Source organism: Intrasporangium mesophilum (assembly GCF_054783095.1).
The window spans coordinates 1-114,327 of record NZ_BAAGRF010000004.1; the positions used below are offsets into that span (position 1 = coordinate 1).

General features: G+C 69.8%; 96 protein-coding genes and 2 tRNA genes (1 of these 98 only partly in view). 35 read left to right on the forward strand and 63 right to left on the reverse strand.

Features of this window, described 5'->3' with window-relative positions; genetic code table 11:
• Positions 1-447 (forward strand): (Fe-S)-binding protein (locus ACYVLP_RS03430; protein WP_460625936.1); only part of this gene is annotated, 447 nt, incomplete at its 5' end.
• Positions 448-490: 43 nt separating this feature from the next.
• Here the strand turns inward: ACYVLP_RS03430 and ACYVLP_RS03435 are convergent.
• Positions 491-1,528 carry a M36 family metallopeptidase gene (locus ACYVLP_RS03435; RefSeq protein ID WP_460625937.1) on the reverse strand — a complete coding sequence of 346 codons (1,038 nt, stop codon included), beginning with the start codon at positions 1,526-1,528 and terminating at the stop codon, positions 491-493.
• Positions 1,529-1,825: 297 nt separating this feature from the next.
• Here ACYVLP_RS03435 and ACYVLP_RS03440 point away from each other — a divergent pair, with 297 nt between their 5' ends.
• Entirely contained in the window at positions 1,826-3,898 is a 2,073-nt protein-coding gene (locus tag ACYVLP_RS03440) for a hypothetical protein (RefSeq protein WP_460625938.1), read from the forward strand.
• Between the two features lie 88 nt (positions 3,899-3,986).
• Here the strand turns inward: ACYVLP_RS03440 and ACYVLP_RS03445 are convergent, their stop codons facing one another.
• From ACYVLP_RS03445 to ACYVLP_RS03455, 3 genes are all read right to left on the reverse strand, one after another.
• Positions 3,987-4,442 (reverse strand): DUF779 domain-containing protein, encoded by a 456-nt coding sequence (locus ACYVLP_RS03445; RefSeq protein ID WP_460625939.1) that lies wholly within the window; start codon positions 4,440-4,442, stop codon positions 3,987-3,989.
• A gap of 16 nt (positions 4,443-4,458) precedes the next feature.
• A complete protein-coding gene (exaC, locus tag ACYVLP_RS03450; protein WP_460625940.1) occupies positions 4,459-5,982 on the reverse strand; it encodes an acetaldehyde dehydrogenase ExaC in 1,524 nt (507 codons plus the stop codon).
• A gap of 287 nt (positions 5,983-6,269) precedes the next feature.
• Complete coding sequence (locus ACYVLP_RS03455) at positions 6,270-7,493, reverse strand: GAF domain-containing protein (protein ID WP_460625941.1); 1,224 nt, start codon at positions 7,491-7,493, stop codon at positions 6,270-6,272.
• A gap of 261 nt (positions 7,494-7,754) precedes the next feature.
• Between ACYVLP_RS03455 and ACYVLP_RS03460 the strand changes: the two genes are divergently transcribed.
• Positions 7,755-8,483 carry a hypothetical protein gene (locus ACYVLP_RS03460; protein ID WP_460625942.1) on the forward strand — a complete coding sequence of 243 codons (729 nt, stop codon included), beginning with the start codon at positions 7,755-7,757 and terminating at the stop codon, positions 8,481-8,483.
• A gap of 51 nt (positions 8,484-8,534) precedes the next feature.
• Here the strand turns inward: ACYVLP_RS03460 and ACYVLP_RS03465 are convergent, their stop codons facing one another.
• The 6 genes from ACYVLP_RS03465 to ACYVLP_RS03490 form a co-directional block, all read right to left on the reverse strand.
• Positions 8,535-8,954: an SRPBCC family protein gene (locus ACYVLP_RS03465; RefSeq protein WP_460625943.1), complete on the reverse strand. Its 420-nt coding sequence runs from the start codon at positions 8,952-8,954 to the stop codon at positions 8,535-8,537.
• A 25-nt stretch (positions 8,955-8,979) separates the two neighbouring features.
• The gene (locus ACYVLP_RS03470) at positions 8,980-10,314 is read right to left on the reverse strand and encodes a cytochrome P450 (RefSeq protein ID WP_460625944.1); all 1,335 of its coding nucleotides are present in this window, start codon (positions 10,312-10,314) and stop codon (positions 8,980-8,982) included.
• Positions 10,315-10,317: 3 nt separating this feature from the next.
• The gene (locus tag ACYVLP_RS03475; RefSeq protein WP_460625945.1) at positions 10,318-11,073 is read right to left on the reverse strand and encodes an alpha/beta fold hydrolase; all 756 of its coding nucleotides are present in this window, start codon (positions 11,071-11,073) and stop codon (positions 10,318-10,320) included.
• A 116-nt stretch (positions 11,074-11,189) separates the two neighbouring features.
• Positions 11,190-11,357 (reverse strand): 50S ribosomal protein L33, encoded by a 168-nt coding sequence (gene rpmG / locus ACYVLP_RS03480; protein WP_460625946.1) that lies wholly within the window; start codon positions 11,355-11,357, stop codon positions 11,190-11,192.
• A 106-nt stretch (positions 11,358-11,463) separates the two neighbouring features.
• A complete protein-coding gene (locus ACYVLP_RS03485) occupies positions 11,464-12,063 on the reverse strand; it encodes a cysteine dioxygenase (protein WP_460625947.1) in 600 nt (199 codons plus the stop codon).
• The gene (locus ACYVLP_RS03490; protein WP_460626375.1) at positions 12,060-13,094 is read right to left on the reverse strand and encodes an amidohydrolase family protein; all 1,035 of its coding nucleotides are present in this window, start codon (positions 13,092-13,094) and stop codon (positions 12,060-12,062) included. The genes ACYVLP_RS03485 and ACYVLP_RS03490 overlap by 4 nt, the downstream gene beginning before the upstream one ends.
• 104 nt (positions 13,095-13,198) lie before the next feature.
• Here ACYVLP_RS03490 and ACYVLP_RS03495 point away from each other — a divergent pair, with 104 nt between their 5' ends.
• Positions 13,199-14,206 carry a LacI family DNA-binding transcriptional regulator gene (locus ACYVLP_RS03495; RefSeq protein ID WP_460625948.1) on the forward strand — a complete coding sequence of 336 codons (1,008 nt, stop codon included), beginning with the start codon at positions 13,199-13,201 and terminating at the stop codon, positions 14,204-14,206.
• 40 nt (positions 14,207-14,246) lie between these two features.
• Here ACYVLP_RS03495 and ACYVLP_RS03500 read toward each other — a convergent pair whose 3' ends face one another.
• The 5 genes from ACYVLP_RS03500 to ACYVLP_RS03520 are packed head-to-tail and all read right to left on the reverse strand — an operon-like array spanning position 14,247 to position 18,532.
• Positions 14,247-15,176: an ABC transporter substrate-binding protein gene (locus tag ACYVLP_RS03500; protein ID WP_460625949.1), complete on the reverse strand. Its 930-nt coding sequence runs from the start codon at positions 15,174-15,176 to the stop codon at positions 14,247-14,249.
• A 35-nt stretch (positions 15,177-15,211) separates the two neighbouring features.
• A complete protein-coding gene (locus ACYVLP_RS03505; protein WP_460625950.1) occupies positions 15,212-15,967 on the reverse strand; it encodes an ABC transporter permease in 756 nt (251 codons plus the stop codon).
• Positions 15,964-16,608: an ABC transporter permease gene (locus tag ACYVLP_RS03510; RefSeq protein WP_460625951.1), complete on the reverse strand. Its 645-nt coding sequence runs from the start codon at positions 16,606-16,608 to the stop codon at positions 15,964-15,966. Before ACYVLP_RS03510 ends, ACYVLP_RS03505 begins: the two co-directional genes overlap by 4 nt.
• Complete coding sequence (locus ACYVLP_RS03515) at positions 16,608-17,750, reverse strand: ABC transporter ATP-binding protein (RefSeq protein ID WP_460625952.1); 1,143 nt, start codon at positions 17,748-17,750, stop codon at positions 16,608-16,610. The genes ACYVLP_RS03510 and ACYVLP_RS03515 overlap by 1 nt, the downstream gene beginning before the upstream one ends.
• Positions 17,747-18,532: an IclR family transcriptional regulator gene (locus ACYVLP_RS03520; protein ID WP_460625953.1), complete on the reverse strand. Its 786-nt coding sequence runs from the start codon at positions 18,530-18,532 to the stop codon at positions 17,747-17,749. The genes ACYVLP_RS03515 and ACYVLP_RS03520 overlap by 4 nt, the downstream gene beginning before the upstream one ends.
• A gap of 224 nt (positions 18,533-18,756) precedes the next feature.
• Between ACYVLP_RS03520 and ACYVLP_RS03525 the strand changes: the two genes are divergently transcribed.
• Complete coding sequence (locus ACYVLP_RS03525; protein ID WP_460625954.1) at positions 18,757-20,205, forward strand: aromatic amino acid ammonia-lyase; 1,449 nt, start codon at positions 18,757-18,759, stop codon at positions 20,203-20,205.
• A 54-nt stretch (positions 20,206-20,259) separates the two neighbouring features.
• Here ACYVLP_RS03525 and ACYVLP_RS03530 read toward each other — a convergent pair whose 3' ends face one another.
• Positions 20,260-21,024, reverse strand: coding sequence for a serine aminopeptidase domain-containing protein (locus ACYVLP_RS03530; RefSeq protein ID WP_460625955.1), 765 nt, complete (start codon positions 21,022-21,024; stop codon positions 20,260-20,262).
• Complete coding sequence (gene dcd, locus ACYVLP_RS03535; RefSeq protein ID WP_452271328.1) at positions 21,021-21,599, reverse strand: dCTP deaminase; 579 nt, start codon at positions 21,597-21,599, stop codon at positions 21,021-21,023. Before dcd ends, ACYVLP_RS03530 begins: the two co-directional genes overlap by 4 nt.
• 68 nt (positions 21,600-21,667) lie before the next feature.
• Here dcd and ACYVLP_RS03540 point away from each other — a divergent pair, with 68 nt between their 5' ends.
• Positions 21,668-23,248 carry an AAA family ATPase gene (locus ACYVLP_RS03540; RefSeq protein WP_460625956.1) on the forward strand — a complete coding sequence of 527 codons (1,581 nt, stop codon included), beginning with the start codon at positions 21,668-21,670 and terminating at the stop codon, positions 23,246-23,248.
• A gap of 155 nt (positions 23,249-23,403) precedes the next feature.
• Here the strand turns inward: ACYVLP_RS03540 and ACYVLP_RS03545 are convergent, their stop codons facing one another.
• Both ACYVLP_RS03545 and ACYVLP_RS03550 read right to left on the reverse strand, forming a co-directional pair.
• A complete protein-coding gene (locus tag ACYVLP_RS03545) occupies positions 23,404-24,294 on the reverse strand; it encodes an SMP-30/gluconolactonase/LRE family protein (RefSeq protein WP_460625957.1) in 891 nt (296 codons plus the stop codon).
• A 50-nt stretch (positions 24,295-24,344) separates the two neighbouring features.
• The gene (locus ACYVLP_RS03550) at positions 24,345-24,776 is read right to left on the reverse strand and encodes a hypothetical protein (protein ID WP_460625958.1); all 432 of its coding nucleotides are present in this window, start codon (positions 24,774-24,776) and stop codon (positions 24,345-24,347) included.
• 131 nt (positions 24,777-24,907) lie between these two features.
• Here ACYVLP_RS03550 and ACYVLP_RS03555 point away from each other — a divergent pair.
• Positions 24,908-24,981 (forward strand) — tRNA-Gly (locus ACYVLP_RS03555).
• A 312-nt stretch (positions 24,982-25,293) separates the two neighbouring features.
• Here the strand turns inward: ACYVLP_RS03555 and ACYVLP_RS03560 are convergent.
• Positions 25,294-26,175, reverse strand: coding sequence for a S1 family peptidase (locus ACYVLP_RS03560; protein WP_460625959.1), 882 nt, complete (start codon positions 26,173-26,175; stop codon positions 25,294-25,296).
• A 764-nt stretch (positions 26,176-26,939) separates the two neighbouring features.
• Between ACYVLP_RS03560 and ACYVLP_RS03565 the strand changes: the two genes are divergently transcribed.
• A complete protein-coding gene (locus tag ACYVLP_RS03565) occupies positions 26,940-29,741 on the forward strand; it encodes a hypothetical protein (RefSeq protein WP_460625960.1) in 2,802 nt (933 codons plus the stop codon).
• A gap of 170 nt (positions 29,742-29,911) precedes the next feature.
• On the opposite strand, the gene ACYVLP_RS03570 is transcribed toward ACYVLP_RS03565, so the two are convergent.
• Positions 29,912-32,194, reverse strand: a complete 2,283-nt coding sequence (locus tag ACYVLP_RS03570; protein WP_460625961.1) for an FG-GAP-like repeat-containing protein — start codon at positions 32,192-32,194, stop codon at positions 29,912-29,914.
• Between the two features lie 347 nt (positions 32,195-32,541).
• Here ACYVLP_RS03570 and ACYVLP_RS03575 point away from each other — a divergent pair, with 347 nt between their 5' ends.
• Positions 32,542-33,990 (forward strand): CapA family protein, encoded by a 1,449-nt coding sequence (locus tag ACYVLP_RS03575; RefSeq protein WP_460625962.1) that lies wholly within the window; start codon positions 32,542-32,544, stop codon positions 33,988-33,990.
• Here ACYVLP_RS03575 and ACYVLP_RS03580 read toward each other — a convergent pair.
• From ACYVLP_RS03580 to ACYVLP_RS03610, 7 genes are all read right to left on the reverse strand, one after another.
• Complete coding sequence (locus ACYVLP_RS03580) at positions 33,978-34,841, reverse strand: PaaX family transcriptional regulator (protein ID WP_460625963.1); 864 nt, start codon at positions 34,839-34,841, stop codon at positions 33,978-33,980. The two genes, ACYVLP_RS03575 and ACYVLP_RS03580, sit on opposite strands and share 13 nt — an antisense overlap.
• Positions 34,841-35,341 (reverse strand): acyl-CoA thioesterase, encoded by a 501-nt coding sequence (locus ACYVLP_RS03585; protein ID WP_460625964.1) that lies wholly within the window; start codon positions 35,339-35,341, stop codon positions 34,841-34,843. Before ACYVLP_RS03585 ends, ACYVLP_RS03580 begins: the two co-directional genes overlap by 1 nt.
• Positions 35,338-37,713: a bifunctional salicylyl-CoA 5-hydroxylase/oxidoreductase gene (locus ACYVLP_RS03590; protein ID WP_460625965.1), complete on the reverse strand. Its 2,376-nt coding sequence runs from the start codon at positions 37,711-37,713 to the stop codon at positions 35,338-35,340. Before ACYVLP_RS03590 ends, ACYVLP_RS03585 begins: the two co-directional genes overlap by 4 nt.
• On the reverse strand, positions 37,710-39,374 hold the full coding sequence (locus ACYVLP_RS03595; RefSeq protein ID WP_460625966.1) for an AMP-binding protein: 1,665 nt from the start codon (positions 39,372-39,374) through the stop codon (positions 37,710-37,712). Before ACYVLP_RS03595 ends, ACYVLP_RS03590 begins: the two co-directional genes overlap by 4 nt.
• Positions 39,371-40,291, reverse strand: coding sequence for an acyl-CoA thioesterase (locus ACYVLP_RS03600; RefSeq protein WP_460625967.1), 921 nt, complete (start codon positions 40,289-40,291; stop codon positions 39,371-39,373). Before ACYVLP_RS03600 ends, ACYVLP_RS03595 begins: the two co-directional genes overlap by 4 nt.
• A complete protein-coding gene (locus ACYVLP_RS03605; protein WP_460625968.1) occupies positions 40,288-40,773 on the reverse strand; it encodes a cupin domain-containing protein in 486 nt (161 codons plus the stop codon). The genes ACYVLP_RS03600 and ACYVLP_RS03605 overlap by 4 nt, the downstream gene beginning before the upstream one ends.
• A gap of 78 nt (positions 40,774-40,851) precedes the next feature.
• Positions 40,852-41,721 carry a fumarylacetoacetate hydrolase family protein gene (locus tag ACYVLP_RS03610; protein WP_460625969.1) on the reverse strand — a complete coding sequence of 290 codons (870 nt, stop codon included), beginning with the start codon at positions 41,719-41,721 and terminating at the stop codon, positions 40,852-40,854.
• Between the two features lie 123 nt (positions 41,722-41,844).
• Between ACYVLP_RS03610 and ACYVLP_RS03615 the strand changes: the two genes are divergently transcribed.
• Together ACYVLP_RS03615 and ACYVLP_RS03620 are read left to right on the forward strand one after the other, a co-directional pair.
• Entirely contained in the window at positions 41,845-42,276 is a 432-nt protein-coding gene (locus tag ACYVLP_RS03615) for a RidA family protein (RefSeq protein ID WP_460625970.1), read from the forward strand.
• Between the two features lie 168 nt (positions 42,277-42,444).
• Positions 42,445-42,518, forward strand: a tRNA-Gly gene (locus ACYVLP_RS03620).
• A 76-nt stretch (positions 42,519-42,594) separates the two neighbouring features.
• On the opposite strand, the gene ACYVLP_RS03625 is transcribed toward ACYVLP_RS03620, so the two are convergent.
• From ACYVLP_RS03625 to ACYVLP_RS03635, 3 genes are all read right to left on the reverse strand, one after another.
• The gene (locus tag ACYVLP_RS03625) at positions 42,595-43,071 is read right to left on the reverse strand and encodes a hypothetical protein (RefSeq protein ID WP_460625971.1); all 477 of its coding nucleotides are present in this window, start codon (positions 43,069-43,071) and stop codon (positions 42,595-42,597) included.
• Complete coding sequence (locus ACYVLP_RS03630; protein WP_460625972.1) at positions 43,068-43,568, reverse strand: hypothetical protein; 501 nt, start codon at positions 43,566-43,568, stop codon at positions 43,068-43,070. The genes ACYVLP_RS03625 and ACYVLP_RS03630 overlap by 4 nt, the downstream gene beginning before the upstream one ends.
• A 196-nt stretch (positions 43,569-43,764) precedes the next feature.
• Positions 43,765-45,987, reverse strand: a complete 2,223-nt coding sequence (locus ACYVLP_RS03635; RefSeq protein WP_460625973.1) for an MMPL family transporter — start codon at positions 45,985-45,987, stop codon at positions 43,765-43,767.
• An 82-nt stretch (positions 45,988-46,069) separates the two neighbouring features.
• Between ACYVLP_RS03635 and ACYVLP_RS03640 the strand changes: the two genes are divergently transcribed.
• Together ACYVLP_RS03640 and ACYVLP_RS03645 are read left to right on the forward strand one after the other, a co-directional pair.
• Positions 46,070-46,810 carry a TetR/AcrR family transcriptional regulator gene (locus tag ACYVLP_RS03640; RefSeq protein WP_460625974.1) on the forward strand — a complete coding sequence of 247 codons (741 nt, stop codon included), beginning with the start codon at positions 46,070-46,072 and terminating at the stop codon, positions 46,808-46,810.
• Between the two features lie 232 nt (positions 46,811-47,042).
• Entirely contained in the window at positions 47,043-48,905 is a 1,863-nt protein-coding gene (locus ACYVLP_RS03645; RefSeq protein WP_460625975.1) for an acyl-CoA dehydrogenase, read from the forward strand.
• A gap of 114 nt (positions 48,906-49,019) precedes the next feature.
• On the opposite strand, the gene ACYVLP_RS03650 is transcribed toward ACYVLP_RS03645, so the two are convergent.
• From ACYVLP_RS03650 to ACYVLP_RS03690, 9 genes are all read right to left on the reverse strand, one after another.
• Positions 49,020-50,030: a GNAT family N-acetyltransferase gene (locus ACYVLP_RS03650; protein ID WP_460625976.1), complete on the reverse strand. Its 1,011-nt coding sequence runs from the start codon at positions 50,028-50,030 to the stop codon at positions 49,020-49,022.
• 123 nt (positions 50,031-50,153) lie between these two features.
• Positions 50,154-51,251 (reverse strand): ABC transporter permease, encoded by a 1,098-nt coding sequence (locus tag ACYVLP_RS03655; protein ID WP_460625977.1) that lies wholly within the window; start codon positions 51,249-51,251, stop codon positions 50,154-50,156.
• Entirely contained in the window at positions 51,248-51,871 is a 624-nt protein-coding gene (locus ACYVLP_RS03660; protein WP_460625978.1) for an ATP-binding cassette domain-containing protein, read from the reverse strand. The genes ACYVLP_RS03655 and ACYVLP_RS03660 overlap by 4 nt, the downstream gene beginning before the upstream one ends.
• A gap of 212 nt (positions 51,872-52,083) precedes the next feature.
• Complete coding sequence (locus ACYVLP_RS03665) at positions 52,084-52,338, reverse strand: DUF6458 family protein (protein ID WP_460625979.1); 255 nt, start codon at positions 52,336-52,338, stop codon at positions 52,084-52,086.
• A 68-nt stretch (positions 52,339-52,406) separates the two neighbouring features.
• A complete protein-coding gene (locus ACYVLP_RS03670) occupies positions 52,407-53,285 on the reverse strand; it encodes a hypothetical protein (protein WP_460625980.1) in 879 nt (292 codons plus the stop codon).
• Between the two features lie 49 nt (positions 53,286-53,334).
• Positions 53,335-55,173 carry an NHL domain-containing thioredoxin family protein gene (locus tag ACYVLP_RS03675; protein ID WP_460625981.1) on the reverse strand — a complete coding sequence of 613 codons (1,839 nt, stop codon included), beginning with the start codon at positions 55,171-55,173 and terminating at the stop codon, positions 53,335-53,337.
• 167 nt (positions 55,174-55,340) lie between these two features.
• A complete protein-coding gene (locus ACYVLP_RS03680; RefSeq protein WP_460625982.1) occupies positions 55,341-56,150 on the reverse strand; it encodes a carbon-nitrogen family hydrolase in 810 nt (269 codons plus the stop codon).
• 75 nt (positions 56,151-56,225) lie between these two features.
• Positions 56,226-56,423: a DUF6767 domain-containing protein gene (locus tag ACYVLP_RS03685; RefSeq protein WP_460625983.1), complete on the reverse strand. Its 198-nt coding sequence runs from the start codon at positions 56,421-56,423 to the stop codon at positions 56,226-56,228.
• Positions 56,424-56,479: 56 nt separating this feature from the next.
• Positions 56,480-58,543, reverse strand: coding sequence for a cytochrome c oxidase assembly protein (locus ACYVLP_RS03690; protein WP_460625984.1), 2,064 nt, complete (start codon positions 58,541-58,543; stop codon positions 56,480-56,482).
• Between the two features lie 245 nt (positions 58,544-58,788).
• Here ACYVLP_RS03690 and ACYVLP_RS03695 point away from each other — a divergent pair, with 245 nt between their 5' ends.
• Positions 58,789-59,577 (forward strand): sigma-70 family RNA polymerase sigma factor, encoded by a 789-nt coding sequence (locus tag ACYVLP_RS03695; RefSeq protein WP_460625985.1) that lies wholly within the window; start codon positions 58,789-58,791, stop codon positions 59,575-59,577.
• 112 nt (positions 59,578-59,689) lie between these two features.
• Here ACYVLP_RS03695 and ACYVLP_RS03700 read toward each other — a convergent pair whose 3' ends face one another.
• On the reverse strand, positions 59,690-60,433 hold the full coding sequence (locus ACYVLP_RS03700) for an ANTAR domain-containing protein (protein WP_460625986.1): 744 nt from the start codon (positions 60,431-60,433) through the stop codon (positions 59,690-59,692).
• A 195-nt stretch (positions 60,434-60,628) separates the two neighbouring features.
• Between ACYVLP_RS03700 and ACYVLP_RS03705 the strand changes: the two genes are divergently transcribed.
• Positions 60,629-61,177 (forward strand): MarR family winged helix-turn-helix transcriptional regulator, encoded by a 549-nt coding sequence (locus ACYVLP_RS03705; protein ID WP_460625987.1) that lies wholly within the window; start codon positions 60,629-60,631, stop codon positions 61,175-61,177.
• 1 nt (position 61,178) lies between these two features.
• The gene (locus tag ACYVLP_RS03710) at positions 61,179-62,918 is read left to right on the forward strand and encodes an MDR family MFS transporter (RefSeq protein ID WP_460625988.1); all 1,740 of its coding nucleotides are present in this window, start codon (positions 61,179-61,181) and stop codon (positions 62,916-62,918) included.
• Between the two features lie 81 nt (positions 62,919-62,999).
• Here the strand turns inward: ACYVLP_RS03710 and ACYVLP_RS03715 are convergent, their stop codons facing one another.
• From ACYVLP_RS03715 to ACYVLP_RS03735, 5 genes are all read right to left on the reverse strand, one after another.
• Entirely contained in the window at positions 63,000-64,136 is a 1,137-nt protein-coding gene (locus tag ACYVLP_RS03715; RefSeq protein ID WP_460625989.1) for an MFS transporter, read from the reverse strand.
• A gap of 141 nt (positions 64,137-64,277) precedes the next feature.
• Complete coding sequence (locus tag ACYVLP_RS03720) at positions 64,278-65,015, reverse strand: enoyl-CoA hydratase-related protein (protein ID WP_460625990.1); 738 nt, start codon at positions 65,013-65,015, stop codon at positions 64,278-64,280.
• 85 nt (positions 65,016-65,100) lie between these two features.
• Complete coding sequence (locus ACYVLP_RS03725) at positions 65,101-66,237, reverse strand: acyl-CoA dehydrogenase family protein (RefSeq protein ID WP_460625991.1); 1,137 nt, start codon at positions 66,235-66,237, stop codon at positions 65,101-65,103.
• Positions 66,237-67,403 (reverse strand): acyl-CoA dehydrogenase family protein, encoded by a 1,167-nt coding sequence (locus ACYVLP_RS03730; protein WP_460625992.1) that lies wholly within the window; start codon positions 67,401-67,403, stop codon positions 66,237-66,239. Before ACYVLP_RS03730 ends, ACYVLP_RS03725 begins: the two co-directional genes overlap by 1 nt.
• 170 nt (positions 67,404-67,573) lie before the next feature.
• Positions 67,574-68,689, reverse strand: coding sequence for a hypothetical protein (locus ACYVLP_RS03735; protein ID WP_460625993.1), 1,116 nt, complete (start codon positions 68,687-68,689; stop codon positions 67,574-67,576).
• Between the two features lie 92 nt (positions 68,690-68,781).
• Here ACYVLP_RS03735 and ACYVLP_RS03740 point away from each other — a divergent pair, with 92 nt between their 5' ends.
• Entirely contained in the window at positions 68,782-69,378 is a 597-nt protein-coding gene (locus tag ACYVLP_RS03740) for a TetR/AcrR family transcriptional regulator (protein WP_460625994.1), read from the forward strand.
• A 24-nt stretch (positions 69,379-69,402) separates the two neighbouring features.
• On the opposite strand, the gene ACYVLP_RS03745 is transcribed toward ACYVLP_RS03740, so the two are convergent.
• The 3 genes from ACYVLP_RS03745 to ACYVLP_RS03755 form a co-directional block, all read right to left on the reverse strand.
• On the reverse strand, positions 69,403-70,665 hold the full coding sequence (locus tag ACYVLP_RS03745) for an Nramp family divalent metal transporter (RefSeq protein ID WP_460625995.1): 1,263 nt from the start codon (positions 70,663-70,665) through the stop codon (positions 69,403-69,405).
• A 116-nt stretch (positions 70,666-70,781) separates the two neighbouring features.
• A complete protein-coding gene (locus ACYVLP_RS03750; protein ID WP_460625996.1) occupies positions 70,782-72,257 on the reverse strand; it encodes a hypothetical protein in 1,476 nt (491 codons plus the stop codon).
• A 165-nt stretch (positions 72,258-72,422) separates the two neighbouring features.
• Entirely contained in the window at positions 72,423-77,141 is a 4,719-nt protein-coding gene (locus ACYVLP_RS03755) for a multicopper oxidase domain-containing protein (protein WP_460625997.1), read from the reverse strand.
• 303 nt (positions 77,142-77,444) lie between these two features.
• Between ACYVLP_RS03755 and ACYVLP_RS03760 the strand changes: the two genes are divergently transcribed.
• A complete protein-coding gene (locus tag ACYVLP_RS03760) occupies positions 77,445-77,801 on the forward strand; it encodes a helix-turn-helix transcriptional regulator (protein ID WP_460625998.1) in 357 nt (118 codons plus the stop codon).
• A gap of 21 nt (positions 77,802-77,822) precedes the next feature.
• Here the strand turns inward: ACYVLP_RS03760 and ACYVLP_RS03765 are convergent, their stop codons facing one another.
• A complete protein-coding gene (locus ACYVLP_RS03765) occupies positions 77,823-78,431 on the reverse strand; it encodes a TetR family transcriptional regulator (protein ID WP_460625999.1) in 609 nt (202 codons plus the stop codon).
• A 74-nt stretch (positions 78,432-78,505) separates the two neighbouring features.
• On the opposite strand from ACYVLP_RS03765, the gene ACYVLP_RS03770 reads away from it, so the two are divergent.
• A complete protein-coding gene (locus ACYVLP_RS03770; protein ID WP_460626000.1) occupies positions 78,506-80,146 on the forward strand; it encodes an MDR family MFS transporter in 1,641 nt (546 codons plus the stop codon).
• 35 nt (positions 80,147-80,181) lie between these two features.
• A complete protein-coding gene (locus ACYVLP_RS03775) occupies positions 80,182-81,003 on the forward strand; it encodes an oxidoreductase (protein WP_460626001.1) in 822 nt (273 codons plus the stop codon).
• A 181-nt stretch (positions 81,004-81,184) separates the two neighbouring features.
• Here the strand turns inward: ACYVLP_RS03775 and ACYVLP_RS03780 are convergent, their stop codons facing one another.
• The 10 genes from ACYVLP_RS03780 to ACYVLP_RS03825 form a co-directional block, all read right to left on the reverse strand.
• Positions 81,185-82,675, reverse strand: coding sequence for a dihydrolipoamide acetyltransferase family protein (locus ACYVLP_RS03780; RefSeq protein WP_460626002.1), 1,491 nt, complete (start codon positions 82,673-82,675; stop codon positions 81,185-81,187).
• 18 nt (positions 82,676-82,693) lie between these two features.
• The gene (locus tag ACYVLP_RS03785; protein WP_460626003.1) at positions 82,694-83,680 is read right to left on the reverse strand and encodes an alpha-ketoacid dehydrogenase subunit beta; all 987 of its coding nucleotides are present in this window, start codon (positions 83,678-83,680) and stop codon (positions 82,694-82,696) included.
• A gap of 1 nt (position 83,681) precedes the next feature.
• A complete protein-coding gene (locus tag ACYVLP_RS03790) occupies positions 83,682-84,824 on the reverse strand; it encodes a thiamine pyrophosphate-dependent dehydrogenase E1 component subunit alpha (protein WP_460626004.1) in 1,143 nt (380 codons plus the stop codon).
• Between the two features lie 215 nt (positions 84,825-85,039).
• On the reverse strand, positions 85,040-86,392 hold the full coding sequence (locus ACYVLP_RS03795; RefSeq protein ID WP_460626005.1) for an AAA family ATPase: 1,353 nt from the start codon (positions 86,390-86,392) through the stop codon (positions 85,040-85,042).
• A 104-nt stretch (positions 86,393-86,496) separates the two neighbouring features.
• A complete protein-coding gene (locus ACYVLP_RS03800) occupies positions 86,497-86,904 on the reverse strand; it encodes a glyoxalase superfamily protein (protein ID WP_460626006.1) in 408 nt (135 codons plus the stop codon).
• A 34-nt stretch (positions 86,905-86,938) separates the two neighbouring features.
• Positions 86,939-87,724, reverse strand: coding sequence for a hypothetical protein (locus tag ACYVLP_RS03805; RefSeq protein WP_460626007.1), 786 nt, complete (start codon positions 87,722-87,724; stop codon positions 86,939-86,941).
• A complete protein-coding gene (locus tag ACYVLP_RS03810; RefSeq protein ID WP_460626008.1) occupies positions 87,721-88,545 on the reverse strand; it encodes a hypothetical protein in 825 nt (274 codons plus the stop codon). Before ACYVLP_RS03810 ends, ACYVLP_RS03805 begins: the two co-directional genes overlap by 4 nt.
• On the reverse strand, positions 88,542-89,255 hold the full coding sequence (locus ACYVLP_RS03815; protein ID WP_460626009.1) for a hypothetical protein: 714 nt from the start codon (positions 89,253-89,255) through the stop codon (positions 88,542-88,544). The genes ACYVLP_RS03810 and ACYVLP_RS03815 overlap by 4 nt, the downstream gene beginning before the upstream one ends.
• Before the next feature lie 70 nt (positions 89,256-89,325).
• Complete coding sequence (gene hisC, locus ACYVLP_RS03820) at positions 89,326-90,477, reverse strand: histidinol-phosphate transaminase (protein ID WP_460626010.1); 1,152 nt, start codon at positions 90,475-90,477, stop codon at positions 89,326-89,328.
• 17 nt (positions 90,478-90,494) lie between these two features.
• Positions 90,495-91,841, reverse strand: a complete 1,347-nt coding sequence (locus ACYVLP_RS03825) for a Fic family protein (protein ID WP_460626011.1) — start codon at positions 91,839-91,841, stop codon at positions 90,495-90,497.
• Positions 91,842-92,118: 277 nt separating this feature from the next.
• On the opposite strand from ACYVLP_RS03825, the gene ACYVLP_RS03830 reads away from it, so the two are divergent.
• The 4 genes from ACYVLP_RS03830 (at position 92,119) to ACYVLP_RS03845 (ending at position 98,019) form a co-directional block, all read left to right on the forward strand.
• Complete coding sequence (locus tag ACYVLP_RS03830; protein ID WP_452268051.1) at positions 92,119-93,207, forward strand: 6-phosphofructokinase; 1,089 nt, start codon at positions 92,119-92,121, stop codon at positions 93,205-93,207.
• Positions 93,208-93,212: 5 nt separating this feature from the next.
• On the forward strand, positions 93,213-93,593 hold the full coding sequence (locus tag ACYVLP_RS03835) for a phage holin family protein (RefSeq protein ID WP_452268052.1): 381 nt from the start codon (positions 93,213-93,215) through the stop codon (positions 93,591-93,593).
• A 221-nt stretch (positions 93,594-93,814) separates the two neighbouring features.
• Positions 93,815-95,011, forward strand: coding sequence for an exonuclease SbcCD subunit D (locus ACYVLP_RS03840; RefSeq protein WP_460626012.1), 1,197 nt, complete (start codon positions 93,815-93,817; stop codon positions 95,009-95,011).
• A gap of 2 nt (positions 95,012-95,013) precedes the next feature.
• Entirely contained in the window at positions 95,014-98,019 is a 3,006-nt protein-coding gene (locus ACYVLP_RS03845) for an AAA family ATPase (protein WP_460626013.1), read from the forward strand.
• Positions 98,020-98,394: 375 nt separating this feature from the next.
• Here ACYVLP_RS03845 and ACYVLP_RS03850 read toward each other — a convergent pair whose 3' ends face one another.
• Positions 98,395-99,465: a hypothetical protein gene (locus tag ACYVLP_RS03850; protein ID WP_460626014.1), complete on the reverse strand. Its 1,071-nt coding sequence runs from the start codon at positions 99,463-99,465 to the stop codon at positions 98,395-98,397.
• 402 nt (positions 99,466-99,867) lie between these two features.
• Here ACYVLP_RS03850 and ACYVLP_RS03855 point away from each other — a divergent pair, with 402 nt between their 5' ends.
• The gene (locus ACYVLP_RS03855; RefSeq protein WP_460626015.1) at positions 99,868-100,248 is read left to right on the forward strand and encodes a DUF1304 domain-containing protein; all 381 of its coding nucleotides are present in this window, start codon (positions 99,868-99,870) and stop codon (positions 100,246-100,248) included.
• A 147-nt stretch (positions 100,249-100,395) separates the two neighbouring features.
• Here the strand turns inward: ACYVLP_RS03855 and ACYVLP_RS03860 are convergent, their stop codons facing one another.
• Entirely contained in the window at positions 100,396-101,778 is a 1,383-nt protein-coding gene (locus ACYVLP_RS03860; protein ID WP_460626016.1) for an MFS transporter, read from the reverse strand.
• Between the two features lie 143 nt (positions 101,779-101,921).
• Entirely contained in the window at positions 101,922-103,646 is a 1,725-nt protein-coding gene (gene paaN / locus ACYVLP_RS03865; RefSeq protein WP_460626017.1) for a phenylacetic acid degradation protein PaaN, read from the reverse strand.
• A 162-nt stretch (positions 103,647-103,808) separates the two neighbouring features.
• On the opposite strand from paaN, the gene ACYVLP_RS03870 reads away from it, so the two are divergent.
• From ACYVLP_RS03870 to cydB, 10 genes are all read left to right on the forward strand, one after another.
• Complete coding sequence (locus ACYVLP_RS03870) at positions 103,809-105,032, forward strand: 3-hydroxyacyl-CoA dehydrogenase NAD-binding domain-containing protein (RefSeq protein ID WP_460626018.1); 1,224 nt, start codon at positions 103,809-103,811, stop codon at positions 105,030-105,032.
• The gene (paaI, locus tag ACYVLP_RS03875; RefSeq protein WP_460626019.1) at positions 105,029-105,466 is read left to right on the forward strand and encodes a hydroxyphenylacetyl-CoA thioesterase PaaI; all 438 of its coding nucleotides are present in this window, start codon (positions 105,029-105,031) and stop codon (positions 105,464-105,466) included. The genes ACYVLP_RS03870 and paaI overlap by 4 nt, the downstream gene beginning before the upstream one ends.
• A 212-nt stretch (positions 105,467-105,678) precedes the next feature.
• Positions 105,679-106,770, forward strand: coding sequence for a ScyD/ScyE family protein (locus ACYVLP_RS03880; protein WP_460626020.1), 1,092 nt, complete (start codon positions 105,679-105,681; stop codon positions 106,768-106,770).
• Positions 106,771-106,987: 217 nt separating this feature from the next.
• Positions 106,988-107,893, forward strand: coding sequence for an ABC transporter substrate-binding protein (locus ACYVLP_RS03885; protein WP_460626021.1), 906 nt, complete (start codon positions 106,988-106,990; stop codon positions 107,891-107,893).
• The gene (locus tag ACYVLP_RS03890; RefSeq protein ID WP_460626022.1) at positions 107,890-108,888 is read left to right on the forward strand and encodes an amino acid ABC transporter permease; all 999 of its coding nucleotides are present in this window, start codon (positions 107,890-107,892) and stop codon (positions 108,886-108,888) included. Before ACYVLP_RS03885 ends, ACYVLP_RS03890 begins: the two co-directional genes overlap by 4 nt.
• The gene (locus ACYVLP_RS03895; RefSeq protein WP_460626023.1) at positions 108,888-109,787 is read left to right on the forward strand and encodes an amino acid ABC transporter ATP-binding protein; all 900 of its coding nucleotides are present in this window, start codon (positions 108,888-108,890) and stop codon (positions 109,785-109,787) included. The genes ACYVLP_RS03890 and ACYVLP_RS03895 overlap by 1 nt, the downstream gene beginning before the upstream one ends.
• Before the next feature lie 150 nt (positions 109,788-109,937).
• Entirely contained in the window at positions 109,938-111,263 is a 1,326-nt protein-coding gene (paaK, locus tag ACYVLP_RS03900) for a phenylacetate--CoA ligase PaaK (RefSeq protein WP_460626024.1), read from the forward strand.
• Between the two features lie 129 nt (positions 111,264-111,392).
• Positions 111,393-111,590 carry a hypothetical protein gene (locus ACYVLP_RS03905; protein WP_460626025.1) on the forward strand — a complete coding sequence of 66 codons (198 nt, stop codon included), beginning with the start codon at positions 111,393-111,395 and terminating at the stop codon, positions 111,588-111,590.
• 258 nt (positions 111,591-111,848) lie between these two features.
• A complete protein-coding gene (locus ACYVLP_RS03910; protein WP_460626026.1) occupies positions 111,849-113,402 on the forward strand; it encodes a cytochrome ubiquinol oxidase subunit I in 1,554 nt (517 codons plus the stop codon).
• Positions 113,403-113,418: 16 nt separating this feature from the next.
• Positions 113,419-114,327, forward strand: partial view of a cytochrome d ubiquinol oxidase subunit II gene (cydB, locus tag ACYVLP_RS03915; protein WP_460626027.1) — the 5' portion only. It continues 141 nt past the right edge of the window; 909 of the gene's 1,050 nt are visible here — the first part of the coding sequence; the start codon lies at positions 113,419-113,421; its stop codon lies off the right edge, out of view.

The following is a 114,327-nucleotide window of genomic DNA, read 5'->3' on the forward strand; positions in this document are numbered from 1 at the left end:
GGCACCAAGGTCACCTACCACGACCCGTGCTACCTCGGCCGGCACAACCAGGTCTACGCCCCGCCGCGCGAGCTGATCGCCACGCTGCCCGGCGTGGAGTACGCCGAGATGCCCCGCAACCAGGAGAAGTCCTTCTGCTGCGGAGCCGGTGGCGCCCGGATGTGGATGGAGGAGAAGCTCGGCACACGGATCAACAACAACCGGACCGAGGAGGCCCTGGCCACCGGCGCCGACCGGATCGCGATCGGCTGCCCGTTCTGCAAGGTGATGCTCACCGACGGACTCAACGCCGCGAAGCACGACGGCAAGGCGTCCGAGGACGTCGAGGTCGTCGACATCGCCCAGATGCTGCTCGCCGCCGTGCGCCGTGGGGACGATGGTGGCCAGCCCGCGGTCGAGGCGCAGCCCCAGCCCGACCCCGAGCCGGAGCCGGCCCCGACCGTCTAGGAGTCAGGGGCCGGCCCCGACCCTCTGACCTTCCAGCGTCGGTTCAGAGGATGCCGCGGTCGTGGAACGCCTTGGTGACGGCCTTGGCGGCCGAGTTGCCATAGAGGTGTTGCGCGGATGCCACTGTCGCGACGGCGGCATCGTGGAACGACGTGTCGACCGCGAAGTCGAACTGCGCGTCGACGATGAGCGTGGTCGCCTTCGTGTCGCCGAGTGCAGTGCGGATGTCCCACAGGGCGCGGGACCAGATCTCGCCGTCGGCGTGGACCTCACCGACCAGGTCGGTCGGGTAGACCTTCGTGCCGTCGAGACGACGCAGGCAGTGCGGCACGGTCCGCGTGTACGACGTCGAGTCCCAGTCGGCAACGCACGCCTCGGGCGTCTTCGTCGGCGTGCCCGCGGCCCAGCTGGTCACCGCCACCGCGAGGTAGTCGCCGAAGGCCTCCCCGATCGCGCCCGACTCGAGGTTCGTGCCGAACCCGGGCACCTGGCCGTCCTGCACCGAGTGGCCGTACTCGTGGACGATGACCTCCGCGTCCTCGGCGTCGTCGACCCCGCCCTTGCCCAGCGTGATGTTCGCCTTGTCGTCGCGGAAGAACGAGTTGTCGCCACCGAACTGGTCGATCCGCACCTCGATCTGCCGCTGGTTGACGGGCCGCAGCGTGGTGCCGAAGCCGAGATGCTGCAGGTACCGCTGCGCCGTGGTCACCCAGAAGTAGCCCATCACCTGCTCGAACTGGTCGACGTCGCGGTGGTATGCCGGGAAAGCCCCGTTCACCGCGGCCGCGGGCTTGCCCGTCGAGCTCTTCACGCGCGCCCACGCCCCCGTGAGGGTGCCGGAGCCGTCGAGGTCGGTGAGGGTCACCCGGTGGTATGCCGGTGCGAGCGCCGCGTAGTCGGCGTCCTTCGCGTCGGTGAGCGACTCGATCCCGAGGTCCTGCACGGGGTTCGGGAGGAACACGGTGCCGGCGGCAGTGTGGGTGTACGGGGCAGGCGCCCCCTGCGCGGGGACGGAGGCGACAGCGGCGATCGCCAGCGATGCGGCGGCAGCGATGCCGCAGGCGGTGAGACGTGTTTTCATGCGGCCCATCTTTGTCCCGAAGGCCTACGGCTGTGAGGTTTACGCGCCTTGCGATCCGATCTGTCGAAAGATCTTCACGGGTAGCGCTCCGCCCGTGTCGAATTGGCGAGGTCATTCAGCCTGCGCGAGGGCCGGTCGGGTGAGAGGGTGGGCGCTGAGGACGACCCGGCTCACGGCGACGCCGATAGCACGCGGTCGGTCGGCCCCATCACACAGGTCTGGCACGCCAGACCCAGGGTTCCCTGACCACTGCGCCCGCTTGCCCTGGTGCTGGCTCAACCTCGAAAGGACACCCACATGGTGTTACGCCGCGCCCACCTAGCGCGCATCGGTGCCATGACGGCACCGGCTCTCGTTCTGGCCGCGTTCGCGCTGCCGACCGTCACGGCCCAGGCAGCGTCACAGTCGCTCGCCCTCGCCGGCACCTCGTCCCCCGTCGTCGGAGCACACGGCGACGGCGAGCTCGGAGCAGAGTTCCAGACACCGGAGGAAGAGGACACCCCCGATGCCTTCGCCGGCACTGTCGCGAACCGGACGCTCTCGCAAGGCCACGCAGCCGGGAACGGCGTCACCGTGGCCAACGGCACCAAGGCGAAGTCGAACCCGACGTTCCAGAACGGGTTCCAGGGCCTGAACCACTACCAGCAGCGGTACTCGCGCGGCGGTAACCAGTTCAGCATCGAGCCACCGGACCAAGGCATGTGCGCGGGCGGCGGGTACGTCGTCGAAACGGTCAACGACGTCATGAACGTCTATGACACCAGCGGGAACTCGCTCCTGCCCGACAACACGGCGACGAACGTCGTCGGTGGATTCCCGAGAGACGTTCACCATGCCGTCGACCTCAACTCGTTCTACGGCTACCCGGCCGCCGTCAACCGCTCCACGGGGGCCCTCGGACCGGAGCTCACCGACCCGACCTGCATCTACGACGCGGCCACCCAGCGGTTCTTCCTCGTCGTCCTGACCCTCGACCGCAACTCCGCCGGGGCGCTGAACCTCGTCAACCACCTCGACCTGGCGGTCTCGCAGACGCCGGATCCGACCGGCCACTGGAACATCTACAAGCTCGACGTGACGAACGACGGCTCCCACAACCCGGCCGCCGGCAACGCGTGCCCGTGCCTGGGTGACTACCCGCACATCGGGGCGGACGCCAACGGGGTGTACCTGACGACCAACGCCTACCCGTGGAACGGCAGCGGCTTCAACGGAGCTCAGATCTACGCGCTGTCCAAGGCCCAGCTGGCCGCGGGCGCCGCGAACGTCACCATGCAGCACATCGACACCTGGGGCATGGTCAACGCACCGAGCGACGCCCCGAGCAACACCCAGCCCGGCTTCACCGTGTGGCCGGCCCAGTCGCCGGGGACATCCTCGTTCAACCTCGGCAGCAACGGCACCGAGTTCGCGCTCAGCTCGAACGCGGCGGACGAGGCGACCCACCCGATCGCCGGCTTCGGCGGCAGCTACGTCTCCGAGCAGATCGTCGCGTGGTCGATGACGAACACTGCGTCGCTCAACACGCCGAACGCGAACATCCAGGTGAGCAACAAGCTCGTCGATGTAGGCCGCTACGCTCTGCCGCCCAAGCAGCAGCAGCCTGGCAGCGGGTCTGCGCCCACCACGGCTACACCGCAAGGCACCTGCATCAACAACACGACGACCCCGACCATCGCCGGCGTGGGGTGCTGGAAGCTCCTCTTCGCCGCGGAGCCGGCACACAACGAGGTCGTGTCCAGGCCCGACTCCAATGACACCCGCATGCAGCAGGTCACCTACGCCAACGGCAAGCTGTGGGGGGCGCTCGACACGGCCCTGACGGTGAACGGCGCGAACCGCGCCGGGGTCGCGTGGTACGTGGTCAAGCCAGGCGGCAGCAGCGGCTTCGCACCGAAGCTCTCGCTCGGCGGCTACCTCGGTGCCTCGGGGAAGGACTTCACCTACCCGGCCATCGGCGTCACGGCCAGCGGTCGAGGCGTCATGGCCTTCACCGCCACCGGTGACGACACCTTCCCGAGCGCGGGTTACGCCCCGATCGACGGCATCGCAGGTGTCGGCGCGTGGGGCATCGTCCCCGGCGGAGAAGGGCAGGCGACGGCCGACGGGTTCACCAGCTACAAGTCCCAGGTCGGAAGCCCGATCCGCACCCGCTGGGGCGACTACGGCGCGGCGTCGGTCGACGGCAACCGCGTCTGGCTCGCCAGCGAGTACATCGGTGGCGCCTGCGACTACGCCGCATGGGGAGGACCCTTCTTCGGCGGCACGGGCGACAACCTGCTTGGCACCTGCGGTGGGGCGAACCACGGCCCCGGCGCACGCACGGCGCTGGCCAACTGGTCCACCTTCGTGAGCAGCTTCGTCCCGTGACGTCACGTCGTCCGGACTGACCGCTCAGCCTCGCACCGAAGGGCCGGCTTCCCCGTTTGCACCAGGGAAGCCGGCCCTTCCGGCATGCTCAGCCGGGCGGCATACTCCCGACGCTCGGCGGGTCGATCGCGAAGGTCGCGAGCTCGTCGTCGGTGAGCAGTCGTGACCGGATGAGGAAGCGGACGCCTTCGGGCGCCTCCACCGAGAAGCCGCTCCCCCGGCCGCGGACGACGTCCACAGTCAGATGGGTGTGCTTCCAGTACTCGTACTGTGAGACGGACATCCAGAAGGCGACCGGCTCGTCGAGCCCGTCGACCGCGAGGTCGCCGAGGTGAACGTCGGCCTCGCTGGTGATGAAGTCGCCGGCCGGATAGCACATCGGCGAGCTGCCGTCGCAGCAGCCACCCGACTGGTGGAACATGAGCGGCCCGTGGATCCCGGTGAGGCGACGGAGCAGGTCCGCCGCCTCACCGGTGAGGTCGACCCGGCTGGGGGAAGCCGTTGGCTCACCGGAACGACCGGCATGGGGGGACACGTCGTCCACGCGGGGCACGACCCGGTCAGAAGAAGCCGAGCGCGTCCGGGGAGTAGGACACGAGCAGGTTCTTCGTCTGCTGGTAGTGGTCGAGCATCATCTTGTGGTTCTCGCGGCCGATGCCCGACTGCTTGTAGCCGCCGAACGCGGCGTGCGCCGGGTACTGGTGGTAGCAGTTCGTCCAGACCCGGCCGGCCTTGATGCCGCGGCCCATCCGGTACGCGCGCGAGCCGTCGCGGGTCCACACGCCGGCGCCGAGGCCGTAGAGCGTGTCGTTGCTGATGGCGAGCGCGTCGGCCTCGTCCTCGAAGCTCGTGAGCGAGACGACCGGACCGAAGATCTCCTCCTGGAAGATGCGCATCGAGTTCCTGCCCTCGAAGACGGTCGGCGCGACGTAGTAGCCCTCGGCGAGGTCGCCGTCGAGCACGTTGCGCTCACCGCCGGTGAGGACCTTCGCGCCCTCCTGACGGCCGATGTCGAGGTAGGACAGGATCTTCTCGAGCTGGTCGTTGCTCGCCTGGGCGCCCATCGTCGTCTCGGTGTCGAGCGGGTTGCCCTGCTTGATCTTCTCGACGCGCGCGACGGCGTCGGGCACGAAGTCGGAGTAGATCGAGCTCTGCACGAGCGCGCGCGACGGGCACGTGCAGACCTCGCCCTGGTTGAGGGCGAACATCGTGAATCCCTCGAGTGCCTTGTCGTAGAAGGCATCCCGCTCCATCGCGACGTCCGCGAAGAAGACGTTCGGGCTCTTGCCGCCCAGCTCGAGCGTGACGGGGATGATGTTCTGCGATGCGTACTGCATGATCAGGCGGCCCGTCGTCGTCTCGCCGGTGAAGGCGATCTTCGCGATGCGCGGCGACGACGCGAGCGGCTTGCCGGCCTCGACGCCGAAGCCGTTGACGACGTTGACGACGCCTGCGGGCAGCAGGTCGCCGATGAGCTCGATGACCTTGAGGATGGACCACGGCGTCTGCTCGGCGGGCTTGAGCACGACGGCGTTGCCGGCGGCCAGCGCGGGCGCGAGCTTCCACACAGCCATCAGGATCGGGAAGTTCCACGGGATGATCTGGCCGACGACGCCCAGCGGCTCGTGGAAGTGGTAGGCGACGGTGTTCTCGTCGATCTCGCTGCTCGAGCCCTCCTGGCCGCGCAGCACCCCGGCGAAGTAGCGGAAGTGGTCGACGGCGAGTGGCAGGTCGGCGGCGAGCGTCTCGCGCACGGCCTTGCCGTTCTCCCACGTCTCGGCGACGGCCAGCGCCTCGAGGTTTGCCTCGATGCGGTCGGCGATGCGGTTGAGGATGAGCGAGCGCTCGCCGAGCGAGGTGCGACCCCAGGCGGGTGCCGCGGCATGGGCTGCATCGAGGGCAGCCTCGATGTCCTCTTCGGTGCCGCGCGCGATCTCGGTGAAGGGCTTGCCGTTGACGGGCGAGATGTCCTCGAACCAGAGGCCCTTCTTCGGGTCTACCCAGTTGCCGCCGATGAAGTGGCCGTAGCGGTCGAGCACGGTGACGAGCGAGTCCGGCGAGCCGGGTGGTGCGTAGACGGTCATGATGGTCTCCCAGCGTCCTTGGTGGTTCCCGGCGGTTCGGTCCGTCGAGGTTGATGGCGACGCTAGGGAGCGCAACGTTGCAACCACGTTGCGTGCCCTGGCCGGCCCCCTGCCCCGCAACACACCCGGCAATCGCAAAGTCCTGCTGGTTGCAACTGCCTCCGGCTTGCGATTAGCGGGTGTGTTGCGGTCGGAGGGGTATGCCGGTGGGAGCGGTCGGAGGGGTATGCCGGTGGGAGCGGTCGGGAGGGTATGCCGGGTCGGCGGGTTGGTCGGGTCGGCCTCGGTCAGGGGGTGCCGAGCTCGCGGTCGAGGCGGTTCAGCTGGTTCTGGACGAGCGGCAGCAGCGCCGAGGCAGGACCGAGCAAGGCCGCCTGGGCCTGCCACATCTCGTAGTCATCGGCGCCGGATGCAGAGCGGGTCCACGCCGACATGAGGTCGGCCCGGCCGCTGCGGAGCAGGGCCCGGCGCAGGGTGCCCTCGATGCTGTCCCGCAGCCGGGTCACGCCGGGTGCGGTCGAGCGGGGCAGCAGCGGCCCGCGATAGGCCCGCATGGCACCGGCCACGTCACCCGCAGCGAGCGCAGCCTCGACGGCGAGCCAGTCGCCGGAGAGCTCGGCCGCCAGTCGATATGGCCGTGAGGCCAGCAGGTCGTCCCCGAGCAGGGAACGCAGACGCCCGAGCTCGACCCGCAGGGTGGATGCGCTGCTGTCCTCCTCGTAGAGCAGCACCGCCAGCTCGTCGCCTGACAGCCCGCGCGGGGCCGACGCGAGCAGGAGCAGGATCTCGGAGTGCCGTGGGCTCAGGCGAAGCGTCTGGCGGTGGCCACGCCCGTCGTCGACCGTGAGCAGAGCATCGTTGCGGCCCAGCGCCTCGATGAGGACCGACAGGCCGCGTCCCGCGGACGGCTCGCCCCTGGTGACTCCGGCCGGCCCGCGGACCAGCAGCTCCCGGGCGAGCTCCGACTCGGCCATCCGGGCCGCCGCCCGGACCATGGCCATAGTCTGCGGCACCACGATCTCCTCACCACCCGTGATGTCGAGGACGCCGAGGATGCTCTGGTCGGACGGGTCGTGGATCGTCGTCGCGGCGCAGCTCCATCGCTGCACGGACCGTCGGAAGTGCTCGGCACCCACGACATTGACCGGGCTGTCGAGGCGCAGGGCCACGCCCGGCGCGTTCGTGCCGGCGAGGCGCTCGTCCCAGTTGCTGCCCTCGACGAAGCCGATCGACTCCGCGCGGCGCAGCATGCTCGGCGAGCCGCACACCCAGAGCAGCTGCCCGGCAGAGTCCGACACGGCCATGACCGCGTCGCAGTCGCGGGCCGCCTGGCCGAGCACGTCGTCGAGCAGCGGGAAGACCCGCGCCAGCGGATGAGCCTCGCGGTAGTCCCGCAGGGCATCGGTGGGCAGCGTGATCGGGGCGTCGACCGCGTCGACCTGCACGCCGGCCGCCGCCGAGCGCACCCACGAGTCCGCCACGTGGGCCCGGATGCCGTTCACCTCGGCCATGGGCCCGATTGTGCACGCACGCCGGCGAGATCCGACAGCCCAGTGACCACCGGCACACCACCCGCCGCGCACGGCGCCCTGCAGAGGCACCCAAGGCAGGACACATGCCGCACACAAGGCACGTCAGCGGGTAAGGCGGGGGTGAGGCACTCCTGAAACTGAGGTGGCCTTACGTGAAAGGGGTGGTCAACGGCCCGATTCAGGCGCACCATGAAGGAGACCGCCCACAGGATCATCAGGGAACAGTCCGAGGAGCGACGAATGTCACGACGAGCCCCCTACGTACCCGACGGAGTGCCGGTACTTTCTCGCGGCCGCCACCGCAACGCTCGCAAGGGCGCGTGCTTCATGGAGATGGCGTCCTTCCTCGCCGGTGAACGTTGGAGCGACCACCCCAACTGCACGCATCCCGTCCTCGCGACGCTCGCGCGGTGCGTCAACGACATGCTGGACGAGGCGAACCGTCAGCGCCTGGTGATGATGATCCCCGAGGTCGTCGGGCTCAACCCGGACGACGAGCGCGTCGCGGTCGCCTTGATCCTGGCGTCGGCACGGGCGGCCATCCCGGTCGCCGCCGAGGAGCGCCAGAACGTCATGGCGCTGGCGATCCTCAACGCCGAAGGCGTGCTCGCCGAGCGTGACGGGCACTCCCACGGGCAGCTCTCCGAAGCCTCTCGCAAGGCACTCTCCACCGCGCCGGCCGCCGAGCGCTGGGCACGAATCCACTTGGCACGCATGGGCTTCAACGCCGCGGCAGTGCGCCCGGCGAATGCCGCCAAGATCGTCGCACTCGCCGTCGACGGCGTCGCGCGCGCCTGTGTCGACGACACCGAGGACCGGCTGGTCCGGATGGTCCGCGACGGCATCGACGTCGTCAAGACCTTCGTGCCGCTCGAGGAGGAGCACATCACAGTGGCGGCTCCGTGGAGGGAGCAGGCCGCGCCGGTCGTCGAGGACCACGCCGAGGTGAGGCGCCCGGCTCGGCTCTGACCGAAGCCGCCGTCACACGTCGTCACCGCGCGTCGTCACCGAGTGCGCGGCTCAGGTGCCGCGTCGCTCGACGACGTCCTGGAGCCTGGTCAGGGTCAGGCCCCAGCCCTGCTCGATGCCCTCACGCTCGTCGTCGTCCTCGAACCCGTCGTGCGTCAGGGTCACCCGGGTGCCGCCCTCACCATCGGCCGCGAAGCGCACGTCGACGTGCGTCTCGTGCCCTCCGTTGAAACCCCAGGTGTGCACCAGCAAGGCCGGCTCGACGACCGCGGAGTAGACGCCCCGCAGAGCGAACCCCGCTCCCATGTCGACCTCGTGGCGCCCGCCCGGTTGCACGTCCAGCCGCGCCGTCGTGCTCAGCGCAGGGTTGGGGCAGTACCACTGCGCGAGCTCGTCGGCGCGCGTCCACGCCTCCCAGACGCGACTGGGTGGGGCGGCATACGACCTCTCGATGACCAATGGCTCGACCATGGGTCCACCCTGCCAGCCACCGGTGTCAGTGCTGCCAGCGAACCGGGAGCCGCTTGACGCCGCGCTGGAAGTTCGACCGCAGCAAGGCCGGGTCGCCCGCCGGCTCGAGCCACGAGGTGCGCGCCAGCACCTCGGCGATCAGGGCCCGCAGCTGCACCCGCGCCAGGTGGGCACCGAGGCAGAAGTGGGGGCCGTGCCCGAAGGCCAGGTGCGCCCGCGCGTCCCGGGCGACGTCGAAGTCGTCGGGGCGGTCGAAGACGGCCTCGTCACGGTTCGCCGACGCGAACGACACGACGACCTTGTCACCCGCCGAGATCGCCCGTCCGCCGACCTCGGTCGCCGTCGTCGCCGTCCGCCGGAACACCATGACCGGTGTCCACCACCGCAACATCTCCTCCACCGCGGTGGGTATGCCGGACGGGTCGTCTCGCAGCGCCCGCTGGGCCTCCGGGTGGCGCAGGAGCGCGATCATGCCGCCCGGTATGCCGTTGCGCAGCGTCTCGTTGCCCGCCACCGCGAAGAGCCAGAAGAGGTTCTCGAACTCCTCGATCGTCACGTGACCGGCGCCGCCCGCGGAGTCGTCGCGATGCGCCATGAGGATCGACATGACGTCGTCGCCGGGTTCCGCGCGTTTCCGCTCACCCAGCGCGGCGGCATACGCGTAGAGGTCGGGCATGCCGGAGCGGCTCCGCGGGTCGGGCATGCGGCCGTCCGCATCGGGCGCGGGACGAAGCGCCGTGGCCGCCGCAGCGAGGTCCGAGCCGCCGCCGGCGTCGTCGAAGGCGGCGCTGACGGCATAGTCCGGGTCCTGCCACCCGATGACGCGGTTCGACCAGTCGAACAACAGCCACCGGTCCTGTGCCGGCACCCCGAGGATGTCGGCGAGAGCCAGCAGGGGCAGGTCGGCAGCGACGTCCTTGGCGAAGTCGCACTCGCTGGGCCCGTCGAGCATGCGGTCGACGATCGCCGAGGCATGGGTCCGGATCTGACCCTCCAGCGCCGCGACAGCCCGTGGCGTGAACGACCGCGCGAGCATCCGCCGGATCCGCGAGTGCTCGGGCGGGTCCATGTTGAGCATCATCCGGCGCACGAACGTCAGGTCCGCGGCTGTCGCCGGGTCGCGGATCTGCGTGCCACCCAGCTGCGAGGAGAAGGTCGCCGGGTCACGCAGCACCCGCGTCACATCGGCGTGGCGCAGCACGAGCCAGTAGCCCGGGCCCTCCGGCCAGCCGGCCTGCTCGGGCTCCTCGACCCGGACGACGCCGTGCTCGCGGCGAAGGTCCGCGAGCACGGCATACGGCACGTCCTCGACATACGTGGCGGGGTCGTGCAACAGCCTTGTCGCCTCGTCGAGGCGCATGTCTCAGCCCTTGAGGAACGACTCGATCACCGTCGCGAGGTTCACGGGTGCCTCGAACATCGGGTAGTGGCCGGCGTTCGCGATGACCTCGACCGTCGCGTTCGGGTAGTACGGCACCCAGCACTGCTCGACGTACGTCTTGCTGAGGGCGGGGTCGTGCTCCCCGACGACGAGGAGCACGGGGAGCTCGCTGCCGTTGACGTCGTCGGCGAAGTCCGGGTTCGCCCATGCCTCGAGGACGTTGGCGAAGGCGTCTCGGGTCGAGGTCGCGAGCGAGAAGTCGGCCATCCAGTTGAGCCAGACGGGCGTGTTGCGGTTGCCCGTGGTGATGTCGATGATCGCGTAGCGGTTGTCGCGGCTGTCAGGCGCGCCCCAGAAGAGGTCGCGGCCGGCGTCGTCGAAGGGGAACGGCGTGCAGCCCACCGGTGCGATGCCGACCAGCGCCTCGACGCGCTCGGGCGCCTTTGCCAGCACCCGCTGGATGAAGGTGCCGCTCATCGAGTGCCCGATGAGGGAGAACCGGTCTACACCCAGCTCGTTGGCGAGGGCGATGATGTCGTCGGCGATCTCGTCGGCCGACTGGTCGCCGGACTCGTGCTTGCGCGCGCCGTAGCCGCGGATGTCGGTGAAGACGTAGGTGAACGCCTCACCGTCGAGGAAGGTGGGGAACAGGCCCCAGCCCTCGGACGACCCGAACCACCCGTGTGAGACGAAGACGGTGCGCGGGCCGTGCCCGACGACGCGGTGCGGAATGCTCATGTCGCTCCTTTGCAGACGATGCAGTCGCTCTCGCCGAGCCTAGGCCAGTTGGCTGCACAAACGACGAGTGGCCACTCCCGCGGGTGCGGGAAGCGGCCACTCGAGGCGTATGCCGTTCAGCGGGTCTCGCGGAAGTCCACGTGGGTGCCCGCCACCGGGTCGAACTTGCGCAGCACGAGCCGGTCGGGGTTGCCCCTGCGGTTCTTGCGAGTCACGTAGCTGTAGCCGGTGCCGGCGGTCGAGCGAAGCGTGACGACGGGGCGCAGGTCGTTGCGCTTGGCCATTGAAGCTCCTCGGTGTGTCATCTGCGGCGGGCCGGACGCCCACCGTGGATGAGAACCATTCTCGACATGCCGGCATTCCCGGGGCCCCGATGTCTGCGGCACCCGCTCAGACGATGTCGTCCAGTGGGCGCAGCTCGTCTGCGTAGGACACCGAGGTGCGCCGCAGCACGCCACTCGACGTGAGGACGTACTGCCCCATGCGCCAGAGCGGGGGCGAGTAGGCGTGGATCGAGACGGACCCGGCATCGCGACCGGTGAGGCGGTGGATGTGCTCGGCACCGAACGAGTAGGCGAGCCCCACCTCGACATCGGTGTGCGCCAGGGGCACCCCGACCGTGAGGTTGTGCTCGACGAGGGCACCCTGCGCGACGGCGACGGCCCCGCACGAGATGTCATGGTCGTGCCAGCCCGTGTCGTTGGCGGGGGTCCAGCAGAGCACCCAGACATCGACGTGCGCATCGCGGTGCAGCGAGACGTAGTGGCGCTTGTCGTCACTGAACGCGACGTGCTCGGCCCAGAGCGAGCGGTCGCGGGCGACCGAGGTCACGAGCTCGAGCAGCTCGGCGGGCTCGAGGTCGCGCGAGGGCAGGTGCTCGAGCGTCACGCCGGACGCCACGTCCTCGTGCCGTACGGCGGCCTGTGCGGGTAGTCCGTCGGGGCGCGGACCAGAGGTCTCGGCGAGTGTGCCGGGAGCGGTTGTCGTCATGGGTTGCCTCCCAGGAGAAGTCGACGTGGGTTGGTGAACTGGATGGAGCCGGCGGCGGCACGACCCATCGCGAGTCCCTCGCTATCGATCGGCTCGCAGTAGGGCCGGTCGCTGCCGAGGACGATGGCGTCGATGCCGAGCGCCCGGGTGAGGGCGTCGACGGCCTGCCGTCCGTAGGACGATGTCTCGACGAAGACGTCGGGGTCGATGCACCGGACCGCTCCCCCTCGCGCGGCAAGCCGCTCGTGGTGCACGGGCGCCAGGCCCGCGCCGGCCGCGAAGCAGATCCGAAGCTCCGGCAGCAGCGGTCGACCGGTCTCGTGCCACGACCACCAGGCGGCCTGCATCTGGGCCGAGTAGTCGACGACTGGTGCCCACCAGGCCGGCAGCCGCGCGGCCTGGTGGGCATCGGTCTGGGCCGCCGGTCCGGGATGGACCAGGACGGGGCGGTTCTCGGCCTCGCAGACTGCGAGCGTCGGGGCCAGCCTCTCGAGCAGGTGGGGAGTCGCGAGCCAGGTTGCCGGGACCTGCAGCCCGACGAAGCCGGTCTGCAGGTGATGCTTCAGCTGCTGCAGGTCAGGGTCCACGAGCGTGACCGACGCCCACGCCGCGAACGGCTCGGGCAGCAGGGCCGCCCCCTCGTGCCACGCCTCCAGCAGCGGCGCGGCCTCCTCGCTCGGCAGCGTCTCGATGTCGAGCGGCGCGGACAGTGAGACCAGGGACAGGCGGCCGGCCGGTTCGAGGCGCGCTCGCCGCCCGGGGTCGTGGTCGTCAGGGTCGACCTGGAACGGGGCCTCGCCGTCCAGGTGCAGCACCCAGCCGTCGAGCCGCGGGGCACTGCGGCGCCGGCGCAGGGCCTCGACGAGCTGGTCGGGCCACAGGTGGCCGTGGACGTCGATCGTGCGTCCGTCACCAGTGCCGCCACCAGTGCCGCGGCTACCGGCGGCACCGGAGCCGTCGAGCAGGTGCGCTTTGGCTCCCGGACGGTCGGTGGGACCCGGGTCCGCAGTGCCGAACAGACCTTCGCCCATCACGTCCTCAATCTGCTTAAGCGGTTCACTGAATCCCTTCAGTGAACCGCTTAACCATGTCGTAGTCAAGAGCTGGTGTCCGCTGTCTCGGATACGTTGTCCCCGTGAACGACCGAGAGCGTCGACCGACCCTCAGCGACATCGCTCGCGAGACGGGCCTGTCGGTCGCAGCCGTCTCGTACGCGCTGCGAGGCCTCCAGGTGCCTGAGGAGACCCAGGTGCGGGTGCGCGAGGCCGCCGACCGGCTGGGTTACGAGGTCAACCCCATCGCGCGCGCCCTCGCCTCGGGTCGGACCGACACCGTCGGGCTGCTGTGCGGGTCGCTGCACGACAGCTGGCAACAGGCGGTCGCTGCCGCGCTCGTCTCGGCCCTGCCCGAGGTGGGGCTTCGCGCGATCATCGTCGACGGGGGTTCGGATCCCGAGCACCAGCTTGCTGAGGCCAGACGGATGGTCAACCAGCGGGTCGACGCCATCATCGTGATGCCGATCGACCCGGCCGAGAAGCAGTGGCGCGACATCTCCGACGCCGTGGCGGTCATCGCGGTCGGCGACGCGCTCCCCGGCGCCGCGCCGGCCGCCCAGATCGTCTACGACAACGACTTCGGGGTGCGCGATGGCCTCATCCGCCTCGCCGACCTCGGCCACCGGCATATCGCCGTGCTCTCACCCAACGACCTGCACACCCCCGACCGCCCCGCGGAGGACGTCGCCCGGCAGGTCAGCCGCGAGCTGGGCATCCGAGTCAGTCTGCACACCTGCGCCTACGACCTCGACTCGGCCAGCGACGTGGCCACGGAGGTGCTGAGGTCGCCCGATGCCCCGACGGCCTTCTTCGGCCTCGCCGACTCGATGGCCTGGGGGGTCTACTCGGCCGCTGCCGAGCTCGGCCTCAGGATCCCCGACGACGTGTCCGTCATCGGGTACGACGACACTCCCGTGTCTCGGCTGCTGCACCCGGCGCTGACGACCTACCGCTGGCCCATGGGTGAGCTGGTCGAGGCGGTGGTCGGCCGCACGCTGAAGGCGATCGAGGGCCGAGGCAGAAGCCGGAGGCTGGTGATCAGCCCCGCCCCGGTCCCGCGCGGCTCGACGGCCCCTCCCCCGTCGTGAGGGAGGGGCGTCGAGCCGAGCAGGGTGGCCGGCTGTGCGCTCAGCTCAGTCCGGCCTTCTGAAGGAACTCGGTCGCGACCTGGTCGGCGTCCTTCTTGTCGATGACGACCTCCTTGACGAGCCCCGCCAGCGTGGAGGTGTCGAGCTTGGCCGACACGGCGTTGAGAGCGGAGGAGACGGTGTCGTTGACCTTCGACTTGGTGATGAGCGGGACGACGTTCTGTGCCGCGAAGAGGAACTTCGGGTCCTGGAGCACGACGAAGCCGTTCGCCGGGATGTTCGGGTCGGTGGTGAACAGGTTGGCAGCCTGGACCTGACCGTTCTTGAGGGCCTGGACCGTGAGCGGGCCTCCCGCGTCGAGCGGCTTGAACTCCTTGAAGGTCAGGCCGTAGATCTTCTTGAGACCCGGCACGCCGGTCTCTCGGGTCTTCCACTCCGGCGGGCCACCGAGGACGAGGTCCTTGGCGACTGGTCCCAGGTCGGCGATGGACGAGAGGTTGTACTTCGTCGCGGTGTCCTTCGTGACGACCACGCCGTCCTTGTCCTCCGCCGCCGACTTGTCGAGCACCGCGAGGCCCGTCGGGAGGGCCGCCTTGAGCTCGTCGTAGACGGCCTGGGAGTCGGTCGCCTTGGCCGACTTGTTGAAGTACTGGTCGAGAACACCGGTGTACTCCGGGACGAGGTCGATGGAGCCGTCCTGCAGGGCCGGGATGTAGGTCTCACGGCTGCCGATGTTGGGCTTGGTCTCGACCTTGACGCCCTTGGCCTCCAGGGCCTTGGCGTAGATGTTCATGAGCAGCTCGGACTCGGGGAAGTTGGCCGAGCCCACCGTGACGGTGCCGCTCGCAGCGGGTGAGCCGGCGTTGGTGGGCTGGTCCAGGGGGCTCCCCCCACCGCTCGAGCCGCAAGCCGCGAGACCGGCCAGAGCCAGTACCGAGACCGACGTGAGAACCGTCTTGCTGTGCTTCATACTCTTCTCTTTCCTGTGGGCGCTGACCAAAGGGATCAGTTGACCGTGCCGACCGTGACGGTCGTGGTCGTGAGTGAGTCTGATGTGGACCGAGCCGCGGCACGACCACGGCCCGAACGGAACCTACCGGTGACTCCGCGTGAGACGACAAGCCGCTGGATGACGGCGGCCACCAGGTCGATGGCGAGCGCCAGCGCCGCGACGAGCACGGCTCCGGATGCCATCTGGGGATAGTCGCGGACGGCGAGCCCGTCGATGAGGAAGCGGCCGAGCCCGCCGAGACCCGCCGTGGCGGCGATGGTCGCGGTGGCGACGACCTGCAGCAGGGCCGAGCGCAGTCCCGAGAAGATGAGCGGGAGCGCGCACGGCACCTCGACCTTGAACAGCACCTGCCACCCGCGCATCCCCATCCCGCGCGCGGCATCCCGGGCGGCGGGGTCGACCTCGTCGATCCCGGCATACGTGCCCGCAAGGATCGGGGGGATCGCCAGCACGATGAGGACGATGAGGCTCGGGAGCAGGAACGCGAGGTCGCCCGAGAGGCTCGGTCCGAGCCACAGGACGATGAAGTAGAGCAGGCCGAGGGTCGGGATGGCCCGGGCGAAGCCCGAGATGTTGACGACCGCGAACTTGCCGCGCCCGGTGTGGCCGACCCACATGCCGGCCGGGATCGCGATGATCGCCGCGATGCCCGTCGCGAGGAAGACGTACTGGATGTGCTCGAAGAGCCGCTGGACGATGTCGCCGCGGTTGGCCGGGTCCGTGAGCCAGCTGATGATGTCGTTGATCATGAGGCGGTCCTCGCTCGGGCCCAGGGGGTGAGCAGCCAGGTGATGACGACGATGATGACGTCGAAGAGCAGCGACAGCACGCCGCACGCGATGATGCCGGTGACGATCGGTGCGAAGAAGTCGCGGTTGAAGCCGTCGGTGAACAGCGAGCCGAGCTGCTCGACCCCGATGATCGCCGCGACGCTCACGATGCTGACGTTGCTCACTGCGGCCACGCGCAGCCCGGCCGAGATGACCGGCACGGCCAGCGGTAGCTCGACGCCCAGCAGCCGCCGGACCGGGCGGTACCCCATCGCGTTGGCGGCGAGCCGCACGTCGTCAGGCACCGCGCCGAGCCCGTCGGCGACCGTCCGGACGAGCAGCGCCACCGTGTAGATCGTCATGGCGACGAGCACGTTGTTGGGGTCGAGGATCTGCGTGTGCAGGATGCCTGGCAGCAGGATGAACACTGCCAGCGACGGCAGCGTGTAGAGCAGGCCGGTGCCGATGATGAGCGGCGGGTAGAGCCACGAGTAGCGGCGGGCCAGCCAGCCGACGGGCAGGGCGATGAGCAGGCCGAGCAGCAGCGGGACGCCGGCGAGGTAGGCGTGCTCGACGAACAGGTCCCACACGTCGTCGATGTGCGAGGTGAACCAGTCCATCAGTCGACACCGGCCTCCGACACGGCGCCGACGCTCTGCGCCGGCGCTTCGCGTTGGCTCACCGCGGCCGCCTCGATGGGCTCGATGAGGTCGCGAGCGCGAACCGTGCCCACGAAGGCGCCGTCCGGCCCGACGATGACGCCCCGGCCCGAGGGCGCGGACAAAGCCGCGTCGAGGGCCTGCCGCAGCGAGCCCTCGGTCGAGCCGACCGTGCCTCCGCGGTGCAACGCCTCGGTGGTCACCGGCCCGCGCAGACCTGCCTGCTCGACCCATCCGAGCGGGCGTCGCTGATCGTCGAGCGCGAGCACCCACGGGTCGCTGGTGACCGCGCGGACCTCCGCCTCCGACGCCCCGAGGCGGGTGGTCGGCTCGGACATGGTGGGGAACGGCGCGCTGCGGAAGCCGAGCGTGCGATAGCCGCGGTCGCGCCCGACGAAGTCGGCGACGAAGTCGTCGACCGGGCGGGCCAGCAGCTCCTCCGGCGGTGCGAGCTGGGCCAGCTTGCCACCGACCCGGAGCACCGCCACCTGGTCGCCGAGCTTGATCGCCTCGTCGATGTCGTGGGTGACGAAGACGATCGTCTTGCCGATCTCGCCCTGGAGCCGGAGGAACTCCTCCTGGAGCTGGTCGCGCACGATCGGGTCCACAGCGCTGAACGGCTCGTCCATGAGCATCACCGGTGGGTCGGCCGCCAGCGCGCGCGCCACCCCGACTCGCTGCTGCTGGCCACCGGAGAGCTGCGACGGGTAGCGCTTCGCGAACGACTGGGGCAGACCGACGCGGTCCATCAGCTCGAGCGCCCGGCTGGTCGCCTTCGCGCGGTCCCACCCGAGCAGCAGGGGCACGGTCGCGATGTTCGCGACGATGGTCTTGTGCGGGAACAGGCCCGCGTGCTGGATGACGTAGCCGATCCCGCGGCGCAGCTCGGCGCTGTCCATGGAGGACGTGTCACGGTCGTCGACCATGATCCGGCCGCGAGTGGGCTCGATCATCCGGTTGATCATGCGCAGCGACGTCGTCTTGCCACAGCCGGACGGGCCGACGAGGACGGTGATCTTTCCGGTGGGCGCGGTCAGGCTGAGCGCGTCGACGGCGACGGTGCCGTCGGGGTACTCCTTGGTCACCGACTCGAAACTGATCATCGGCTGGTCACCTCACTGGTGTCGTGGGTCGGGAACAGGGTGCGCGCGATCGTTCGAGCCTCCGCGGCGACGGCCTTGCCGACGTCACGGCTTCGTTCTGGGTCTAGACGATAGGAGGGACCGACGACATTGAGGGCTCCCGCAACGCCTCCGATCCACGTGATGGGAGCAGCGATGGCCGTCACGTCCTCCTCAACACTCGAACGCACGACCACGTAGCCCCATTCCGGCGTGCGCCCCTGCAGGACGGCGCCGATGGCCGTGGTCTCCAGTGGGACGGTGCGCCCGACCCACCCCGCGTGTCGAATCGAGTACGTACCCTCTGCCATCGCGATGTAGACGGCCCGGTCCGGACCGCTCGTGATGGCGAGATAGGTCGACTCGCCGCAGCGGGTGCACAGCCGCTGCAGCGCCGGCTCCGCCGCCTTGATCATCTGGTTGCGCCCGAGGGCCGCAGCCCCGAACCGGAACGAGAGCGCTCCGGGATGGAAGTCGCCTCCCGGATCGCGACTCACGAAGTCGAGAACCTCGAGAGTGCGAAGGAGCCGGAGGGCGGTCGTCGGGGACAGCCCGACGGCCCGAGCACACTCGGACAGGCTCGTCGGCGCCGACTCGCACACGTGGGCGAGCAGCCCGAGCGCACGCTCGACAGAACGGGTGGATGAAGGGCCGCTCGTCGACGATCGCGCTGCGTCGGCATTCGGCTCCGGATGTGCGGCGGCTCGCCCTGGCTCAGGGCGGCCTGCGGGCCGCACTGCGGTGGACTGCTCTGGTCGTGTCATCGGTGACACCTCGTCGCGCCGTCGCGCCTGAGTCTGGCTGGTCAGTCTGGCTGGTCACTCTGGATGGCAGCTGCCGGATGGTGAATCCGGAAGTCAACCTGGGACGGTCAAGGGCTTTCATTGTGTGGCATTCCCTTGCTGCCTAGTGGCAGTCTGGCACAGTACACCTCACGCGCGACACCCTTTGGCTCAGGAAATCTCATCCAGGATCTCGAGGACCACACATGACCATCACGCTGACCGGCCGGAGCCTCACCGTCGAGGCCATCGAGTCGCTCGGCGCCGGGACGTCCTTCGACGTCGACGCCAGTGCGGCATACACGGTGGGCCAGGGTGCCGAGGCGGCCCGGCAGGCCGCCCGGCTCCGGCCCGTCTACGGTCGCACCTCGGGGGTCGGCGCGAACCGCGACCAGGCGACCACGTCAGCCAACCCCGGGCGGGCGCTCCTGCGCAGCCACGCCGCAGGGTTCGGTGACACGTTCCCCGCGGCGACTGTCCGCAGCGCCTTGGTCGTCCGCGTGAACCAGCTGCTCTCCGGGGCCTCAGGGGCCACCCCCGCCCTGCTCGGCGCCCTCGTCGGCGCGACGCGAGGCACCGACGCCGAGCTTCCTGTCGTCCACCGTCGCGGCTCCGTCGGGACCGGGGACCTGACCGCCCTCGCCGAGGTCGGCCTGACCCTCCTCGGCGAGCGGCCCCGGGCCGACGGGACGGTGAGTCCGGCCGTCGACTTCGACGAGGCCGACGCGCTGCCGCTCATGTCGAGCAGTGCCTTCACCCTCGCGGAGGCGGCGCTGGGCTGCTTGGAGATCCGCCGGCTCGCGGACGTCGCGACGAGGGTCTGCGCCCTCTCGTTCGTGGCGCTGCGGGGCAACCCCGAGGCCTTCGGCCCGGCGGTGCAGCGCGTGACGCCGTTCCCGGGCGCAGTCGCCGTGGCCGCCACCGTCCGCGGCCTGGTTGAGCCGCAGGCCGGCGACCCCGCCCAGCTGCAGGACTTCTTCGGGCTGCGCACCTTCCCGCAGGTGCACGGACCGCTGGTCGACCGTCTCAACGACCTGCGGGACGTCGTCGAGACGCTCGTCAACGCGGGCAGCGAGAACCCAGCCGTCGTGGGGCACAACCCGCCCGAGGTTGCCCATCATGGCGGCTTCCACCAGGCCTACCTCGCCCTCGCCGTCGACTCGGCCCTGCTGGCGCTGGTCGGCTCGGCCCACACCTGCGCCTCGCGCCTCGCTCACCTGCTGACCGATCCCGCGACCGGTCTTCCGCGTTTCCTGGCCGGACCGGAGGCCGGCTCGTCCGGCCTGCTCATCCTCGAGTACGACGCCGCCTCGGCCATGGCGCTGCTCCGCGATGCAGCCGCCGCCCCACGGTCGGTGCAGTGGGCGACGGTCTCCGCCGGTGTCGAGGACGGCGCGAGCCACGCCAGCGCCGCCGCTGCCCGGCTCGGTGACGCCGCCGGCGCCTACCGGCAGCTCATCGCCCTCGAGCTCGTGACCGCGGTCCGTGCGCTGAGGATGACCGGCCAACCGGTCATCGGCGAGCTCGCAGACCTGGTGCAGCGCTGCTGGGACCTTGCCGGCGAGCCGGACGACCACGACCTCGCCCCCGCCGTCGAGGCGGCGGGCCGCATCGTCGACCAGCTCGCCGCGGAGGCGACGCACCACGGCGCGTGAGGACCGCGCCTGCCCCCTGGTCGGGCGAGCGGCCCCGTCACAGCTCGTATGCCGTCAGATGTCGATCGTGACGCCGCCACCGTGCACGAGGCGGGCGACCACCGCCCCGATGGGGCCGGACCGCGGCTCGCCCGACCCACCGAGCTCGGTCGCGAACGTGGCCGCCACGATGTCGGTGACGAGCACCGTCCACAGGTGTGCGCGGACGAGCATCGCGTGATCCGAGCGCGCGACGCGCACGAGCGACGCGTCGAGGCCGTCGGCCTGCATCTTCTCCACCCGCTCGCGGCTGCGGGACAGCCCGCAGATGATGTCCCGGTCACCGTGGATGAGCACCGTTCGGCGCCCGTCGGACGGCACGGGGTCGCTCGGCTCGATCCACGGGGCGAGGCCGATCACGAGGCGGACGTCCTCCTCGTCACCGACGTGCATCGACACCCGGCCACCCATCGAGTGACCTACGAGGACGATCGGCACCCCGGGGTAGGTCGCCCGCACCTGCCTGAGCGCCCAGCGCGCGTCGTCCACAGGCATGGCCGACTCGCCGTTCCAGCCGCGGACCCGGAAACGCAGCCGGGCGACCGCGAGCGGCCCTGGCACCTTCTTCAAGGCCCTCGCGAACGGCACGAGCCGCGCGACGTTGTGAGACCACGGGTGGTTCGGCTCGAACCCCTCGATCGCGCCACCGTGCATGACGAGCGCGACGGCGCCGGCGTGCTGGGGGCGGGCGTCCCACGACAGCGCGGCCAACGGCATACGGCTCGGGTCGTCGGGAGGGGCTGCGGCTGAGGACTGGTCAGGGGACGACGTCGCGCTCACACCTTGGTGCGGTGGAAGTTCTTGAACGACCGGCTGGCCGTCGGCCCGCGCTGCCCCTGGTAGTGCGAGCCGTATGCCGCTGAGCCGTAAGGGTTCTCGGCGGGCGAACTGAGGCGGAAGAAGCAGAGCTGCCCGATCTTCATGCCCGGGTAGAGCACGATCGGCAGGGTCGCCACGTTGGAGAGCTCCAGCGTCACGTGACCCGAGAAACCGGGGTCGACGAACCCGGCCGTCGCGTGGGTCAGCAGGCCGAGACGGCCCAGCGAGCTCTTTCCCTCGACCCGCGCCGCCAGGTCGTCTGGCAGCGTCACCGTCTCGAGCGAGGACCCGAGGACGAACTCGCCCGGGTGCAGCACGAAGACGTCCTCCTCGGACTGCACCTCGACCAGCCGGGTCAGCTCGGGCTGCTCCGCCGCCGGGTCGATGTAGGGGTACTTGTGGTTGTCGAACAGGCGGAAGTACTTGTCGAGGCGCACGTCGATGCTCGACGGCTGGACCATCGCGGGGTCCCAGGGGTCGAGCACGACGCGGCCGGCGTCGACCTCGGACCGGATGTCCTTGTCGGAGAGCAGCACGGGGTCGAGGCTACCGCGCCCGCCCGTCGACCTTCCGCGACGTCGGTGGCTGCCCCTACGTTGGGGCGATGACAGTGGGGACGAACGGAGCGGACGACGAGACCGATGGCGTGGCCGACCTGGTGCGCCAGTTCCAGCGGCTCGTGCACCGGATGATGCAGGCTCTGCCGGACGACGGGCCACCCGGCGCCGCGCTCGAGCCGGTGCTCTCGGAGCATCTCGGCGTGTCGGTCGTGGGACTGCCTGTGGTCACCGAGCCCGTGCCGCCCCACCGCGGGGTCGACGCCGACATCGCGCTCACCCTGCTGGCCGACGAGGATCCGGACGCGCGGCTCATCGGCCTCGCGGGCGACATGCGCCACCACATGACGCTCGGCGACCTGCTGCAGTTCGGCGGTCATGGGCCCGTGCGCATCGGCCAGGTCGACTACCTCCAGATGGACACCGGCCCCGGGCCCGAGGACCGTCGGCAGGTCGTGACGTCGGGGATCCGGCTCTTCACGCATCTCGGTCAGCCGGTCGTGGTCAGGGTCCAGGGCCGCAACCCGCACTACGGCCGCGAGACCGGCCTGGTCGAGGTCATCGCAGCGGAGCGCGCGGTGAGCGAGGCGCTCATCGCCCGGATTCGACAGCTGATGGACGAGCACAGTGTCATCCGCGGCAAGGTCGTCACCCTCGCCGAGGACCCGTACGGCATGGGCATGGCCGGGATCACCTTCCTCGCGCGGCCCACCCTCGACCGCGCCGATGTCGTGCTGCCGGACGGCACGCTCGACCGCGTCGGCAACCATGTCATCGGCATGGGCGCCCATCGTGAGCGCCTGCGCGCCCACGGCCAGCACCTCAAGCGCGGCATCCTGCTCTACGGCCCGCCCGGCACCGGCAAGACGCACACCGTGCGGTTCCTCGTCGGCGCGGCTCCGGAGTCGACCGTCGTGCTGCTCGCGGGCGGCTCGCTGCGACACATCCATGCGGCGGCCAAGATCGCGCGAGCGCACCAGCCGTCCATCGTCGTGCTCGAGGACTGCGACCTCGTCGCCGAGGACCGGTCGCTCGGGATGGGGACCTCGCCGCTGCTCTTCGAGGTGCTCGACGCCCTCGACGGGCTCGACGCGGATGCCGACGTCGCCTTCGTCCTGACGACCAACCGGGTCGAGGACCTCGAGGTCGCGCTCGCGCAGCGGCCCGGCCGCGTCGACCTCGCCGCCGAGATCCCGCTGCCCGACCTGCAGGGCCGGCTCGCCCTGCTGCACCTCTACGGCGGCCACCTCTTCGGCGCCGAAGCCCGGTCCGCGGCGGCGGCCCGCTCCGAGGGCACCACTGCGTCCTTCGCCAAGGAGCTGGTCCGGCGGGCCGTGCTCGCCGCGGCCGTCGCCGACGAGCCGCCCACCGACGACCACCTGGGCCTCGCCCTCGACGAGCTGCTGTCCGACACCGAGCGGCTGACACGCAGCCTGCTCGGTGTCGGCGCCGGCATGGCCGGCTGGGGTCCCGACGGGCCGCAGGGTGGCTGGGCAGGCGAGCCGGACGGCATACCCGTGGGTCCCGGGCCGCTGACCCGGCCGCCCAGGGGTCGGTGGGCCACGACGTCGTTCGGCTGGTTCGGCCCTCCGCCTCCGGGGGTCCAGATGCCGTCACCCGAGCCCTGAGGCGCGGTGGCGGGTGAGTCGGGGCCCGACGGCGGCGAGGCCAGGTCTGCGGCCAGGCCAGGTCTACGGGCGGGCCGTGCGTCAGCGGGTGAGCCCGGGTCAGCGGGTGAGCCCGGGTCAGCGGGGTGAGGCCGGGTCAGCGGGGTGAGCCCGGGTCAGCCGGCGAACTCGCGCACCGGTAGGCCGGGCACGTCGACGCGCACGCGGAAGACGGCGCCGGCCTCGGGCTCGGGATCGTCCAGGTTCTCGCGCGAGGTCGTCAGGTAGAGCGTGCGCAGGTCCTCGCCTCCGAACGTGCACGCGGTGACCAGTCGGACCGGGAGCTCGACGTCGGCCAGGACCTGCGCGGCCGGCGAGTAGCAGCGCACTCGGCCCGCCCCGTTGAGCGCCACCCAGACGTTGCCTGCGCTGTCGACCGTGAGACCGTCCGGGTTCCCTTCGTCATCCGGACGAGAGCCGGGTCCGTGGAACGGGCGCTGGTTCGCCAGCTCCCCGTCGACGATGTCGAACATGTCGGTCCCGGCGGGGGTGTCGTTGTAGTAGGCGAGCCGACCGTCGGGCGAGAAGTCGAGCCCGTTCGAGATGGTCACATCGGGCAGCACGACCTCGACGGTTCCGTCGGGGTCGACGCGGTAGAGCCGCGCCCCGCCCGGGGTGCGGTCGTAGGCCATCGAGCCGCAGTAGAGACGGCCGAGCGGGTCGATGCCGCCTTCGTTCATGCGCACGCCGGGGTCGTCCCACAGCGTGAGCCAGGGCTCCGGCATCGAGGCGACGTCGTCTGCGCGCGCGAGACCCCGCTCGGTGCCGACGATCCACCCGCCGTTGCTGCGCGGGCGGATGAACGCGGCGACCTCACCGACGTGCATCCGCTCGACGCGCCCCGTTGCGTCGAGGCTCAGCACGTCCCCGGCGAGCAGGTCTACCCAGCGCAGCCCGCCCCAGGTCGGCGACCACACGGGACCCTCACCGTGGTAGCAGAGCGGGTCGGTGACCTGCTCGGCCACGAGCCGGGTCTCGGCGATGTCTTCGGGCTTGTCATCGGTCATGTCAGCTCCACTGTCAGAACCAGCGTCAGAACCACTGTGGTGTCTCGAGGTCAGCTCCACCAGACGCCGACGTAGTGGTGCCCCTCGGGGATCTGCGGTGCGTCGACCAGCCACTCGATCGTCAGGGCCGGGCCTCCGCTGGGCTGGGGCTCCGCGGTGGCGATGATCCCATCGACCTCACGCGGCATCAGGGTGGTGATCACCGCGACCCCGCTGGCGTACGGCCACTCGTCCGCCGGGTAGGTCTGGAACTCCAGGCGGTCGAGCTCGACGCGGACATCGTGGACGTCGGGGCGCTCACGCAGGTCCAGCAGGGTTCGGCGGACGTCGTCGAGCAGGACGTCATCGGCGCGGTCCGGGGCGATGCACCACTCGCAGTCGTTGCCGTCGAAGAACTGCTCGAGGGTCACAGCCACCTGCGACTGTGCTCCGCCTCGGGATCGGACGTGGTCGATGAAGGCGGCCTGCTTGTCGTTGTCCATGGCGTGTGGAGGTCCTCGGGACGACTCTCGTCGGTCGGTGATCGGCGATGGCTCGGCGTCGGCTACACTGACGCCGCGTGCCGCCTCAGGCTCACCCCACATCGTGTGTTGCGACCTCGGCGGCGGCCCGTGCGAGCGTAGCTCAATGGTAGAGCGCCAGCTTCCCAAGCTGGATACGCGGGTTCGATTCCCGTCGCTCGCTCCACGCCGAAGCCGCTGGTCAGGACACGTTTCCCGGCCAGCGGCTTCGCCCTTGTGGCCGCTGCCGCGCCATCGCGTTCACCACAAACGACCACATGGTCGCGTGTGGGCTGAACCAGCGAGCTGAGCCCACAACAACCCGCCGACTGGTCGATAGTTGTGGCCCCTTCGGCCACGCGAGTCATGGACTGGCCGGTCAAGATGGCAACCCCAAGAGTCCTGAGGTTCTCACCTGCGGCATACCGCTGGGTTGCGCGCTCGCCCAGGGGATCGGTGCCTCGGACGTCCAGAGGCACCGATCCGGGTGATGGGTGGATCAGTAGATGGTGACGCCGTATGCGTTCGCTGCTTCCCGCACGGGCTGGAAGAACGTGGTGCCACCCGAGGTGCAGTTGCCGCTGCCGCCGGACGTGAGACCGAGCGCCTTGGTGCCGTCGTAGAGCGGGCCACCGGAGTCGCCGGGCTCGGCGCAGACCGTGGTCTGGATCAGACCCGAGACCGTGCCGCCGCCCTGGTAGCGGACCGTGACGTTGAGGGCGGTCACGGTGCCGGAGTGCGTGCCGGTCGTCGAGCCGGTGCGTCGGACGGACTCGCCCACGAACGGGTCGGCGACGGCATACCCACCGGGGTGCGACAGGGAGAGGTTGTCATAGCGCACGAGCGCGTAGTCGTTGCCAGGGAAGCTGTAGTTGATCGTGGGGCCGATCAGCGTGGTGTGCCCCGCGTTGGTGTACCACGTCTTGGCGACCTTGCCGCAGTGGCCGGCGGTGAGGAAGTAGAAGGTGCTGCCCTGGACGACATTGAAGCCGAGTGAGCAGCGGTAGCGACCGCCGTAGATCGCTCCACCGGCCGCGACGAGCGGCCGGAAGGCGCCCGCTACGCGCTCGACCCGGACCGCCGCTGCGTTGGTGCCCGCGGCCTTCCTCAAGGTCGCGACGTCGGCGGCAGAGACAGTGCTGTCTGCTGTGACGACGACCTGTCGGGTCGCCGAGTCGGTGTACCAGGCGATACCGCGCACGCCTGACCGGTTGACCGCCTGGCTGACTCCGGAGAGCTGGCTGTCACTGGGACCACCGGGGGCCGCCGGGGCAGCAGCAGGTAGGAGCAGCGCCGAGGCTGCGGCGAGTCCAGCGCCGGCTGCGAGCAGCCGGGCGGCTCTACGGGACAGGCGGCTGTGGTGGAGCGATGGTGTCGACACGGATCCTCCTCGGGGCTGTGCAACGAGCTGGGTGGGTCGAGGGTCGGCTCCGCAAGCGCACCGCGTGCGACGCGGGGCAGGCTCTCCGTCGCCCACTGTGACACAGAAGCGCCCATCGCGAACCTTGAAACACTCGCCAGTGGACACCACCGGACACGGAAGCCATTCCATTCGTCCACGACCAGGGAACCGCTCAGCACGCTCCCAGTCGTCCGCGCAGTCTGTGAGAAAGCTCAGAGACAATTGGCCACAGGGCTACTATTCGGACCTAGTGAACAGTATGCTGAACTGATCCTGAGCATTTGCCGATATCAACCTGGGGAAACCCGACGAATGCCTTTCTTCGGCGTTCAACGCTAAATGGCAGGATATAGGCCGACGAATCTGGATCCCCTTGCATAGCAGTCGATTCAACAGGATCCAGGAGGCTGGCAAAGCCTCACAGTCTCGGCACATCAGGCTCATTGTGCGGAGTGGTTCTTGACGGGCAAATGCCGCCCGATTCTGCGTTTTCCCACGGCCCGTCCACCCCTGGTCATACCTTGATAGACGGACGTGCTGGACGGGGTGCCGGATTCGTCTGTCAGGCGCCGATGTCAGCCGTGGCCGCAACGTGCCTCTGCACGATCCGCTCCGGATCGGGGGCCGGGATACCGGTTCAAACAATTGGAGACACCATGAACGGTTCATGGCTCATGTCTCGAGGGCGGCCCGATTCCGGGCCGAACGGGAAGGCGCCACGGCTGCGTCGACGGACCACGGCCATGGTGGCCGCCGCCACGCTCGCCCTGACCGGCTACGTCGCGACGTCGGCGAGCGCCAACCTCCCGGGCAGCACCTTCGAGGGCAACGACGGCAACCTCGTCGTCAACACGTCAGGCAACACCGACTGGAACAACGTCTCAGGGCGCGCCCTCGGCGTTGACATCGCCAACTCGCAGGCAGACAACGCCTTCGGCAACGGCGCCAAGGAGGATGTCGCCTCGACGACCATCGTCGACGGCTCGATCCCGCCGAACAAGAACAACCTCAGCCGCTTCTACGAGGCGAACGAGCAGCTCGGCAACGGCGACATCATGCTCTACCTCGGGTGGGAGCGGCTGGTCAACATCGGCAACGCCAACCTCGACTTCGAGATCAACCAGAAGACGACCGCCGGGTGGACCAGCTCTACGCAGGGCCCGATCACGATCAACCGAACGGCCGGCGACCTGCTCGTCACCTATGACTTCGGCGGCTCGGGGAACCCGACGCTGGGTCTCAACACATGGGTGACCACGGGCTCGACCAGCCAGTGCTTCTCGTCCAACTCGCTGCCGTGCTGGGGCAAGCACGTGAACCTTTCGGGGACGAACTCCGAGGGTGCCGTCAACTCGGTCAGCATCAGCGACACCATCGGCTCCAACAACGTGCTCGGTGGGCCGAACCAGCCCGGTACCCTCACCGCTGGGCTGTTCGGTGAGGCGGCCATCAACCTGACCGCGGCCGGCGTCTTCCCGCCTGGCGTGTGCGAGGCCTTCGGCAGCGCGTTCGTCAAGAGCCGCTCGTCGTCGTCGTTCACCGCCGAGCTCAAGGACTTCATCGCGCCGGTGGGCGTCTCGATCAGCAACTGCGGGTCGATCACGATCAACAAGGTCACCCAGAACGCACCCGCGGGCGACAACACGACGTTCAGCTACACCACGACCGGCACCGGCCTGTCCGACTTCGGCCTCAAGAGCGGCGGCACCAAGCTGTTCTCGCCGCTCAACGCCGGTTCCTACTCGGTCACCGAGGGCACTCTCCCGGCCGGCTGGGACCTCAACAACCTGACGTGTGACACCGCGAGCGGGGTCACCATCGACAAGGCCAGCGCCAAGGTGTCCATCAACCTGGCCACCGGCGAGAACGTGAGCTGTACCTACACGAACCACTTCACGAACAGTCCAGGCATCGTGACGTCGGCAACGACGCCGGTGAATGTCGGAGCGACGGTCCATGACACCGCGACGCTCTCGGGCGCCTCGTCCGGTGCGGGCGGATCGATCACGTTCAAGCTCTACCCGACCAACCAGTGCACGGCCGGTTCAGAGGTCTTCACCAACACCCAACCGGTGAGTGGCAACGGAAGCTACACGTCGGGCAACTACACGACGACCGCCGTGGGGAGCTTCTACTGGATCGCCTCGTACAGCGGCGACGCCAACAACAACGCCGTCAGCGGAGCGTGCAAGGACTCCGGTGAGCTCAGCGTCGTCAACCCGTTCACTCCGACGATCGTCACGCACGCGACCGACTCGATCGTGGTGGGCAACACCGTCCACGACGTGGCGACGCTCTCCGGCGCGACGACCGACGCCACGGGCAACGTCACGTTCACCCTCTACAGCGACAACAAGTGCACCGTCCAGGTGTTCACCGACTCGCAGACGGTGAACGGCAACGGCGACTACACCTCGAGCAGCTTCACTCCGGCCACTGTCGGCACGTACTACTGGATCGCGAGCTACAGCGGCGATGCCAAGAACACGGCCGCGACCGGCAAGTGCGGCGACGCCAACGAGGCGAGCACCGTCATCCAGACTGCCCCGGGCATCGCGACCCACGCGACGGCGTCCATCACGATCGGCGCCTCGCTCAGCGACAGCGCGACCCTGTCCGGTGGCCTGGCGCCGACGGGCACGATCACCTTCAAGCTGTACCCGACCAACCAGTGCACGCCGGGGTCCGAGGTCTTCACCAACACTGTTCCGGTGAGCAGCGGCAACGGCACCTACCCGACGAGCGCGAGCTTCACGCCGACCACGGTGGGGAGCTACTACTGGATCGCCACGTACAGCGGTGACACCAACAACGCCGCGGCAGCAGGCACCTGTGGCGACACCGGCGAGGTCAGCGTCGTCAACCAGGCGCACCCGCAGATCAGCACCACGGCAACCCCGTCGGTGACGATCGACTCGACCATCTCCGACGTCGCTCACCTGACAGGTGGGGTTGCCCCGACCGGGACGATCACGTTCCACCTGTTCAGCGACAACGCCTGTCAGAACGAGATCGTTGCGGCCCAGAGCGTGAAGAACGTGACCGGCAACGGCGACTACCTGTCCGACGCCTACACCCCGACCGCGGTCGGCACCTACTACTGGATCGCCGTCTACAGCGGGGACACCAACAACGCTGGTGCGACCGGAGCCTGCGGTGACCCCAACGAGTCCAGCACGGTCAACAAGGGTCCGGCCAGCCTGACCACCACGCAGACGCTGCGCCCGCAGGACGCGGTCAACGTCGTCTCCGGGGTGGGCGGCACGCCGTCGGGCACCGTCACGTTCTCGCTGTTCGACCCGAGCAACCAGACGTGCGCGGCAGCCGGCTCCGCACCGGTCTACACCGAGACGGTTCCGCTCAACCTGTCCGGATCGGCAGTGACCAACAACAGCTCGTTCACGATCAGCAGCGCCACCTCGTCGCAGTACAAGTGGCTCGTCAGCTACTCGGGCGACGCCAAGCACCTCGGCATCACCGGGAAGTGCGGCGACGAGAACTTCACGCTGTCGATCGACAACGGAGGCACGGTCACGAGCCCGTGACCTGACTCCCGGCACTGCGTGCCGAGCAGCCGTATGCCGTGTGGCACACCTCTCCCCACACCACACGGCATACGGCCGGCCCGGGCAACGCGCCGGTGCAGACAGAAGGCGGACCCGGCAGCCATGGCTGTCGGGTCCGCAGATCCGGTACGCCTGCGGGTCACGGAGGCTCAGACGAAGCTGCCGAAGCCCCTGGAGACGAGGACTCGGGTGGACAGGCCGCCCGTGCCGTTGCCCTTGTAGACGTAGAGGTAGCCGTTCGGGGCCAGGGCGAGCAGGTCGTTGCGCCGGTCGCCGGTGAAGTCGCCCATGCCCGCGAGCTGCGCGAACGCGTTCCAGCCCTTGCTGGTGCCGATCTGCTTCCTGTAGCGGAAGCCCCCGGCGCCGTTGCCGGCGTAGAGCCAGAGCGTGCCGTCCGTCTTGCGGGCGACGAGGTCGTTGCGGCGGTCACCGTCGAGGTCACCGACGCCAACGACGCTGCTGAAGGACTGCCAGCCGCTGCCGATCTTCTTCGGCGCGGAGAAGCTCGCCCAGTCCTTGTTGGACCAGAGATACATGTCGCCGCTGTCGGTGATGGTCAGCACATCGGCCTTGGCGTTTCCGTTGAAGTCACCTGGCGTCACGATGTGCCGGTAGGAGTTGAACCTCGACGACGTGATCGAGTTGAAGGCGGTGAGGCGGTTGCCGTTGTAGGCCCACCACGACTCGTCCCACCCGGTGTAGGCGACCGAGAGGAGGTTGCCGCCGAAGAAGTCCTCGGTCGGCCTGGCGAGGGCGGGCAGCAGGGTGCGCACGTCAGCCAGGCCGGACCCGACCTTCGTGCCGCCGGAGATGCCGCCGACGCCGTTGCCGCGGTAGATGTAGGCGACGTTGCTCCGGGTCACACCGATGATGTCGGCCCGGCCGTCGTTGCTGACGTCGCCGGTGATGAAGAGCCGCTGCACCGCGCGCGGTGTCGCCTTGGCTACGCGTGCCGGGCCGAGGCCCACCGCGTTCCGCGCGCGGACGGAGAAGCTGTACGCCGTGTTGTTGGTCAGACCGGGGACGGTGATGGCCACCGCGGCGGGACTGGCTGTGTAGGACTTGCCGCCGGGCGACACGGTGATCGTGTAGCCGGCGAGTGGGCTGTTGCCGAGGTCGTCCGGAGGGTTCCACTCCACCCGCGCCGATCCGCTGTGCGGGATCGCGCCGGCATAGGACGGCGCCGTCGGCGCGGCGGCGACGTCGACGTCGAGCGCGGCAAGGTCGAACGTGTGCGTGGACGGACAGGTCCGGTTGCAGTGGAGCGCGCCGCCACGCTGGTAGACGCTGTAGTTGCCCGCCTTGTCGATGAGAGTCACCTCGCCGACGGTCCACCTGCCGTTGCTGACCTGGGGCACCACGCCTGAGGCGACCCCGGTGCTCGTGGGCTTGGCCACGAGATCCCATGCGAACGGGCTCTGCCAGCTGGCTGACGAGTCGTACCGGATGGTGATGCTGTCGAGGTCGGGCTCGGACACCCCATACGCGATCGTTGCGGCTGCGCCGCTGACGAGGAGCTTCTTCGGAACGGCGATGCTGGACAGGACCGGCGAGCTGAGGTCCAGGGGCGAGCCGGTCACCGTGACCGTCGTCGTCCTGAACGGCAAGGTGTGCGTGGTCGGGCCCACGCTGCCCGGCGGCGACAGCACCACGGACCCCGTGTCTCGGTACGTCGCGGAGTTGCCCGGGAGGTCATGGATCACGACCGACTCCAGCCAGTACGAGCCATCAGGCACCGTCGAGGGCACAACGCCGACCAGCGACCCGTATGCCGTCGGGAGGCCCCGTAGCTCGAAGCCGTAGCGGCCGTTGGTGAAGACGGCGGAAGCCGACGACTCCGGGAACACCACCGGCGGATGTGCCTCGTCGACGCCGAGGTCGAGGCGCACGCTCTCTCCGACCGAGGCCGTCGGTGTGGCGAGCGCGATCGACGTCACGACAGGCGTGTCGTTGTCCGGCGTCGAACCCGTGATGGCCAGCGAGACGTCGAAAGAGAGCCCGTGCACCGCGCCGGGGCACTCGGGCACGCAGGTCATCGAGCTCGGCCAGTACGTCGTGCGGTTGCCCGATGCATCCGTGATGGTCAGGACGGTCAGCTTGGTGGAGACATTGGCCAGCCCGTCGGGCACAGCCGTCGACGACTGGCCCGTCAACGGCAGCTCGTGACCGAAGTCCCACTCGGTCCGGCGCCCGGCAGCGTCGATGAAGGAAGCCACGATCGACACGGTCGTCGATGCAGCCGTAGCCGAGTAGGAGATCGTGACCGCATCCCCCGGTGTCACAACGGCTGGTGAGGTGAACGAGATGGAGTCGAGCCGAGGCGCGACGTCGGCGGCCGATGCGGCGGGCGCGGCCAGTGCGACGGTGGTCGCCGCGAGTCCGAGCGTGAGAAGGGTGGCCAGCCTGGCGCGGGCACGGGCGTACGAGAACACGAGTCCCCCTGTCGGACTTTCGGAACGAGCGCAGCATAGGGCTTGGCTACGACACAGTGACAGATGCGCGACAAAACCGCCCAGCGGCATACAGGCGATGTTTGTATGCCGTTGTGAGGACGGACGCACGCGGCAGTGCCCGAGGTGGCGCAGGGGCGTCATCTGTGAGACTCCGTCGCGCCACCTGGGTCGGGGCCGTCGGTGTCGTCGGCGTCGCCCTGGTCGCCGCGTGCACTAGCCCGAGCCCGCCCCCGAGAGGCTCGCTCCCTCCGTCCGCGACATCGACCGCACCAGCCACAGCCCCGAGCGGAACACCCACCGGCACCGGGACGACCGCGCCGTCCACCGTGGCAACGACGTTCCCGCTCGCCGTCGTCACCGGCCTCACCAACCTCAGGGCCACCGTGACCCCCACGGAGGTCCAGCAGCTCGCCGAGCGCGGGCAGCTCCTCATGCCCTGCAGCATCCTGGTGACGCAGCCCGCCATGATCAGCTCCGGCAGCTGCGTCCCGGCGGACCGGATCGCAGCAGCGCTCGAGAAGGACCAGAAGCGGGTCGCACTCCTGCCGACGGGGTTGGTCGAGCCCGCGACGAAGGTGTTGTCCATCAAGGGATCCGGGCCGTTCGGGATGTTCGGGCCTGACCTCTTCGGCGATGCCGAGGCCCGGGCGCTGCCCTACCCGATCACCGGCACCGCAGCGCCTGCGAACGCGGCGCTCAACCCGGCCTGGACGGCATACGACCCCTCGAAGGTCTGGACGATGACGAACCTCGGGAGTCTCTGTTCCGACCGCGGCGCCGCCGAGCAGGCGGTCGCTCGCGGCAAGGGCTGGGACTGGGTCTTCGGCGGAGGCACGGCCAGGTATGCCGCGCCGGCACCCGTCGACCCTCCCGACCACAGGCCCTACCAGTCGGTCCGCCCCGTCGACACCGGCAACGACGGTGCCGCGGCGAAGGTGGTGAAGAGGTCCGACGTCGCGATCGCCGACCATGAGTGCCCGATCGTCCCCAACGCCACGTGGAAGCCGCAGCTCGGCCACACGCTCGTCTTCAGCGTCCCCGAGGCGGTGCTCCCGCGGTGGCGAGACACCCTCGGTCTCGACATCGTCTATCTCGCCGCGAACCATATGAGCGACAAGGGAGTTGCGGGGATCCGGTCGACCCTCAGGCTCATGGACGCCTACAAGGTCAAGCGCACCGGCCTCGGCATGGACCTCGACGAGGCACTGGTGCCGGCATACGCCGACGTCGCCGGGCTCAAGGTCGGCTTCGTCGCGTTCAACGACGTCGCCGGGGTCGCGAGGGCGGATGCGAACACGCCGGGCGTCCCATGGATCACGCGGGAGAACGTCGTCGAGGGAGTTCGCCGGGCCAAGCAGGGCGGCGCGGACCTCGTCATCTGCAACCCGCAGTGGTGGGGCGGCGCCGAGTACCACGACGACCTCTGGCCGTTGCAGCGCAAGCAGCTTCGCTGGTTCGACGAGGCGGGCTGCGACCACGTCATCGGGTCCGGCACGCACGTGGCCGGGCCACTGCTGCTGAGGAAGCGGTCCGGAGGCGTCAGCTCGGTCCTCGTCAGCCCGGGCAACTACCTGTTCGGGCAGGACTGGTGGCAGGAGACGCAGGAGGGCCTGATCCTCGACCTGACGTTCAGCGGCACGAAGCTCGTCAACGTCCGGCTGCGCCCGACCGTCATGATCCAGCAGGCCCGGCCTGCGCTGCTCGACCCGCAGGGCGACGGCCGGTACGTGCTCCAGCGCACCTACAAATACTCGACGCTCGACTACACGCCCTGACGCGCGCCGGCCGGCCAGTACCCGGCGGCATACGTCAGCGCCGGCTCCCCGAGGAGGTCGACGAGCTGCTCGAAGAGCGTGCCCGCGGCCGGCGCCGCCCAGTCGGCCGGAAGCACCTCGGGCGGCAGCCCGGGGTCGCGGAACGGAAGGCGTCGCCACTCGTCGATGAGCCCGAGGTACGTGACGAAGGCCAGTGCGCCGTCGACTCCGCCGCCGTTCTCCAGCGTGTCGCGGACGGTCGAGTGACGCGCGATGAACTCGCGGTACCGGGCGTCGATGTCGTCGAGGTCCCAGCTCTCCGAGAGCAGCTGCGTGAGGTCCTGGCCGCCGGCGTAGTCGCCGACGAAGAGGGCACACCGCTCCGTCAGGCCCAGCTCGTCGATCGCCTGCACCGCGGCGTCCCGCATCCGTGCGGGGGCGATCCACACGCCTGCGCCGGCGTTGCCGAAGCCCAGCGACGTCAGGTGCGACCGCAGCTGGTGGCGCTTGGTACGGGCGGACTCGGGCACCGAGAACGTGACGATGCACCATCCGTCACCGAGTTCAGCGGGCTGCCTTGCGTGCCAGACGATCTCGTCGCCGGCGTTCAACGCCGACAGCGCAGTCGACGTCAGTGCATACCCCCGTATGCCGTCCCGGACCTCCGACTCCAGCCACCCTCGGCGGGTGAGCCGGAACACCGCCGTGCGGACGCTGGGGGCATCGAGGCCGAGCTGGGTGACGAGGTCGACGGTGCCGCCGATCGGCATCCAGCTGCCCATCGGGCGCACGATGGCGCCGAGGAAGCTGACCACGACGGTGCGCGACCGCTGCGCCGGCGCGGCGGTCTCGTCGTCGTGGTGGTCGCTCATCAGGGTGATTGTGCCGGATCCGGGAGGAGCTCCTCGCCCCTGTCCGCGAGCGCCGACACCCACGCGGCCGGCCAGGGGGCGCTGCGGATCTCGTCGGCCGGCTGTCCGGTGACATGCACGGTGACGTACCGGCCGTGCGCCGCGCGCACCCGTGGTCTGCCCCGGAACGGCTCACCCCAGATCTCGAAGTCGAAGGTCATCGAGCGCTCGCCGAGGTCGACGAGCTCCACGATGGCCGTGGCCTCCTGCCCGAACCGCAGGGGCGCGTCGAAGCTCGCCTCGTAGCGCACCCGTGGTGCCACCGGGAAGTAGCCGTCGATGCCTCGCTCGGCGAACAGCGCCGCCTCCGCCGACTCGACGAACCGCGCGACGGTCGTGTTGTGGTAGATGCCCGAGGCGTCGGTGTCGATCCACTGGACCAGCGTGCGGAACACACCGGTCGCCACCACGGCTGAGCGGCCCGTCCCGGCCTCGCCGGCCGCGACGGCGCCGGCGCTCATACCGCTACCGGGTCGCGGTGCGGCTGCCAGCGCACGTGCACCCGGTCGGCCGCCCCTTCACGCAGCAGGGACAGGCGCGGAGGGATCTTCTCGGTGCGCGATGTCGGCGGCCGCCTTCGGCCCGCCTGCCACTGGACCGGCCACTCGGCCGCGTCGCCGCGGTACTCCTGCTCCGCCGCCGCATGAAGCGTCCAGTTCGGGTTGTAGAGGTGCGTCCGCCCGAGCGCGCACAGGTCGGCGCGACCGGCCAGCAGGATCGAGTTCACGTCGTCGTAGGACGAGATGGCGCCGACCGCGATCACCGCCGCGCCGGCCTCGGCAGCGACCTCGTGCCTGATCCGGTCGGCGAAGGGCGTCTGGTACGACCGTCCGAACGCAGGCTGCTCGTCCTTGGTCACCTGGCCGGTCGAGACGTCGATCGCGGCCGCGCCGTGGGCGATGAACGATCGGGCGATCTCGACGGCGTCGTCCGCGGTGTTGCCGTCAGGCACCCAGTCGGTCGCCGAGATGCGCACTGTCACAGGGATGTTCGTCGGCACGACCTTGCGGACGGCGTCGAAGACCTCGAGTGGGAAGCGGAGCCGGTTCGCCAGGCTGCCGCCGTACTCGTCGGTGCGCTGGTTGGACACGGGCGACAGGAAGGAGGACAGGAGGTAGCCGTGCGCCGCGTGGATCTCGACGAGGTCGAAGCCTGCGTCGACACCCCGGCGCGCGGCCTCGACGAAGTCGGAGACGACCTTGTCGAGGTCGGCCCGGCCGGCCTCGCCCGGCAGGTGACAGCCGTCGCCGTAGGGCAGGGCCGACGGGCCGATGACCTCCCAGTTGTCGGAGTCCAAGGGCTCGTCCATGCCCTCCCACATGAGCTTGGTCGAGCCCTTGCGGCCGGAGTGGCCGAGCTGCAGCCCGATCTTGGCGGTGCTGTGGCCGTGCACGAAGTCGACGACGTGGGTCCAGGCGTCCCGCTGGTGGTCGTTCCACAGACCCGGGCAGCCCAGAGTGATCCTGCCTTCCGGGGACACGCACGTCATCTCGGTCATGACCAGGCCCGCACCGCCGAGCGCCTTCGAGCCCAGGTGGACCAGGTGGAACTCGCCCGGGACGCCATCGACTGAGGAGTACATGTCCATGGGCGACACGATGATCCGGTTCTTGAGCTCCAGGTTGCCGATCCGCGTGGGCTGGAACATCGCCGGGGTGACCTGCGCGGAGCCCTGCTGGCGCGCGAACTCCTCCTCCATGCGCGCCGCGAACTCCTCGTCGCGCTCCTTGAGGTTCTCGAAGGTGATCCGGCGAGACCGCGTCAGGAGGTTGAACACGAACTGCGCAGGGTCCTGACCGGCATACATCCCGATGTTCTCGAACCACTCGAGGGACGCCTGGGCGGCACGCTGGGTGGACTCCACGACCGGGCGGCGCTCGGTCTCGTATGCCGTGAGCGCGCTCTCGACGCTCCCGTGCTCGTGGAGGCAGGCCGCGAGCGCCAGCGCGTCCTCCATCGCGAGCTTGGTGCCCGAGCCGATCGAGAAGTGAGCGGTGTGAGCGGCGTCGCCGAGCAGCACGACGTTGCCACTGTGCCAGCGCTCGTTGCGGACGGTGTGGAAGCTGAGCCACTTGGAGTTGTTCGTCAGGACCTGGTGGCCCTTCAGCTCGCCGCGGAAGATCTCCTTGATGCGCTCGACGGCATACTCGTCGGAGACGCCAGGCGGGAAGACGTCGTGCTCCGTCTTGTCGAATCCCGCACGGCGCCAGACATCCTCGTGCATCTCGACGATGAAGGTGGAGCCCTCGTCGGAGTACGGGTAGCCATGGATCTGCATCGTCCCCCACTCGGTGTTGCGGACGATGAACTGGAAGGCCTCGAAGACGAGGTCGGTGCCGAACCAGATGTACTTGTTGTGCCGGCGGTCGAGCGTGGGTCGGAAGACGTCTGCATCTGCGGTGCGGATCACCGAGTTGAGGCCGTCGGCGGCGATGACGAGGTCATAGTGGTCACGCAGCTCGTCGACGTCCGGCGCGACCGTGCGGTAGTGCACTGTGACGCCCAGCCGGGCCACCCGCTGCTGGAGGATCTGGAGGAGCTCCTTGCGGCTCATCGCCGCGAATCCCTGTCCGCCGATGGTGAACTCGTGGTGGTCGACGTCGACGTCGATGTCGGTCCACCGCGCGAACCGGCTCTCCATCCGGTCGTAGATCTCGGTGTCCGCGCTCTCGATCCCGCCGAGGGTCTCGTCGGAGAACACGACGCCGAACCCGAAGGTGTCATCGGGTGCGTTGCGCTCCCAGACCGTCACCTCGTGGGCCGGGTCGAGCTGCTTCATGAGTGCGGCGAAGTACAGGCCGCCCGGGCCTCCGCCCGCGATCGCGATCCTCACGGCTGGGCCGCCTCGACCTCGGCCACGACCTGCCTGCGCAGCTGGTAGTGCTGGAGCTTGCCGCTGGTGTTCCGTGGCAGGGAGTCGGTGAAGCGCACGTCGCGGGGGTACTTGTACGGCGCGATCTCCTGCTTGACGAAGTCCTGGATCTCCTTGGCCTTGGCGGCATCTGCGGTGACGCCGTCCTTGAGTACGACGAAGGCGCACACCACGGAGCCGCGGTCGGCATCGGGTCGCGCCACGACGGCGCACTCGGCGACGTCGGGGTGGCGGTCGATCGCGGCCTCGACCTCGGGAGCGGCGATGTTGTAGCCCGAGGAGAGGATCATGTTGTCGGTCCGGGCCCGGTAGTAGAAGTAGCCGTCCTCGTCGCGGACGAACGTGTCACCAGTGACGTTCCAGCCGCCGACGACATAGTCGAGCTGACGCTCGTCGTCGAGGTAGCGACAGCCGACCGGTCCGATCACGGCGAGCCGGCCCTCGACGCCAGGTGGCACCTCGGCGCCGGACTCGTCGAGGATGGTCGCGCGGTAGCCGGGGACGGGCTTGCCCGTCGCGCCGGGCCGGATGTCCGGGCCGGCGGCCGAGATGAAGATGTGCAGCAGCTCGGTAGCGCCGATCCCGTCGATGACGTCGAGGCCGATCTCGTCACGCAGCTGCTGCCAGGTCTGCTCGGAGATGTGCTCACCCGCGCTCACCGCCGAACGGAGCCCGCGCAGCTGCGTCGCCTTGCCGACCGCGACGATCCGCTTGTATGCCGTAGGCGCGGTCGCGAGGACCGTCACGCCGTGCTCGGCGACGAGGTCGGCCAGAGCGTCCGGGGTGGCCTGCTCGGTGAGCAGCGAGGACGCGCCCGCCAGCAGCGGGAACACGACGAGCATGCCGAGTCCGAACGTGAAGGCGAAGGGTGCGGAGCAGGCGACGACATCGTCGGGCTGGAGCCGAAGAACGTTGCGGCCGAAGGTGTTGTCGATCGACAGGATGTCGCGGTGGAAGTGCGTCGTGATCTTGGGGACTCCCGTGCTCCCGGACGTCGGGCCGAAGAGCGCCACGTCGTCGGCCGCAGTCTCCACGTTGCTGAACTCCCCGGACTTCGCCGACGCGAGGGTCACGAGGTCGTCGTCGTCGCCGGACCCGATCGTCACGACGCGCAGGTCCGGGCCGGACTCGTCGCGCACGGTCTCCGCGTCGGCCGGCGACCGGTGGTCGACGAGTGCGACCGTCGGGTGGCACTTGGCCACGATCGGGGCCAGCTCGCGAGCGCGCAGCGCGGAGAAGGTCGCGGTGACGATCCCGCCTGCCTTGAGGATGCCGAGCCACGCTGCGACGGTCCACGGGTTGTTCGGCGCCCGCAGCAGCACCCGGTTGCCCGGGACGACGCCCAGGTCCTCGACCAGGACCTGGGCCACCTGGTTCGCCCGCTGCAGCAGCTCGCCGTAGGTCCACGTCGTGCCGTCAGGCGTCCGCAGGGCGGGCCGGTCGGCGCCGTGCCGCGCCACCTGGTCATCGATGAGGGCGGTCGCCGCGTTGAGACGGTCGGGGTACTGCAGCGCCTCGGTCGTGAACTCCAGGGTCGGCCACTGGTCGGCAGGCGGCAGGTGGTCGCGCGCGAAGGTGTCCAGATGTGCCGACGGGGTCAGCGCGGGTGCAACGGTGCTCATGACTGCCCTCCCTGGGCGGATCGGATCATGCCCTCCTGGGCGACGGTGGCCAGATGGGTGCCGTCGGCGCCGAAGAGCCGGCCGGTGGCGAGCCCGCGGCCGTTCTCGGCCGCCTGCGCCTCCTGGGTGTAGAGGACCCACCCGTCGGCGCTCCCGGTCCGGTGGAACCACATCGCGTGGTCGAGGCTCGCAGTGACGAGGCCCGGGTCGGCCCACGCCAGGCCCAGGACACGCAGCACCGGCTCGAGGATGGTGTAGTCGCAGACATACGCGAGCGCCGCCTGGTCGCGGCCCTCGTCGCTGAGGCCATCGACCGGGCGCAGCGTGTCGAACGGCTTGAGCCAGACTGCCTGCTGGGGCAGGCTGTGCCCGTCGACAGTGAGGTAGACCGGGCCCGGGACATGCCGCATGTCGAAGCTGCGTCCGCCGCTCCAGTACGCCTTCGACTCTTCGGTCATCGTGCCGCCGGAGCGACCGTCGAGGTATGCCGCACTGCTCGGTAGGTCGTCAGGGCGCGGTAGGTCGGAAGGCAGCAGTACGGCATACGACCCTCCTGGCTCGCCGGCCGCGAAGTTCGCGAGACAGACGTACACGGGCTTGCCGTTCTGGAACGCGCGCACGTGTCTCGTGCTGTACCCCCGCCCGTCGCGCAGGACCTCGACCTCGTAGCGCACCTCGGCGCCGATGTCGATGGGGCGCAGGAAGTACGAATGCATGGAGTGCAACGTCTTGCCGTCGGTCACCGAGCGGATGGCGGCGACTGCGGCCTGGGCGACCGGGTCGCCGCCGTAGGCCTTCGGCCACGGGCAGTGCTGGGTGGTCGCCGTGAAGGCGAGGTCGTGATGCTCCGGCTCGACCGGCGTGAGGGTCGCGGCCGCCGTGAAGAGCGCGGATGTCGGCACGGTGGCGACCGTCATGGCCGGTCCAGCCAGTGGGGCAGGTCCGCGTCGTCGACCTGCGGCAGGTTGACGACGATGTTCTCGGGCGTGCGGGTGGTCATCCAGGTCAGCGGCCGGTTGCGGTCGATGTTGCACTCGACGTGCGGCAGGAAGGGCGGCACGAAGACCCAGTCGCCCTCCTCCATGTCGATGTAGTCGGCAAAGCTCTCGCCGAAGTAGATCCGGGCGCGGCCGGAGAGGACATAGCCGCCGGTCTCGGCCTCCCCGTGGTGGTGCGGCACGGACCGGTAGCCCGCCTCGTTGCTCACCTTGCCGAACCAGAGCCGCGTCGCGGGCGTGTGCTGGATGCTCACCCCGGAGATGCGCGTGGCGCCCGCGGACTGTCCGGTGTCGCCCGGCTCGCGGCCAGCTCGCGTGACGAAGGGGACGACGAGCCCGCTCGGGGCGGCATACATCGTGTTGTCACCGTCGAGGACGTACTTGCTGAGGTCCGGTTCCATGCTGGCTCCTGGTGGTGGTCGAGGGCTGTTGGCTGGGTTGGGCTGGCTGGGCAGGTTGGGCTGGCTGGGCGCCGGGGGTCAGGGGATGCCGGCGGTCTTGGCGGTGGCATCGCTGGCGAGGCGGATCGTGTTGCGCAACAAGCCGATTCCGCTGATCTCCGTCTCGACGACGGAGCCGTCCCCGAGGAACCGCTGCGGGTCACGCGCGACGCCGACGCCGCCCGGCGTGCCGGTGAGGACGAGGTCACCCGGGCGCAGCGTCGTGAAGGTCGAGATGTAGGCCAGCAGGGCGGCGGAGTCGAAGACGAGCGTGGCGCTGGAGTCGCGCTGGACCTCTTCACCGTCGACCCGGCAGATGACGTCGAGACCCTCCGCCGGGTCGACCTCGTCGGGGGTCACGACGACGGGACCGACCGGCGTGGAGCGGTCCCAGGCCTTGCCCTGGAACCACTGGAGGGTGCGGTACTGCCAGTCGCGGACGCTCACGTCGTTGGCGACGGTGTACCCGGCAACGGCCGCCCCGGCGGTCGTCACGTCGGCGTTGCGCAGAGGCGCGCCGACGACCACCGCAAGCTCGGCCTCCCAGTCGACCTGAAGTCCGTGCGGGAGCACGATGTCGTCGGTCGGGCCGGTGAGCGTGTCAGCGAACTTCGCGAAAAGCGTTGGGAACCGGGGCAGCTCGCGTCCGGTCTCCTGAATGTGATCGGCATAGTTGAGCCCGCAGCAGATGACCTTCGCGGGCGCTGGAAGGGGGAGCATGGGCGTTGCGCCCACGACCTCGCGGCCCGCGCGGGCAGCCAGCTCGGCGAGCGGCATACCGCTCCCCAGCTCCGGCTCCCCGGAGAGCAGTGCCGACAGGTCCGGGGCAGGGAGGGCCCGCCACGCCCCGCCGTCGAGGACGGCGGCCGTGGTCGACCCCGTGTCGTCGGCGACGGTGGCAAATCGCATCCCGGCTCCTTCTCGGACGTCTGTGTCCAGGCTCGATATTCTTCAATCGTAACGACCGTTGAGATGTTGTCAATAGATCGCTAGGCTGAGGGCATGCCAGACCGACCAGGAGGAGCACCTGCCATGTCCGCCGACCTGAAGCCTGTCGCCGTCAACCCCGCGTCACTGCCGGCGCCGCGCGGCTACTCGCACGGCACCCTCAGCGGCAACACGCTCCACCTCGGCGGGCAGACGGCGCTCGACGAGGACATGCGGATCGTGCCGGGCGGCATCGTCGAGCAGTTCCGCCAGGCCTTCTCGAACGTCCTCGCCACCCTGGCCGAGGCGGGAGGTGTGCCGGCGGACCTCGTCAGCATCACCATCTACCTGACGGACATCCCCGACTATCAGGCTCACGGCTCGGAGATCGGGCAGGTGTGGCGCGAGCTGGCGGGTCCGGTCTATCCGGCGATGGCCGGGATCGGCACGACCGGGCTCTGGCAGCCCGAGGCGATGATCGAGATCCTCGGTGTCGCCGTCATACCGGATGACCGCCTCATCCGCCCCGGAGCCTGAAGCAATGCAGGAAGGTCTGCACCTTCGGGTGGTGTTCACCCCCGCCCAGCGCAGACCTTCCTGCAGACCTCCCTGCAGACCTCCCTGCAGACCGTCCGGCAGACCTCGGCGGGCGCTCGCACACTCGATTCGGCGATGGAGCGCACATCCGCTAACCTTGCCGGGCACGCAGGTGTAGTTCAGTAGCAGAACAGCCTTCTTCCAGAAGGAAGACGCACGTGCAACTCGTGCCGCCTGCTCCAAGCCGAAGGGCCCGGTCATGACGACCGGGCCCTTCGCGTTCCCCTGACCACCTCGCCAGGGGCATCCAGCACCAACTCACTCCACCCAGACTCCTGCGTGCCAGTTGGTCGTAGGTCCTGCGGTCACCCGAAGCTTCGAGGGACGGCGCCCGGCGGGCAGTCCGGCGCTGACCGCCGTCGAGTCCGAGCATGCGGACAGGCGCGTGATGACGCCGGTCGCATCGGAGACCGCGACCTCACCCTGCCCTTCGCAGGCGATCCTGATCGTGAGCTTTCCCTCGGGTCTCGACGGAATCGTGATGCGTGCGTCCCCGTGGGTCCGCAGTTCGGCCACTTGGATGCCGCTGGGCAACAAGCCCGCCGAATCCCAGAGCGGCAAGATCTGGCGCGTCTGCAACGGCGCCTGGGTCACCACTCTGCGGCTCGAAATCGTGGGGAACTGCGGAGCCCCCGTCGAGCACGCTGCCGTGGCAGCCAGCAAGGCAGCGCTCACTGCGACCACCGGCCCCTTGCGACGGCTGGACAGGCCGACGACCGACACCTCGCGAATCACGCGCGCGTGGCCCAGAAAGCCGGAATGTGGTACGGCAAGTTGGCGGGGCCAGATCTGATGACCTGCTCGCCGCAGGTCGGCGTGGTGCGCGCGTAGTACCAGGTCATCTTCTTGGTGAAGCCACCCACATGAAGATAGCCACCCGTCGTCCACGTCATCGGGATGGTCTTCGAGCCGGAGTAGGCGACCGAAGCAGTCTTCGACAAGGCGATCGAGCCGCTGACATCAACCTTCGCCTCGGCCACGATGATGCCGACTTCGCCCGAAACGGCCCCTCCGACGGTGCCCGTAACGGTCTTGCCTTCGGTGATCGTGATGCCCACCAACACCCCGGGGCCGCCGTATGCCGGCGGGATGTTGGCGGCATCCTTGTAGGCCGTGGTCACATTGGCGAACCGGTAGTAGTACTCCACCGGGCAGCCACTGGTCGATGCCTGGGCGGCCTGTGGCGCGACGGTGGACAACACCGACACCGCGAGAAGGCCCATCGCCGTCACCCGTCCAGCTCGGGTCATATCGAACTCCTTTTGCGTCGTTCGGCCCAGAGGATCTGGAGCCTGATGCCCTGACGCTATGGGATGGCCTCGACATTTTCGAGGGACTTGACGTCCAATTTGGACATACTGAGCAGCGCGCCTCTGCGTTCTATCAGTTCAGGCTGACACGAACACCCTTCCGTTCGTATGCCGTCCGTCAGCTCGCGGGGACCGGCCGGACCCGTGTCCCTGGAGCGGACCCCGATCCATCCGGCGTCGACGCGCCCGCCGAGCCGGACCCGTCGGCCGAGGGCTCGGGGCTCGAGCCGCCGTCCTCGCGGATCCCGAACCGGCCGTACAGCCGGGCGAGTGGCCGCGGGAGCCACCAGTTGGCGTCGCCGAGCAGGCGCATCGTCGCAGGCACGACGACCATCCGGACGAGCAGCGCATCGAGCACGATCGCGGTGATCATCGCGATGCCGATGAGCTTGATGAAGGTGATCGATGACGCTGAGAAGGCGCCGATGACCACGAGGATGAGCAGAGCGGCGGAGGTGATGATCCGGCCCGTGCGCTGCATTCCGGTGGCGACCGCCGCGCGGTTGTCTCCGGTCCGGTCGTACTGCTCCCGGATCCGCGACAGCAGGAACACCTCGTAGTCCATGGACAACCCGAAGACCAGGGTCATGACGAGGATCGGCTGCGTGGCCTCGACGAAGCCCGTCGACTCGAAGCCGAGCCACGAGGAGAGGTGACCCTCCTGGAACACCCAGGTCACGACGCCGAGGGTCGCGGCGAGCGTCACGAGGTTGAGCAGGATCGCCTTGATCGGCATGAGCACCGACCCGAAGGCGAGGAAGAGGAGCACGAACGTCGCGCCGGCGATGACAAGAGCCATGAGCGGCAGCGTGTCGCCGATCGACGCGAGCCGGTCGATGAGCTGGGCGGTGGGCCCGGCGACGAGCGTCTGCACCCCCTCGACCTGCATGCCCCGGATCGTCGTCACGACGTTCTTCGCCTGGTCGTCGAGTGGTTCGCCACGGTAGGTCACCGCGACCTGGGCGAGGTTGCCGCTCGCGCCGACGACCTGCGCGCCGGTCACGCCGTCGACCGCCTTGACGTCCGAGAGGTACCTCGCCAGCGCAGCGTGACCCTCGGCCGAGGTGACCGGGGAGTCGACGGTCGCGGCCACCACGATCGGGTCAGTGACCGTCACTCCGAAGTCGCGCTGCATGACCTGGCTGACCTGCCGGGTCTCCGCGTCTGCCGGCAGCACCCGCTCGTCGACGCCGCCGAACTTCACCCCGAGGAACGGCACGGCGAGGAAGGCGAGGATGGCGAGCCCGGCCGTGAGGAACGCAACCGGCCGGCGCATGACGAGCTCGGCGAGGCGCGACCAGAAGCCGCTGCCGCGCTCGACCGGCCGGGACCGCCGCAGCGACCACCGGTCGACCCGAGACCCGAGCATCGCGAGCACTGCGGGCAGCACGACCACCGCAGCCACGGCGGCGATGAGCACCGCGGCGATGCCGCCGATCCCCATCGACCTCAGGAAGGTCAACGGGAACAGCAACAGTCCTGAGAGGGCGACCGCGACAGTCAGGGCTGACACCGCGACAGTGCGTCCCGCGGTCGACACGGTCCGCTTCGTCGCCTCGAACCGGTCATAGCCTGCTGCGAGCTCCTCGCGGAACCGGCCGACCACGAGCAGGCCGTAGTCGATCGCCAGCCCGAGCCCGAGGATGGTGACGAGGTTGATCGCGAAGATGCTGACGTCGGTGAACGAGGTCACCGCGCGGATGGCGGCGAACGACCCGACGATCGCCAGACCACCCACCATCAAGGGCAGCGACGCCGCGACGACGCTGCCGAAGATCACGACGAGCAGCAGGAGCAGGATCGGCATCGACATGGACTCCGCCCTGCCGATGTCGGAGGAGACCTGGTCGGAGATCTCGAGGTTCGCCGCTGCGGAGCCGCCGAGCTTGACGTCGTAGCCGGCGTCGCCCAGCGTCGAGCGGAGCTTGGCGACCGACGCCGCCTCCCCCGTGAGCGCCTCGACCCCCGTCAGGGTGACGGCGGCATACGTCGTGTGGCCGTCACCGGCGACGAAGGACTGGCTGCCGGTGTTCCAGTAGGTGTGCGAGGCGACGACATCCTTGGCGGGCAGCGCCGCGAGCGCGGCGTCCACAGTCGAGCGGTATGCCGTGTCCTGGACCGTGCGGCCCGGGTTGCTGACCAGGACGACGAGGTCGGGAGACGTGCGCGCGATGCGCGACTCGAGGAGCGTGGCGGCCCGCCCGCTCTCACTGTTGGGGTCGTCGAAGCCGCTGTTGGTCAGGGAGCCGAAGACCCCGGTCCCCCAGGCGCCCGCGCCCACGGCGACGAGCAGCGTCACGACGACGATGACGTGGCGGCCCCGGGTGACGAGGCGGCCCAAGCCTTGGAACATACTTCCCTCCGCTGATGCTTGATCGTGTCGGTGAACAACGTTCACCTCCGCGATCAACTATAGTTGTGCTGTGGCCGCACCCGTCAAGACCGAATCCCCGACCCGCCGAGAGCGCCTCTTCGCCGCGACCCAGGCCGAGCTGAGCCAGGCCGCGCGCGAGCTGCTCGTCGGGGGCGGTCCCGAGGCGGTCACGGTGCGCGCGGTAGCCGAACGAGTCGGCATGACGGCACCGGCGATCTACCGCTACTTCCCGTCGCGCGAGCTGCTGCTCGCCCGCGTCTGTGTCGACCTCTACGCAGAGCTGGGGCAGCACCTGTATGCCGTTCGCGACTCCCTTCCCGGCGACAGCGTCGCCGAGCGCCTGTGCCGCACGGCCCGCGCGTTCCGCGAGTGGGCGATCGAGCACACGCCGGAGTTCGGGCTGCTCTTCGGCGCGCCGATCCCCGGCGTCGTGGTCGACCCGGAGGCAAAGCACGAGGAGATCGCCGGCCAGAGCTTCGCCCTCGTGTGGCTCGAGCTGTTCGCTGAGATCGAGGACGTCGGGACCGGCATGCGCTGGAACCGCCCGATCCCCAAGAGTGTTGCCGAGCAGATCGACGACTTCGCCTGCGGTGCCGGCTTCGACATCGACACGCGCGCTGCGGTCCTCTACGTCTACTGCTGGCAGAGCCTCTACGGCGCCGTCGCGACCGAGGTGTTCGGCCACATGAAGTGGGCCGTCGACGATGCCTCGGAGTTCTTCGAAGGCCGGCTCGCCGAGCTCCTCGTCCGGCTCGGCCTCAAGGACGCCGGCTCCCCCGACGTCCCCTGACTCGGGTGGAGGTAATAAGCCGGGCTATGGCACGCGCTAATACCTCCATCCGAACACCTCGAACCGATGGGGCGGCCGGCGGGCTCGTGACGCAGCCGTGACGTTCCACCCTTGCGCTCGTTACCCGTGAGTAGCATCATGGAAGTGACCGGCCAGTAACTTGGCCCTGCCCGCCATCCGTTGCGCGGGCCGACGTGCGACAGAGACATCCGACAGACAGTGGAGGACCCCGATGGGCCACTACAAGAGCAACGTGCGTGACCTCGAGTTCAACCTCTTCGAGGTCTTCGGCCGGGACGAGATCCTGGGGCACGGCATCTACGCCGACCTCGACGTCGACGCCGCGAAGGACATCCTGCGCGAGGTCTCGCGGCTGGCCGAGAACGAGCTGGCAGACAGCCTGCTCGACTCCGACCGCAACCCGCCCGTCTACGATCCGGCGACGACCACGGTCACGATGCCCGAGTCGTTCCGCCGGTCGTTCCGCGCCTACGTCGACGGCGAGTGGGGCAACCTCGACGTGCCGGCCGAGCTCGGCGGCATGGTCGTGCCGGCGTCGCTGCGCTGGTCGGTGGCCGAGATGGTGTGCGGGGCGAACCCGGCCATCCACATGTTCACGGCGAGCTACTCCTTCGCCAACCTGCTCTGGCACCTCGGCACGCCTGACCAGAAGAAGCTGGCAAAGCACATCGTCGACAACGCCTGGCACACGACGATGGTCCTCACCGAGCCCGACGCCGGGTCAGACGTCGGGGCCGGCCGCACCAAGGCCGTGCAGCAGCCGGACGGGTCCTGGCACATCACCGGCGTCAAGCGCTTCATCACCTCCGCTGAGAGCGACCTCGTCGACAACATCGTCCACTTCGTCCTCGCGCGGCCCGAGGGTGCCGGTCCGGGGACCAAGGGCCTCAGCCTCTTCATCGTCCCGAAGTTCCAGGTCGACCTCGAGACCGGTGAGCTCGGCGAGCGCAACGGCGCCTATGTCACCAACGTCGAGCACAAGATGGGCCTCAAGGTCAGCACCACCTGCGAGGTCACGTTCGGTGAGCACGAGCCGGCTGTCGGCACGCTCCTCGGCGATGTCCACGACGGCATCGCGCAGATGTTCAAGGTCATCGAGAACGCGCGAATGTTCGTGGGCACCAAGGCGATTGCGACGCTGTCGACCGGGTACCTCAACGCGCTCGAGTTCGCGAAGGAGCGTGTGCAGGGTGCCGACCTGACGCAGATGACCGACAAGTCGGCGCCGCGCGTGACGATCACGCACCACCCCGACGTGCGCCGCTCGCTCATGCTCCAGAAGGCGTATGCCGAGGGGCTGAGGGCGCTGGTCATCTTCACCGCGAGCCAGCAGGACACCGTCAACCAGGCCCAGGCCGGCAACCCCACCACGCCGATCGAGAACGGCTCCGACGCCGACATCGCCAACCGCGTCAGCGACCTGCTCCTGCCGCTCGTCAAGGGCCTCGGCTCGGAGCGGGCCTGGGTGCTGCTCGGCACGGAGTCCCTTCAGACACTGGGCGGTTCGGGTTTCCTGCAGGACTACCCGCTCGAGCAGTACGTTCGCGACGCCAAGATCGACACGCTGTACGAGGGCACCACGGCGATCCAGGGCCTCGACTTCTTCTTCCGCAAGATCGTCCGCGACAAGGGCCAGGCGCTGCAGTATGTCGCGGGGCAGATCCAGGAGTTCGCCAAGGACCTCGGGGGGTCGCTCGATGCAGAGCGCGAGCTGCTCGGCAAGGCGCTCGAGGACATCCAGGGCATCGTCGGCCACATGATCAGCGACCTCATGAAGAGCGACCCGCGGATGGGCGGCGACGTCGCGAACATGTACAAGGTCGGCCAGAACACGACACGGCTGCTGCTGTCCGCAGGCGATCTCCTCGTCGGATGGCTGCTGCTGCGTCAGGCCGAGGTGGCCCAGCGGGCCCTCGACGCCGGCGCCTCGGGCAAGGACGCTGACTTCTACACCGGCAAGGTCGCGGCCGCGACGTTCTTCGCCCGCAACGTGCTGCCGAAGCTGGCCGCCGAGCGCGCGATGGCCGAGGCCGTCGACAACGGCCTCATGGACGTCCCCGAGTCCGCCTTCTGACACCGTCGAGTGGCCACTCCGACACACCCAGCTGCGTGTCGGAGTGGCCACTCGACTCGTGTGTCGGAGTGGCCACTCGACTCGTGTGTCGGAGTGGCCACTCGACATGTAGGGCTAGAGCTTGCGATGGTAGGCCGGGCAGAGCTCGGCGATCCGGAAGCCGAGCTGCTCGTTGATGCTGACCATGTAGGAGTTCGTGCCGTCGTTGCCCGTCGTCACCCGCTTGCGAGTCGGGTAGTCGGCCTGGAGTCGGCGGAGGTTCTCGATCTTGACCGCCATGCCGAGCCGGTGACCCCGGTGGTCGCCGTGCACGAGCGTGCCCCACTGCCAGACGACCGACGGTGCTCCCGCGGGCAGCACGAGGTCTGTGTAGGCAACGACGTCACCGGACGCCTCGTCGATCGCGACCGTCGTGACCCGCCCGCGCTTCTGTTCGCGCTCGACGTCGAGCTGCTGCTGGTACCGCGCAGGATCCAGCGACTCCGCCTCGAACTCGATGTCACCGGTAGGTGCGTCGACGGCAAGCTGGTTCATCACCGCGCAGAGTGACTCGCGCAGCGGCTCCGGCACCCCGCCGGCATAGGTCTCCAGCCGGTACGCGCCTTCCCAGCGCGGCTTCGACTCGGCCTCCAGCCGGTCGAGCAGGTCGTCCGCGACGGGCAGGTCGAGGTGACGGATGATCTCGGTGTTGCTGAGCAGGAAGCCGTGCTTCTCGGCGAACGTCCGGTACGGGTGGTCGGGCTGGCCCTTCGGCGCCATGAGGTCACCGACGATCTCCGAGCGCCCGTTGGCCTGTGCACGCTCGACGACGCGCGCCATGAGATCGGACCCGTGGCCCCTGCGGCGCGCGTCGGGGTGCACCTGCAGGTCGAACCAGGTCAGCGACGTGTTGTCCTGCATCGGGAACCACATGGTGGCCAGCCCCACGACCCGTCCCAGCTCCTCGTCGGCGACGATCCACTGCTCCCGCAGCTCGGCCGGGTCGACGTGTCGCCAGTCGACCAGCACCTCGTCGAACGACGGCCCCTCGAACCACGGCCGGCCCACGGCCTTGCTCGCCATGAAGGCGTCGTACGCCTGCCGGCAGCTCTCGGTGTCCTGAACGTCCAGCTTCGTCGTCCCCATGCGCGCAACGCTAGGGGTGCCGTGCGACACCGGGCCACCGACTTTCGGAGCCCGGGCCAGCGGCATACGACGCTGAGGTATGCCGGGCCGGAAGGGCCATGCCCGGTGGCGGTCCGAAGCCCATTACTCGCCCCGGCGGCGCAGCAGGCGCGCGATGTCGGGCGCGAGCGCCCGGTAGACCGGCAGCGTCGTCAACGCAACGAGCGCGAAGGCGATGCCGCCGACCGCGATGCCGACGGTGGACCAGGACGGCAGGGCCACGCTGATCGCGGCCTCAGGGTCGACGAGGCCCGAGGGTCCGGCAGCGCGAACGAGCCGCCAGGCCAGGTAGGTGCCCAACCCGACTCCGACCGGTGCGGCCGCCATGGCCAGCGTGACCTGCTCGACAGCGACGAGGGCGACAATGCTCCGCTTCGACAGGCCCCACACTCGCAACGTCGTGAACTCGCCGAGTCTTGACCGCACGGTCCAGCGAGCGACCGACCCGACGATGAAGACTGCGAGGACTGAGGCGGCCACGGCCAGCAAGCCGAGCAGACCGGTGCTCGACGAGCTGTCCATCGTGCGCTTCGCACGCGTGTCGAGGGTCTCCGCAACGTAGGTGGTCGGGAGGTGACCGTGCTCTGTGGTCACGACGAGATCGCCGACATCAACCTCCGAGGGCAGCGGGCAGGTCGTGAAGAGGACTGGGCCGTTGACGAGCGGGTACCCCTGGTCGACGACCCCGACCACGGCCATGTCGAGCCGTTTGGTCAACCCCCTTGAGGTGACGGTCGCCGGGACGACCTCCCCCGGCTGCACACCGCCGACCCAGCGCGACACGAGGGCCTCGCAAGCACCGGCCCGGGGAGCGCGCCCAGCGGCGATGGTGATACCGAGGGCGTCGACATACCTGAGCAGCTGCACTGTCTCGCCACCCACGGCTGCTTCGGCCGGGTCCAACCGCCACACCCCGGTGACACCGGGCTCCCTTCGGAGCTGTTCGAGCTGAGCGACGTCCATGGGTCGGTCAGCGTTGGCGATGCCGGCGACCAGGAGAGTGGTCCGCCAGTCGTCGCGGTCGTATCGCGCGCGGAGGTTGTCGCGCAGATCGCGCACCGGGATGAGGAGGCCGACCACCGCGGCCAGGAGGCTCGCAACCACGGCGATCGTCGTGGCCGACGCAGCACGGCGACCGAGGATGTTGGCCGACGCATTGGCGAGAGTCGTGTGGCCGCTCACTCCCGCGCCAATCGGACATGCGCCGTGGCCCACGAGGCCCAGCTCGGGTCATGGCTCGACACCACGACCGCGGCTCCGGTGTCGGAGGCCTGACGAAAGGACGCCATGACTGCCTCGCGGTTCTCCTCGTCAAGGCTCGAGGTCGGCTCGTCAGCGACCAGGAGGATGGGGCGCTTCGCGAGGGCGCCCGCCGTGACCACGCGCTGGCGCTCGCCCCCCGAGAGCGAGCGAGGCGGTCGCCCGTCGATGGACACGCCCCACGCCGCGAGCCGGGCGAGGGCCTCGGCCGCGCGGTCGGTGCCGCTCATCGCCGCGAGATTCCGCTCGATGGTCCAGTGCTCGACAAGCTGGGCGTCCTGAAGCACGAAACCGACCTGCCGCCTGCGCACGTCGTCCGCGACACGTGCGCTCGACACCGAGACGGCACCGACCTTTACCGATCCGCGAGCGGCGAGCGTGATGGCCCCGAGCACGTACAGCAGTGAAGTCTTGCCCACGCCTGATGGACCGCTGATCCAGACCCGGTCGCCCCCTCGGACATCGAGATCGACCGGACGTTCTCGGGTAACGCCGTGCGCGGCACTCACGCCGCGCAGGCTGACGGCTGTTGGTGATGTCATCCGACTCCTGACACAGGTCAAACGCGAGTCAGACGATACTGCCATATCTGCATGCCAGAGGCAGCGACTCTGCCAACGGGGGGCGGGGGTTCAGATAGACACGCCAACAGAGCCGTGCTTGACGCTCGGCCCCACCGTGGCGACATAGGACGCTGAGGTATGCCGGGCCGGCATACCTCAGCGGGAGGGTGGCGCCCCCGGCGCCGGTGTTCTCAGTAGTGGTCGTCGCGACGGTCGATGCGCTCTTCGACGACATCGGGGCCACCACGACGCTCGTTGACGACGGTGTGCTGCGTCCGGTTGCGCTGCCCGTTGATGATGACGGACATGATGAGCGCCAGCGCGCCGCCGAGCATGAGGATGATGCCCACGGTGTTGAGGTTGGTGTTGAACCAGTTCGAGTCGAGCGGCGTGAAGGTGAAGATCGCGCCGACCACGAGGAGAAAGATCCCTAGTCCGATACCCATGCCACTCCCATACCCGGGTGGAGGTATTCCGTCGCGGCATCGCACGACGAAATACCTCGAACCGCGGGTCAGACGGTGCGACGTCGGCGGAAGACGAGGCTCGCCACCACGACGACGAGCATGACGACCGAGACGGCCACTGCGAGCCCGATCTCTCCGTAGAGACCGCGCGCGGCCAGGCCGTAGGCCGCGTCCGCGACCGTCCGAGCGACCGGAGGTGTGACGTGTCGGACGAGGGGCTCTCGCGCCACCATGAGGAACAGGGTGAGGGCGACGGACATCCCGAGCCACCCGATCGCGATCAGCGTCGTCGCCGTGCGCCACCGTCGGGCGAGCAGGATCGCGAGCAGGGCCAGCGCGGCGACGATGACGGGCGCCCAGGGACCCCAGGCGTCGCTGATCCGGTAGAGACGCTGCGCGGTGTCGAGCTGAGAGGCCGTCATGAGCGGGATGGACACGGTCGGGGTCAGGGCATCGGCTGCATTCCCGGCGCCGGCTTGCTGGAGCGCCGACGACAGCCCCGGAACGGGGATCTTGAGCACCACGGTGACGCGACCCTGCCGGTCGAGGTCGGTGGCGGCCTGCCCCTTCATCACCGCGAGGAACTGCGTGTGCGCCCCACGGATGCCGGTCTTCCACGCCTGCGCGACCTGAGGGCTGGCCGCGATCCGGGTCGCCTCCGCGCGGATCGCCGGCTCGAGGGCCTTCTCCACGGCAGGCTGGAGCTGGATCGCGCCCAGCACGCCGTTGACGATGCCGTCGGCGAGGGCTTCCTGCACCTGGGGCGTCTGCACGACCGGCGCCATCTCCGCGACGAACTCATCCGTCTGCGTCAGCGTGGTCGATGCCCAGAACGCCAACAGCGACAAGGGCATCAGGAGTATCGCCAGCACGCCGAGCACCGCCGAACCGATCGAGCGCCCGAAGCTCTCGGAGCCTTGCGCCACGTGGTGCCTCCTGTCGGTCGGTTAGGGCCGCGGCCCACCGGTCGCGGGCTCAGACCCCTCGCAGGTCGAGGGTCAGTCTGGCATCCGAGCCGGGATCGATGGTGACGGGGATTCCCCAGTCCTGCTGGAAGAGATGGCATGCTGCATGCTCGGGCACCTCGCCCGTCTCCGGATCGCCGTCGCAGGCAGCGGCCTGCACGGAGACGTGCAGCGTCCCCTCCGGTATGCCGTCCGCCAGCCACAGCGACCGCGTGAGCCCTCGTGACCTGCCGCCCCCCTCGATGAGCAGGCCCTCGGGACTCGCGGACACGTCGAGCATCGTGGGGTCACCCCATCGGTCGTCGAGCTTCTGGCCCGGCGGCGGCACAAAGGTCACCTCGAGACGGACCGCCCCGGCCGGCAGCGGCGTCGGGGGGCGCTGCGTGCGACGGGCCGGACCCTCGACGCGCTGAGCGTCCTCAGGGAGTGGAACTCGGACGAGGCGGTGCGCGGCCGACTCGACGACAACCAGACGCGTCTCGCCCGTGTCCGGGTCGGTCTCCGCGACAGCGTCGCTCGGCTCGGCGAGCCCCTGAGCGAGCGTGCTGACCTGCTGGCTGGCAGGGTCGAAGCGGCGGATCGCACCGTTGTAGGTGTCGCTGATCGCGACCGACCCATCCGGAAGCACCGTCACGCCGAGCGGGTGCTGCAGGAGTGCCTGCGCAGCCGGGCCGTCGCGGTGGCCGAAGTCGAAAAGCCCTGTGCCGACATGGGACTCGACCACAAGCCCGGCGTCGGTGCGGGTGATCGATCGAAGGGCGGAGGTCTCGGAGTCGGCGATCCACACCCGGTCGCCGACACCGGCGGTCGCCAGGCCGGACGGCTGAGCGAACCACGCCTGGCCGGCGGGCCCGTCCCGCAGGCCCTCGTTCGTGGTGCCCGCAACGACCTCGACCGTGCTGGACTCGACGGACTCACCGGGCGTCCACGCCCAGAGCTGGTGGGTGCCTGCCATAGCGATGAGCACCTGGTCGCCGAGCCAGGCGAGGTCCCAAGGGGTCGAGAGCGGCTGCTCGAGCGCGAGACCGCCGCCCGTTCGTTCCCGCAGCTGGGCGCCGGTGCCGGCGAGGACGTGAACTGACCCGTCGGAGAACGAAACTCCCTTCAGCTGGTGGTTCACGGAGTCGGCGACGAGGACGTCGACCCCGAGCCGCGAGGCCACCTGCGGGGTCGCCAGGAGGACGCCCTGTGGCTCGTTGAAGACCCAACGCCCTCCCCACCGGGCTCGCTCGGTCTCGAGGTCCGACTCGAGGTGGACCACCTGGTGGTTCGCGGTGTCGGACACGACGAAGGAGCCGTCCGGGAGTGCCACGGCCTTGCCCGGAAAACGCAGTGCGGTGTGAGCCGGAGGCGGCGCGATGTACGGGTCGTCACCCGGCTGTAGTGTCCCCTTCGCGCGGTGCTCCTCGACGAGCTCGCCGACGAGCGCGGCCAGGCCGCTCCCGTGCCCCTCCCCCGACATCGACGCAACGACGTAACCTTCCGGGTCGACGACGACAAGAGTCGGCCACGCGCGGGCGGTGTAGGCGCGCCACGTCGTCAGGTTAGGGTCGTCCAGCACGGGATGGTGAACGGCATACCGCTCCACGGCGGCGGCGAGCGCCTCGGGATCGGCCTCGTGCTCGAACTTCGGGGAGTGCACGCCGACGATGGTCAGGGCGTCGGGGAACTGCGCCTCGACCGGCCGGAGCTCGTCGAGCACGTGGAGGCAGTTGACGCAGCAGAAAGTCCAGAAGTCCAGGATCAGGACGCGCCCGCGGAAGTCGGCGATGGAGTATGCCTTGCCGCCGGTGTTGAGCCATCCGCGGCCGACGAGCTCCGGGGCGCGGACACGAACACGAGAACGCATACCGTCGAGCCTAAGCGCGGGCCTCGCACGCGAGCATCGCGGGCTGCTGTGCCGGTGCGGGGCAGGCGGGGAGCGGGGACTGGGGCAGGGTGCCCTCGGACCGTGTGATTCTGCTCCGGATTCCGGAGCAAGATCACAGGGTTGCTGACCCTATCCCTGGGTCCGGCTCATATCCCGAGCCTCCGGTCGGGCAGGACCGGGAAAGCCGTGCGCCACGCCAGGGTGGCAGCGGTGTCGATGTCGAGGCTCAGCACCTGCTCGCCCTCGCCAGCGGAAGCCAGGACCTGCCCGGTCGCGTCGACGACCTGCGAGTGGCCGCCCATCTCGTGCCTCGCGTGGGTGCCGGCGGTGTTGCACTGCAGGACCACGCACTGGTCCTCGATCGCGCGGGCCTGGCCGAGCAGCGTCCAGTGCCCGACCCGGCGCATCGGCCAGGCCGCCGGGATGACGAAGACCTCGGCGCCGCGGTCGAGCAGCTTCCGGTAGAGCTCGGGGAAGCGCAGGTCGTAGCAGGTCGAGAGCCCGACCGGCACCGAGTCACCGTCGGCCACCGGCACCTCGAGGACGACGAGATCCTCTCCGGCATCCATGAGGCTCGGCTCCCCCTCCCCGAAGCCGAACCGGTGGATCTTGCGGTACGTCGCGACGAGCTCGCCCTCGGGCGAGAAGACGAGGCTGGTGTTCCAGAGGCCCTTGCCGCCAGGCACGGCCGGGGCGCCTCGCTCGACGATCGAGCCGCCGTGCAGGGTGACGCCGGCGTCTTTGGCAGCGCCCGCGAGCGCGGCGGCAACGGGCCCGTCGACCGACTCGGCCCGTTCGTCCCAGTGGCGGTAGTCGAACCCTCCCGCCGACCACAGCTCGGGGAGCACGACGAGGTCATGGCCCGACTGGGCTCGAACGAGTGCTGTGACCCGCTCGGTGCGTGCGGCGACGGACTCGTCGTCGCCGTAGGCGAGCTGGATGAGCGCAACCTTCATGGCGCAACTCTCACATGTCCGCGCAGCGGGCGGCACCCGACTCAGCCCGGCGCGGCCCTCTCAGATCGCGGCGACTCAGCTCGCTGCTGAAGTTGCGACCCGGAGCCGCTGCTGCGCGCGACGGCGCTCAGCGAGCTCCTCACGCAGCTCCGGGTCGCTTTGGACGAGGTAGACAAGCCCGCAGTCCTGCGGCCCGCTGGCTCCAGGAAAGCACAGCGTGCACGGCTCGCCGAGCCGGACAGGGCACCGGGGCATCGGCGGTCTCTGGGACATGTCCCCTCCTTCCGGCACCCATACTACAGCACGTAGTAATTGATAATGAAATCGCCTCAGCGGGGGTTGCTCTGGTCGCGGCGGGCCAGGGCGGCCAGCCGCGCGTTGTATGCCGCCAGCTCGGCATCGCCGTCCCGGTCGGCTCGGCGGTCGCCACGGATCGCCTCGGCCCGGTCCGCCCGGAACCACTGCATCGCGACGATGAGCGCTAGTACGAGGCTCGGCAGCTCGCCGATGGCCCAGGCGACGCCGCCACCGAAACGCTGGTCGGCGAGGGGGTCGGGCACCCACGGGATCGCGATGGTCGTGAAGAAGTCGCCGCCGAGCAGCGTGGTGCCGGTGATCATGGCGACGCCGAAGAAGGCGTGGAAAGCGATCGTGGCGAAGAGCACGATGAGCCGCAGCGCCGGGCTCCAGCGTTTCGGCCCTGGGTCGATGCCGACGAGCACCCAGGCGAAGAGGTACCCGGTGAGGATGAAGTGCGCGGTCATGAGCAGATGCCCGGTGTGCGTCGTCAGGGCCAGCTCGAACAGCCCGGTCCAGTAGAAGACGACGAGGCTCATGAAGAAGAACGCGGCGGCGAAGACCGGGTTGCCGAGGACCGCGAAGACCCGCGAGTGGACGACCGCGAGCACGAGCTCCCGCGGGCCGAGCGTGCCGTCGGTGCGCGGCTTCAGAGTCCGAAGGGCTAGCGTCACCGGCGCTCCCAGCACGAGCAGGATGGGCACGACCATCGCCTCGATCATGTGCAGCGTCATGTGCCACGAGAACGCCACGCGCCCGTAGATGCCAAGCACGCCGTTGGTCGCGTAGGCGAACAGCAGCCAGCCCGCGACCCAGCTCACCGTCCGCAGCACCGGCCAGGCGTCGCCACGCCGGCGCATCCGGATGACACCAGCCAGGTAGAGCCCGACCGCGAGAAGCGCGGTCGCGAGGAACAGCCACTCGACCCGCCACGCGGTGAGCCACGACGCCGCGGTCGGGGCGATCGGGGCCGGGTATCCCGTGAGGGCCAGCGTCGCACTGGGGTTGGGCACCGTCTCCGGCACGGGCGGCGCACTGCGCGCGAGCGCCGCCGCCACGCCGAAAGCCAGCCCCATGACCAGCGTCTCGACCACGGCGAGGCGCACGAACAGGCTCGTGCGTGTGGAGTCCCCGCGGTCCAGGGCGTCGATGCGGTCCAGCGTGATCCGCCGGTGCCAGGCACCCGCGACCCCGAGCGCGACGAAGGCGACGACCTTGACGAGGATCAGGATGCCGTACGGCGTCCCGAGGTCCGACCAGGTCCCGAGGCGGGTGCTGGCCGACATGACACCGGAGACTCCCAGAGTCACGAAGCACCAGAGCGCCACCGTGGAGAACCGGCGAGCGACGACACCCAGAGCCGGACCGATCGAGCGTGCGAGCACGACGATCGACAGCAGCCCACCGACCCACACCGACGCGCTGAGCAGGTGCGCGCCGATCGCGTTGACCGCCGTCTCGTGGTCGGACGAGCCTCCTGCGTGGCCCGCGAGCCCGAGCACGAGCACGCCGAACGACGCGAGGATGGCCAGCCACATGGCGACACCACGGGACCGGGCGACGGCCGCGCCGGACGCGACCACGAACGCCGCGAGCGCACTGATGAGAGCGACCCGCAGGGTGTCGATGCCCCAGACGGAGGCGGCCAGACTGTCGCCGAAGCTCGGGTCGCTGAGCGGGATGCCGGCGGCGTCGGCGAAGGTGAGGACGAGCCCGACGGTCCCGGCAACCGCCCACACGAAGGCGGCGGCGGTCGCCAGGCGCAGCGCAGCCCCGCGCCGCGGCTCGTCCGGCGCAATGGTCGCAGCGCGCGATGCGCCCGGGATCATCGTCGCGGCGAGCAGGAGCGACCCGACGGTCAGCGAGGCGGCGACGTCGTGCACGACGCGGACCAGCGGCAGAGCCCAGCGCACGACGGGCCCGGCGTCGACCAGACCACCCTCGAGCGGCTGGGTGGCGCCGGTGAACCGGGCCGCCACGACGCATGCGAGCAGGCCCACGACGACGACTCCGGCGACCACGACCGGCCCCGACAGGAAGGGGCGCGGGGCGGCCGCGGGCACGTCGCCGACGGCGGGTCGCTGGAGGGTGGACATGCATCAAGGGTAAGTAGTCCGACGCCTCCCCATGCACCCGGGCAGCGCCTTCGGGCGGCTCGTCGAGGTGGACGTCGAGAGCCGCTCGACGGGCTCGTCCTGACCCACTGAACGCGCGCGGGCATACACCCATTTGCGAGCAAAAGGAAACATAGGGAACCTTGCGGGTTGCCCCGCAAGCGCATAGCGTCAGCAGTAGTCGGTCAAGCCAGTGCCGCATCGGGGTTCCCGAATCCGGAGGTTTCATGACCGACCCCCCTGCGGGCCTGCGCAAGGATGCCCGCACCCGTGAGCTCATCACGCTCTTCCGCACCACGACGTCGGAGTCCGAGCGTGACCGCGCGCTCGAGTCCGTCACCCAGCTGCATATGCCGCTGGCGCGCTCCCTGGCCCACCGGTACACCGGCAAGGGCCTGGACCACGAGGACCTCGAGCAGGTCGCATTCCTGGCCCTGCTCAAGGCCATCCACCGCTTCGACCTCGACAAGCCCACCGAGTTCGGCGCCTACGCCACACCCACCATCACCGGCGAGCTGCGCCGCTACTTCCGCGACTACGGCTGGCTGGTCCGGCCACCGCGAGAGCTGCAGGAGCGGCGCCAGCTCGTCACCGACACCCGGGCCCGGCTCGAGCAGCGCCTCGGGCACGACCCGGACCCCGAGGAGCTGGCTGAGGAGCTCGATCTCAGCCTCGACTCGGTCAAGGAGGCTCAGGTCGCAGCCACCAACCTGCGACCCGCCTCGCTCGACGCAACCACCTCCGAGGGCGGCCGGCCCGTGCTCGACCTGCTCGACTCCCGCGTCGACCCGCGCTCCGACCCGGCTCTCGACGAGAGCATCGTCGTGCGGACGGCGCTGGAGCGGCTGCCGGCGCGGGACCAGGAGCTCGTGGAGCTGCGCTTCGTCGGCGACCTGACCCAGGCTGAGATCGCCGAGTCCATGGGTCTGTCGGCGATGCAGGTCAGCCGCCTGCTCCGTCGGACCCTGATGGAGCTGCGTGAGCAGCTCGATGCGGAGGGCATCGCCACCGCCTGAGCCTGAGCGGCTCGGACGGCTTCCGGACCGAGTGCTCACTCGACCAGTACGCGTGACTAGGGGCGACCGCGGACCGTCGAGTGGGCACTCGCCTGAGGACTCGCCTGGGTGATCAGGACGTTCGGTCGGTGGCGCCCGCGCCCCCGCCGAACTGGGTCTCCTGGCCCTGGATGACCTGTGCCGCCACGTGCGAAAGCTTCATGTTGAGGTCCTGCGAGGTGCTCCTCAGCAGCTCGAACGCGGCCTCTCCGCTGATGTGGTGGGCCGCCATGAGCAGGCCCACCGCCTTGCCGATCTCCCGGTTGCTCTGCAGGCCCTGCCGCAGCGAGGCCGCCTCCTCGCGGGCCCGGATCGCCATCAGGGCGACCGACGCGAAGGACGCGATGACGGCCCCGGTGTCGGCCGACCGCTCGGACAGCGCCCCGGGCGTGTCCGAGAAGAGGTTCAGCGCGCCGACCTTGTCGCCATCGAGCAGCAGCCGATAGCCGATCGCCGAGCGGACCGGCGTCTCGGACACGATTCGCTCGGTGAAGCGCGGCCACGGCGTGGTCGCGGTCGTCAGGTCGGCGTCGTGCTGGTAGGCCTCGTCGAGGATCGCATCGACGCAGGGTCCCTCCCCCACCTCGAGCTCGATCTGGTCGATCCGGCGTGCGACCTGATCGGTGGACGCCGCGGTGACGAACCGGTCGCGGGTGCGCACGAGCAGCGACGCCCGGTCACAGCCCTCGACGAGCCGGGCCGCCACATCGACGAGCGCCTGGTGGATGGAGCCGGCGTCGGCTCCCGCGTAGATGAGCGCAGACATCCGATGGAAGGCGTCGTTGATCGTCGGGTCGAGGGGTAGGTCGGAAGACATGTCACTCCCTGGTGGTTCAGCCCAGCCGCCAGGCCCTCACTGCCGAAGGGGCCGATGGACCAGGCAATCTTCGCATCTCCACACCCAGTCGTTACCCCTCTGGGCCAGATCGCTGGAAGTGAGTTGACATCCCTCCGGACGAGGACAAATACTTGCTTGTTGCAAACAACTAGTTGAGATCCGGAGGTGTGGTCGATGCCGGTCGGCAAGGACGAGGCGAATGCCGTCTTCCTCGCGCTCCTGCGCGTCCAGAAGCTGCTCGTGGCTTCGAAGCACACCGCCCCGCGCGTCCACGACGGCGTCGACGTCACGGCATACCCCGTGCTGTTCCTCGTCGGCGGCGCCGGGTCGATCCGGATCTCGGACCTCGCGACGTCGCTGCACAACGACGTCTCGACGGTGAGCCGGCAGGTCAGTGCCCTCGTCGCGAACGGGCTGCTCGACAAGAGCGCAGACCCCAGCGACCGGCGGGCTTATGCCGTCTCGCTCACCGATGCCGGTCGTGCCGCACTGGCTCACATCCAGGACACCCGCTCGAGCTGGTTCCAGGGACTGCTGCACGACTGGGAGCCGGCCGACGTGGCCGCGTTCACGGAACAGCTCAGAGCCTTGGGCGACGCCCTCGACGCAAGCCTGCGGGCTCGCGGCGAGTCGCCGCCCTTCATGCCCTTCGTCCAGAAGGGCGCCCGCGCCGGGGCACCGTCCACACCGAACCACTTCGTCCCGAACAACAGGGAGGACTGACATGTCCGACGCTACGGCAGATCCGACCCGCGCCCAGGCGCTGGCCGAGGAGCCGAGGAGCGACCGGCCGGAAGCACCGCTCACGCACCGAGAGATCATCACGATCCTCATCGGTCTGATGATGGGCATGTTCCTCGCGGCGCTCGACCAGACCATCGTCGCGAGCGCCATGCGTGTCATCGCCGACGACCTCAACGACCTCGCCGGCCAGGCCTGGGTCACGACGGCATACCTCATCACCGCGACCATCGCGACACCGCTCTACGGCAAGCTCGGCGACATCTACGGGCGCAAGAAGCTCTTCCTCTTCGCCATCACGATCTTCACGATCGGCTCGATGCTCTGCACGCTCGCCTGGTCTGTCCCTGCGCTCGCGGCGTTCCGCGCGATCCAGGGCATCGGCGCCGGTGGCCTCTTCTCGCTCGCCCTCGCGATCATCGGCGACATCGTGCCGCCGCGCGAGCGCGCTCGCTACCAGGGTTACTTCCTGGCCGTCTTCGGCACCTCGAGCGTCCTCGGCCCCGTCATCGGCGGCTTCTTCGCCGGCCAGGCGACGATCCTCGGCATCACCGGCTGGCGCTGGGTCTTCCTCGTCAACGTCCCGATCGCGATCGCTGCGCTCATCGTCGTCAGCCGCACGCTGCACCTCAAGCACACCCGCCTCGACCACCGCATCGACTACTGGGGTGCGGCCACCCTGTCGATCGCGCTCGTGCCCCTGCTCATCGTGGCCGAGCAGGGCCGCGGCTGGGGCTGGGGCTCACCGACCTCCATCCTCTGTTACGCGATCGGGCTCGTCGGAGCAGTCGCGTTCTTCCTCATCGAGCGGAACATGGGTGAGGAAGCCCTGATCCCGCTGCGGCTGTTCAGCAACCGCACCATCGCCGCCGCGTCGATCAGCTCGGTCTTCATCGGTATGGGCATGTTCGGTGGCCTGGCCGCCCTGCCGCTCTACCTGCAGATCGTCAAGGGTGCCTCGCCGACGCAGGCGGGCCTGATGCTGCTGCCGATGACCCTCGGCATCATGTTCGGCTCGATCTTCTCGGGCCAGACCATCTCCCGCACGGGTCGCTACCGCATCTTCCCGATCGTCGGGTCCGCGATCCTCGTCGTCTCCCTCTTCGGCTTCCACTACATCGGCGCCGACACACCGCTGTGGAAGACGATGATCGGGATGTTCTCCTTCGGCATCGGCCTCGGCTTCAACTTCCAGCCGCTGACCCTCGCCGTCCAGAACGCGGTCCCGCGTCGCGACATCGGCGTGGCCACCTCGTCGGCCACGTTCACCCGTCAGATCGGCGGCACGCTCGGCACGGCGGTGTTCCTGTCGATCCTGTTCTCGCAGGCCGGCGCGAGGATCGGCGACGCGTTCGCTCGTCTCGCACCGACGGAAGCGTTCCAGTCCGCGCTGCGCAACCCGAACCAGGGCGACCCGGCGACGAACCACCAGTTCATCGCCCAGCTGCACGCCGCGTCGGCCTCGGGCAACCCCGCCGGTGCCGGAGCGAACGCCCTGCAGGACAGCTCGTTCATCAACCAGCTCGACCCGCGCCTGGCCCGCCCGTTCCTGGTCGGCTTCTCCGACGCCATGTCGACGGTGTTCCTCGTGGCGTCCGGTGTGCTCGTGCTGGCGTTCATCGCCTCGCTGTTCCTGCCGCACGTCGACCTCGGCCCCAAGCCGGGCGAGGCGAGGGCCGGGTCCGCCGAGGACGAGACGGCACCGGTGGCCGCCGGTCACTGAGGCTCGACCCACACCCACCCCCCGGTTCGATGTATTACCTCGCCACATGGCGCGAGGTAATACATCGAACCGGCGTGGGTGTCAGCGCAGGTTGTGCAGCTCGCGGCGACTGAGGAAGGCCCTCGTGCCCAGCGCCATGACGAAGGCGAAGCCGCCGGCGATGACCGCGACCCAGTAGCCCGGCTGCGGCCCCACCCGGTCGACCACCGCACCGGACACCGCAGATCCGGCCGCGATGCCGATGATCAGGCCGGTCAGCACGATCGTCATGCCCTCGTTGAGCTGAGCCTTGGGGACAACCCGCTCGATGAGGTTCATCGTCGTGATGAGAGTCGGGGCGGTCGCCATCCCCGCGAAGAGCATGACGCCGGCGAGCACCCAGAGGTTGCCGGCGATGAGGACCGGCGACTCGAGCACGGCCATCCCCAGCGTGCCGAGGATGAGCAGCTTGAGCAGGTTGCGCCCGTGGGACACGTGCCCGAAGACGAGTCCGGCGAAGGCCGACCCCACGGCATACAGGGCAAGGATCGGCCCGGCCGCGTTGCTGTGCCCGGCGTCTTGCGCCACGGCCAGCGTGACGACCTCGTTGACGCCGAAGATCGCTCCGGTCATCACCATGATGAAGGCGAGCGGGATGAGCCCCGGCACCGTGAACGCGTGCTCGGTGGGACGCTCGTGGTGCGGCACGACCGGCGGCTCCGTGGAGCGGGCGGAGATGAAGACCAGGACGCCCACGGTGTACAACATCGTCGCGAGGAGGAACCCGGCCTCGGGGAAGAGCGTGGTCGACAGCCAGATCGCCAGGACCGGCCCGATGACGAACGTGACCTCCTCCATGACCTGCTCGAACGACATCGCCGAGTGCAGGCTGCGCGGGTCATGGGCGAAGATGTGCGCCCAGCGGGCCCGCGCCATGGTGCCGAGACTGGGGATCGCCGCGCACAGCGGGAACGTCACGAACAGCACCCACGACGGCCAGTCCCGCCATGAGGCGAGCATCGTCAGGATCGCCCAGAAGCCCGACCACAGGAAGAACGGGATGGCGACCCGCCGCTGGCCGTACCGGTCGACGAGCCGTCCGATGACCGGTGCGCAGACCGCCAGCGAGACCATCCCGACGGCGACGACGGCCCCGGCGAGCTCGTAGGAGCCGCGCCGCGCGGCGACCATGGCGACGGTGGCCACGCCGAACATCGCACCCGCGGAACGGGCGATCATCCCCCCTGTGATGAAGACGCGTGCCCCCGGTACCTCGAAGAGAGGTCGGTAGGACGCCAGCACAGATGCTCCTCACGATCGGGGGCGCGAACCTTCCCATACTCGCACTGGAGCGACGATGGGCCGAATCCCCGGCTCGGCTCAGTCCTCGTGCTTGCGGCGCAGGGACCACATCTGCGGTGACCGCTCGAGCTCGAGCGCGACGTCCCAGGGCATCCCTCCGGGTGCCGTCTCGCGACGGAAGCTGGCGACGGTGCGGCGGGCGAGCTCCGGGTCGGCGGCGACGCGACGTGCCATGGTCAGGGCCTGCTGCTCGACGTCGCCGTCGTCGTATGCCGCCCAGGCCAGTCCCAGGGCCACGGCCCGCTCGCCGTCGACCTCCTCACCGAAGAGGCCCATGGCGGCCGCGGCCTCGCGTCCGGCGGCCCGGTTGAGCAGGGTGAAGTGGCCACCCCCGGGGTGGATGCCGATCTGCGCGAAGCCCGGCAGCAGCCGTGCCGAGCGAGACACGATCCGCAGGTCGGTGGCGAGGGCGAGGTTCAGGCCGGCACCGACTGCCGCGCCCCGGACCGCCGCGATCGTCGGGCACTCGGCGGAGCCGACCGCGGTGAAGGCGCGGTAGACCGTCTCGAGGTTGCGATAGGCGCGGTTCTCGACAGGATCGCGGCCGACGTCGAAGAGCACGTCACGCACCGCTCCGGCGCAGAAGTGCGCGCCGCCCGTGACGACCATGGCTCCGACCGAGTGGTCATCCGACGCGGTCCGGGCGGCCTCGATGAGCTGGCGGGACATCGCCACCGACAGCGCGTTGCGGCGCTCGGGAGCGTCGAGGGTGACGAGCGCGACGCCGTCGCTGACCTCGTAGCGGATCTCGGTCATGGGCGAGTCTCCTTGAGCTGTCGGGTGGTTCGGGGTCGAGGTGATAGCCCGTGTATGCCGCGTATGCCGCGTATGCCGCGACGGACTACCTCGACCCGGCGGGGGGTTGCGGGGGCGGGGGCGGGGGTGGTTGCGGGGACGGAGATGGTTGCGGGGGCGAGGACGAGGCGCGTCCGGTCGTGACCAGCGTCCAGAGCCGGTCGCAACCCGCCGAGCAGGCGAGAGCGGTGAGCGTCTCGTCCCACTCGTACAGCGAGCCGAACTCGCTGCGGCGCACCAGGATCGGCCGGGTCAGGGTCTGCAGCTCGTGCTCCAGCGTCGTCCCGATCGCGCCGAGGACCTGGTGGGCGTTGCGGACGACGACGGATGCGGCATGTCCGACGCACGACTTGGCGACGCCCACGGCGAACAGCATGCCCGGGTCGTGCCAGTCGGAGTCGGCGGCTCTCGCGACAGCAGCGTCGGTCGCGGCCCTGGCGAGGGCGGTCTCGGCCGCAATGTCGGACACGAGGTTCTGCACGGTCTGGAACCGGGCCAGCGGGCGGCCGAACTGGACCCGCTCGCTCGCATGCGTGAGGACCACCTCGACGACGCGCTCCATCGCGCCGACGACCTGCGCCGACCGGGCGAGGGCGCCACGCAGGTGGAACTGCTCACCGATCTCGTGGGCCACGAGCGCCCCGGCCTCGAGATCCTCCAGGTCGAACTCGACGGTGTCGCTGGGCTCACCGGCAAGGTTGCGACCGGGCTCGACCATGGTCCGGTCCACCGGCACGGCACTGACCCGCCACTCGTCCCGGTCCTCCCACAGTGCGACGAGCACCTCGACGTCTCGAGCCCAGGTCACGTTGAGGGCGACCCCGGAAGGGTCCGGACGGCATACGGTCCGCAGGCGGCCGTCGTCCGGGAGGTCCGCCGCCTCGAGCAGCCAGCCGGCGAGCAGGTCGTGCTCGGCGAGGGGCACGGGCGCGCCGGCGGCCGCGGCGAGCCCGAGCAGGGCGGCCGCATCGACCCAGGTCCCACCGCTGCCACCCCGGGCCGCGGGGGCGGTCAGGCGGGTGAGGTCGAGCGCCTCGAGCCGCGCCCAGAGCGCCCGGTCGAGCTCGATGTGGGCGCTGGGCGCGGGGCGAGCCGCGCGGTAGTCGGCGAAGAGGTCCGTGAGGACCTCCACGAGGTCCGGGTCGGGGCCCGTCGGCTCGGCGAGCGCACGCAGGTCGGTCATCAGCGCATCCCCAGGCCGCGGGCCAGGACCCCGCGCAGGATCTCGTTGGTGCCTCCGCGCAGGGTGAACCCGGGCCGTTGCAGGATCGCGGCGTGCAGGAGGGTGTACAGCTCCTCGTCCTCGACCCATCCGGTCGCGGCCAGGGTGTCGACGTAGTCGGCGATGTCGCCCTCCTCGGTGGTGCCGAGCAGCTTCACGACGGCCGCAGCGACATCTGCGTCCTCGTGCGCCTCGAGCGCCGCCGACACGGCGAAAGACATCTGGTGCAGCGCCGCGACTCGCGCCACGTGGCGCCCGAGCGCCGGGTCGGTGGGCAGGCGACCGTCGTGCATCGCCTGCGCGGTCGCCGCGAGGAGCTGGAACGTCGACAGCACGCGCTCGGGACCGGACCGCTCGAAACCGAGCTCGGAGGTGACCTGCGCCCATCCCTCGCCGATCGCGCCGAGCACCCGGTCGTCCGGCACGAAGACGCCGTCGAGGTGCACCTCGTTGAAGTGGTGGTCCCCGCCCATCGACAGGATCGGGCGGATGTGGACGTCGGGCGAGCGGAGGTCGACGATGAACTGGCTGAGCCCGGCGTGCCGGTTGGCGGGGTCCGGTGGAGCCGACCTGGCGAGGGCGAAGAACGCGTCGGCCTCGTGGGCGCCGCTCGTCCAGACCTTCGTGCCGGTGAGACGCCAGCCGCTGCGGCCGTCAGGCCCGGCCTCGACGCGCTCCGCGCGGGTGCGGACGCTGGCCAGGTCGGAGCCCGAGTCGGGCTCGCTCATGCCGATCCCGAAGACGACCTCGCCGCGGCTGATGCCCGGCAGGAACGCGTGCTTCTGCTCCTCGGTGCCGTACTTGAGCAGGGACGGCCCGATCTGTCGCTCGGCGATCCAGTGTGCGGCGACGGGCGCGCCGACGACGAGGAGCTCCTCGGTGACGACGAACCGCTCGAGATAGGTGCGGCCCTGGCCGCCGTACTCGGTCGGGATCACCATCCCGAGCCAGCCGCGGCGGCCCAGCTCCCTCGTGAACTCGCGGTCCCAGCGGGTGAGCCACGTGTCGACGTGCGGCACGAAGGCACCGGCCCGCACCTGCTCGGCAAGGAACGCCCGGACCTCCAGCCGAAGCCCGGTCAGCGGCGCCAGCTCGCGCATCCCCTGGGGTACCAGACGTGGCGCCATGCTCACCTTTCCTCGGTCGGCCCAACCTGCTGGTCAGCCTCCCACACGCCCTGCGCCGGTGTTCTCCGGGCGGCGGAGCACCTCCGCGACGCCGGACCCGCCAGGGCGTGCAGTGACGCGTGGGACTGAGCGCACACTCGACCTGGCGGGCGCGGCATGCCTTTCGGGGGTCAGGCGTCGGCAGGCTGACGTCGACGGGATCCGATGGCCAGCAGCACGATCCCCAGGCCGAACCACGAGGCGAGGACAGTGAGCCCGTGGGTGGCGCCGGCGCCGTCGAAGTATGCCGTGCTGCGCAGCACCTGGCCGGCGGCACCGGGCGGGAGCCACGACCCGAGCGTCGCCCAGAAGGCGGGCAGGAACTCGGGGGCCGTGGCGATGCCGGAGAGCGGGTTGCCCAGGAGCACGAAGGTCGCCACGCCGAGGCCGAACCCGACCCACCGCCCGACGGTGTAGAGACCGAGCAACGCCGTCGACATCGCGGCGAGGACGGCGGCCATCCCGGCTGCGTCCAGGGCCCACGAGCCCGTGAAGGCGCCGTACCAGTGGAGCAGGGCCGCCAGCGTCGCGCCGACAAGGACGGCGGAGGCCAGGACCCCCGCGAGCCTCGCCCAGGGACGGCGGACCAGCCGGATCATGGCCAGGACCGGGGCGACCGAGCCGATGATCAGCGGCAGCAGCGCCGACGCGAGACCGGCGCCACGCGGGTCGCCGGTCGGCAGCGGGACGACCTCGGTCACGGGCACCTGCTGACCGGTCTGCTGCGAGAGCCCGGCCGCGAGCGCGTTGAGCACCTGGGCGACCGCGGGGCTGCCCGCGGGTGCGGTCAGGACCGTCGGACCCTGTGCGCCGATGACGATGCCCCCATAGACATCACGGTCGCGGATGGCCGTCGTCAGGGCGCTCTCGTCGGGGAAGGTGGTCAGCGCGAACGCCCCGGGTGAGCGGGCCTCCAGGGCAGCGGTGACCTGGCTCGTCGCCGCAGCCGGGCCGGCGAGCCCGATCGGAACCTCGCGGGGAGCGCTGTGGATCGCCGGGAGGACGAAGGCAGTGAGGACGAGGCCGAGCACGAGGACCAGGGCGAAGAGTGCGCCCACCGGCGCGGGCCGCCGCCGGGTGACCTGAGGGGCTGAGGCCGGCGCATCCGGTCCAGCCTGGGCTGACCTAGCGCCGGGCTGGGCTGACGCAGCGCCGGGTTGGGCTGACGCAGCGCCGGGTTGGGCTGATGCGGCGCCGGGCTGGGCCGGCGAGGCGCCGGGCTGGGTCGGAGTGGTGCTGGCGGCCATGTGAGGCTCCTTTCAACGAACGTTGAGAACCAACTGTAGGCGGCACGGCCGGGATTTTCAACAGGTGTTCAATCTGGGCTACCATGGACCGCATGTCCACCTCTCCCGCCCGTCGACCCGGGCCTCGAGCCGACCGCACCGACGTGCGCGGCGACATCCTCGCGGCGGCGCGCACGCTCTTCGCGGCCCGCGGGTTCAGGGGCACGACGATGCGAGCGGTCGCGGATGCTGCGGGGGTCGACGTCGCGCTCGTGCCCTACTACTTCGGCAACAAGGACGGCCTCTTCGCGGCGACGCTAGAGCTGCCGGTCGACCCTCGGGCGAAGCTCGACGAGATCTTCGCGCAGGGACTCGACGGCATCGGAGAGCGCATCGCCCGCACCATGGCCATGCTCGTCGACGACGAGGCGACCGGCCCCGCGATGCTCGGGCTGATGCGATCGGCGATGACCGAGGGGCCGGCGCACGACGTCGTTCGCGACTTCATCGAGAACGTCATCATCGAGGGCTACGCACGGCATCTCGATGCTCCCGACGCTCGACGTCGGGCCGCGCTCGCAGCCACCCAGATCGTCGGTGTGGCGATGGGCCGGCACGTCCTGCGGATCGAGCCGCTCGCGAGCATGTCGGTGGACGAGCTCGTCGAGCACGTCGGCCCGACGCTGCAGCGCTACCTCGAAGGCGCCTGACCCCCCGCCGGCTCCACCCGAACGTCAGCCGGCGATGACGAGGTAGCCGCAGAGGCCCACGATGACGGCCGTGATCAGACCTGCCGTGACGGTGGTCAGGCGATGGTTCGCGAGGCGGCCCATGAGTCGGCGGTCGTGGGTGAACAGCAGCAGTGGGATGAGGGTCCCCGGCAGGGCGAACGACAGGACCACCTGGCTCCACACCAGGGCGCTGGTCGGCTCGACCCCGAGCCCGAGGATGACCAGGGCCGGGATCACCGCGAGCATGCGCCGCAGCAGCGCCGGGATCGGCTTGCGCCCGAAGCCGGTCATGACGACATCGCCGGTCTGCACGCCGACCAGGGTCGCCGCCAGCCCCGAGGCGAGCAGCGCGACGGCAAGCATCGTCGCCGCGATCTGTCCCGCACTGGCGGCGAGAGCGGCATACGCCGACTCGATGCTCGCCCCGGCCTCGGACGGCAGCGCCGCCGAGAACACCACGAGGCTCACGTTGGCGACGCCGGCCACGCTCATGGCGATGACGACCGACCGGACCGTATGCCGTCCGAGGCGCAGGCGCTCGTCCTGCGACGGCTCGACGGTGCCGTCGTCGCGCGCCCGTGAGGCGGCCGAGTGGAAGTGCAGCGCGTGCGGCATGACGGTCGCACCGACGATCCCGACCGCGAGCAGCGCCGCCGAGGAGTCGAGCGGGCCGGGGACGACCGAGCGCAGCAGCGCAGCCCGGTCGACGTCGGCGATCCACACCTGCCACACCAGGGACGCGATGATGACGGCGAGCAGCACGAGCACGACCGACTCGAAGTGGCTCCGCCCGTGGACCTTGAGGTAGAGCACGACGAGGCTGAAGCCCGTCACGACGAGGGCGCCCCACATCAGCGGCAGCCCGAACAGCAGGTAGAGCGCGATCGCGCCGCCGACGATCTCGGCGAGGTCGGTCATGATGACGACGATCTCGGCCTGCGCCCAGAGCAGCACACGTCCGACGCCGGGGAACCGCAGGGCACTGTGCTCGGCCAGGCTCATCCCGGTGACCATGCCGAGCTTGGCCGCGAGGTACTGGATCACCATGGCCGAGCAGCTCGCGAAGACGACCACCCAGATCAGGGAGTAGCCGTGCTCGGCGCCGGAGGTGATGTTCACCCCGAAGTTGCCGGGGTCGACATACGCGATGGCCGCGAGCAGCGCCGGCACGAGTGTGCGCGGTGCGCTGAAGGTCCCGCCGAGCCCGTGCTCCGGCGACCGGTTGTCGACCAGTCGGGGGCGTCGCTCGGCGACTCGCTCTTCCATGGGAGACAGCATCATGCCTCGACCCCTGCCAGTCCAACCGCCTGTCTCGGATAGAGACAAGTCCCTCACTCGTCGGGCCGGCGGCGGCTGTGCGGGAGGACCTGGCGCGGCGGTGGTCAGCGTGCCGCGGCGAACCCGAGCAGCGCGGCGATGCCGAGTGCGCTCCGCGGGTCGTAGGCCGCGGTCCACAGTCCACCGTGCGCGGCGGCATACGCCTCGTCCTGCCACGGGTGCGGCTGGCTGGGCGAGCCGGTGCGCAGGTCGTGGACGAGCAGCGCGGCCATGAGCGTGTTCGCGGTGCCGGGCTCGAAGACCTCGATCCCGAAACGGTGGGCACCGGCGTACGCGGCCGCCAGCGCCCGGTTCTTCACGACCGAGCGGGTGCGCGTGGGCGGCGCCACCTTGAGCGAGACGAGGCCGCCCTCCGCGCGGTATGCCGTCGCCCGCCACCGCTGGAGCCGCTTGGCGAGCAGGTAGTTGGGTCCCTGCTGCAGGACGACGCTGTCGTTGATGCCTGGGTCCTGGCCCGGTACGTAGTTGCGCCGCAGGAGTCGACCGCCGCTCACGGTTCGCAGCGGCACCCGGAGCACCTTCGACGTGCGTCGCTCGTCGTAGCTGCGCACCGACCGCTCGACGGCGGCACCGGGGACGGCGAACACGTCGGTCGGGGTCGCCAGGAACGCCAGGGCCACGTCATCGCGGCCCTTGCTCTCGACGACGTGCCGGGTCAGCGCGTCCACGGCCATGGACACGCGGACGTTGGTCTCGCCATCGGCGTAGACGTAGTTGCCGATCGCGATCGGGCCCTCGATCTCGGCCACCCACCGGGCGACGGCGTCGAGGTCGTGGACGAGGTCTCCCCCGGCACGGGCCGCGGTCGTCCCTCCACCCGTGCGCACCGGCACAGTGAACGACCCGGCAAGGTGACGCGTGTCACCGATCAGCCTGTCCCACAAGTCTTTCCGCGGGAGGTCCACGGCGGCGATGTCGGCGCCCCAGCGAAGCAGCGACCGGAGCGGGCCCATCTCCGCCGCCGCACCGAGGACGACGACGGTGCGGTCCGACAGGTCCAGCCAGTCGGGATTGTCGATGACCTGCTCGACCGCCTCGGCGCACGTCGGCTCGACCGCGCCCGCGTCGACCCACTGTGCCAGGCGCCGACGGAGCGCGTCCCCGGAGACGCGCTCGCCGGCATACGGCACGGACAGCGTCCGGTCCGGGGCGCCCTCGCCACGGATCGTCTCGGACCCGAGCGGGTCGGCTCCGTCGGCCGGTTGGGTGAAGGCGGACCCCAGCGGCTCGTCACCGTCGGGACCGGCCCAGCGCATCCGCTCGTGGAGCGAGGCGAGCCCGTCCCGCGCGACCGTCAGGGCGGCCTCGTCGCTGGTGAGGCCGGCCTCGACGAGGCGGCGGAAGTGCGGAAGGTAGCCCTGCCGCCAGTTCGTCTCGCGCTCGGCCGACGCCGCGCCGACCGGGTCGGTGGCACGCAGCGCGTCGGCGACGACCGCCCGGCCCGTCGCCGTCGTGCTGCGCCGGCCGGCCGCCGGGTCGACGGGGAAGACCACTCCGCGCTGTGACTGGGCGTCGCTCATGGGGTCATCCTGCCCGTCGGGTGGTCACTTCGGTGCGGCTTGGGGGGCGTACGGAAGGGACCACTCGACCGTGTAGGTGGGTCGAGTGGTCACCTCGGTTCGACGGACGGTCCCACCGGCCCGGCTGACCGAGACCGGTGGGACCGCACTCATCGCGCCTCAGGCTCAGGGAGCCGCTGCCACCGCGAAGGGTGCCGAGTCGACCGAGCCCACGGCGTTCACCGCGCGCACTCGGAAGAACCACGGCTGCCTCGCGATGTTGCCCGTCGTGTACGTCGTCGTGTTGGCGGCGAGGGTGGCCGACTGACCCGCGACGGTCGCGAACGTGCTGGACGTGCTCCACTGCACGACGTAGCCCGTCTCGTTGGCGACGTCACCCCAGCCGACGGTCACCCGCTCATTGCTACCGGCCCGGACAGCCGAGCCGCTCGTGATGGTCGGCCGGCCCGGGAGCAGGACTTCCGCGGTCGCGGTGTTGCTGGCCGCAGAGCGCCCGGCGACGTTGACCGCGCTCACCCGGTACGCGTAGGAGCTGCCCAGCGACACCGTGTTGTCGACGATCGTCACGTTGCCCGTGTTGGTGCGAGCGGGCGGCGTGGCCAGCTGGGTGAAGCCGCCACCGTTGACCGAGCGTTCCACGACGAAGCCGGACTCGTTCGTCGCGTTGTCGCGCCACGTCAGCGAGACCTGTGGGCCCGCCTGCACGGTGGCGGTGAGGTTCGTCGGGGCCGCCGGCTGGTTCACACCGAGAGTGGCCGACGTCGAGCTCGCCGTCATGGTCGGGAAGCCCGACCCGTAGCCGACGGTGTTCTGCGCGACGACCCGGTAGAGGTACGGCGTCGTGGCATTCGACGACTGGTCCGTGAGCGTCCGCTGCTGATGGACGTTCGCGGCCGCCAGGGGCGACTGCACGCTGCCGACGTCGGACCATGTCGTCCCGTCGGTCGTGCGCTGCACGAGGAAGGACGTCTCCGTGATCGAGTTGTCGTTCCACGTCAGGGTGATCTTCCGGTTGTTCCCGGTGCCGGTGACCACCGCTGCACCGTTCGCCGGCCACGTGACCGTCCTCGGCGGCAGCGCCACCGCCTCGGGCCGCATCATGTCCATCTCCTCGTGGCTGAGGATGTGGCAGTGGAACACGTACTCCCAGCCGAAGTTGACGAGCTCGTTGACCACATCACCGACAGGGTTGCCCTGGGGGTCGACGTTGTTGAAGCCGACCGTCGAGCCCGCCGGCATCATCGGGTTGAGCGGCCGCACCGCGTTCGGCACCTCGAAGGGCACCTGCGGGATCACGGGACGCAGCGCGACGATGGTGTCCTCGAGCGGGCTCATCCGGACAGTGTCCTTCCAGCCCAGCTCGTTGGCGTCGGGCGGGATGACGATGTTGTCCCACGTCACGCGGTTGAGGACCTGCACGTCGTAGAGGTGGAAGTGGATCGGGTGCGTGTCCACGCCGTTGTGGGTGAACCGCCAGATCTGCGTCCCGTCCTTGGCGTCCGTGATCGGGGTGACCCTGACATCGGCGGGCGGCAGCTTGCTGCCGTCGATGAGCTCGGTCGGCGGGTTGACGTACGGGTAGAGGGTGACGTTCTGCGCGCCCGGCGACGGAGGTTGTGCCTCGACACCGAGGTTCGCCTGCATCCGGCCGAACTCGTCGAAGGTCGAGGAGTTCATCTCGTCGTGAATTGCCTTGGGCTGCAACGGCATCGACATCTTGGCGTTGGGAGTAGCCAGCGTGTTGAAGCCGAAGCTCGTCGTGTCGTTGACTCGCACCAGGCCGTCACATCGAGTCACCGTGGCGGTCCCGACGTTGCAGTTGCTGCTCGACGCGAAGCTCGTGCCGTATGCCGAGTTGTATGCCGCCTGGCCGACGATGACAGGGTGCTGGCCGGACTCGAACACGCCTGACCCGTTCGCCTGGTGCTTGAAGGCGTTGGCGAGCGCGGTCACGTTGAAGGCCTTGGCCGGTGTCGCTGCGGCGATCTTGACCTGCATGACGGTGCGGGTGTTCGGGCCGTAGCCCGGCAGGACCGTCGGCGCCCCGGTGGGGCTGAGGTCCGGGCCTCCGGTGTAGTAGTCGTACGACGGCACGCGAGCCGGGAAGGCGGCGGGCGCGTCGTTGTACAGGATCAGCGTCTTGCCCGCGAACTTCGAGAAGTCGACGACAACGTCCGCGCGCTCTGCCGGGGCCAGCAGCAGCGAGTGCTTGTCCACGTTGCCGACGTCGAAACGGGTCGGGTCGGTGATCCAGGTCGTCGGCTGCTGCCCGTCGATGACGGCCGGAGCCGGCAGGAAGCCGCCCTCGCTCGCGATCTGGACCCAGTCGGGTCCGGCCGCGTCGTTGTTGGCATCCGCCGGGGTCGGCGAGATGACCGGGTCGAGCTGTGCAGCCGCGAGCTCGGTGGGGTTGAGCTTGACCTCGCTCTGCCCGTTGCCGTTCGCGGCATCCGGGTCCGCCGTGTACCACTGGAAGTTGAAGAAGCGGTCGTTGGCGGCATTGAGCAGGCGCATCCGGTAGGACTGCGGCTGGAGCGTGACGGTCGGGTAGGCGACGCCGTTGACGATCGGCGTGTCGTTGAACTGCTCCATCCCCGCCGAGATGTTCGGCGTGCCCGGGATCTGCTCCGGCTCACAGTATGGATCGGTGTCGTACTGCCAGGTCGACGGGTCGTCGAGGTTGCAGCTCGGGTCGTAGTACGGGTTCGCGATGGGGCCGTACGTGGTGCCCGCAGCCGGCGGCCAGAACCACGGCCCGTACATCCAGCGGCCGTAGCCGCTCATGCCCGACGGGTCGCCGGGGTTCTGCGCGGGCATGTACACGTGGTGGTACCAGAAGCTGCCCTTGGTGCCCCAACGCGCCTCGTCCCACGTCGGGTCCTGGCCATAGGTCACGGGGTTGCCGCGGGCGTCCTTGGCAGCGCTGTCCTTCAGCTGCTCGGGCCCGGGCACGAAGGTCCGGTCCTGGACGATGAGCGGCAGGGTGTCCTCGGCGGCCGGGATGAGCCCTGCGTTGACGAGCGCCTTCTCGGTGTTGTCGGTGATGGTGTACCCGGCGGCCTCTCCCGCGTAGACGTTGAGCCGCGTGATGCCCCACGAGTGGTCGTGGTAGAACATCAGCCGCGCGCTCTGCTGGTTCGTGTAGTAGAACGTCGAGCAGCCGTCGTCGGCGGGGGCGCAGAGGGCCGGCGACGTGGGGTTCGCCGGGTCGGACAGCATGTCGGGCACGTTCTGCACGATGACGCCCTGGGGCCAGGTCGTGGTCTCACCCGCTGGCGTGATCCACTGGTGCGGCGTGCCGTCGCTGATCCAGGGGGTCGTGCCACCGTGCAGGTGAAGGGTCGCCCGGTTGTCCTTGAAGCACCCGGCGCCCTTCGGCTCCTGGGTGCACTCCGGGTTGCGCACGGCGTCGGTGACGGTGCCCGCGTCGGTCGGGGCGGCCATGGTCATCGGCACCATGCCCGAGCCCATCATCGTGGAGTCGGTGGGCAGGAACAGGTCGCCGTCGGCTCCCTTGGGCAGCAGGTTGCGGAAGACGATCCGGACCGGCCGGTCCTTGGTGGCCGCGATGATCGGGCCGAGCCACTGGGGCGCGGTGACGCCGGTGTACCCGGAGATCTGCTGCTTGTCGCCGTTCTGCAGCTCGTTGAAGAGGGCGACCTGCTGGCCGGGCACCGCTGTCGTTGAGAGCTGGACGTAACCGCGGACCAGGGTGGCGGGCAGGTCTGAGGAGAACTTCGTCCGGTACTGCACCAGGCCGATCACGTACTCGTCGGCCTCACTGCCGTTGTACGTCTTCTTCTCGGGCACCGCGAGCGGGATGAACTTGGCACCAGGCCCGGTCGTCGCGTCGACTCCCGCGGCCTGGGGCACGTTCGGGCAGCCCGCGCCGGTGGCGCCGGGGTTGCATGTGACCGGAAGGGCATCCTGGAACTTCTTCATCCCCGCGGTGAGGTAGCCGCTCCCCGGTTCGGTCACGGTGACCGACTGGATGGAGCCGACGTCGGTCGTCGCGGTTCCGGCCGCGCCGTTACCGGTCCCGGTAGGGTCGGTGACCGACACCGCCGCCGTGGTGTACCCGGTGCCAGCGCTGCCGACGGACAGCCCGACGAGCTTGAGGGTGCTCGTCGCGGAGGCCGGCGTCGAGCCGGTGATCGGGTCCGACAGCGTGCCGTCGAGGATGCGGAGGCCGGGAGCGGCGGTGTAGCCGGTGCCGGGATCGTCGACGGTCACCTTCTGCACCACGCCACCGACGAGATCCGCAGGCTCGACGTGGCCAGTGGCCCGCGTGCCGTTCGGGTCGTCGGGCAGGTCGAACAGGACCGTCGGCATGGTGTACCCGGCGCCGCCGTCGGTGACGGCCACCGCGTCGACGCCGCCCGAGGCAAGGGCCGTCGCGCCGGCGCCGTCGCCGGTGACGGTCGCCTGGAGTCCCGCGTAGCCGGCGCCGGCAGCCGTGACGGAGAGCGCCACCACGGCACCGCTCTGCTTGACCGTCGCGGTCGCCACGGCCTGCACGCCGCCGGACTGGCTGGGCGCACTGATGGTCACGGTCGGCGACGTGTAGTCGTGGCCCGGAGCCGTGACGTCGATGCTGCTGATCCCACCCGTCACCGGGTCGACCTGGGCAGCTGCGGTGGCACCGGTTCCGGCGCCACCGTCCGAGATCGTTACGGCGGCGGTCGGGAGGGTGAGCGGGCTGTTGGCCCAGTTGGGCCAGGGCCCGAAGTAGTGCGGCACCTTGGCCGCGTCGGTGGCGCTGGTGGGCGGTGCCGCGGCGGCGGGTCCCGCGGGTAGCACCGCGGCCTGCCCGGACAGTGCCATCACCATCGCGGCGCCGGCGGTGAGCGTCACCAGCCATTTGCGATCGGTCGAGCGTGACATTGTGGCTTCCCTGCCTCTGTGTGAAATTGCTCTCGTCTATTCCGACGATTCCTCGATGCTAGGCACGGAAATAGAACACCCACCATGGTTGCTGAAAGATTCATCACACGAAACCTGTTGCGCGAAAAGGGATTCGCGATTCGTCAGCGTCAAAGCGCCGGAACTGTTCCGCGGATTCTCAATTGTTCGCCCGGGGGCAATTCAGGCCCGACCGGAAGGCCCGTCATGACTGAATTGCGAGTCATGTTCGTGTGTGTCGGAGATCATGCCGCCAGGGCATCACCGCAGCATTAGGCTGGAAGCGTGAAGAGAGACGGATGGACCTTCGTCTCGAACCACGGCCATGTGGTGATCTGTCTGGCCGAGGACCCCGGCATGCTGCTCAAGGACGTCGCGGCACGGGTCGGCATCACCGAGCGCTGCGTGCAGCAGATCGTGGCCGACCTCGAGGCGGGGCAGGTGATCCAGCGGTACCGGCAGGGCCGGCGAAACCGCTATGTAGTGCTCCGCGAGACCCGGTTCCGCCACCCGGTCGAGTCCGGAGTGACGGTCGGCGAGTTCGTCGACCTGGTCATGTCGTCGCAGGAGACGTCAGACCTGGAGGCGGCCTGGATGTTCGACGGCGTCGGGGAGAGCCCCGTCAGCCAGCTCCGCATCTGAGCCGGATCCGTCGAGGGCCGGTCAGCTCAGCCCGGCGCCGACGAGGTCGAAGGCTTTGTCGATGTTGGACTCGAGCCGGCCCGAGCCGCCCGCCTGCTGGTGCTCGATGCACGCGCGCACCGCGGCGATCGCGACGGCCACGGTGAGCCGCGGCTCGAGAGAGACCCCCGGCCTGAGGCCGAGGCGCCGCTCGAGCGCCGCCGTGAGGGCGTTCTCGATGCGGATGTTGTTGCCGACGAGGGCAGGGGCGAGGGAGGGCTCACCGAGCAGGACTCTGCGTCGCTTGGCCCGCAGCTCGCGGTCGAACGACTCGGGCGCGAGCATGCCGGCCAGGATCCGGCGCAGCGTGGCGACCGGGGTCTCGCCCGCGACCGGCGTCTCCAGCGCGGCGGCATACGACTCGAGCTGCTCGGCCGTGGCGCCGATGACGGCTGCTTCCTTGGAGGGGAAGTAGTTGAAGAAGGTGCGCGGGCTCACGCCCGCGCGCGAGGCGATCTCCTCGGTCGTGACGGCCGAGAAGCCCTTCTCCTCGACGAGGTCGAGGGCGGCCAGGTTGATGGCGCGGCGCGTCTCGCGCTTCTTGCGCTCGCGCAGCCCGGTCGACTCCTCGGACGGTGTGGCGGTGCTCATGCCTCCATGGTGCCACCGATGGTGCATCGACTGCAATTTTGCAGAGACTGCATCTTTGCCGTACTCTCATTGATATGCCACAGACTTCAGCAGGGGTCCAGACCGACGGGCCCGACACCGAGAAGCCGGTCCACACCGGCCTCGACCGGGCGACCCGCAACATCTTCATCGCGCTCATGCTCGGCATGCTCGTCGCGGCGATCAGCCAGACGATCGTCGGGCCGGCCATGCCGCGCATCGTCGCCGAGCTCGGCGGGATGGACCACTACTCGTGGCTCGCGACCGCCGCGATGCTCGTCAGCGCCATCACCGTGCCGATCGTCGGCAAGATGAGCGACCTCTACGGCCGGCGCAGCTTCTACCTCGGCGGCCTCGTCGTGTTCATGGCCGGCTCGGTCCTGTCCGGCTTCGCACAGAACTTCTGGTGGCTCATCGCCGCCCGCGCGATCCAGGGCATCGGCATGGGCACGCTCATGCCGCTGTCGCAGACGATCATCGGCGACATCATCCCGCCGCGTCAGCGGGGCAAGTACCAGGGCCTCATGGGTGGTGTCTTCGGGCTCTCCTCGATCCTCGGCCCGCTCGTCGGCGGCTTCGTCACCGACCACTTCGGCTGGCGCTGGCTGTTCTTCATCTCGCTGCCCGTCGGCGTCGCCGCCTATTTCGGCATCAGCAGGTTCCTCCACCTCCAGCACACCCCGCGTGAGACGGTCATCGACCGCGCCGGGGTCGCGCTGCTGTCCCTGTCGCTGATCCTGCTGCTCGTGCCGACCTCGCTCGGTGGCACAACGCTCGCGTGGGGCTCGTGGCAGGTCGTCACGATGTATGCCGCAGGCATCGTCGCGCTCGTCGCGTTCATCGTCGTCGAGCGGCGTGCGGTCGAGCCGGTCCTGCCGCTGCGCCTCTTCCGCAGCTCGCTGTTCACGCTGTCGAACTTCGCGGCGTTCATGGTCTCGGTGATGATGTTCGGCGCGATGATCTACCTACCGGTCTATGCGCAGGGCGTCCTCGGCGCGTCGGCGACCAACTCCGGCCTCATCCTCATGCCGATGTCGGTGGCGATGATCGGCCTCTCGATCGTGTCGGGCCTGGTCATCACGCGCACCGGCCGGTACAAGCTGCAGACCGTCGCGGGCGTCCTCATCATGGGCGTCGGGTTCTGGCTGCTCACGCAGCTGCACTACGGCTCGAGCCAGACCGAGCTCACCATGGCCATGATCGTCTTCGGCATCGGCCTGGGCATGGCGCTGCAGGTCTTCACCCTGATCATCCAGAACTCCTCGCAGCGCAAGGACCTCGGAGTCGCGACGGCCTCGACGCAGTTCTTCCGCAACGTCGGCTCGACCGTGGGCACGGCCGTCTTCGGCACGATCATGACCAGCGGCCTCGCCGCGAACATCGCCGGGCACCTGCCGCAGCAGGTCGCGGCCCAGATGGCCGCGTCCGGCCAGGAGGTCAGCGCTGGCTCGGTGCTCGACCCGTCGGCCCTGTCGCAGCTGCCGCCGCAGATCGCCACGGCCGTCCAGCAGGGGCTGGCCGACTCGCTCCACTCGGTCTTCGTCTGGGGTCTGGTGCCGTTCGCCCTGGCCCTGCTTGCGGTGCTCTTCATCAAGGAGGTGCCGCTGCGCGACAGCGTCAACACGTCCGACGAGACCGTCCGAGAGCAGGCCGCCACCGAGTCGCGGTCGGACGACGCGCTGGTCGCCGTGCGCTGACGCACGGGCCGACCGAGGCGGCATACCGTGGCGCCATGACAAAGGTTGCTCTCGTCACCGGCGCGTCCTCGGGCATCGGCGCGTCCATCGCCAGCCATCTCGTCGCGACCGGGTGGACCGTGTATGCCGTCGCGCGACGGGTCGAGCGGATGACCGGCCTCGCGTCCCGCGGGGTCAGGACGTTCGCGATGGACGTCACCGACGACGCCTCGATGGTCGCCGGCGTCGACCGGGTCATCGAGGAGGAGGGGCGCATCGACGCCCTCGTCAACAACGCCGGCTACGGGTCCTACGGTGCGGTCGAGACGGTGCCGATCGACGAGGCCCGCCGCCAGTTCGAGGTCAACGTCTTCGGGCTCGCCCGGTTGACCCAGCTCGCCACGCCACACATGCGCACCCAACGGTCCGGCACGATCGTCAACATCTCCAGCATCGGCGGCAAGTTCTACGAGCCGCTCGGGGCGTGGTACCACGCGACGAAGTTCGCCGTCGAAGGGTTCAGCGACAGCTTGCGGCTCGAGCTTGCGCCGTTCGGGATCGACGTCGTCATCATCGAGCCCGGGCCGATCCTGTCGGAGTGGAACGCGATCGCCCGCGACAGCCTCGTCGAGCAGTCCGTCGGAACGGTCTACGAGGACAAGGCACGCAAGATGGCCGCTCAGTTCGAGCGCGTCGACACGCCACGGATGAGCTCGGGCCCGGAGGCCGTGGCCGAGAAGGTCCTCAAGGCGCTCGAGGCGGCGAACCCGGCCGCGCGCTACCCCGCCGGGCGATTGGCGCGGCCCATCGTCACGGCGCGCAAGCTGCTACCCGACCGCGCGATGGACTTCGTCGTCCGCCAGATGTACAAGGACTGACGCCCTGGCGGCGCCACCTCCGTCGGTCCGCCCGACGTCCCGCGCTCGAGGAACGCCGCGGCCCAAAGCAACACACCGAGCAGTCGCAAACTTCTGCGGTTGTTACCGTCAGAGTTTGTGACTGCTCGGTGTGTTGCGGTGTGAAGCGGGGTCGGGCGGAGGCATGCGGGGTGAGGCGGGGTCAGCCCCAGACGAGGCCTCGGCTCGGGTCCGCCATGATCGAGGCGAGGTCGGACAGGAACCTGCTGCCGAGCTCGCCGTCGATGAGCCGGTGGTCGAAGCTCACGGCGAGCTGCGTCACCTGCCGGATCGCGATCTCGTCGTTGCCGTCCGCGTCAGTGATGACCCACGGCTGCTTGCGGATGGCGCCGAAGCACACGATCGCCGACTCACCCGGGTTGATGATCGGGGTCCCACTGTCGACGCCGAAGACGCCGACATTGGTGATCGTCATCGTGCCGCCGGACATCTCAGCCGGCTGCGTCCGACCCTCGCGGGCAGTCGCCGTCAGCTCGCCGATCGCACGCGCGAGGTCGAGCATCGACAGGGCGTGCGCGTCCTTGATGTTCGGGACGATCAGCCCACGGGGGGTCGCAGCCGCGATGCCGAGGTTGACGTAGTTCTTCTGGACGATCTCCTGGGCCGCCTCGTCCCAGGTCGCGTTCATCCCGGGGTTGCGCTTGATCGCGAGCACGAGCGCCTTGGCGAGGACCAGCAGCGGCGTGACCTTGACGTCACGGAACTCGCGGTCGCGCTTCAGCTGCTCGACGAGCTCCACCGTCTTGGTCACATCGACGGTGACCCACTCGGTCACGTGGGGGGCCGTGAACGCCGACCCCACCATCGCCTGGGCCGTCATCTTGCGGACGCCCTTGATCGGGATCCGCTCCTCGCGCGGTCCCGACCCGAAGGCCGCAGCAGGAGATGGAGCCGTCCGGCCGGCTTCGGCGGTCACGCTCGGCGCCGCGGCGGTGACGCCCGCTGCCGCGCCGTCGGTGCCGCCCACTGCGTGGACCTGGACGTCCTCGCGGGTGATGATGCCGTCGGCGCCGGATCCCTGCACGGACCAGAGATCGACGCCGAGGTCCTTGGCGAGCTTGCGCACCGGGGGCTTGGCTCGCGGCCGCCCGCCCTCGCGCTGCTCGGTCGTGGCAGGTGCCGCGGCGTGGTGCGCCAGCGGGGCCGTCTGCTCCGGCGCGGACTCAGCCTGCGCCACCTGCTCGGTCTCGGTCGGCGCGGACAGGTCCGGCGCCGCGGCGGTGGTGACCGGAGCCGCCGCCGCAACGGGTCCCGCCCCGGCCTCCTCGGCCCTGCGCCTCGGGCGACGCGCGGTCGCGCCGGCCTTGGCGCCGTAGCCGACGAGGATCGCCTCCTGCTCGGGCGCGGCGGCGGCATCGGCCGCCGGCGCCGCAGGGGCCTCGTCGCCGCCGAGGCCATCGTCGATCTTGATGATCGGCATCCCGACGTCGACGGTCTGGCCGACCTCGACGAGCAGCTCCTTGACGGTGCCGGCCCACGGGATGGGCAGCTCGACGAGCGACTTGGCCGTCTCGATCTCGAGGACCATGTCGTTGACCTTGACGGTGTCGCCGGGGGCGACCCGCCACTCGACGATCTCGGCCTCGACGAGACCCTCACCAGGGTCGGGCAGGTTGAAGGTGCGAATTGCCATGTGCCTGTGCCCCTTTCGTCAGTAGGCCAGGGCGCGGTCGACGCCGTCGAGGATGCGGTCGAGGTCGGGGAGGAAGTCCTCCTCCATCCGGCTCGGGGGGTACGGGATGTTCGCGCCGTTGACGCGCACGACTGGCGCCTCGAGGTCGTAGAAGCACTGCTCCGTGACCTGGGCGGAGATCTCCGAGGCCATCCCGAGGAAGCTGCTCGCCTCGTGGACGACGACGAGGCGGCCCGTCTTCTTGACCGACCGGACGACCGTGTCGATGGGCAGCGGCGAGAGGGAGCGCAGGTCGATGACCTCGATGCTCGTGCCCTCGGCCTCGGCCGCGGCCGCCGACTCGAGCATGGTCTTGACGACAGGCCCGTAGCCGAGCAGCGTCACGTCGGTGCCCTCACGAAGCACGTTGGCCTCGAACAGGCCCCGCGGGGCCGCAGCCGCGTCGGTGTCGTACTCGGCGCGGTCGTGGTAGCGGCGCTTCGGCTCGAAGAACATGACCGGGTCGTCACACTCGATGGCCCGCTGGATCATCCAGTAGGCGTCCTCGGGGTTCGAGCACGAGATCGTGCGCAGGCCCGCGGTGTGGGCGAAGTATGCCTCCGGGCTCTCGGAGTGGTGCTCGGGGCTGCCGATGCCGCCGCCGAACGGGATCCGGATCACCATCGGGAGCTTGATCGCGCCGAGCGAGCGGGCGCGCATCTTGGCGACCTGGCAGACGATCTGGTCGAAGGCCGGGTAGACGAAGCCGTCGAACTGGATCTCGCAGACCGGACGGTAGCCGCGCAGCGCCATGCCGACCGCCGTGCCGACGATGCCGGACTCGGCGAGCGGAGAGTCGAGGACGCGGTCCTCGCCGAAGTCCTTCTGCAGGCCCTCGGTGATGCGGAAGACGCCGCCGAGCTTGCCGATGTCCTCACCGATGAGGACCACCTTGTCGTCGCGCTCCATGGCGCGACGCAGGCCGTTGTTGATGCTCTTGCCGAGCGTCACCTTCTCGAGCGCCATGTCAGTTCGCCTCCTCGAAGCTGGCCTTGTAGGCCATGAACGCGGCTCGCTCGGCCTCCATCACGGGGTGGTCCTCGGCGTAGATGTGGTCCCACATCGTCTCGCCCGGCATGGTCTCCATGGAGATACAGCCGGCGCGCAGCTCCGCCGCGAAGACGTCGGCCTCCTGGTCGACGCTCGCGAAGAACGCGTCGTCGGCCATGCCCTCGTGCGCGAGGTAGGTCTTGAGCCGCAGGATCGGGTCGCGGAACTTCCACTCCTCGACCTCGGCCGAGATGCGGTACTTCGTCGGGTCGTCCGCCGTGGTGTGCGCACCCATGCGGTAGGTGTAGGCCTCGATGAGCAGGGGGCCGTTGCCGTTGCGCGCCTCGTCGAGGCTGTGCTTCGTCACGGCATAGGTCGCGAGGATGTCATTGCCGTCGACGCGGACTCCCTTGAAGCCGAAGCCGTTCGCCCGCTGGTAGAGCGGGATGCGGGTCTGCTTGGACACCGGCTCGGAGATCGCCCACTGGTTGTTCTGGCAGAAGAAGACGACCGGAGCATCGAAGCTGGCCGAGTAGACGAACGCCTCGTTGACATCGCCCTGCGAGGAGGCGCCGTCACCGAAGTAGCAGATGACCGCGGTGTCGCGGTCGGGGTCGCCGGTGCCGACGTTGCCGTCCATCTTCACGCCCATCGCGTGCAGTGCCTGGGCGCCGATGACGATCGTGTAGAGGTGGAAGTTGTTCGTCTTCGGGTCCCAGCCGCCCTGGCTGACACCACGGAAGAGCTGGAGCGAGCTCTGCGGGTCCATGCCGCGCACGAAGCCCACGCCGTGCTCGCGGTAGGTGGGGAAGACGAAGTCGTGCGGCCGCAGCGCACGGCCCGAGCCGACCTGAGCGGCCTCCTGCCCGAGCAGGCTCGGCCAGAGGCCCAGCTCGCCCTGACGCTGCAGCGCGTAGCCCTCGGCGTCGAGACGGCGGATGAGGACGAGGTCGCGGTAGAAGCTCCGCAGGTCGTCCTTGGTCAGGTCCGCGACGTACTTGTCGTAGTCGGGGTGGGACACACGCTGACCTTCTGGGGTCAGCAGCTGGATCATGTCCGGGCCGCCGTCGCCGACCGCAGGGGTCGGCTCGTGCAGCTCGGCGACAACCTTGTCGCTCACTGGGCGCTCCTTCGCCGGGGTGGGGTCCGGCCTTGTTTCGGGCCGCGCGCGGGGATCACCCGCCCGACGGCTGTGTCACACGCGTCCGCCGAGGTGACGGCTGACACATGCGGGTCCTCGTCACGGAACTTACCGGAGGCCCCTGCGAATCTCACAATGCGGACCGCACCCCGGCACGCACAGCCCGGCTGACCTGGGCAGATGCCGCGCACACGTCAGCGCCGGGTGCCCCAGGTCCAGGGCGGCGTCGTCAGCAGGCCCTGCCCCTCGACGAAGGTCTCGCCGAGGTCCTTGACCAGCAGGATCGAGCGGGCGGCCGACCCGAGCCCGACGTCCGCCTCGTCGACGTCCGGGTCGTCGCCATCGAGGAGCCCGAGCTCGCTGACGAGCGCCGAGGAGTGCGACACGACCATGACCTGGCTGCGTTCCGCGGCCGAGCGGATCAGCCGGGCGAGCGGTGGGAGCAGCTCAGGGTGCAGCGACGTCTCTGGCTCGTTGAGCACGAGCAGAGGCGGCGGATCCACGGTGAGCAGGGCGGCGACCAGGAGCAGGTAGCGCAGCGTCCCGTCCGACAGCTCGGCACTCGACAGCGGCCGCAGCATGCCCGGCTGGTGCAGGGCGAGGTCGAACCGGCCGTCAGTGACCGTGACATCGAGGATCGCCCCGTCGAAGGCATCGGCGACAGCGGCGTCCAGACGGGTGCGGCCGTTCTCACGGATGGTCTGCAGCGCGGCAGCGAGGTCACGGCCGTCGTCGGCGAGCACCGGGGTGCGCGTGCCGACCTGGGCCTGGCGAGCGGGCGCGTCGGCGTCGGCGCGGAACGAGTCGTAGAACCGCCAGCCCCGGATCATCCGCCGCACCCGCAGCAGCTCGGGTGCGCGCTCGGGGTCGGCCAGCTCGGTCAACATGCTCTCCCACGGGCGCAGGGACCGGGTCAGCTCGACCCAGCCACGGCTCCGGCTCCCCCGCGCCGTCGCGGCGCCGCCGGCCGATGCTCGCGCGCGCCCCGACGGAGGGTCCACCGGGTCCGACTCCCACTCGTCGTCGGAGCCCCAGTCGGACCCCCAGCCGTCGTCGGAGCCCGGCGTGGTCCGGCTCTGGACCACGCTCCAGCGGCGGCGCACCAACACCGAGCCGGGGCGCATGACCGGGCCGGCCCAGACCACCTCACGTTTGATCTCCGGGTCGCGCAGGAACGCGGAGGCGGTCGCCCCGTCCATCCCCGACGCCTGTTGCGGGAGTCCGAGGTCGATGAGATAGCCGAAGTCGTCCGAGGCGAACCCGAGCATGAGGCTGATCGGACCCTTGCGCATCGTCCCCTGGACAGCGTGACCGCGCCGGGCACCGCCGAGCGTCGCCGGACCCGCCCAGAGCGCGGACTGCAGACCGCCCTCGCGGGCCAGCGTGCCGATGACCTCGCCCCGGCCGCACCCGGCGAGCAGCCGCAGGGCCCGGTAGAGGCTCGACTTCCCGCTGCCGTTGGCGCCGGTGACGACGTCCAGACCGTGCAACGGGACGACGACGTCACGGAGCGAGCGGTAGCCCGAGACGGCGACAGCGGTCAGCATGGCGAGACCGTATGCCGTGGCGCCGACACTCCGGAGTGACCTGCCAGCGCCTCGCCAGCTCGGCGATGGCAGCTCCCCGGCTCCAGCTGCGCCGTCGCCTCGCGTCAGGCGTTCGGGTCGACCCCGTCGCCTCCGGCTCCGCGCGACCACGCCGGGAGCTCCTGCAGCGACCAGCGGTTGCCGTCGGGGTCCGAGAAATAGACGAAACGCCCCCACGGCTGCTCGTCGACCTCGGATGCGTCCACGCCCCGACCTACGAGCTCGGCGCGGACGGCGTCTGCGTCAGCGACCACCATCTGCAGGTTGTCTAGGCCGCCCGGCGCCATCTGCGTGAGCCCCTTGCCGATCGCGATCGAGCAGGCCGACCCCGGCGGCGTCAGCTGCACGAACCTGATCTCCTCGCTGACCGTGTAGTCGTGGTCGACGTCGAACCCGACCTTGTCGGCGTAGAACTCCTTGGCCCGGTCGACATCCGTCACGGGCACCCCAACCAGCTCGAGCTTCATGTCCATGGAGCAACGCTAGAGCGTGGCACCGACACCGGGGTCACTCGGCGACGTTGTCAGAGAAGCCGACTGCGTCGGCCTCGGAGCCCGCAGGCCCCGAAGACCCTTGGGCGGCCGCGTCGTCCGAGGGCGGCACGTCCCTGATCACCGCCACCCGCCGAGTCCCGTCTGCGTCGTCCCCGGCTGCTTCCCGGCCCGATCCCTGGGCCAGTCCCCGCACCAGTCGAGCCGGCGCCTCGGCCAGCTTCGGCAGCGCCTGCGGCAGCAGCTCCAGGACCAGCATGAGCGCGAGCGCCACCGCAAGAAGGAGGGCGGCGGCATACTCCAGCCAGCCGGCCACGGGCGTGACCACGACAAGGCCCGGCTCGAGGCCGAGTCGCCGGTCGTCGATGGCCAGGCGCGCCGCCACGGACTCGACGATGGCGGCGGTGGTCAGGGCGACTCCGGCCGCGCCGAGCAGCCCACCGCGGTGGTCGGGAAGCAAGAGCCAGGCTGCGACCCCGGCCGCGCCGAGCACCAGCACGACCACCAGGACGACGAGTGACAGGGTCGGCGTGGGCCCGGAGTAGGCGTCGAACTGGACACCATCGGAGGAGTAGACGGCCTCGCGCCCCCACGACCAGATGCGGTGCTCGAAGCCCTGCGTGACGCCACCGACCTCCGGAGTGCGCACCGCCTCGATCCGCGTCGGCCAGATCGTCGTCGTCGCGGCGCAGAGGATCCCGAGCGCGCCGATCCCACCGGTGACCAACCTCCCCCGAGAGGAGGTCCACCGCAGCCCGCGACCTGCCTGCCCGCGGGTCGGGCCGGGCGTGCGCGCGCTCATCGCGGTGGCCGGAACCGGTCCGGGTCGGAGGACGGGTCGTCGCTGAAGCCGACGCCCTCGGTGGAGCGCCAGCCAGGCTGGTCGTACGTCGGACGCGCGTCACGGATCGTCGCAACGCCGACCCGGGGTGGCGGCCCCTCCGGCTCCTGCTCGTCGACCTTCGCGCGCTCGGCGGAGCGGCGCGCGAGTCTGACCACCCAGGCCCACGCCGCCCGCGCCCACCCCGCCCGGGCCCATGCCGCCCTGGCCAGCGCGACGAGCGGGCGCCACGCGATCGCCCCCACGGCCACGGCGAGCAAGGCCACGGCCGCGACCTGCAGCTGCCCACCGAGATACACCTCGAAATGGAAGTCGCCGTTGCCGTAGAAGGATGCGGACGCCTCACCGAGGCGGCGCACGAAGTCGGAGATCACCTGGGCGGCGACCCAGGCGACGCCGACGGCACCGAGGATCCGTCCGTCCGGACCGCGCCGGACGGCATACAGCACGCACGCGACGACCCCGATCACCAGGGACGCGATGAAGAAGACGAGGGCGGCGTCGTTGCGGTAGTCGAACTGCGGGTCCACGCCCGGGGTCGTGTCGGCGATCCGCCCCCAGCTCCAGAACGACTGCTGGAACTGCGGAAAGTTCGAGCCGGGGTTCCCCCCGGGAACGCTGACGCTGTAGGTCGGCAGGAAGATCAGCGGCACGGCGAGCGCGATGCCGACGAGACCGGCGACCGTGCCGACCAGCCGCCCCCGAAGGACCGGGACACGGCTGCGCAGCTCGCGCCAGGGTGACACGACCGGCTGGGCCAACGGGCTCGGGTGGACGGTCATCCTCGCGTCTCCTCGTCGCCGGGGTCGCCGGGGTCGCCGAAGGCGACCGGTTTTGCGGACAGATGTTCGCCCGCCGGACGCAGGCTGACCGTCACGCGAGAGCCATCCCCGGGGCCTGGTCCATCCGTGACACCGCCCGCCTCAGAGGGCGTATGCCGCCGTGCCCACGAGAGCGCCCCGTCCCACGGCGCGCCGCCGGTCAGGTCCCCACTGAGCAGCGTGTATGCCATAGCTGCCAAGGCAACCAGAAGCACGACCGCTGCGGCGGTCTCGAGCACCCCCGCCCTCGGCGTGTCAGTGAGAATCGTCAGCCCGGAGCCGGAGTAGACGTCCTCGCGCACGTCGCGTCCGGCTCGGTCTGCGGTGGTCGTGAGCAGCCGACCCGCGAGCAGCGCGACCCCGACCGGCCCCGCGAGCAGCGCCCAGGCGGGCCCCCGCACCCAGACCACGACGGCCGCGAGGGCGACGAGGAGCAGCGCGACGAGGACGGCAAGGCCCAGCGGGTTCCAGAGGTCCTCGAGCTCGACGCCGCCGGCCGCGACGAGCCGCGACCGGCCCCAGCTCCATCCCCACAGCTCGGACAGCAGCGCCCCTCGCTCGCGGTCGGAGTTCGTCAGGTGCCACGTCGGAGCGAAGACCGAGGGCACGGCCAGCAGCACGCCCAACAGCGCGACCGACGCACCGACCACCCTCTGCCGTTGCAGCCCCATCGGTGACCTCCTGACGCCGCTGGCGGCATCCGGCGTGCCGTGCGCGGCTCAGACCATTGTCACGCCATCGTCAGCGAGCGCCGAAGCTCCGGGCCACCTCGAGCAGCCGGGAGTTGGCCTCGACCTCGCCGATCGTCACGCGGACCCCGTCGTCGCCGTACTGCCGGACCATGAGCCCAGCCTCCTCACAGGCCCGCGCGAAGGCGGTGGAGTCCGTGCCGAGCGGGAACCAGACGAAGTTCGCGTCGGACCGGGGCAGCTTCCACCCCTGGTCCGCCAGTGCCTGCGCGATCCGGTCGCGCTCTGCGACAAGGGAGTCCACGCGCTCCTTGAGCTCGTCGAACGCATCGAGGGAGGCGATCGCGGCGATCTGGGCGAGCGAGTTGACGCCGAACGGCGTGGCCGTCTTGCGGATCGCGGCGGCGACATCAGGGTGCGCGACGGCATACCCGACGCGCAGGCCGGCGAGGCCGTACGCCTTGGAGAAGGTGCGCAGGACCACGACGTTCGGGCGGTCCCGCCACACCTCGAGGCCACGGACCGCCTCGGGGTCGCGGACGAACTCGACGTAGGCCTCGTCGACGACGACGATGACATCGCTCGGCACGCGATCGAGGAAGGCCTCCAGCTCGTCCTGGTGGACGCAGGGGCCGGTCGGGTTGTTCGGCGTGCAGACGAGCACGACGCGGGTCCGGTCGTTGACCGCCGCGGCCATCGCGTCGAGCCGGTGCCGCGCCTGCTCGTCGAGCCCGACCATGACGGGGTTCGCGCCGGCCAGCTGGGTGACGATGGGGTACGCCTCGAACGACCGCCACGCGAAGACCACCTCGTCACCCGCGTCGCAGGCGGCGTTGACGATCTGCGCCAGCACCGCGACCGACCCGGTCCCGGTCGCGAGGCACTCTGCGGGGACGTCGAGCGCCTTGGCCAGCCGCTCGGTCAGGGCCGTGACCGCCATGTCGGGGTAGCGGTTGACCGTCGCGGCACCCTCGCTGATCGCGGCCACCACCGAGGGCAGCGGGCCGTACGGGTTCTCGTTCGAGGAGAGCTTGTATGCGGTCACGCCCGCGGGTGCCGACGCCGGCTTGCCGGGCTTGTAGTCGGGCATCCGTGAGAGCACCTCGCGCAGGCGCACCGCGCCCGTCGCGCTGGGGGTCGCCCCGGGCGTCGTGCCGACGGTGATGCTCGCCGACGGGACGGGTGCTGCAGCTTCCTCGCTCATGGCGCCACTCTATGGCGTCAGGTTCGACGGCCCCCTGGCCTGGTCTGACCGAGCCGGGATCGCAAGTCGGCCACCGGGTACCAGACATGCGCACGACCGACTTTGCCCAGTTCAAGTAGCCCCTGGGCCTCAAGACCTTGAAGGTCCTGTCGTGCCGTCTCCCCAGAAACCCGATGGCTTCTGGCGTGGGTGACCGCCGTGAAGGTCGCGTGCGGATCGCGCAGACCCGCCTCGAGGATCGCGAGCTGTCGGTGGTTCACCGCGTGTGCCAGCCCCGCGACCAGCTCCTTCATGCTCTGCGTTTCCTCGATGCGCTCCTCCAGATAGGACTCAAGGTCATCGAAGGCCCGGTCTAGGACGCCTAGCTGGTAAAGGACGAAGTAGGTGGTGTCGCCGGCGTCGTACTCAGTATTGAGGTATGCACGCATGTACTTGACTGGTGCCGCCTTGAGCAAGGGCGAGATGGCGACGAACTCCGACAGCCAGAGACCTTGGCGCAACACCGACCAGTAGAACAACGCTCGCGCGACACGCCCGTTCCCGTCCACGAAGTAGTGGTCATATCCGACCATGAAGTGGATCACGACCGCCCTGACGAGGGCTGGAACCCAAGTGGATCCCTCGGGCCCGCCGTTGGCGAACGCGCACAAGGCTGCCAGGCGGGCCTCGAGCTGCTCCGCGGGTGGAGGCACGTGGGCGACTTGGCCGTCGAACGACTCGACCCGGACGCGCTCCTCACCGGGCCGTTGAAGCCGACCACCGTCTGCCGGGTCGTCCGAGGTGCCTTCTGTTACAGCGAAATGCAGTTCCTTCACCATCTCAGGCGTCAGGACCTGGTCGCGGCGGTCTCGCACAAACTCCATCGCGCGATAGTTGTTCCAGATCATGCGCTCGCTCTTGGTGCGCGGGGCCCTTCCTTCTCGAAGCATCTCCTTGGCGACCCGCCTGGTGGTGGTAGCGCCTTCCAGCTGACTGGAGGTGATGGCCTCCTCCATCAGGGATCGCACGACATATCGATCGCGCGTGGCCGGGTTGGTGACCGGCTCGGACATGCCGATATGCCCCCCGGCGCGAGTGCCGATTCGCTCGATCAGCTTAAGCATCTCGTCAGGCATCGCATAGGTGAAGGGGCGACCGCCGGAGTCTTCGAACGGCAACCGGCGACCGACTGCCGCCCGCTGAATCCTGGTGGCCGTCCACCACTGCTCCACTGTGAGGCCGTTGGGTGGCGGTCGCCATTGCAGCTCATCCCACGGCAGGTAGCGGTCCGTCGCGACCGGGACCATCGACATCGCGTCGACGAACTCTTTGGTTGTTGACCACAAGGAGGCGTCTGGCGCTGGTGGCTTGTCGGGAGATCTCACGGACTCCAACCTATCTCCAAGTTGCTGCAGAACTTGGAGTTCGCCCACGCCCGCCATCGGCGAACGACCTCCAACTCCAAGGCCAACTTGGTGATCATTGGGAGCAGGAGCGGTGAGCCTGCTCGAGTCTGGGCCAGAGCCGCGACCGGTTCGGAGAGCTGACCGGCGTCTGGACGTGGGCCTTACGGCATACCTGCGGTGTGGTTAGGCTCACATCGTCGCGTCAGTGCCGCCTCGACATCCTCAAACGAAGCCACCTCTTCCCGAAAGACCAACCATGCGCATCGGCATCCTCACCGGGGGCGGGGACTGTCCCGGCCTCAACGCCGTCATCCGGGGCGCCACCCGCGCCGCCGAGGTCACCTACGACAGCACCGTCATCGGCTTCCGCAACGCGTGGCGCGGCGTGATGGACAACGACTACGAGATCCTCGACGTCGACCGCTGCCGCGGGATCCTCCCACTCGGCGGCACGATCCTCGGCACCAGCCGTGACCAGCCGTTCGCCCACGAGGACGGGCTCAAGCGGGTGCGCAAGGCGTACGACCGCCACGGTCTCGACGCGATCATCGGGATCGGCGGCGAAGGCTCGATGGGCGTCGTCAACCGCCTGCACGAGAACGGCTTCCCGGTCATCGGAGTCCCGAAGACCATCGACAACGACATCTCCCTCACCGAGATGACCTTCGGCTTCCAGACGGCCGTGCAGATCTGCACCGACGCGATCGACCGCCTGCACACGACCGCCGAGTCGCACCACCGCGTCCTCGTCGTGGAGGTCATGGGCCGCCACGTCGGGCACATCGCCGCGTGGTCGGGCATCGCCGGAGGCGCCGCCATCATCCTCGTCCCCGAGGAGCCGTTCAACATCGACGACGTCTGCGAGCGGATCGTGCACCGGCACAAGAAGGGCCGGTTCGCCACGATCATCGTCGTCGCCGAGGGTGCGCTCCCGGCACCCGGCACGATCGAGCTGCCGACACCTGAGGTCGACAAGTACGGCCACCAGATCCTCGGCGGGATCGGCTCGATCCTCGCCCGCGAGATCCAGGGCCGCACCGGCATCGAGAGCCGGATGACGGCACTCGGCCACATCCAGCGCGGCGGCTCCCCGGTCGCCTTCGACCGGGTGCTCGGCACGCGGTTCGGGGTCGCCGCGGTCGAGGCGGCGCTCGACGGAGCGTGGGGCCAGATGGTCGCCCTGCAGCGCGGCCAGATCGAACGGGTGCCGGTCGCCGAGGCGATCGGCCAGCTCAAGGTCGTCGACCCGGATCTGTTGCGGCTCAACAAGATGTTCCAACCGCGGATCCCCGGAGACGAACATCCAGGCTTGCCCCAGGATGGTGTGCTCCCCGTGGAACACTGACGCCCATGCTCCTCAACTTCGCCATCCAGACGGTCATCAACGCCGTCGCCATCTGGGTCGCCGCGTGGGCCATCCCAGGTATCACCCTCGGTGATGGCAGCAGCACGGGCGACACGATCAAGACGCTCATCATCGTGGCGCTGATCTTCGGCCTCGTGAACGCCATCATCAAGCCGATCATCAAGCTGCTGTCGCTGCCGCTGATCATCCTGACCCTCGGGCTGTTCGTCTTCATCGTCAACGCGCTGATGCTCGAGCTGACGTCGTGGCTGGCCTCGATCTGGGATCTCAGCTTCCACGTCGACCACTTCTTCTGGGATGCGATCCTCGGCGCGCTGATCATCACGTTCGTCGAGCTGCTGCTCAGCTTCGTCAAGCGGGACTGATCGCCGGCCTCGTCCGTATGCCGTGAGCCCGCCTCCCACGTGGAGGCGGGCTCACGTCGTCCTCCCCTCCAGTCGAGTGAGCGCGCCGTCCCACCGGTCACACCGCCAGTCGAGAGAGCGCGCCGTCCCATCCGTCACGCCGAGGCCACCGTGTCGAGCGGCCAGCCACGGTGCCGGGGTGTCGGCTGGGGGCTGTCGGCGTGGGGTCCTACGGTCGAGGCATGCGGTTGCTCCACACCTCCGACTGGCATCTCGGGCGCACGCTCCACGGCGTGAGCCTGCACGAGGCCCAGACCACGGTGCTGGAGCGGGTCTGCGAGCTCGTCGAGAGCCCGCCCGACGGCATACCCGTCGATGCCGTGGTCGTCGCCGGCGACGTGTACGACCGGGGCGTCCCGCCCGTCGAGTCGGTGCAGCTCTTCGAGTGGACGCTCAGCCGGCTGTCGGCCGTGACGACCGTCGTGGTCACCTCGGGCAACCACGACTCGGCGATCCGGCTGGGCTACGGCTCGGGCCTGTTCCGCGATCGCATCCGGATGATCACCGACCTCGGCCAGCTCGACCTGCCGGTGCTGCTCGAGGGGAGTGACGGCGTGCCGGTCGCGATCTACGGCATCCCGTACCTCGACCCCGACCACGCGAGAGTCGCGCTGGCGGGCTCCGGCGAGCCGCTGCCACGCTCGCACCAGGCAGTCGTCGGGGCCGCGTGCGACCGGATCCGCGCCGATCTCGCCGAGCGGCCCGGAGTCCGTAGCGTGGTCGCGGCTCACGCGTTCGTGGCCGGCGCCGAGCCGAGCGACTCGGAGCGCTCGATCATGGTCGGCGGAGTCGACCGGGTGGCCGGCACCGTCTTCGCCGGCATCGACTATGTCGCCCTCGGCCACCTGCACGGGCCGCAGGCGCCCGAGTCCGCCCCTGGCTCCGTCGTGCGCTACTCCGGCTCGCCGCTGCGGTACTCGTTCTCCGAGCAGGACCACCACAAGGTGGTCCTGCTCGTCGACCTGCCCCAGGCAGGTCCGGCCGTCGTCACCCCCGTCACGATCGAGCAGCCACGGCCGATGGCCACCCTGCGGGGGCGCCTGGACGACCTGCTCGACTCGCGCGAGCTCGTGTCCGCAGAGGAGAGCTGGGTGAGGGTGACGGTGACCGACCGCGTGCGCCCCGACTCGCTGATGGACCGCCTCAAGTCGCGCTTTCCCCATGTCCTGCAGGTCTTCCACGAGCCAGAGGGTGCGGTCGACCGCGGTCGTCGGAGCACGACAGTGGTCAGCGAGCGCGACCCGCGCGAGCTGGGCTCCGACTTCATCTCGTACGTCACCAAGGCCGACGCCAGCGCCGGCGAGGTCGACGTGTTCGTGGCCGGCTACGAGGCGGCCATCAGGGCGCAGCAGCTCGCCGAGGCCCAAGAGGTCGCCTGACCATGCAGCTGCACCACCTGGAGATGACGGCGATCGGGCCGTATGCCGGCACCGAGCGAATCGACTTCGCCGCGGTCGGGCGTGCCGGCCTGTTCCTGCTCGAGGGCCCCACGGGGTCGGGCAAGTCGACGATCATCGACGCCATCACCTTCGCGCTCTATGGCAAGGTCGCCCAGGCCTCTGCCGATGTCGAGCGCATCCACTCGCACCATGCCGACCCGCGCACGGTGCCGGTCGTCACGCTCGTCTTCGAGACCCAGTCGGGGATCTACCGCGTCCAGCGCACGCCTCGGTTCGAGCGGCCCAAGTCGCGGGGTGCCGGGACGACCGTGCAACAGCCGACGATCAAGCTGTGGCGCGTCCAGACGCCTGACGACCTGGCCGGCGGCGAGCTGCTCTCGACCAACCTCGGCGATTGCGACGACGAGATCACCAGGGCCGTGGGTCTGACCCGCGACCAGTTCGTGCAGACGGTGATCCTCCCGCAGGGCGAGTTCGCGACGTTCCTGCGGGCTCGGTCGGAGGACAAGGGAAAGCTGCTCGAGAAGGTCTTCGGCACGGGGTTCTTCCGCCGCGTCCAGGACCACGTCGTCGAGGCGGGCCGGACAGCCCAGGGCAGACGCCAGGGCGCGGTGGCGCAGATCCGCGACGCCATCCATGCGTTCGCCGTGTCCGCAGGCATCGAACCGGAGCGTCGTGACGCACTCGTCCTCTGTGCACAGTCGGCGGCCGACAGCTCGACGGAGGTGCTGCGCGCCGAGCTCGCCGAGGTCGTCGACGAGCTCGTGACACGGGAGCGCCATGCGGCCAAGGCGAGCCGGGAGGCCATCGAGGCGCACAAGCAGATGGCCGAGATGGTCGGCGACGCGCGCCTTCGGCGGGAGCGCCGGGAGCGACTGCTCGCTCTCCAGCGCGAGGACGAGAGCCTGGGCGCCCGAGCCGTCGAGTTCGACGAGCTGCGACGCCAGGTCGGCCGGGCCCGACAGGCGCGCCCGGTCGCCGGGGCCATGCGGACCCTCGCGTCCTCCGAGTCCGCGCTGAGGAGGGCCGAGACAGCGGTCGCCACTGCGCGGCCGAAGGTCGCTCCCACCCGCCGAGACCTCAGCGTGCGCGAGCTGCGGGTCGCAGCCGCGTCCCTGCGCGAGGTGATCGGCTCGCTGGCCGGCGTCACGCTCGTCGAGGAGGGGCTCGGCCGGCACCGCGAGCGGCTCCTCGAGCTGCAGGCCCGCGCAGCCGGCTTGCGCCGCGCCCTCGACTCGGTGAGCTCCGACCTCGCCGCGCTGCCGGAGTCCCTGGCCGTCGAGGAGCAGGCCCTGACCCAGGCCCGCCACCTGCGCTCGCTGCTCGACACCCGCAAGGCCGGCGCGGTGCGGGCCACGGAGCAGCTCGACGCTGCGACGTTGTTGGCGAAGGCCATCGCCGCGGCGCGGCGGGAGGAGGAGCACGCCCGTGCCGCACTGGCCATGCTCAAGTCCGGCGAGGCCCGCCTCGCGCAGCTGCGTCAGGCACGCATCGACGGCATCGCGGGCGAGCTCGGGCTCATGCTCGAGTCCGGCCAGCCCTGCCCCGTATGCGGCTCGGTCGAGCACCCCCGGCCAGCACGCCCGAGTGCCGGGTCGGTCACGCCTGAGCAGGTCACGTCGGCCGAGCAGGCGGTCGAGACCCTGCGAGCCGACGCCGACGCCGCGACGGGTGCGCTCGCCGCGCGGCGCGCCTCGGTGCGCGAGCACGGCGCAGCAGCAGGCGGGCTCGACGTCTCCGCCGCCCGCGCGGCGGCCGAGCGCGCGGCCGCTGAGCTTGCGGCGTCACTCGCCGCCGGGCGTGAGGTCACCGAGCGGGGTGAGCGGCTCGAACGCCTGCGCACCCAGCAGACCGAGCTCGGCGCGCGCGCGACGAGCCTGTCGGCCGAGATCGCCCGGGTGGAGCAGGTCACGACCGACCTGTCGGCTCGCATCGAGTCCGAGTCCCTGGACGTCGATGCCGCGCGCGACGGTCACCCGACGGTCTCGACCCGCCGAGATGCCCTGACCGGTGAGGTCGCCCACGTCGACGCGCTCGCCGACGCCATCGCGACCCGCGACGCGGCGCGGGCGAGCGTCGCCGAGGACGAGGCCGCCCGCGACGCCGACCTGGCGGCTGCCGGCTTCCGGGACGTGGCGGAGTGGTTCGATGCCGACCGGCCGATGGACTGGATCACGGCCACGGCGAAGGAGATCGCGGACTTCGAGATGGCGTGCACCCGGGTCAAGGCCGGGCTCTCGGGCCCGGAGCTGGCGGACGTCCAGCTCGATGCCCTCTTCGACGACATCGAGCCACTCATCACGCTGGAGAAGGCGGCGAAGAAGGATATGGAGTCGGCCGCCCACGAGCACGGAAGCCTGCGCACGCAGGTGGCACGCACGAAGCAGCGCGTCACCGAGATCACCACCGCGATGGAGCGCAACGCCGCCGTCATCACCGAGACCGCCGATGCGGTGCGGGTCGGCCAGCTGGTGGCCGGCAGCGGTGACAACCAGCTCAACCTCGACCTGGCGAAGTACGTCCTCATCCGCCGCTTCGCCGAGGTGCTCGGCGCCGCCAACACCGAGCTCGCGCGGTTCTCCGGAGGCCGGTACTCCCTCGAGCACACCGACGCCAGGAAGGGCAACGCCAAGTCCGGGCTCGGGGTCCGAGTCCACGACATGCACACCAACCAGGTGCGCGAGGTCGGCACGCTGTCCGGTGGCGAGACCTTCTATGTGTCGTTGTCCCTCGCACTCGCCCTTGCGGAGGTGGTTCGCGCCGAGTCCGGCGGCGTCGACCTGGGCACGCTCTTCGTCGACGAAGGGTTCGGCACGCTCGACCCCGACGTGCTCGACGATGTGATGCACACGCTCGAGGGCCTGCGCGACGGCGGGCGGACCGTCGGCATCGTCAGCCACGTCTCCGAGCTGAAGTCCCGCGTCGCCGACCGGATCGAGGTCGTCGTCAAGCCGGACCGCACCTCCACGTTGCGCATCACCGCCTGACCCACCACGCCCGCTACGGTCCGTACTCCCAGCCTCGCAGCGCGCGCCTCCCATTCCCGTCGAGTGAGCGCCCCGTCCCACACCTCAACATCGAGTGAGCGCCCCGTCCCACCAGCACCACGTCGAGTGGCCGCTCCGTCCCAACCGTCACAGCCCACACGACCCACCCTGAGTCACATCGCGAGTCACGTCGCACCAGGTGCTGCAATCACGACCACTCTGACGACATGACCGACGCCCTGACCGACGATTGGCCTATGTGGGGCTGGTGGGACGGAGCGCTCACTCGACCCGAAGGGACCCGGGGCTTGTGGGGCTGGTGGGACGGAGGGCTCACTCGACCCGAGTATGGGCGCGTGGGCCCGCGGGGCCGGGCTAGCCGGACAGGGCCCAGGCCTGCACCTGGCCCGCCGCCACCGACACACCTGGTGCCGACGCCGACGCCGCGAGGTCGAGCGACTGCTTGCCCGCCGGCTCGGCGTCGCACAGGAATCCGAAGGGCACCGACACCGAGGTCCGACTCGCGACCGTCACCACGACCGCCGGGCCCTCCGGGTCCGGGCCCATCTGCGGCTGGAGCGTGACGGTCGCCGGTTTGGACCCTCCGTTGGTCACCAAAACCGACCCGCCCATCCAGATGTCGGCGACGACATCGGTCACCATAGAGGCACCGAGGACCTTCGCCTGCTGGGTGGTCAAGGCGACCGGACTCTCGACCGTCGCGTCGCCGTGCGGCACGGCTCCCGTGGTGGGGAGACCTAGGACGGCGAGCTGGCCCGAGGACAGCGCAACGCCTGCGACGGATGAGCGGACATTCAGCCCGAAGTGGTGAGTGCCCGACGCAAAACCGTTGCGCAGCAAGGCGATCGGTAGATACGTGGGCCGATCGGGGCCGACGATCGCGGAGATGGACCACATCGTCACGTCGTCGACGAGGTAGTCCACGGTCACAGTTCCGCTCTTCTTGCCACGGTTGACGAACGACACCCAGCCCTGCGTCAGCGCATCCATGGTGCCGAGCGGGTCCTGCGACGAGAGCTCCAGCTTCGAGTCCAGCACCAACGCCGCCTTGGTCCCTAGCGACACCTCGCCCGTGGTCATCGCCGATGCGTTCGGCAGGGCCGGGTCGCCCTCTGACGCCGGCACCGCCAGCGCTGTCATGGCGCCAGCCGCAACCGTCACCGCCACGTTCGCGGCCGCCTCGACACCGACCGTGACGTCGCCGCCGACCGGATGGTCAGGTCCGACGATCCCGACCGGCAGGACCGCCGAGACGCCGGGGTCCACCACCGCAACGAGGTCCGGACCCACGATGTTCGCTGGCACGTCCGGCCCGACGATCTCGACACCGTGCACCTTCACGGTGGCGATCTTCTTGCCAGCGTTGGTTACCGTCACCCAGCCCGTCGTGCTGACCCGAGAGGCCGCTCCCGTGGACACTGTCACCGAGCCCACGATGGTCGGCGACCCAGCCTTCAGCGTCTGCTTGATGACTGTGATGCCCGAATGTGGCTGTGCCAGTGACGGATCCGCCACCGCCGCCGACTGCGGCAAGAGTGCGCCCGCCAACGCCGTGACAGCGGCCGCCGTGATGACCGCTTGCTTTGCCTGCCTCCGACGCGCTCGCCGCGCCGACTGGGGCCCAACCGGAACTGTCCGACCTACCATGGGCTGTCTCTCCCGATTTCGAGATCCCCCGAGTGATGTGTGAGCAGATCGTGGCGGCTGGGACAGGTCGCCGTCCGCGGAATCGGCAAACCCAGCCCCCCGACGAGGCGGTGCGCCACCACGGATCCGGTCGGCGCGGCATACCCACTCGGGGTGAAGCCCCGGCTCTAGGATCCGAGCATGAGCGTCGTCGCGAGCGTCTTCGTCGGACTGGCCGCCGTGCTGCACGGCTACATCTTCTGGATGGAGAGCATCGCCTGGACGCGGCCGCAGGTGTGGAAGCGGTTCGGCGTCGCCGACCAGGCACAGGCGGACACGACCCGGCCGATGGCCTACAACCAGGGCTTCTACAACCTCTTCCTCGGACTCGGCGCCGCGCTGGGGATCGTGCTCTGGTGGTCCGGCAGCCACGACGCCGGCAAGACGCTGATGCTGTTCTGCACGGCCTCGATGGTCCTCGCGGCGACGGTTCTCGTCACGACGGGCAAGGGCTACCTGCGGGCTGCGCTCTCGCAGGGCACCCTTCCCCTCATCGGCTTCCTGCTCACCCTCTTCGTCTGAGCGCAGCCTCCCGAGCCGCTCGGTCAGGAACTGGTCTCAGCCTGGGTCGAGTGGTCATCTCGATACGCCGCTGCCGTGTGTTGGAATGGCCACTCGACTTTGGTCTGTATCGAAGTGACCACTCGACCTCGGGACGGGGGCCGGGAGTCAGGCTCCTTCGGGGGTGGGGTTGGCGCGGACACGGCCGGCACCGATCGCGAGGATGACCACCCCGACGACAGCCGACGACAGCGCGAGCGTCCCATAGCCATAGACGCCGACGATCACGCCCGCGGCGACACCGCCGACCGCGCCGGCGAGCCCCATGAAGACGTCCGACAGGCCCTGCGCGGCCGGACGCTCGTCCGTCGTCACCGCCCCGGTGAGCAGCGTCGAGCCGGACACGAGCGTGCACGACCATCCCACCCCGAGCAGGAACAGCGCCACGAGGAGCAGGCCCGACCAGCCCTCCATCGTCTGCGATGCGAGCAGCGCGGCCACCGTGAGGATGACGCCTCCGGTCATGGCTACCGGCCGGCCACCCCAGCGGTCGACGGCCAACCCGACGAGTGGCGACAGTGCGTACATCCCGAGGATGTGCATCGAGATGACGAAGCCGATGACCTCGAGCTCGGCCTGCCCGTGCTTCATGTGGATCGGTGTCATCACCATGACGCTGACCATGACGAGGTGCCCGAGCCCCATGACGAGCACGGCCTGCAGGGCGAGCCGGTTGGCGCGGACCACCGCGAACCCGCGCCGCATCGAGCCGTCGTGGTTCGGAGCATCGGCGACAGTCCCAGACGCCGGGTCCGCCACGTCGAGCGGGTGTGCGTCGCGTGATGCCGTCTCCACCGCGCCGGTATGCCGCTCGGGCGAGCCGTCCGCTCGCGCCTGCGGCTCCGCGCGTGCCGCCGCGTCGAGGGACCGGGCCGCCAGCAGCGGGTCGGGGCGCAGCAGCCGGTCGATGACGAGGAACGCCAGGGCGAAGCCGGCGAGCGCGAACACGAAGGAGCCGACCAGGTCGGGCAGCCCGATGGCTCGCGCGAGGTCGCGTCCGGGTCCGACGAGGTTGGGGCCTGCGACGGAGCCGATCGTCGTGGCCCACACGACGATCGACAGGTCGCGTCCCCGTCTGGCGGGCGCGGCGAGGTCGGCTGCGGCATACCTCGTCTGGTTGTTGGTGGTGGTCCCGCCACCGAAGAGGAACATGCCGACGACGAGGAGCGGGAACGAGCTAGCGACGCCGGCCGTGATGACGAGGGCCGCGCCGATGAAGGCGACGACGAGGCCGAAGCGAAGGCCCCACCGGCGGCCGCGCGATGCCGTGAGCCGGGCGACCGGGATCGTGATGAGCGCCGTGCCGAGCACCTGCGCCGTGGTGCCGACGCCGGCCAGTGCCTCCGTGCCGCTCAGCTGCTCGGCGAGGAGTGCGCCGACCGCGATGCCGCTCGCCATGCCGACGCCGCCGAGCACCTGCGAGGCGAAGAGTGTGCGAACCACCTTGTGCTGCAAGGCGGTCCGGTCGACAGGTTGGGTCTTGACGGTCATGGGCCTTCCGGTGTGACGGGGCGCTCACTCGACGGTTGGGGGCGCGCCGAGCGAGGTGCTAGATCTGAGACGGGTGGGACTGGGCGCTCACTCGACGGGGGACAGAATACCCCGGGGGGTTCCGAGCCGGCTCCCGGGACACCTCAGACGTGGCGGCGCGACGTGATGACGCGGAAGCGGTTGGCCACGAACGCTGCGTCGGTGTAGGCGGCGTTCGCGGCCGGGTTGGCTCCCGTGCCGTGGTAGTCGGAGAACGCGGCGGTCTGGTTGACGAAGACCTGGCCGGTGAGGTTCTCCGACAGCGCCACACCGCCCGCGGCGGCCGCCTCACGCGCCTCGTCGAGGACCTTCTCGTCGGTCGAGTAGACCGATGCGGTCATCGCACCGTGCTCGTGCACGGTATCGGCGAACTGCGCGAGCGCCTGCTCCGTCGAGCCGGCCTTGATGAGGTACCCGACCGGCCCGAAGCACTCGCGTGTGTAGACGTCCTCGCGCGCCACGTCGACGGCGACCAGGCCGGGCGCACGGACGACCGCGTCGGCCCACGTGGGGTGGGTCACACGCCGGGAGTCGAGCACCACCTGTCCACCGGCGTCCGCGGCGATCGAGGCCAGCGAGTCGGCGTTGCTGCGCACCTGGTCGTTGACGGTCGCGCCGAGCAGCTCGACCGCCTTCGCGTCGTCGCCAGTGAGCCGCCCGATGGCTCCGGCGAGCTTGTCGCCGAAGTCGTCGAAGCCGAGGTGACCCTCGTCGGTGTCGATGCCGTCGGCCGGGACGTAGATGTTCTGTGGGGCCGTGCACATCTGGCCCGAGTAGAGGGTGAGGCTGAAGGCGAGGTTGCCCAGCATCCCCTTGAGGTTGTCGGTCGAGTCGACGACGACGGTGTTGAGCCCGGCCTTCTCGGTGTAGACGAGCTTGCCGAGCGCCGCGCCTCGCTCCTCGAGCCAGGAGCCGAACGCCGGACCGCCGGTGTAGTCGATGATCGCGACCTCGTCGCGCTCGGCGAGCGTCTTGGCGAGCCCCTGGCCGTCGGACTCGGCGGCCAGCTGCACGAGCGCGGGGTCGAACCCGGCCTCCTCGAGGACGGTGCGAGCGGCCTCGACGGAGATCGCGAGAGGCAGAACGGCGCGCGGGTGCGGCTTGACGACCACGGCGTTGCCCGTGACCAGGGAGGCGAAGATGCCCGGGTACGCGTTCCACGTCGGGAAGGTGTTGCAGCCGATGACGAGCGCCACGCCGCGCGGGACGATGCGGTAGTCCTTCTGCATCCGCGTCGGCGCCGGGTTGCCCTCGCGGTCCCGGCCGGGCTTCTCCCACACGACCGACTCCGGCACGCGCTCCTGCTCCACCAGCCCGGCTGCGATCGCCTCGATCGCGCGGTCCTGCGCGTGCGGGCCACCGGCCTGGAACGACATGACGAACGGCTGCCCGGACGTGTGCATGACCGCGTTGGCCAGCTCGAAGCTGCGCTGGTTGATGCGGTCGACGATCTCGACGCAGACCGCGGCGCGCACCTGCGGGCCGACGTCGCGCCATCGCGCCATCGCGGAGCGCGCAGCCGCCAGACCCCGGTCGAGGTCGAGCGCCGCGTACGTCACCCCCAGACGCGGGCCGTACGGGGAGACCTCGCTGCCGACGAAGGTGCCGTCCGTCGGCTCGTCCGCCAGGGCGGCATACGGTCTGTCGAGGTGCGCCTCGTAGGCCGCGAGGCCCTCCGCAGCCGCGGCGTCTCCATAGACGCGGGGGCTCGGCGACTCGGGGTAGCGCGAGTAGAAGGATCGGCTCACGAGGGCCTGACGGATCTCGTCGAGGACCCCGGAGTGCCGGTCGAGCAGCGGGTGGGCGGGCGTCGTTGCCGGTGCAGTCACGTGTCGATGCTAGCCCCGCCCGGAGGCGGCTCCCGCACGCCGAGCGCCCGCTCCACAAGCGCCCGGTATGCCGTCTCCGAGCCCGGCGCGACGCGCCGGGCAATCACTTGGCTCGCTGCGCTCGCGCGCACCTGGCCGCGGCGACCGGGCAGGATGGCAGCCATGGAGACGCAGACCAGTGCCGAGCCCGTCGCCCCGCCACAGGACGCGTCGGCCTTCGGGCCGGTCGGTGTGGTGGGGGCCGGCGCGATGGGCGCTGGGATCGCACAGGTCGCGGCGGCGGCCGGACACGCCGTGGGCCTCGTCGACACGATGCCCGGTGCGGCTGCCTCGGCCCTGGACAAGATCGGCGCCGGCTTGACCCGACTGGTCGACAAAGGCCGGATGGGCAGCGATGAGGCGGCCGGCCTGCTCGCGCGGATCACCCCCGTCGAGGGCATCGGCGACCTGCCCGAGTGCGGGCTGGTGATCGAGGCGGTGCCCGAGGACCTCGACCTCAAGCGCTCGATCTTCGTCGAGCTCGCCGAGAAGCAGCCCGCGACGACAGTCCTCGCGACCAACACGTCGAGCATCGACATCGACGAGATCGCGCGCGACGTGACCGATCCGGAGCGCGTGCTCGGGCTGCACTTCTTCAACCCGCCCCCGGTGATGCGGCTGGTCGAGGTGATCCATGGCCCGCGCACGGCCCGCGCGTTCGTCGAGCACGCCACGACCCTCATGTCCGCGTGGGGCAAGACGCCGGTGCGCTGCGCCTCCACCCCCGGTTTCATCGTCAACCGCGTGGCGCGGCCGTTCTACGGGGAGGCCCAGCGGGTCGTCGAGGCCGGCATCGCCGACGCGGCCACCGTCGACTGGATCCTGCGCGAGTGCGGCGGATTCCCCATGGGCCCACTGGAGCTCACCGACTTCATCGGCCAGGACGTCAACCTCGCGGTCGGCACGTCGGTCTGGGAGCAGACCGGGCGCGACGAGCGCTACACCCCGACGGACTTCCAGCGTGGCCTCGTCGAGGCCGGCCGGCTCGGGCGCAAGTCGGGCCGGGGCGTGTACACGTATGCCGCCGACGGCCGCCCCGAGACCGGTGACCCCGATCTCGCCCTGGCCGAGCGCCTCGTCGGGGGCCCGGTCGCGACCGACCCACTCGCCCGGACCGTCGCGATGCTCGTCAACGAGGCGGTCGACCTCGTGCACCGTGGGGAGGCGAGCGCCGAGGATGTCGACACCGCCATGCTGCTCGGGGTGCGCTACCCCAAGGGACCGATCGCGTGGGGGCGCGAGCTCGGCTTCGACCTCGTCGCCCGGCAGATCACCGAGCTCGACGCGGCATACGGAGGCGGGCGCTACCGGCCCAGCCCCGGGCTGACGGACGGGAGCCTCTCATGACCGACACTGCGGGCGCGGGCGACGAGGTGGCCCGGGGCGTCGCGTTCGCGCGACAGATGTGGGACGACGACGAGGCGTCCCGGCGGCTCGGCATGGACGCTCTCGTCGTCGAGCAGGACCACGCCGTGGTGCGGATGGCTATCCGCGACGACATGGTCAACGGTCACGCCATCTGCCACGGCGGTTACATCTTCACCCTTGCCGACTCGTGCTTCGCGCTCGCCTGCAACTCCCGCGGCCACCTCACCGTCGCCGCGGGCGCGGACATCTCGTTCACGGCGCCGGGAAGGCTCGGGGACGTCCTCGTCGCAGAGGCCGTCGTCCGGAGCTCCTTCGGCCGCAGCGGCATCACCGACGTCACGGTCAAGCGCGAGTCCGACGGCCAGATCATCGCCGAGTTCCGCGGGCGAAGCCGGGCGCTCAAGCGCGGGTGACCGGCATCCGCTCGGCGAGCTGGATTCCGTCACAAACCGGTGCGCAACGGGCGGAAGTCGGGTGGAACGTGCCTGAACGCAGGACAGGCTGCGCGCGGGTCACCTAACGTTCGGGCCACGACGTCAAGAGGACGCCGCGGGGGGCGGCGGCTCGGGGGGACGCGCGTCTGCGCGCGGTTGCGAGCCTCTCTTGAACACCAGATGGGGGGAACATGAGGAGAGAACTTCGCCTGAAAACCATTGCGGCGGCCGTCGGTGCGGTCGCCGCCGCCGCGCTGATGGGAGCACCCAGCGCCAACGCGGACAGCCATAACTGGCACCGCATCCTGTCCGACTTCCAGCTCGGACCTTCGAACCTTGCCGTCAACCAGCAGGGGGTCTACGTCGCCGACGGGTTCCTCGGCATGCTGACCAAGACCGGCTCGCCGGCTCCGATCGCGCAGGCACCCGGGCTCGACGGCATCGACTTCTCGGCCGACGGCAAGTCCTACGCCTATGCCTGGAGCGTCGAGGACCACTCAGCCACCGGCCTGACGATCCGCACGAAGGGCAAGCCCGACGTGGTCGCGGACCTCGCGGCATACGAGGCGAGCCACAACCCGGACGGCGGCATCACCTACGGGATCATCGCCAACAGCAACCCGTGTGCCGAGGCCATCCTCGGCGGGCTCGCCGGCGGGCCGGCCACGTACAACGGCATCGTCGACTCCCACCCGTACTCCGTCGCCTGGACGTCCGGAGGCTGGTACGTCGCCGACGCCGGGATGAACGCGGTGCTCAAGGTCGATGCCAAGGGCAACGTCTCGACCGTCGCCGTCATGCCGCGGCAGGTCGTGACCTTCACGCAGGAGATGGCCGACGGCGTCGCCGAGGAGATGCAGCTGCCTCCGGGCACGCTCGACTGCGTCGTCGGCGTCACCTACGCCTTCGAGCCGGTGCCGACCGACGTCGAAGTCGACCAGTTCGGCGCTCTCTTCGTCTCGCTGCTACCCGGCGGTCCGGAGAGCCCGGCACTCGGCGCGCGCGGCAAGGTCTTCAAGGTCAACGGCGCGACCGGCGCGATGTCTCTCGTGGCGAGCGGCCTGCTCGGTGCGACGAACGTGGCGGTCGCACCCGATGGCACGCTGTTCGTGACCGAGCTCTTCGCGAACCAGGTCAGCAAGTTCAAGAACGGCAAACGCGCCGTGGCTGTGCACGTCGACCGGCCGGTGTCGGTCGAGGTCCACGGCGGATATCTCTACGTGGGCCAGATCGTGGACTTCGTCTCGGAAGCGCCCGGCTCGGTCCAGCGCTTCAAGATCTAGCCGACCGGACGGCATACGGGGCGAGGCTCCAGCCGTCCACCACTGCAAAATCACGCAATGACGGCACCCCGGACAGCAGCCTGCCGGGGTGCCGTCGCATCAGTGTTAACGGTTCGGTAGCAAGTGTGTGCCGCTTGCAGGTGTGCGTGGCAGGATCGGCTGACCACATGGCGCGCCCCTGCGCCTGCGTTGGCAGAACGCCCGGAAGGACCCTCACATGCGTCGCATGTCCCTCATTGCCGCGGTCGGCGCCGTCGCCGTCGGCTTCAGCCTGTCCGCCTGCGGATCGAACTCGTTGGCGCCCACGACCCCGGCTGCCAGCACCCCTGCTGGTGGCAGCACCGGAGGCGGGGTGGACGCAGCCCTCGCGGCCAAGCTTCCGGCCAAGATCAAGTCCGCAGGAAAGATCGTCGTCGGCATCGACCCGACCTACGCACCGAACGAGATGATCGGCGCCGACGGCAAGACCGTCGAGGGCTGGGACCCGGCCCTGTTCAACGCGATCGCCGCGAAGTTCGGCGTGACCGCCGAGTACGTCCCCTCGAAGTTCGACTCGATCATCCTCGGTGTCGACAGCGGCAAGTACGACGTCGGCCTCTCTTCGTTCTCGATCACCGACGAGCGCAAGCAGAAGGTCAACATGGTCAGCTACTACACCGCCGGGACGCTGTGGGTGACCCAGCCCGGCAACCCGAAGCAGATCTCCCCGGACAACGCGTGCGGCAAGAACATCGGCGTGCAGAACGGCACGACCCAGTTCGACGACATCACGGCACGCAGCAAGAAGTGCACCGACGCCGGCAAGCCCGCCATCAACATCCTGCCGCACGACGGGCAGGACGAGGTGACGGCCGACGTCGTCAGCGGCAAGGCGGACGCGATGCTCGCCGACTCGCCGATCGGGCTGTACGCGATCAAGCAGTTCTCGGGCAAGCTCGAGAAGCTCGGCGAGCCCTACGACTCCGCGCCCTATGGCCTGGTCGTGCCCAAGACGGAGACCGACTTCGCGCAGGCCCTCGTCGACGCCCTCAAGGCCGCCAAGGCCGACGGCAGCTATGACGCCGCTCTCAAGCAGTACGGCGTCGAGTCCGGCGGGATCACCGACTTCGCTCTGAACCCGTGAGCGCCGGGCCGGTGAGCGCCGACACCTCTGGCGTCGCCACCGGCGGCGCCGACCGGCCGGGCCTGATCAAGGCCCGGCCGGTGCCCCACCCATGGCGCTGGGTGGCACTCGTGGTCATCGTGATCCTCGTCGCGATGATGATCAGCTCGTTCGTGACCAACGAGCGGTGGAACTTCCCCGTCGCCGTGCAGATCATGAACCAGACGCCGGTGCTCGAAGGCCTCATCAAGGGCACCATCGTCGGAACGGTCGGCGCGATGGTCATCGGCATCACCGGCGGCATCATCGTCGGCGTGATGCGGCTGTCGACCAACCCCATCCTGCGCGCCGTGTCCTTCGTCTACACGTGGTTCTTCCGGGCGATCCCGCGCTACGTCCTGCTCAGCATGATCGGCGTCGGCATCCCGTTCCTCTACAACCACCTGGACTTCGGGATCCCGTTCGGCCAGCAGTTCGGCCAGTGGCTTGGTCTCTCGTCCGACTTCACCTTCTTCAGCCTCAACCTCAACCAGTTCTCCAGCACGCTCATCGCGGGGATCATCGGCCTCGGCCTGTCCGAGGCCGCCTACATGGCCGAGATCGCCCGGGCCGGCATCATCTCCGTCGACAAGGGCCAGACCGAGGCCGCTCAGGCGCTCGGCATGAGCCGCGGCAAGACGATGCGCCGGATCGTGCTGCCCCAGGCCATGCGCGTGATCGTGCCGCCGACCGGCAACGAGACGATCGCGATGGTCAAGGACACGTCGCTGCTGACCGCCATCCCGGTCATCACCGAGCTCTTCTACCAGGTGCACCTCATCGGGACCCGGACCCTGGAGATCATGGCCGGCTACGTCGCAGCGACCGCCTGGTATCTCATTGTCTGCTCGGTGCTCATGGTCGGGCAGTACTACCTTGAGCGCTACTTCGGTCGCGGCTTCGGCGAGTCGAAGCGACAGGCCAGGCGTGCCGCGCAGAAGCGCGAGACCCGCCCGGCCGGAATGGGAGGTGCCTGATGACTGACGCGTCCACGACGCCGACGACCACGACGCCGGCGACCGCGACCGCGACGACGCGCGTCCGCACAGCTGACGGCAAGCCACTGGTGCGGGCCCTCAACGTGATGAAGTCCTTCCACGGCAACGAGGTCCTCAAGGGCATCGACCTCGACGTCCACCGTGGTGAGGTCGTCGTGCTGCTCGGCCCGTCCGGGTCGGGCAAGACGACGTTCCTGCGCTGCATCAACCAGCTCGAGTCGATCGACGGCGGCCGCATCTGGGTCGACGACGAGCTCGTCGGCTACCGCGAGGACGAGCACGGCCACCTGCATCACCTCACCGACAAGCAGATCGCGGCCCAGCGGCGTGAGATCGGCATGGTGTTCCAGCGGTTCAACCTCTTCCCGCACAAGACCGCGCTCGACAACATCATGGAGGCGCCCTGCCAGGTCAAGGGCACGAGCAAGAAGCAGTCCCGCGAGCGGGCCATGGCCCTGCTCGCCCAGGTCGGGCTGGGCGACAAGCCCTCGGCCTACCCGGGGGCCCTGTCCGGTGGCCAGCAGCAGCGTGTCGCCATCGCGCGGGCGCTCGCGATGGACCCGAAGCTCATGCTCTTCGACGAGCCCACGTCGGCGCTCGACCCCGAGCTCGTCGGCGACGTGCTCAAGGTCATGCGTGACCTCGCCGAGAACGGCATGACGATGATCGTGGTCACCCACGAGATGGGCTTCGCCCGCGAGGTCGCCGACCACGTCGTCTTCATGGACGGTGGCGTCGTCGTCGAGCAGGGCGCGCCGAAGGACGTCATCGGCAACCCGCAGCAGGAGCGCACCCGCTCCTTCCTGCGGCGGATGCGCCAGGAGCACGAGGAGATGGAGCAGGCAGCACACGCGGAGGCCCCGCCGCCACCCGCCTGACCCCGCGGTTCGCGCTGCGCCCACGTCGAGTGGTCATTTCGATACCCCAGAACCTGTATCGAAAGACCACTCGACTGGGTGGGGGTGACCGCTCGACTCGGCGGGGGCCGCCCCGAAGTCGAGGATCGGTGCGCCCGGCATGATGGGGGCATGACGACGGAGTCAACCTCGGCGGGCGCCCGCCCTACGCTGCCTGACCACGAGATCCCGACGCTGTCGGTGGACGAGCTGCGCGCCACCCAGCTGGAGCGGCTGCAGCGGACGGTGCGGACGGCATACGAGCACGTCCGGCACTACCGTGAGGCGTTCGACGCCACCGGTGTCCACCCCGATGACGTGACGTCGCTCGGCGACCTGGCCGGTATGCCGTTCACGACCAAGGCGGACCTGCGGGCGAACTACCCCTTCGGGATGTTCGCGGTCCCGCGCGAGCAGGTCGTGCGCGTGCACGCGAGCTCTGGCACGACCGGGCGCCCGACGGTGGTCGGCTACACCGCGCAGGACATCGACACGTGGGCCGACCTCATGGCCCGCTCGATCCGGCTGGCGGGTGGGCATCCTGGTGACGTCGTGCACGTGGCGTACGGGTACGGCCTTTTCACGGGCGGGCTCGGGGCGCACTACGGCGCGGAGCGGCTCGGCGCGACCGTCGTCCCGGTGAGCGGTGGCATGACCGAGCGCCAGGTGCAGCTGATCCGCGACTTCGGGGCCTCGGTCATCATGGTGACGCCGTCCTACTTCCTCAGCCTCCTGGACGAGATGGAGCGCGAGGGAGTCGACCCGCGCGACACGGCCCTTCGAGTCGGCATCTTCGGCGCCGAGCCGTGGACCGAGTCGATGCGCCAGGAGATCGAGCGCCGGACCGGCATGGACGCTGTGGACATCTACGGCCTGTCCGAGGTGATGGGCCCCGGCGTGGCCCAGGAGGCGGCGACGACGAAGGACGGGCTGCACATCTGGGAGGACCACTTCTACCCGGAGGTCATCGACCCGGTCACCGAGGAAGTGCTTCCGGACGGCGAGCTCGGCGAGCTGGTCTTCACCTCGCTGACCAAGCAGGCGATGCCCGTGATCCGTTACCGCACAAGGGATCTCACGCGCCTGCTGCCTGGGACTGCGGTGCCGTCCATGCGGCGGATGCAGAAGGTCACCGGGCGCACCGACGACATGATGATCATCCGCGGTGTGAACGTCTTCCCGACCCAGATCGAGGAGCACGTGCTTGCCGAGCCCCGGCTGTCGCCGTACTTCCAGTGCGTGTTGACCCAGCCCGGCCGGATGGTCGAGCTGACGGTCCTCGTGGAGCCGGTTGAGCGGCTCAGCGACGACGACGCCCGCTCGATCGCCCGGACACTCGAGGCGACGATCAAGCGACGCATCGGGACCAGCTGCCGGGTCGAGGTCCGCGAGCCGGGCTCCATCGAGCGGTCGATCGGCAAGGCGCGCCGGATCGTCGACGAGCGCCCGAAGACCTGAGCGATCCCCTGGTCGAGGTATTCGGATCGATGTATTGGCTCGGGCCATCTGGCGACCTTTCACCTCGAACCGAATACCTCGAACCGCGAGGGCGTGTATCAGGCGCGGGCGTCGGACTTCTGAACGGGCATGAGCCGCATCCCGCCCCACGCCGCCCGCGTCGTCAGCGCCTGGCCGAGCCAGCACGAGCCCCAGCGCCGCCAGCCGCGCGCCCGCCGCGAGTCCGTGCTGTCCCGGATCCTGCACCCGCTGCGCCAGCCGCTGCCCGAGGTCCGGATCGAGACTCCGGCGCCGCGACCGACCGCCAAGCCGGCCCGCCCCGCCTGACGCTCCATGACCTCGCCGGACCCGGCCTGACCGGCTGACCAGCCTGACCGGCTGACCAGCCCGACCGAGCCGACCCGGCGGACCCAGCCACCCGGCATACCCCGCGGTCCTGCCCGACCCAGCCACCCGGCAGACCTGCGTATGCCGGGTGGTTCGTCTATGTCCTGGCGCACCCCCGATGGCGGCCGGACTACTACGGTGAGTAGCATCTACGACGTCATGTAGTTTCCGCACCTGCCTCGCCCTCCGGGAGCCGCCATGGATGCAACGGACCTCGCGAGATGGCAGTTCGCCATCACGACCGTCTACCACTTCCTCTTCGTGCCGATCACGATCGGTCTGTCGCTCGTCGTCGCGATCTTCCACGCCGCCTGGGTGCGCACCAAGAAGCCCGAGTGGATGCGCCTCACCAAGTTCTTCGGCAAGCTCTTCACGATCAACTTCGCGCTCGGCCTCGTCACCGGGATCGTGCAGGAGTTCCAGTTCGGGATGAACTGGAGTGACTACTCCCGCTTCGTCGGCGACATCTTCGGAGCGCCCCTCGCCATCGAGGCGCTGCTCGCCTTCTTCCTCGAGTCGACCTTCCTCGGCCTGTGGATCTTCGGCTGGGGACGGCTGCCCGAGAAGCTCCACGCCGCCACGATGTGGATCGTCCACATCGGAACGGTCCTCTCGGCATACTTCATCCTCGCCGCGAACTCCTTCATGCAGCACCCGGTCGGGTACACGTACAACCCGGCCAGCGGCCGCGCGGAGCTCACCGACTTCTTCGCCGTCCTGACCAACAAGGTGCAGCTCGTCACCTTCCCGCACGTCATCTTCTCCGCCTACATGACCGGCGGCGGCGTCGTCATGGGCGTGGCCATCTGGCTGATGCGCCGCTCGGCCCGGCAGCTGGCCGCCCTCGACGGCGGCGCCGTGAAGGCTCCAGCCCGCGCAGGTGCGTCCCTGGGTGCGGCGACGGCCACGACTGCGCCGCCCCCCGCGGCGACCGTGAAGTCGGAGGTGTCGATGTACCGCAAGGCGGCCCGGTTCGGCGCCGTGTTCACGCTCATCGCATCGGTCGGCGTCATCATCAGCGGCGACACCCAGGGCAAGATCATGACCGAGGTGCAGCCGATGAAGATGGCCGCTGCCGAGGCCCTCTACGAGTCGGTGCCCGAGGGCGTGGGAGCGCCGTTCTCGGTGCTGACGATCGGCTCGCTCGACGGCACGCATGCCAACCCCCTCATCGAGATCCCCGGCCTGCTGTCCTTCCTGGCCACCGGCTCCTTCGACGGCGCGGTACAGGGCATCAACGACCTTCAGAAGCAGTACCAGCAGACCTACGGCGCGAGCGGCAACCCGCTCGTGGCTGCCCCCAACGACAACTACGTCCCGAACATCCCGACCACGTACTGGTCGTTCCGTCTCATGATCGGGCTCGGCATCCTCTGTGCGCTGATCGCCCTGCTCGTGCTGTGGACGACCCGCAGGGGCCGAGCGCCCACCTCTCGGTGGATCACGTATGCCGCTGTGGCCGCTCCGCTCCTGCCGGTGTTCGCCAACTCGTTCGGGTGGATCTTCACCGAGGTCGGTCGCCAGCCCTGGATCGTGTTCGGGCTCATGACGACCACCCACGGGGTCTCCCCGAGCGTGTCGATGGGCGAGGTGATCACCTCGATGGTCGTGTTCACCTTGCTCTACGGAGCGCTCGCCGTCGTCGAGGTGAAGCTCTTCCTCACCTACGTGCGCAAGGGCGCCGAGCCCTTCGAGAAGCCGCAGGACCCCGCCGACCGAGACGAGGACGCCCCCCTCGTCTTCGCTTACTGAGAAGGGCTGGCCACCAATGGATCTCGCGACCTTCTGGTTCATCGTCCTGGCCGTCCTCTGGACCGGCTACTTCGTCCTCGAGGGGTTCGACTTCGGGGTGGGCATGCTGCTGCCCTACCTCGGCGGCAAGCGCTACACGAACGACCCGGCCGACGCAGAGAAGCGCCGCCGCGTGATGCTCAACACCATCGGCCCGGTCTGGGACGGCAACGAGGTGTGGGTGCTCACCGCCGGCGGGGCGACCTTCGCGGCCTTCCCGCACTGGTACGCAACGATGTTCAGCGGTTTCTACCTCGCGCTGCTCGTCATCCTCGTCGGCCTCATCGTGCGCAACCTCGGCTTCGAGTACCGCCACAAGCGACCTCAGAAGGCGTGGAAGGCGCGCTGGGACGCCGCGATCTTCTGGGGCTCGGTCGTGCCGGCATTCCTCTGGGGCGTGGCACTGACGAACGTCGTCCGCGGCCTGCCGATCAACGCCGACATGGAGTTCACCGGCAACCTGCTCACCCTGCTCAACCCGGTCAGCCTGCTCGGCGGCCTCACGTTCGTGGCCCTCTTCATCACCCACGGCGCGATCTTCATCGCGCTCAAGACCGACGGGCAGATCCGGCTGGACGCACGGATCGTCGCCCGCCGCGTCGGGTCCGTCGCCGCGGTCCTCGCGGTCGTGCTGCTCGTGGCGCTCGGCGTCGGCGACGGCAACGTCGCCTCGTGGGTCACCACGGTCATCGCCGCGCTGGCCCTGGTCGGGGCGCTCGCGGCGAACCGCGTCGGGCGTGAGGGCTGGGCGTTCCTCGGCACCGCGGTGACCATCGCGTTGGCCGTGGCGACGTACTTCATCATTCTGTTCCCGAATGTCATGCCGTCGACGACGAACCCCGCCTACAGCCTGACTGTCGACAACGCGTCGAGCACCGACTACACC

What these genes read in the sequence shown, in the direction of transcription:
- ACYVLP_RS03815 (WP_460626009.1), bottom strand. Translation starts at nt 89,255, where the DNA reads ATGGGGCTGCAACGGCAGAGGGTGGTCGGTGCGTCGGTCGCGCTGTTG.
- ACYVLP_RS03580 (WP_460625963.1), bottom strand. Translation starts at nt 34,841, where the DNA reads ATGAGCGACCACCACGACGACGAGACCGCCGCGCCGGCGCAGCGGTCG.
- ACYVLP_RS03485 (WP_460625947.1), bottom strand. Translation starts at nt 12,063, where the DNA reads ATGACGACAACCGCTCCCGGCACACTCGCCGAGACCTCTGGTCCGCGC.
- ACYVLP_RS03755 (WP_460625997.1), bottom strand. Translation starts at nt 77,141, where the DNA reads ATGTCACGCTCGACCGATCGCAAATGGCTGGTGACGCTCACCGCCGGC.
- ACYVLP_RS03520 (WP_460625953.1), bottom strand. Translation starts at nt 18,532, where the DNA reads ATGACACGACCAGAGCAGTCCACCGCAGTGCGGCCCGCAGGCCGCCCT.
- ACYVLP_RS03460 (WP_460625942.1), top strand. Translation starts at nt 7,755, where the DNA reads ATGTCACGACGAGCCCCCTACGTACCCGACGGAGTGCCGGTACTTTCT.
- ACYVLP_RS03905 (WP_460626025.1), top strand. Translation starts at nt 111,393, where the DNA reads ATGAGCCGCATCCCGCCCCACGCCGCCCGCGTCGTCAGCGCCTGGCCG.
- ACYVLP_RS03610 (WP_460625969.1), bottom strand. Translation starts at nt 41,721, where the DNA reads ATGCGATTTGCCACCGTCGCCGACGACACGGGGTCGACCACGGCCGCC.
- ACYVLP_RS03855 (WP_460626015.1), top strand. Translation starts at nt 99,868, where the DNA reads ATGAGCGTCGTCGCGAGCGTCTTCGTCGGACTGGCCGCCGTGCTGCAC.
- ACYVLP_RS03765 (WP_460625999.1), bottom strand. Translation starts at nt 78,431, where the DNA reads ATGAGCACCGCCACACCGTCCGAGGAGTCGACCGGGCTGCGCGAGCGC.
- ACYVLP_RS03860 (WP_460626016.1), bottom strand. Translation starts at nt 101,778, where the DNA reads ATGACCGTCAAGACCCAACCTGTCGACCGGACCGCCTTGCAGCACAAG.
- ACYVLP_RS03650 (WP_460625976.1), bottom strand. Translation starts at nt 50,030, where the DNA reads ATGGGGACGACGAAGCTGGACGTTCAGGACACCGAGAGCTGCCGGCAG.
- ACYVLP_RS03710 (WP_460625988.1), top strand. Translation starts at nt 61,179, where the DNA reads ATGTCCGACGCTACGGCAGATCCGACCCGCGCCCAGGCGCTGGCCGAG.
- ACYVLP_RS03695 (WP_460625985.1), top strand. Translation starts at nt 58,789, where the DNA reads ATGACCGACCCCCCTGCGGGCCTGCGCAAGGATGCCCGCACCCGTGAG.
- ACYVLP_RS03780 (WP_460626002.1), bottom strand. Translation starts at nt 82,675, where the DNA reads ATGGCAATTCGCACCTTCAACCTGCCCGACCCTGGTGAGGGTCTCGTC.
- ACYVLP_RS03500 (WP_460625949.1), bottom strand. Translation starts at nt 15,176, where the DNA reads ATGAAGCACAGCAAGACGGTTCTCACGTCGGTCTCGGTACTGGCTCTG.
- ACYVLP_RS03770 (WP_460626000.1), top strand. Translation starts at nt 78,506, where the DNA reads ATGCCACAGACTTCAGCAGGGGTCCAGACCGACGGGCCCGACACCGAG.
- ACYVLP_RS03810 (WP_460626008.1), bottom strand. Translation starts at nt 88,545, where the DNA reads ATGACCGTCCACCCGAGCCCGTTGGCCCAGCCGGTCGTGTCACCCTGG.
- ACYVLP_RS03805 (WP_460626007.1), bottom strand. Translation starts at nt 87,724, where the DNA reads ATGAGCGCGCGCACGCCCGGCCCGACCCGCGGGCAGGCAGGTCGCGGG.
- ACYVLP_RS03830 (WP_452268051.1), top strand. Translation starts at nt 92,119, where the DNA reads ATGCGCATCGGCATCCTCACCGGGGGCGGGGACTGTCCCGGCCTCAAC.
- ACYVLP_RS03540 (WP_460625956.1), top strand. Translation starts at nt 21,668, where the DNA reads ATGACAGTGGGGACGAACGGAGCGGACGACGAGACCGATGGCGTGGCC.
- ACYVLP_RS03435 (WP_460625937.1), bottom strand. Translation starts at nt 1,528, where the DNA reads ATGAAAACACGTCTCACCGCCTGCGGCATCGCTGCCGCCGCATCGCTG.
- ACYVLP_RS03795 (WP_460626005.1), bottom strand. Translation starts at nt 86,392, where the DNA reads ATGCTGACCGCTGTCGCCGTCTCGGGCTACCGCTCGCTCCGTGACGTC.
- ACYVLP_RS03615 (WP_460625970.1), top strand. Translation starts at nt 41,845, where the DNA reads ATGTCCGCCGACCTGAAGCCTGTCGCCGTCAACCCCGCGTCACTGCCG.
- ACYVLP_RS03750 (WP_460625996.1), bottom strand. Translation starts at nt 72,257, where the DNA reads ATGAGCGACGCCCAGTCACAGCGCGGAGTGGTCTTCCCCGTCGACCCG.
- ACYVLP_RS03685 (WP_460625983.1), bottom strand. Translation starts at nt 56,423, where the DNA reads ATGTCCCAGAGACCGCCGATGCCCCGGTGCCCTGTCCGGCTCGGCGAG.
- ACYVLP_RS03700 (WP_460625986.1), bottom strand. Translation starts at nt 60,433, where the DNA reads ATGTCTTCCGACCTACCCCTCGACCCGACGATCAACGACGCCTTCCAT.
- ACYVLP_RS03545 (WP_460625957.1), bottom strand. Translation starts at nt 24,294, where the DNA reads ATGACCGATGACAAGCCCGAAGACATCGCCGAGACCCGGCTCGTGGCC.
- ACYVLP_RS03600 (WP_460625967.1), bottom strand. Translation starts at nt 40,291, where the DNA reads ATGACGGTCGCCACCGTGCCGACATCCGCGCTCTTCACGGCGGCCGCG.
- ACYVLP_RS03505 (WP_460625950.1), bottom strand. Translation starts at nt 15,967, where the DNA reads ATGATCAACGACATCATCAGCTGGCTCACGGACCCGGCCAACCGCGGC.
- paaI (WP_460626019.1), top strand. Translation starts at nt 105,029, where the DNA reads ATGACCGACACTGCGGGCGCGGGCGACGAGGTGGCCCGGGGCGTCGCG.
- exaC (WP_460625940.1), bottom strand. Translation starts at nt 5,982, where the DNA reads ATGACCGTCTACGCACCACCCGGCTCGCCGGACTCGCTCGTCACCGTG.
- ACYVLP_RS03725 (WP_460625991.1), bottom strand. Translation starts at nt 66,237, where the DNA reads ATGACCGACCTGCGTGCGCTCGCCGAGCCGACGGGCCCCGACCCGGAC.
- ACYVLP_RS03645 (WP_460625975.1), top strand. Translation starts at nt 47,043, where the DNA reads ATGGGCCACTACAAGAGCAACGTGCGTGACCTCGAGTTCAACCTCTTC.
- ACYVLP_RS03455 (WP_460625941.1), bottom strand. Translation starts at nt 7,493, where the DNA reads ATGGCCGAGGTGAACGGCATCCGGGCCCACGTGGCGGACTCGTGGGTG.
- ACYVLP_RS03895 (WP_460626023.1), top strand. Translation starts at nt 108,888, where the DNA reads ATGACTGACGCGTCCACGACGCCGACGACCACGACGCCGGCGACCGCG.
- ACYVLP_RS03730 (WP_460625992.1), bottom strand. Translation starts at nt 67,403, where the DNA reads ATGGCGCCACGTCTGGTACCCCAGGGGATGCGCGAGCTGGCGCCGCTG.
- rpmG (WP_460625946.1), bottom strand. Translation starts at nt 11,357, where the DNA reads ATGGCCAAGCGCAACGACCTGCGCCCCGTCGTCACGCTTCGCTCGACC.
- ACYVLP_RS03800 (WP_460626006.1), bottom strand. Translation starts at nt 86,904, where the DNA reads ATGGACATGAAGCTCGAGCTGGTTGGGGTGCCCGTGACGGATGTCGAC.
- ACYVLP_RS03440 (WP_460625938.1), top strand. Translation starts at nt 1,826, where the DNA reads ATGGTGTTACGCCGCGCCCACCTAGCGCGCATCGGTGCCATGACGGCA.
- ACYVLP_RS03835 (WP_452268052.1), top strand. Translation starts at nt 93,213, where the DNA reads ATGCTCCTCAACTTCGCCATCCAGACGGTCATCAACGCCGTCGCCATC.
- ACYVLP_RS03465 (WP_460625943.1), bottom strand. Translation starts at nt 8,954, where the DNA reads ATGGTCGAGCCATTGGTCATCGAGAGGTCGTATGCCGCCCCACCCAGT.
- ACYVLP_RS03720 (WP_460625990.1), bottom strand. Translation starts at nt 65,015, where the DNA reads ATGACCGAGATCCGCTACGAGGTCAGCGACGGCGTCGCGCTCGTCACC.
- ACYVLP_RS03690 (WP_460625984.1), bottom strand. Translation starts at nt 58,543, where the DNA reads ATGTCCACCCTCCAGCGACCCGCCGTCGGCGACGTGCCCGCGGCCGCC.
- ACYVLP_RS03680 (WP_460625982.1), bottom strand. Translation starts at nt 56,150, where the DNA reads ATGAAGGTTGCGCTCATCCAGCTCGCCTACGGCGACGACGAGTCCGTC.
- ACYVLP_RS03845 (WP_460626013.1), top strand. Translation starts at nt 95,014, where the DNA reads ATGCAGCTGCACCACCTGGAGATGACGGCGATCGGGCCGTATGCCGGC.
- ACYVLP_RS03585 (WP_460625964.1), bottom strand. Translation starts at nt 35,341, where the DNA reads ATGAGCGCCGGCGCCGTCGCGGCCGGCGAGGCCGGGACGGGCCGCTCA.
- ACYVLP_RS03510 (WP_460625951.1), bottom strand. Translation starts at nt 16,608, where the DNA reads ATGGACTGGTTCACCTCGCACATCGACGACGTGTGGGACCTGTTCGTC.
- ACYVLP_RS03775 (WP_460626001.1), top strand. Translation starts at nt 80,182, where the DNA reads ATGACAAAGGTTGCTCTCGTCACCGGCGCGTCCTCGGGCATCGGCGCG.
- ACYVLP_RS03515 (WP_460625952.1), bottom strand. Translation starts at nt 17,750, where the DNA reads ATGATCAGTTTCGAGTCGGTGACCAAGGAGTACCCCGACGGCACCGTC.
- ACYVLP_RS03910 (WP_460626026.1), top strand. Translation starts at nt 111,849, where the DNA reads ATGGATGCAACGGACCTCGCGAGATGGCAGTTCGCCATCACGACCGTC.
- ACYVLP_RS03565 (WP_460625960.1), top strand. Translation starts at nt 26,940, where the DNA reads ATGGTGGCCGCCGCCACGCTCGCCCTGACCGGCTACGTCGCGACGTCG.
- ACYVLP_RS03595 (WP_460625966.1), bottom strand. Translation starts at nt 39,374, where the DNA reads ATGAGCACCGTTGCACCCGCGCTGACCCCGTCGGCACATCTGGACACC.
- ACYVLP_RS03470 (WP_460625944.1), bottom strand. Translation starts at nt 10,314, where the DNA reads ATGCGCCTCGACGAGGCGACAAGGCTGTTGCACGACCCCGCCACGTAT.
- ACYVLP_RS03735 (WP_460625993.1), bottom strand. Translation starts at nt 68,689, where the DNA reads ATGGCCGCCAGCACCACTCCGACCCAGCCCGGCGCCTCGCCGGCCCAG.
- hisC (WP_460626010.1), bottom strand. Translation starts at nt 90,477, where the DNA reads ATGAGCGAGGAAGCTGCAGCACCCGTCCCGTCGGCGAGCATCACCGTC.
- ACYVLP_RS03665 (WP_460625979.1), bottom strand. Translation starts at nt 52,338, where the DNA reads ATGGGTATCGGACTAGGGATCTTTCTCCTCGTGGTCGGCGCGATCTTC.
- ACYVLP_RS03870 (WP_460626018.1), top strand. Translation starts at nt 103,809, where the DNA reads ATGGAGACGCAGACCAGTGCCGAGCCCGTCGCCCCGCCACAGGACGCG.
- ACYVLP_RS03605 (WP_460625968.1), bottom strand. Translation starts at nt 40,773, where the DNA reads ATGGAACCGGACCTCAGCAAGTACGTCCTCGACGGTGACAACACGATG.
- ACYVLP_RS03880 (WP_460626020.1), top strand. Translation starts at nt 105,679, where the DNA reads ATGAGGAGAGAACTTCGCCTGAAAACCATTGCGGCGGCCGTCGGTGCG.
- ACYVLP_RS03490 (WP_460626375.1), bottom strand. Translation starts at nt 13,094, where the DNA reads ATGGGCGAAGGTCTGTTCGGCACTGCGGACCCGGGTCCCACCGACCGT.
- ACYVLP_RS03715 (WP_460625989.1), bottom strand. Translation starts at nt 64,136, where the DNA reads ATGATCGCCCGTTCCGCGGGTGCGATGTTCGGCGTGGCCACCGTCGCC.
- ACYVLP_RS03475 (WP_460625945.1), bottom strand. Translation starts at nt 11,073, where the DNA reads ATGAGCATTCCGCACCGCGTCGTCGGGCACGGCCCGCGCACCGTCTTC.
- ACYVLP_RS03885 (WP_460626021.1), top strand. Translation starts at nt 106,988, where the DNA reads ATGCGTCGCATGTCCCTCATTGCCGCGGTCGGCGCCGTCGCCGTCGGC.
- ACYVLP_RS03740 (WP_460625994.1), top strand. Translation starts at nt 68,782, where the DNA reads ATGTCCACCTCTCCCGCCCGTCGACCCGGGCCTCGAGCCGACCGCACC.
- ACYVLP_RS03785 (WP_460626003.1), bottom strand. Translation starts at nt 83,680, where the DNA reads ATGGCGCTCGAGAAGGTGACGCTCGGCAAGAGCATCAACAACGGCCTG.
- paaK (WP_460626024.1), top strand. Translation starts at nt 109,938, where the DNA reads ATGACGACGGAGTCAACCTCGGCGGGCGCCCGCCCTACGCTGCCTGAC.
- ACYVLP_RS03675 (WP_460625981.1), bottom strand. Translation starts at nt 55,173, where the DNA reads ATGCGTTCTCGTGTTCGTGTCCGCGCCCCGGAGCTCGTCGGCCGCGGA.
- ACYVLP_RS03745 (WP_460625995.1), bottom strand. Translation starts at nt 70,665, where the DNA reads ATGGAAGAGCGAGTCGCCGAGCGACGCCCCCGACTGGTCGACAACCGG.
- ACYVLP_RS03705 (WP_460625987.1), top strand. Translation starts at nt 60,629, where the DNA reads ATGCCGGTCGGCAAGGACGAGGCGAATGCCGTCTTCCTCGCGCTCCTG.
- ACYVLP_RS03660 (WP_460625978.1), bottom strand. Translation starts at nt 51,871, where the DNA reads ATGACATCACCAACAGCCGTCAGCCTGCGCGGCGTGAGTGCCGCGCAC.
- ACYVLP_RS03525 (WP_460625954.1), top strand. Translation starts at nt 18,757, where the DNA reads ATGACCATCACGCTGACCGGCCGGAGCCTCACCGTCGAGGCCATCGAG.
- ACYVLP_RS03840 (WP_460626012.1), top strand. Translation starts at nt 93,815, where the DNA reads ATGCGGTTGCTCCACACCTCCGACTGGCATCTCGGGCGCACGCTCCAC.
- ACYVLP_RS03550 (WP_460625958.1), bottom strand. Translation starts at nt 24,776, where the DNA reads ATGGACAACGACAAGCAGGCCGCCTTCATCGACCACGTCCGATCCCGA.